At 63.3% G+C, this 111,870-nt stretch carries 105 protein-coding genes, 5 tRNA genes and 1 pseudogene (1 of these 111 running past the window's edge); 50 read left to right on the top strand and 61 right to left on the bottom strand.

The window, feature by feature from the left end; translation table 11 throughout:
* Positions 1-202: 202 nt before the first annotated feature.
* Together icd and F3J20_RS02170 are read left to right on the top strand one after the other, a co-directional pair.
* Complete coding sequence (icd, locus tag F3J20_RS02175; protein WP_167041106.1) at positions 203-1,459, top strand: NADP-dependent isocitrate dehydrogenase; 1,257 nt, start codon at positions 203-205, stop codon at positions 1,457-1,459.
* Positions 1,460-1,462: 3 nt separating this feature from the next.
* Positions 1,463-1,738, top strand: coding sequence for a hypothetical protein (locus tag F3J20_RS02170; RefSeq protein ID WP_167041109.1), 276 nt, complete (start codon positions 1,463-1,465; stop codon positions 1,736-1,738).
* On the opposite strand, the gene F3J20_RS02165 is transcribed toward F3J20_RS02170, so the two are convergent.
* The gene (locus tag F3J20_RS02165; protein WP_007180614.1) at positions 1,723-1,929 is read right to left on the bottom strand and encodes a cold-shock protein; all 207 of its coding nucleotides are present in this window, start codon (positions 1,927-1,929) and stop codon (positions 1,723-1,725) included. The two genes, F3J20_RS02170 and F3J20_RS02165, sit on opposite strands and share 16 nt — an antisense overlap.
* A gap of 559 nt (positions 1,930-2,488) precedes the next feature.
* Here F3J20_RS02165 and clpS point away from each other — a divergent pair.
* Together clpS and clpA are read left to right on the top strand one after the other, a co-directional pair.
* Positions 2,489-2,803, top strand: a complete 315-nt coding sequence (clpS, locus tag F3J20_RS02160; protein WP_008919570.1) for an ATP-dependent Clp protease adapter ClpS — start codon at positions 2,489-2,491, stop codon at positions 2,801-2,803.
* Positions 2,800-5,097, top strand: a complete 2,298-nt coding sequence (clpA, locus tag F3J20_RS02155) for an ATP-dependent Clp protease ATP-binding subunit ClpA (protein ID WP_167041112.1) — start codon at positions 2,800-2,802, stop codon at positions 5,095-5,097. Before clpS ends, clpA begins: the two co-directional genes overlap by 4 nt.
* Positions 5,098-5,278: 181 nt before the next feature.
* Here clpA and dut read toward each other — a convergent pair whose 3' ends face one another.
* The 6 genes from dut to F3J20_RS02125 all read right to left on the bottom strand — a co-directional run bounded on the left by dut (position 5,279) and on the right by F3J20_RS02125 (position 12,775).
* Positions 5,279-5,725, bottom strand: a complete 447-nt coding sequence (gene dut, locus F3J20_RS02150; RefSeq protein WP_167041115.1) for a dUTP diphosphatase — start codon at positions 5,723-5,725, stop codon at positions 5,279-5,281.
* 77 nt (positions 5,726-5,802) lie between these two features.
* Positions 5,803-6,819 (bottom strand): LLM class flavin-dependent oxidoreductase, encoded by a 1,017-nt coding sequence (locus F3J20_RS02145; protein ID WP_167281646.1) that lies wholly within the window; start codon positions 6,817-6,819, stop codon positions 5,803-5,805.
* A 102-nt stretch (positions 6,820-6,921) separates the two neighbouring features.
* Positions 6,922-8,136, bottom strand: a complete 1,215-nt coding sequence (gene coaBC, locus F3J20_RS02140; protein WP_167281645.1) for a bifunctional phosphopantothenoylcysteine decarboxylase/phosphopantothenate--cysteine ligase CoaBC — start codon at positions 8,134-8,136, stop codon at positions 6,922-6,924.
* Positions 8,137-8,265: 129 nt separating this feature from the next.
* Complete coding sequence (lspA, locus tag F3J20_RS02135; RefSeq protein ID WP_167041125.1) at positions 8,266-8,775, bottom strand: signal peptidase II; 510 nt, start codon at positions 8,773-8,775, stop codon at positions 8,266-8,268.
* Positions 8,775-11,612, bottom strand: a complete 2,838-nt coding sequence (gene ileS, locus F3J20_RS02130; RefSeq protein ID WP_167281643.1) for an isoleucine--tRNA ligase — start codon at positions 11,610-11,612, stop codon at positions 8,775-8,777. Before ileS ends, lspA begins: the two co-directional genes overlap by 1 nt.
* Before the next feature lie 167 nt (positions 11,613-11,779).
* The gene (locus F3J20_RS02125) at positions 11,780-12,775 is read right to left on the bottom strand and encodes a bifunctional riboflavin kinase/FAD synthetase (RefSeq protein ID WP_167041131.1); all 996 of its coding nucleotides are present in this window, start codon (positions 12,773-12,775) and stop codon (positions 11,780-11,782) included.
* Between the two features lie 138 nt (positions 12,776-12,913).
* On the opposite strand from F3J20_RS02125, the gene purN reads away from it, so the two are divergent.
* The 6 genes from purN to nadC all read left to right on the top strand — a co-directional run bounded on the left by purN (position 12,914) and on the right by nadC (position 19,903).
* Positions 12,914-13,567 carry a phosphoribosylglycinamide formyltransferase gene (gene purN / locus F3J20_RS02120; protein ID WP_167041134.1) on the top strand — a complete coding sequence of 218 codons (654 nt, stop codon included), beginning with the start codon at positions 12,914-12,916 and terminating at the stop codon, positions 13,565-13,567.
* Positions 13,564-14,823, top strand: coding sequence for an RsmB/NOP family class I SAM-dependent RNA methyltransferase (locus tag F3J20_RS02115; protein WP_167281641.1), 1,260 nt, complete (start codon positions 13,564-13,566; stop codon positions 14,821-14,823). Before purN ends, F3J20_RS02115 begins: the two co-directional genes overlap by 4 nt.
* A gap of 72 nt (positions 14,824-14,895) precedes the next feature.
* Positions 14,896-16,305: a mechanosensitive ion channel domain-containing protein gene (locus F3J20_RS02110; RefSeq protein WP_167281639.1), complete on the top strand. Its 1,410-nt coding sequence runs from the start codon at positions 14,896-14,898 to the stop codon at positions 16,303-16,305.
* A gap of 199 nt (positions 16,306-16,504) precedes the next feature.
* Positions 16,505-17,701 (top strand): acyl-CoA desaturase, encoded by a 1,197-nt coding sequence (locus F3J20_RS02105; RefSeq protein ID WP_167281637.1) that lies wholly within the window; start codon positions 16,505-16,507, stop codon positions 17,699-17,701.
* Positions 17,702-17,840: 139 nt separating this feature from the next.
* Positions 17,841-18,980, top strand: a complete 1,140-nt coding sequence (gene nadA / locus F3J20_RS02100; protein WP_167041146.1) for a quinolinate synthase NadA — start codon at positions 17,841-17,843, stop codon at positions 18,978-18,980.
* Entirely contained in the window at positions 18,980-19,903 is a 924-nt protein-coding gene (gene nadC / locus F3J20_RS02095) for a carboxylating nicotinate-nucleotide diphosphorylase (RefSeq protein ID WP_167281636.1), read from the top strand. The genes nadA and nadC overlap by 1 nt, the downstream gene beginning before the upstream one ends.
* A 123-nt stretch (positions 19,904-20,026) precedes the next feature.
* Here nadC and nadB read toward each other — a convergent pair whose 3' ends face one another.
* The 4 genes from nadB to radC form a co-directional block, all read right to left on the bottom strand.
* Positions 20,027-21,625, bottom strand: coding sequence for an L-aspartate oxidase (gene nadB, locus F3J20_RS02090; protein ID WP_167281634.1), 1,599 nt, complete (start codon positions 21,623-21,625; stop codon positions 20,027-20,029).
* A gap of 288 nt (positions 21,626-21,913) precedes the next feature.
* Entirely contained in the window at positions 21,914-22,081 is a 168-nt protein-coding gene (gene rpmG, locus F3J20_RS02085) for a 50S ribosomal protein L33 (RefSeq protein WP_008919555.1), read from the bottom strand.
* Positions 22,082-22,091: 10 nt separating this feature from the next.
* Positions 22,092-22,325 carry a 50S ribosomal protein L28 gene (gene rpmB, locus F3J20_RS02080; RefSeq protein ID WP_006050117.1) on the bottom strand — a complete coding sequence of 78 codons (234 nt, stop codon included), beginning with the start codon at positions 22,323-22,325 and terminating at the stop codon, positions 22,092-22,094.
* Positions 22,326-22,513: 188 nt separating this feature from the next.
* Positions 22,514-23,353, bottom strand: coding sequence for a DNA repair protein RadC (radC, locus tag F3J20_RS02075; protein WP_167281632.1), 840 nt, complete (start codon positions 23,351-23,353; stop codon positions 22,514-22,516).
* A 209-nt stretch (positions 23,354-23,562) separates the two neighbouring features.
* Between radC and F3J20_RS02070 the strand changes: the two genes are divergently transcribed.
* The 7 genes from F3J20_RS02070 (at position 23,563) to F3J20_RS02040 (ending at position 30,667) form a co-directional block, all read left to right on the top strand.
* Complete coding sequence (locus F3J20_RS02070; RefSeq protein ID WP_167041158.1) at positions 23,563-24,018, top strand: peptidylprolyl isomerase; 456 nt, start codon at positions 23,563-23,565, stop codon at positions 24,016-24,018.
* Between the two features lie 2 nt (positions 24,019-24,020).
* Positions 24,021-24,980: a 4-hydroxy-3-methylbut-2-enyl diphosphate reductase gene (gene ispH / locus F3J20_RS02065; protein ID WP_167041161.1), complete on the top strand. Its 960-nt coding sequence runs from the start codon at positions 24,021-24,023 to the stop codon at positions 24,978-24,980.
* A gap of 568 nt (positions 24,981-25,548) precedes the next feature.
* On the top strand, positions 25,549-26,757 hold the full coding sequence (locus F3J20_RS02060; RefSeq protein ID WP_167281631.1) for a branched-chain amino acid ABC transporter substrate-binding protein: 1,209 nt from the start codon (positions 25,549-25,551) through the stop codon (positions 26,755-26,757).
* A 228-nt stretch (positions 26,758-26,985) separates the two neighbouring features.
* Positions 26,986-27,936 (top strand): branched-chain amino acid ABC transporter permease, encoded by a 951-nt coding sequence (locus tag F3J20_RS02055; RefSeq protein ID WP_167041164.1) that lies wholly within the window; start codon positions 26,986-26,988, stop codon positions 27,934-27,936.
* 26 nt (positions 27,937-27,962) lie between these two features.
* Positions 27,963-29,132: an ABC transporter ATP-binding protein gene (locus F3J20_RS02050; protein ID WP_167041167.1), complete on the top strand. Its 1,170-nt coding sequence runs from the start codon at positions 27,963-27,965 to the stop codon at positions 29,130-29,132.
* A 21-nt stretch (positions 29,133-29,153) separates the two neighbouring features.
* On the top strand, positions 29,154-29,945 hold the full coding sequence (locus F3J20_RS02045) for an ABC transporter ATP-binding protein (protein ID WP_167041170.1): 792 nt from the start codon (positions 29,154-29,156) through the stop codon (positions 29,943-29,945).
* On the top strand, positions 29,945-30,667 hold the full coding sequence (locus F3J20_RS02040; protein ID WP_167041173.1) for an ABC transporter ATP-binding protein: 723 nt from the start codon (positions 29,945-29,947) through the stop codon (positions 30,665-30,667). Before F3J20_RS02045 ends, F3J20_RS02040 begins: the two co-directional genes overlap by 1 nt.
* Positions 30,668-30,804: 137 nt before the next feature.
* On the opposite strand, the gene F3J20_RS02035 is transcribed toward F3J20_RS02040, so the two are convergent.
* The 3 genes from F3J20_RS02035 to F3J20_RS02025 all read right to left on the bottom strand — a co-directional run bounded on the left by F3J20_RS02035 (position 30,805) and on the right by F3J20_RS02025 (position 33,938).
* Positions 30,805-31,275 carry a GNAT family acetyltransferase gene (locus F3J20_RS02035; protein ID WP_167281629.1) on the bottom strand — a complete coding sequence of 157 codons (471 nt, stop codon included), beginning with the start codon at positions 31,273-31,275 and terminating at the stop codon, positions 30,805-30,807.
* 18 nt (positions 31,276-31,293) lie between these two features.
* Positions 31,294-32,478 (bottom strand): acetylornithine transaminase, encoded by a 1,185-nt coding sequence (locus tag F3J20_RS02030; RefSeq protein WP_167281628.1) that lies wholly within the window; start codon positions 32,476-32,478, stop codon positions 31,294-31,296.
* Positions 32,479-32,906: 428 nt separating this feature from the next.
* Positions 32,907-33,938 (bottom strand): CDP-6-deoxy-delta-3,4-glucoseen reductase, encoded by a 1,032-nt coding sequence (locus tag F3J20_RS02025; RefSeq protein WP_167281626.1) that lies wholly within the window; start codon positions 33,936-33,938, stop codon positions 32,907-32,909.
* 95 nt (positions 33,939-34,033) lie between these two features.
* Between F3J20_RS02025 and F3J20_RS02020 the strand changes: the two genes are divergently transcribed.
* On the top strand, positions 34,034-35,083 hold the full coding sequence (locus tag F3J20_RS02020) for an NAD-dependent epimerase/dehydratase family protein (RefSeq protein WP_167281624.1): 1,050 nt from the start codon (positions 34,034-34,036) through the stop codon (positions 35,081-35,083).
* Between the two features lie 111 nt (positions 35,084-35,194).
* Here the strand turns inward: F3J20_RS02020 and F3J20_RS02015 are convergent, their stop codons facing one another.
* Positions 35,195-35,383, bottom strand: coding sequence for a hypothetical protein (locus F3J20_RS02015; RefSeq protein ID WP_167041188.1), 189 nt, complete (start codon positions 35,381-35,383; stop codon positions 35,195-35,197).
* A gap of 192 nt (positions 35,384-35,575) precedes the next feature.
* Positions 35,576-36,286: a 16S rRNA pseudouridine(516) synthase gene (locus F3J20_RS02010; RefSeq protein WP_167281623.1), complete on the bottom strand. Its 711-nt coding sequence runs from the start codon at positions 36,284-36,286 to the stop codon at positions 35,576-35,578.
* 93 nt (positions 36,287-36,379) lie between these two features.
* Between F3J20_RS02010 and F3J20_RS02005 the strand changes: the two genes are divergently transcribed.
* Positions 36,380-37,669 carry an MFS transporter gene (locus F3J20_RS02005; protein ID WP_167281621.1) on the top strand — a complete coding sequence of 430 codons (1,290 nt, stop codon included), beginning with the start codon at positions 36,380-36,382 and terminating at the stop codon, positions 37,667-37,669.
* A 167-nt stretch (positions 37,670-37,836) separates the two neighbouring features.
* Here the strand turns inward: F3J20_RS02005 and F3J20_RS02000 are convergent, their stop codons facing one another.
* Complete coding sequence (locus tag F3J20_RS02000; protein ID WP_167281619.1) at positions 37,837-38,799, bottom strand: alpha/beta hydrolase; 963 nt, start codon at positions 38,797-38,799, stop codon at positions 37,837-37,839.
* A 262-nt stretch (positions 38,800-39,061) separates the two neighbouring features.
* On the opposite strand from F3J20_RS02000, the gene F3J20_RS01995 reads away from it, so the two are divergent.
* Positions 39,062-40,447, top strand: coding sequence for an amino acid permease (locus F3J20_RS01995; RefSeq protein ID WP_167041200.1), 1,386 nt, complete (start codon positions 39,062-39,064; stop codon positions 40,445-40,447).
* A gap of 984 nt (positions 40,448-41,431) precedes the next feature.
* Here the strand turns inward: F3J20_RS01995 and F3J20_RS01990 are convergent.
* The 4 genes from F3J20_RS01990 to F3J20_RS01975 form a co-directional block, all read right to left on the bottom strand.
* A complete protein-coding gene (locus F3J20_RS01990; RefSeq protein ID WP_167281618.1) occupies positions 41,432-41,794 on the bottom strand; it encodes a hypothetical protein in 363 nt (120 codons plus the stop codon).
* Between the two features lie 252 nt (positions 41,795-42,046).
* A complete protein-coding gene (locus F3J20_RS01985; RefSeq protein WP_167281616.1) occupies positions 42,047-43,135 on the bottom strand; it encodes a type VI immunity family protein in 1,089 nt (362 codons plus the stop codon).
* A gap of 17 nt (positions 43,136-43,152) precedes the next feature.
* Positions 43,153-43,881, bottom strand: a complete 729-nt coding sequence (locus tag F3J20_RS01980) for a VRR-NUC domain-containing protein (RefSeq protein WP_167281615.1) — start codon at positions 43,879-43,881, stop codon at positions 43,153-43,155.
* A complete protein-coding gene (locus F3J20_RS01975; RefSeq protein ID WP_167281613.1) occupies positions 43,878-44,411 on the bottom strand; it encodes a PAAR domain-containing protein in 534 nt (177 codons plus the stop codon). The genes F3J20_RS01980 and F3J20_RS01975 overlap by 4 nt, the downstream gene beginning before the upstream one ends.
* 792 nt (positions 44,412-45,203) lie before the next feature.
* Here F3J20_RS01975 and F3J20_RS01970 point away from each other — a divergent pair.
* Positions 45,204-45,644 (top strand): hypothetical protein, encoded by a 441-nt coding sequence (locus F3J20_RS01970; protein WP_167281612.1) that lies wholly within the window; start codon positions 45,204-45,206, stop codon positions 45,642-45,644.
* Positions 45,645-45,696: 52 nt separating this feature from the next.
* Here F3J20_RS01970 and F3J20_RS01965 read toward each other — a convergent pair whose 3' ends face one another.
* Positions 45,697-46,926, bottom strand: coding sequence for an integrase arm-type DNA-binding domain-containing protein (locus F3J20_RS01965; RefSeq protein WP_167281610.1), 1,230 nt, complete (start codon positions 46,924-46,926; stop codon positions 45,697-45,699).
* Between the two features lie 173 nt (positions 46,927-47,099).
* Positions 47,100-47,184: transfer RNA gene (locus tag F3J20_RS01960), tRNA-Leu, on the bottom strand.
* 228 nt (positions 47,185-47,412) lie between these two features.
* On the opposite strand from F3J20_RS01960, the gene F3J20_RS01955 reads away from it, so the two are divergent.
* The 3 genes from F3J20_RS01955 to F3J20_RS01945 all read left to right on the top strand — a co-directional run bounded on the left by F3J20_RS01955 (position 47,413) and on the right by F3J20_RS01945 (position 49,427).
* Positions 47,413-47,769: a YkgJ family cysteine cluster protein gene (locus F3J20_RS01955; RefSeq protein ID WP_205299181.1), complete on the top strand. Its 357-nt coding sequence runs from the start codon at positions 47,413-47,415 to the stop codon at positions 47,767-47,769.
* Positions 47,770-47,906: 137 nt separating this feature from the next.
* Complete coding sequence (locus tag F3J20_RS01950) at positions 47,907-48,500, top strand: DUF1439 domain-containing protein (protein WP_167046417.1); 594 nt, start codon at positions 47,907-47,909, stop codon at positions 48,498-48,500.
* A 90-nt stretch (positions 48,501-48,590) separates the two neighbouring features.
* Positions 48,591-49,427 carry an undecaprenyl-diphosphate phosphatase gene (locus F3J20_RS01945; protein ID WP_167046421.1) on the top strand — a complete coding sequence of 279 codons (837 nt, stop codon included), beginning with the start codon at positions 48,591-48,593 and terminating at the stop codon, positions 49,425-49,427.
* Between the two features lie 117 nt (positions 49,428-49,544).
* Here F3J20_RS01945 and trmB read toward each other — a convergent pair whose 3' ends face one another.
* The 3 genes from trmB to F3J20_RS01930 all read right to left on the bottom strand — a co-directional run bounded on the left by trmB (position 49,545) and on the right by F3J20_RS01930 (position 51,757).
* Complete coding sequence (trmB, locus tag F3J20_RS01940; protein ID WP_167281609.1) at positions 49,545-50,360, bottom strand: tRNA (guanosine(46)-N7)-methyltransferase TrmB; 816 nt, start codon at positions 50,358-50,360, stop codon at positions 49,545-49,547.
* Between the two features lie 235 nt (positions 50,361-50,595).
* Positions 50,596-50,669: transfer RNA gene (locus tag F3J20_RS01935), tRNA-Gly, on the bottom strand.
* A 179-nt stretch (positions 50,670-50,848) separates the two neighbouring features.
* Complete coding sequence (locus F3J20_RS01930; RefSeq protein ID WP_240159168.1) at positions 50,849-51,757, bottom strand: restriction endonuclease; 909 nt, start codon at positions 51,755-51,757, stop codon at positions 50,849-50,851.
* An 843-nt stretch (positions 51,758-52,600) separates the two neighbouring features.
* Between F3J20_RS01930 and F3J20_RS01920 the strand changes: the two genes are divergently transcribed.
* Positions 52,601-53,224 carry a TetR/AcrR family transcriptional regulator gene (locus F3J20_RS01920; protein ID WP_167281605.1) on the top strand — a complete coding sequence of 208 codons (624 nt, stop codon included), beginning with the start codon at positions 52,601-52,603 and terminating at the stop codon, positions 53,222-53,224.
* 144 nt (positions 53,225-53,368) lie between these two features.
* Positions 53,369-54,277 carry a DMT family transporter gene (locus tag F3J20_RS01915; RefSeq protein WP_345889830.1) on the top strand — a complete coding sequence of 303 codons (909 nt, stop codon included), beginning with the start codon at positions 53,369-53,371 and terminating at the stop codon, positions 54,275-54,277.
* Here F3J20_RS01915 and F3J20_RS01910 read toward each other — a convergent pair.
* The 3 genes from F3J20_RS01910 to F3J20_RS01900 form a co-directional block, all read right to left on the bottom strand.
* Positions 54,262-54,825: a YggT family protein gene (locus F3J20_RS01910; RefSeq protein WP_167046439.1), complete on the bottom strand. Its 564-nt coding sequence runs from the start codon at positions 54,823-54,825 to the stop codon at positions 54,262-54,264. The two genes, F3J20_RS01915 and F3J20_RS01910, sit on opposite strands and share 16 nt — an antisense overlap.
* Positions 54,826-55,068: 243 nt before the next feature.
* Positions 55,069-55,389 carry an EthD family reductase gene (locus F3J20_RS01905; protein WP_167046442.1) on the bottom strand — a complete coding sequence of 107 codons (321 nt, stop codon included), beginning with the start codon at positions 55,387-55,389 and terminating at the stop codon, positions 55,069-55,071.
* An 87-nt stretch (positions 55,390-55,476) separates the two neighbouring features.
* Positions 55,477-56,418, bottom strand: coding sequence for a DUF2520 domain-containing protein (locus F3J20_RS01900; protein ID WP_167281602.1), 942 nt, complete (start codon positions 56,416-56,418; stop codon positions 55,477-55,479).
* A 293-nt stretch (positions 56,419-56,711) separates the two neighbouring features.
* Between F3J20_RS01900 and F3J20_RS01895 the strand changes: the two genes are divergently transcribed.
* The 3 genes from F3J20_RS01895 to F3J20_RS01885 all read left to right on the top strand — a co-directional run bounded on the left by F3J20_RS01895 (position 56,712) and on the right by F3J20_RS01885 (position 58,704).
* A complete protein-coding gene (locus F3J20_RS01895; RefSeq protein WP_167046448.1) occupies positions 56,712-56,873 on the top strand; it encodes a hypothetical protein in 162 nt (53 codons plus the stop codon).
* Positions 56,874-57,257: 384 nt separating this feature from the next.
* Positions 57,258-57,551, top strand: coding sequence for a hypothetical protein (locus tag F3J20_RS01890; RefSeq protein ID WP_167046451.1), 294 nt, complete (start codon positions 57,258-57,260; stop codon positions 57,549-57,551).
* Positions 57,552-57,738: 187 nt separating this feature from the next.
* Positions 57,739-58,704: a threo-3-hydroxy-L-aspartate ammonia-lyase gene (locus F3J20_RS01885; protein ID WP_167281601.1), complete on the top strand. Its 966-nt coding sequence runs from the start codon at positions 57,739-57,741 to the stop codon at positions 58,702-58,704.
* A gap of 102 nt (positions 58,705-58,806) precedes the next feature.
* Here F3J20_RS01885 and F3J20_RS01880 read toward each other — a convergent pair whose 3' ends face one another.
* Both F3J20_RS01880 and F3J20_RS01875 read right to left on the bottom strand, forming a co-directional pair.
* A complete protein-coding gene (locus tag F3J20_RS01880) occupies positions 58,807-59,487 on the bottom strand; it encodes a LysE family transporter (protein WP_167281599.1) in 681 nt (226 codons plus the stop codon).
* Between the two features lie 76 nt (positions 59,488-59,563).
* Positions 59,564-61,132, bottom strand: coding sequence for a UbiD family decarboxylase (locus F3J20_RS01875; protein ID WP_167046459.1), 1,569 nt, complete (start codon positions 61,130-61,132; stop codon positions 59,564-59,566).
* Between the two features lie 630 nt (positions 61,133-61,762).
* On the opposite strand from F3J20_RS01875, the gene F3J20_RS01870 reads away from it, so the two are divergent.
* A complete protein-coding gene (locus tag F3J20_RS01870) occupies positions 61,763-62,938 on the top strand; it encodes a lytic transglycosylase domain-containing protein (RefSeq protein WP_167281597.1) in 1,176 nt (391 codons plus the stop codon).
* A 151-nt stretch (positions 62,939-63,089) separates the two neighbouring features.
* Here F3J20_RS01870 and F3J20_RS01865 read toward each other — a convergent pair whose 3' ends face one another.
* The 5 genes from F3J20_RS01865 to F3J20_RS01845 all read right to left on the bottom strand — a co-directional run bounded on the left by F3J20_RS01865 (position 63,090) and on the right by F3J20_RS01845 (position 67,790).
* Positions 63,090-64,286, bottom strand: coding sequence for a pyridoxal phosphate-dependent aminotransferase (locus F3J20_RS01865; RefSeq protein ID WP_167046465.1), 1,197 nt, complete (start codon positions 64,284-64,286; stop codon positions 63,090-63,092).
* 173 nt (positions 64,287-64,459) lie between these two features.
* A complete protein-coding gene (gene nusB, locus F3J20_RS01860) occupies positions 64,460-64,894 on the bottom strand; it encodes a transcription antitermination factor NusB (protein WP_167046467.1) in 435 nt (144 codons plus the stop codon).
* Positions 64,891-65,400, bottom strand: coding sequence for a 6,7-dimethyl-8-ribityllumazine synthase (gene ribH, locus F3J20_RS01855; protein ID WP_167046470.1), 510 nt, complete (start codon positions 65,398-65,400; stop codon positions 64,891-64,893). Before ribH ends, nusB begins: the two co-directional genes overlap by 4 nt.
* A 41-nt stretch (positions 65,401-65,441) precedes the next feature.
* On the bottom strand, positions 65,442-66,575 hold the full coding sequence (gene ribBA / locus F3J20_RS01850; RefSeq protein WP_167046472.1) for a bifunctional 3,4-dihydroxy-2-butanone-4-phosphate synthase/GTP cyclohydrolase II: 1,134 nt from the start codon (positions 66,573-66,575) through the stop codon (positions 65,442-65,444).
* A 147-nt stretch (positions 66,576-66,722) separates the two neighbouring features.
* Positions 66,723-67,790, bottom strand: a complete 1,068-nt coding sequence (locus F3J20_RS01845; protein ID WP_167281596.1) for a LacI family DNA-binding transcriptional regulator — start codon at positions 67,788-67,790, stop codon at positions 66,723-66,725.
* Between the two features lie 201 nt (positions 67,791-67,991).
* Between F3J20_RS01845 and F3J20_RS01840 the strand changes: the two genes are divergently transcribed.
* Together F3J20_RS01840 and F3J20_RS01835 are read left to right on the top strand one after the other, a co-directional pair.
* Positions 67,992-69,329: an MFS transporter gene (locus tag F3J20_RS01840; protein ID WP_167046478.1), complete on the top strand. Its 1,338-nt coding sequence runs from the start codon at positions 67,992-67,994 to the stop codon at positions 69,327-69,329.
* A gap of 85 nt (positions 69,330-69,414) precedes the next feature.
* On the top strand, positions 69,415-70,578 hold the full coding sequence (locus F3J20_RS01835) for a mandelate racemase/muconate lactonizing enzyme family protein (protein WP_167046481.1): 1,164 nt from the start codon (positions 69,415-69,417) through the stop codon (positions 70,576-70,578).
* Positions 70,579-70,693: 115 nt separating this feature from the next.
* Here the strand turns inward: F3J20_RS01835 and F3J20_RS01830 are convergent, their stop codons facing one another.
* The 8 genes and pseudogenes from F3J20_RS01830 to F3J20_RS31975 all read right to left on the bottom strand — a co-directional run.
* Entirely contained in the window at positions 70,694-72,862 is a 2,169-nt protein-coding gene (locus tag F3J20_RS01830) for a phospholipase C, phosphocholine-specific (RefSeq protein ID WP_167281592.1), read from the bottom strand.
* Between the two features lie 90 nt (positions 72,863-72,952).
* Positions 72,953-73,222, bottom strand: coding sequence for a hypothetical protein (locus F3J20_RS01825; RefSeq protein WP_240159170.1), 270 nt, complete (start codon positions 73,220-73,222; stop codon positions 72,953-72,955).
* 12 nt (positions 73,223-73,234) lie between these two features.
* On the bottom strand, positions 73,235-75,559 hold the full coding sequence (locus tag F3J20_RS01820; RefSeq protein ID WP_167281591.1) for a hypothetical protein: 2,325 nt from the start codon (positions 75,557-75,559) through the stop codon (positions 73,235-73,237).
* A 136-nt stretch (positions 75,560-75,695) separates the two neighbouring features.
* Positions 75,696-77,927: an alkaline phosphatase family protein gene (locus F3J20_RS01815; protein WP_167281589.1), complete on the bottom strand. Its 2,232-nt coding sequence runs from the start codon at positions 77,925-77,927 to the stop codon at positions 75,696-75,698.
* Positions 77,928-78,533: 606 nt separating this feature from the next.
* The gene (locus tag F3J20_RS01810; protein WP_167281588.1) at positions 78,534-79,166 is read right to left on the bottom strand and encodes a riboflavin synthase; all 633 of its coding nucleotides are present in this window, start codon (positions 79,164-79,166) and stop codon (positions 78,534-78,536) included.
* 15 nt (positions 79,167-79,181) lie between these two features.
* A complete protein-coding gene (gene ribD / locus F3J20_RS01805; RefSeq protein ID WP_167046495.1) occupies positions 79,182-80,333 on the bottom strand; it encodes a bifunctional diaminohydroxyphosphoribosylaminopyrimidine deaminase/5-amino-6-(5-phosphoribosylamino)uracil reductase RibD in 1,152 nt (383 codons plus the stop codon).
* 71 nt (positions 80,334-80,404) lie between these two features.
* Positions 80,405-81,688 carry a glutamate-1-semialdehyde 2,1-aminomutase gene (hemL, locus tag F3J20_RS01800; RefSeq protein ID WP_167281586.1) on the bottom strand — a complete coding sequence of 428 codons (1,284 nt, stop codon included), beginning with the start codon at positions 81,686-81,688 and terminating at the stop codon, positions 80,405-80,407.
* A gap of 565 nt (positions 81,689-82,253) precedes the next feature.
* Positions 82,254-82,766, bottom strand: a pseudogene (locus F3J20_RS31975) (hypothetical protein); the annotation flags it as partial.
* A gap of 341 nt (positions 82,767-83,107) precedes the next feature.
* On the opposite strand from F3J20_RS31975, the gene F3J20_RS01790 reads away from it, so the two are divergent.
* The gene (locus F3J20_RS01790; RefSeq protein ID WP_167046501.1) at positions 83,108-84,328 is read left to right on the top strand and encodes a Bcr/CflA family multidrug efflux MFS transporter; all 1,221 of its coding nucleotides are present in this window, start codon (positions 83,108-83,110) and stop codon (positions 84,326-84,328) included.
* Between the two features lie 256 nt (positions 84,329-84,584).
* A complete protein-coding gene (locus tag F3J20_RS01785; protein ID WP_167046837.1) occupies positions 84,585-84,815 on the top strand; it encodes a hypothetical protein in 231 nt (76 codons plus the stop codon).
* A 60-nt stretch (positions 84,816-84,875) separates the two neighbouring features.
* Here the strand turns inward: F3J20_RS01785 and F3J20_RS01780 are convergent, their stop codons facing one another.
* Positions 84,876-85,286, bottom strand: coding sequence for a hypothetical protein (locus F3J20_RS01780; protein ID WP_167281585.1), 411 nt, complete (start codon positions 85,284-85,286; stop codon positions 84,876-84,878).
* 408 nt (positions 85,287-85,694) lie between these two features.
* Here F3J20_RS01780 and F3J20_RS01775 point away from each other — a divergent pair, with 408 nt between their 5' ends.
* The 5 genes from F3J20_RS01775 to F3J20_RS01755 all read left to right on the top strand — a co-directional run bounded on the left by F3J20_RS01775 (position 85,695) and on the right by F3J20_RS01755 (position 88,911).
* Positions 85,695-86,027, top strand: a complete 333-nt coding sequence (locus F3J20_RS01775; protein WP_167281583.1) for a hypothetical protein — start codon at positions 85,695-85,697, stop codon at positions 86,025-86,027.
* 158 nt (positions 86,028-86,185) lie between these two features.
* Positions 86,186-86,368: a hypothetical protein gene (locus F3J20_RS01770; protein WP_167281581.1), complete on the top strand. Its 183-nt coding sequence runs from the start codon at positions 86,186-86,188 to the stop codon at positions 86,366-86,368.
* Positions 86,365-86,574, top strand: coding sequence for a hypothetical protein (locus tag F3J20_RS01765; RefSeq protein WP_167281580.1), 210 nt, complete (start codon positions 86,365-86,367; stop codon positions 86,572-86,574). The genes F3J20_RS01770 and F3J20_RS01765 overlap by 4 nt, the downstream gene beginning before the upstream one ends.
* 195 nt (positions 86,575-86,769) lie before the next feature.
* Complete coding sequence (locus F3J20_RS01760; RefSeq protein ID WP_167281578.1) at positions 86,770-87,942, top strand: hypothetical protein; 1,173 nt, start codon at positions 86,770-86,772, stop codon at positions 87,940-87,942.
* 102 nt (positions 87,943-88,044) lie between these two features.
* Positions 88,045-88,911: a hypothetical protein gene (locus F3J20_RS01755; protein ID WP_167281576.1), complete on the top strand. Its 867-nt coding sequence runs from the start codon at positions 88,045-88,047 to the stop codon at positions 88,909-88,911.
* A 555-nt stretch (positions 88,912-89,466) separates the two neighbouring features.
* On the opposite strand, the gene F3J20_RS01750 is transcribed toward F3J20_RS01755, so the two are convergent.
* The 5 genes from F3J20_RS01750 to rph all read right to left on the bottom strand — a co-directional run bounded on the left by F3J20_RS01750 (position 89,467) and on the right by rph (position 93,699).
* The gene (locus F3J20_RS01750) at positions 89,467-90,693 is read right to left on the bottom strand and encodes an integrase arm-type DNA-binding domain-containing protein (RefSeq protein WP_167281575.1); all 1,227 of its coding nucleotides are present in this window, start codon (positions 90,691-90,693) and stop codon (positions 89,467-89,469) included.
* 213 nt (positions 90,694-90,906) lie between these two features.
* A tRNA-Ser gene (locus tag F3J20_RS01745) sits at positions 90,907-90,996 on the bottom strand.
* Positions 90,997-91,061: 65 nt separating this feature from the next.
* On the bottom strand, positions 91,062-92,291 hold the full coding sequence (hemW, locus tag F3J20_RS01740) for a radical SAM family heme chaperone HemW (protein WP_167281573.1): 1,230 nt from the start codon (positions 92,289-92,291) through the stop codon (positions 91,062-91,064).
* Positions 92,288-92,965, bottom strand: a complete 678-nt coding sequence (rdgB, locus tag F3J20_RS01735; protein ID WP_167281572.1) for an RdgB/HAM1 family non-canonical purine NTP pyrophosphatase — start codon at positions 92,963-92,965, stop codon at positions 92,288-92,290. The genes hemW and rdgB overlap by 4 nt, the downstream gene beginning before the upstream one ends.
* Positions 92,962-93,699 carry a ribonuclease PH gene (rph, locus tag F3J20_RS01730; protein WP_167046513.1) on the bottom strand — a complete coding sequence of 246 codons (738 nt, stop codon included), beginning with the start codon at positions 93,697-93,699 and terminating at the stop codon, positions 92,962-92,964. Before rph ends, rdgB begins: the two co-directional genes overlap by 4 nt.
* A gap of 485 nt (positions 93,700-94,184) precedes the next feature.
* Here rph and F3J20_RS01725 point away from each other — a divergent pair, with 485 nt between their 5' ends.
* From F3J20_RS01725 to F3J20_RS01705, 5 genes are all read left to right on the top strand, one after another.
* On the top strand, positions 94,185-95,108 hold the full coding sequence (locus tag F3J20_RS01725) for a YicC/YloC family endoribonuclease (RefSeq protein ID WP_167046516.1): 924 nt from the start codon (positions 94,185-94,187) through the stop codon (positions 95,106-95,108).
* Positions 95,109-95,127: 19 nt separating this feature from the next.
* Positions 95,128-95,811 (top strand): guanylate kinase, encoded by a 684-nt coding sequence (gmk, locus tag F3J20_RS01720; protein ID WP_167046519.1) that lies wholly within the window; start codon positions 95,128-95,130, stop codon positions 95,809-95,811.
* A gap of 60 nt (positions 95,812-95,871) precedes the next feature.
* On the top strand, positions 95,872-96,075 hold the full coding sequence (rpoZ, locus tag F3J20_RS01715) for a DNA-directed RNA polymerase subunit omega (RefSeq protein ID WP_008921215.1): 204 nt from the start codon (positions 95,872-95,874) through the stop codon (positions 96,073-96,075).
* Between the two features lie 82 nt (positions 96,076-96,157).
* Positions 96,158-98,518 (top strand): bifunctional (p)ppGpp synthetase/guanosine-3',5'-bis(diphosphate) 3'-pyrophosphohydrolase, encoded by a 2,361-nt coding sequence (locus tag F3J20_RS01710; RefSeq protein ID WP_167281570.1) that lies wholly within the window; start codon positions 96,158-96,160, stop codon positions 98,516-98,518.
* A gap of 145 nt (positions 98,519-98,663) precedes the next feature.
* Positions 98,664-99,149, top strand: a complete 486-nt coding sequence (locus F3J20_RS01705) for a phage protein NinX family protein (protein ID WP_167046840.1) — start codon at positions 98,664-98,666, stop codon at positions 99,147-99,149.
* 130 nt (positions 99,150-99,279) lie between these two features.
* Here F3J20_RS01705 and F3J20_RS01700 read toward each other — a convergent pair.
* Positions 99,280-99,356, bottom strand: a tRNA-Arg gene (locus F3J20_RS01700).
* 79 nt (positions 99,357-99,435) lie between these two features.
* Positions 99,436-99,512 (bottom strand) — tRNA-Arg (locus F3J20_RS01695).
* A gap of 127 nt (positions 99,513-99,639) precedes the next feature.
* Between F3J20_RS01695 and greB the strand changes: the two genes are divergently transcribed.
* Positions 99,640-100,209 (top strand): transcription elongation factor GreB, encoded by a 570-nt coding sequence (gene greB, locus F3J20_RS01690; RefSeq protein ID WP_167046524.1) that lies wholly within the window; start codon positions 99,640-99,642, stop codon positions 100,207-100,209.
* Between the two features lie 93 nt (positions 100,210-100,302).
* Here greB and F3J20_RS01685 read toward each other — a convergent pair whose 3' ends face one another.
* Both F3J20_RS01685 and F3J20_RS01680 read right to left on the bottom strand, forming a co-directional pair.
* Positions 100,303-101,451, bottom strand: a complete 1,149-nt coding sequence (locus F3J20_RS01685) for a porin (RefSeq protein WP_167281568.1) — start codon at positions 101,449-101,451, stop codon at positions 100,303-100,305.
* A 523-nt stretch (positions 101,452-101,974) separates the two neighbouring features.
* On the bottom strand, positions 101,975-102,229 hold the full coding sequence (locus F3J20_RS01680) for a hypothetical protein (RefSeq protein WP_167281567.1): 255 nt from the start codon (positions 102,227-102,229) through the stop codon (positions 101,975-101,977).
* 398 nt (positions 102,230-102,627) lie between these two features.
* Between F3J20_RS01680 and F3J20_RS01675 the strand changes: the two genes are divergently transcribed.
* Both F3J20_RS01675 and F3J20_RS01670 read left to right on the top strand, forming a co-directional pair.
* A complete protein-coding gene (locus F3J20_RS01675; protein ID WP_062128797.1) occupies positions 102,628-102,831 on the top strand; it encodes a cold-shock protein in 204 nt (67 codons plus the stop codon).
* Between the two features lie 404 nt (positions 102,832-103,235).
* Positions 103,236-104,405, top strand: a complete 1,170-nt coding sequence (locus F3J20_RS01670; protein WP_167281565.1) for an exonuclease domain-containing protein — start codon at positions 103,236-103,238, stop codon at positions 104,403-104,405.
* Between the two features lie 40 nt (positions 104,406-104,445).
* On the opposite strand, the gene F3J20_RS01665 is transcribed toward F3J20_RS01670, so the two are convergent.
* From F3J20_RS01665 to F3J20_RS01655, 3 genes are all read right to left on the bottom strand, one after another.
* On the bottom strand, positions 104,446-105,051 hold the full coding sequence (locus tag F3J20_RS01665) for a chorismate mutase (RefSeq protein ID WP_167046536.1): 606 nt from the start codon (positions 105,049-105,051) through the stop codon (positions 104,446-104,448).
* A gap of 351 nt (positions 105,052-105,402) precedes the next feature.
* A complete protein-coding gene (locus tag F3J20_RS01660) occupies positions 105,403-105,552 on the bottom strand; it encodes a hypothetical protein (protein ID WP_167046539.1) in 150 nt (49 codons plus the stop codon).
* Between the two features lie 648 nt (positions 105,553-106,200).
* Complete coding sequence (locus tag F3J20_RS01655) at positions 106,201-107,073, bottom strand: alpha/beta hydrolase (protein WP_205299180.1); 873 nt, start codon at positions 107,071-107,073, stop codon at positions 106,201-106,203.
* A 47-nt stretch (positions 107,074-107,120) separates the two neighbouring features.
* On the opposite strand from F3J20_RS01655, the gene F3J20_RS01650 reads away from it, so the two are divergent.
* The gene (locus F3J20_RS01650) at positions 107,121-107,426 is read left to right on the top strand and encodes a hypothetical protein (protein WP_167281563.1); all 306 of its coding nucleotides are present in this window, start codon (positions 107,121-107,123) and stop codon (positions 107,424-107,426) included.
* Positions 107,427-107,457: 31 nt separating this feature from the next.
* Here the strand turns inward: F3J20_RS01650 and F3J20_RS01645 are convergent, their stop codons facing one another.
* Together F3J20_RS01645 and F3J20_RS01640 are read right to left on the bottom strand one after the other, a co-directional pair.
* Positions 107,458-108,225 carry an SDR family oxidoreductase gene (locus F3J20_RS01645; protein WP_167281561.1) on the bottom strand — a complete coding sequence of 256 codons (768 nt, stop codon included), beginning with the start codon at positions 108,223-108,225 and terminating at the stop codon, positions 107,458-107,460.
* 31 nt (positions 108,226-108,256) lie between these two features.
* Positions 108,257-109,000 carry an SDR family oxidoreductase gene (locus tag F3J20_RS01640; RefSeq protein WP_167046548.1) on the bottom strand — a complete coding sequence of 248 codons (744 nt, stop codon included), beginning with the start codon at positions 108,998-109,000 and terminating at the stop codon, positions 108,257-108,259.
* A 195-nt stretch (positions 109,001-109,195) separates the two neighbouring features.
* On the opposite strand from F3J20_RS01640, the gene F3J20_RS01635 reads away from it, so the two are divergent.
* Both F3J20_RS01635 and F3J20_RS01630 read left to right on the top strand, forming a co-directional pair.
* Positions 109,196-110,143, top strand: a complete 948-nt coding sequence (locus F3J20_RS01635; RefSeq protein WP_240159173.1) for an AraC family transcriptional regulator — start codon at positions 109,196-109,198, stop codon at positions 110,141-110,143.
* A gap of 53 nt (positions 110,144-110,196) precedes the next feature.
* Positions 110,197-110,787, top strand: a complete 591-nt coding sequence (locus tag F3J20_RS01630; RefSeq protein WP_167281559.1) for an HD domain-containing protein — start codon at positions 110,197-110,199, stop codon at positions 110,785-110,787.
* A 44-nt stretch (positions 110,788-110,831) separates the two neighbouring features.
* On the opposite strand, the gene F3J20_RS01625 is transcribed toward F3J20_RS01630, so the two are convergent.
* Complete coding sequence (locus F3J20_RS01625) at positions 110,832-111,608, bottom strand: molybdopterin-binding protein (RefSeq protein WP_167281557.1); 777 nt, start codon at positions 111,606-111,608, stop codon at positions 110,832-110,834.
* Positions 111,605-111,870, bottom strand: the 3' end of a protein-coding gene (locus F3J20_RS01620) for a cytochrome b/b6 domain-containing protein (RefSeq protein WP_167046556.1). The gene runs 601 nt beyond the window's last position; the window shows 266 of its 867 coding nt (coding positions 602-867); its start codon lies off the right edge, out of view; its stop codon occupies positions 111,605-111,607. Before F3J20_RS01620 ends, F3J20_RS01625 begins: the two co-directional genes overlap by 4 nt.

Genomic DNA, 111,870 nt, shown 5'->3' with positions numbered 1-111,870 from the left:
TTCTTATGTCTTATAGAAGAGTGAGGCTCGCAGCTGCGTTCGTCCATGTTGGAAAACCCCGAGCCATGGCCGTTTCGACGCGCGCGAGGCGTGGGCTAGAATAGCGGCCAGGCCGCTCGCGAGCGTCCGGCATTGCGCGGCGAGGGGCGCCCCCTTTCGCAGTCTCCCATCAGCTTTTCACAGCTTTCACTGGAGTCCGATCATGCCGTATCAGCACATCAAGGTTCCGACCGGTGGCGACAAGATCACTGTCAACGCCGATTTCTCGCTCAATGTCTCCGACCAGCCGATCATCCCGTTTATCGAAGGCGACGGCACCGGTCTGGACATCACGCCGGTCATGATCAAGGTCGTGGACGCGGCGGTCGGGAAGGCGTACGCGGGCAAGAAGAAAATCCACTGGATGGAAATTTACGCGGGCGAGAAGGCGACCAAGGTGTACGGCCCGGACGTGTGGCTGCCCGAAGAAACGCTGCAGGCGGTGAAGGAATACATCGTCTCGATCAAGGGGCCGCTCACTACGCCGGTCGGCGGCGGCATCCGCTCGCTGAACGTCGCGCTGCGCCAGGAGCTGGACCTCTATGTGTGCCTGCGGCCGGTGCAGTACTTCAAGGGCGTGCCGTCGCCGGTGCGCGAGCCCGAGAAAACCAATATGGTGATCTTCCGCGAGAACTCGGAAGACATCTACGCCGGCATCGAATGGGCGGCCGAATCGGAGCAGGCGAAGAAGGTCATCAAGTTCCTGCGCGAAGAAATGGGCGTGAAGAAGATCCGCTTCCCGGATTCGTCGGGCATCGGCATCAAGCCGGTGTCGCGCGAAGGCACCGAGCGTCTCGTGCGCAAGGCGATCCAGTATGCGATCGACAATGAGCGCCGGTCGGTCACGCTGGTGCACAAGGGCAACATCATGAAGTTCACCGAAGGCGCGTTCCGCGACTACGGCTATGCGCTCGCGCAGAAGGAATTCAACGCGGAGCTGATCGACGGCGGCCCGTGGATGAAGGTCAGGAATCCGAAGACGGGCGGCGACATCGTCGTGAAGGACGTGATTGCCGACGCGTTCCTGCAGCAGATCCTGCTGCGCCCGGCCGAATACGACGTGATCGCGACGCTGAACCTGAACGGCGACTACGTTTCGGACGCGCTCGCCGCGCAGGTCGGCGGCATCGGCATCGCGCCGGGCGCGAACCTGTCGGATTCGGTGGCGATGTTCGAGGCGACGCATGGCACCGCGCCGAAATACGCCGGTAAGGATTACGTGAATCCGGGTTCGGAAATTCTCTCGGCGGAAATGATGCTGCGCCATCTCGGCTGGTTCGAGGCGGCGGACCTGATTATCGGCTCGATGGAAAAATCGATCCTGCAAAAACGTGTCACTTACGATTTTGCGCGCCTGATGGAAGGCGCGACCCAGGTATCGTGCTCAGGATTTGGGCAGGTGATGATCGAGAATATGTAATTCATGCGCTGGAATTATCCAGCGCGCATTAATGGCTTGACTGGAATACCCCGGCGCGATTACGCGGCCGGGGTATTTTTCTGGAAATCGTATCCGGTTTTTTACGGCCGGAATATCGGCGGCGGCCGGTATCGAATGACGCTGGATTTTCAGCGCCGCTTTTCAGCATCGTTTTTTTGCATCGCTTCTCAACACCGAATCGCACCGCATAAAAAGAAACCCGGCGTGCAGCCGGGTTTCAAAAAGGACGGGGACGAACCGCCTCAGGCAGGTGCCTGAATGTTCGAAGCCTGTTTTCCTTTCGGGCCTTGCACGACTTCGAAGGTGACCTTCTGGCCTTCCTTCAGCGTCTTGAAGCCATTCATCTGGATGGCCGAGAAGTGTGCAAACAGATCCTCGCCACCCTCGTCAGGCGTGATGAATCCGAAACCCTTTGCGTCGTTAAACCATTTGACCGTACCAGTTGCCATTCCAACTTCCCCTGTTACTCATGTGACCACCACGAGCCCCTCGAAAAGCCACGACCACACGAGGCAGCCGCTCCCTCCTCACAAGCTCACCATCGGCATTTTTTCGAAATTATGGCTTGGTGAAAAAAGTGCCAGCTTGATTGTTGAGGCTCTTTATTCGAGTGTCAAGAAAATTTTGAGACGCCGTTGTCGCATTGCAAACAGGCTGCTTTCTAGGGGTTTTTCCCGCTTCCGTTATGTGCGGTTGCGCAAGCGTCGCGTCTTGAAAAGTCGCATAATCGACTCACATGCTGGACTGGGGCCGGGCCGCCGGGAGTGCCCGCGGCGCGTGCCCCCACCGGCTCCGGCAGGTTATGCGATACTCGATCCGACCGCGGCGCAGCAACATCGCGCGGCATCACAGGATAGGGGCCGGCTCCGCAATCGGCCCGTCGACAACGCGCGGGCGCGGGCGGTCATGACGAAGTCATGACCGGCTGTCCGCAGCGAACGGGGGCATCGGCCGCTGGCCGGGTTTTGACAGGATTGCGGGCCTGTCCTAGTTGTTTAGAATGGGTGTATGGCGATTATCCCGGACAAGCAGGACGGCACCGTACTGGAGCGGCAGGAGCAGAAACTCAAGCCGCCGTCCATGTACAAGGTAGTGCTGCTGAATGACGACTTCACGCCGATGGAATTTGTCGTGATGATCGTGCAGGAATATTTCAATAAAGATCGTGAAACCGCAACGCAGGTCATGTTGAAGGTTCATCGCGAAGGCAGGGGAGTTTGTGGGGTCTATACGCGGGACATCGCGTCGACCAAAGTCGAGCAAGTCGTTACCCACGCACGGCAGGCCGGGCATCCGCTGCAGTGTGTGATGGAGGAAGCATGATTGCCCAGGAACTGGAAGTCAGCCTGCACATGGCGTTCATGGAAGCACGCCAGGCAAGGCACGAGTTCATAACGGTCGAACATCTTTTGCTCGCCCTGTTGGATAACCCGACGGCGGCGGAGGTGTTGCGTGCATGCGCGGCCAATATCGAGGATCTGCGCCAGAACCTGCGCAACTTCATTCATGACAACACGCCGACCGTGCCGGGCACGGACGACGTCGATACGCAGCCCACGCTGGGTTTCCAGCGTGTGATCCAGCGCGCGATCATGCATGTGCAGTCCACCTCGAACGGCAAGAAGGAAGTGACCGGCGCGAACGTGCTGGTCGCGATCTTCGGCGAGAAGGACTCGCATGCGGTGTACTACCTGCAGCAGCAGGGCGTCACGCGCCTGGACGTGGTCAATTTCATCTCGCACGGCATCGCCAAGACGAGCAGTTCGGACGCCGCGAAAGCGAGCGACGCGAACGCCGAGGCCGACGAGGCCGCCGCGCAGAAAGAAACGCCGCTCGCCCAGTTCACCCAGAACCTGAACCAGATGGCGAAGGACGGCCGCATCGATCCGCTGATCGGGCGCGAGTCGGAAGTCGAGCGCGTGGTACAGGTGCTGTGCCGCCGGCGCAAGAACAATCCGTTGCTGGTCGGCGAGGCGGGCGTCGGTAAAACCGCGATCGCCGAAGGGCTCGCCTGGCGCATCACGCGCGGCGAAGTGCCGGACATTCTGGCGGATGCGCAGGTGTATTCGCTCGACATGGGCGCGCTGCTTGCGGGCACCAAGTATCGCGGCGACTTCGAGCAGCGCCTGAAGACGGTGCTGAAGGAATTGAAGGAGCGTCCGCACGCGATTCTGTTCATCGACGAAATTCATACGCTGATCGGCGCAGGCGCCGCGTCGGGCGGTACGCTCGATGCCTCGAACCTGCTGAAGCCGGCGCTCTCGTCGGGCACGCTGAAGTGCATCGGCGCGACCACGTTCACCGAATATCGCGGCATCTTCGAGAAGGACGCGGCGCTGTCGCGTCGTTTCCAGAAGGTCGACGTGACCGAGCCGACCGTCGAGCAGACGGTGGCGATCCTGCGCGGGCTCAAGTCGCGCTTCGAAGAGCACCACGGTGTCAAGTATTCGTCGGGTGCGCTGTCGGCGGCGGCTGAGCTGTCGGCGCGCTTCATCACCGACCGCCACCTGCCGGACAAGGCGATCGACGTGATCGACGAAGCGGGCGCGGCGCAGCGCATTCTGCCGAAGTCGAAGCAGAAGAAGACGATCGGCAAGAACGAGATCGAGGAAATTATCTCGAAGATCGCGCGCGTGCCGGCGCAAAGCGTGTCGCAGGACGATCGCAGCAAGCTGCAGACGCTCGACCGCGACCTCAAGAGCGTGGTGTTCGGGCAGGACCCGGCCATCGACGCGCTGTCGGCCGCGATCAAGATGGCGCGCGCGGGCCTCGGCAAGCTCGACAAGCCGATCGGCGCGTTCCTGTTCTCGGGTCCGACCGGGGTCGGCAAGACGGAAGTGGCGAAGCAGCTCGCGTTCACGCTCGGCATCGAGCTGATCCGCTTCGACATGTCGGAATACATGGAGCGTCATGCGGTGAGCCGGCTGATCGGCGCGCCGCCGGGCTACGTCGGTTTCGACCAGGGCGGCCTGCTGACCGAAGCGATCACGAAGAAGCCGCATTGCGTGCTGCTGCTCGACGAAATCGAGAAGGCGCATCCGGACATCTTCAACGTGCTGCTGCAGGTGATGGACCACGGCACGCTGACCGACAACAACGGCCGCAAGGCGGACTTCCGCAACGTCATCATCATCATGACGACGAACGCGGGCGCCGAGGCGATGGGCAAGTCGGTGATCGGCTTCACGAACCGCCGCGAGGCGGGCGACGAGATGGTCGACATCAAGCGCATGTTCACGCCGGAGTTCCGTAACCGTCTGGATGCGACGATCAGCTTCCGCTCGCTCGATGAGGAAATCATCATGCGCGTGGTCGACAAGTTCCTGATGCAGCTCGAAGACCAGTTGCACGAGAAGAAGGTCGACGCGCTCTTCACCGACGCGCTGCGCAAGCACCTCGCGAAACACGGCTTCGATCCGCTGATGGGCGCGCGGCCGATGCAGCGTCTGATCCAGGACACGATCCGTCGCGCGCTCGCCGACGAATTGCTGTTCGGCAAGCTGATGAACGGCGGCCGGGTGACGGTCGACGTCGATGCCGAAGACAAGGTGCAGTTGACCTTCGACGAGCATCCGGCGCCGCGCAATCCGAATCCGGAAGCGGTGGAAGTGGAGTGATGTTGGTGAGGTCGGCGTGGCCGGTGTGGTGTCAAGCCGGCTAAACGACCAAAGGCCAGAAGCAGAACGGCGCGGGTTTTATCCCGCGCCGTTTTTTTATGCTCCGTTTACGCTCCGGTTTTCCGCTAGCCGGGTGCGCTGAAAAACGCGGCAGCCGTGTCGCACCGCGGCAATCAGGCAATCAATGCTTGCCGGTGCTGCCGAATCCGCCCGCGCCGCGCGCGCTTTCCTCGAAGTCATCGACGATATTGAACTCGGCCTGCACGACCGGCACGATCACCAGTTGCGCGAGGCGTTCCATCGGATTCAGCACGAACGTCGTTGCTCCGCGATTCCACGTCGAAATCATCAGTTGCCCCTGGTAATCGGAATCGATCAGGCCGACCAGATTGCCGAGCACGATGCCGTGCTTATGCCCGAGACCCGAGCGCGGCAGAATCAGCGCCGCATAACCGGGATCGCCGACGTGAATCGCGAGGCCGGTCGGCACCAGCGCGGTTTCGCCCGGTTTCAGCGTCAGCGGTTCGTCGAGGCAGGCGCGCAGATCGAGGCCGGCGCTGCCGGTCGTCGCGTAGGCGGGAAGCTGTTCGCGCATGCGCTCATCAAGAATCTTCAGGTCGAGTTTCATTCGGGTTCGATCGGGAGTGTTGGGGTTGTCGTGGTCGTTGGGATGGACGGCGGGCAGGGGCACGGAGGTGCCGCCCGTCAAGCCGCCGGATGCGAGCCGAGCTGGAACGCCTCGGCGAGAAGTTCATAGGAGCGCAGCCGCGCGCGATAACTGCCGGCGACCGTGAGCACCATCAGTTCGTCGGCCTGGAACTGCTCCTGCAAATCCGCGAGCCGCTCGGTGACGCGCTCCGGCGTGCCGATGATGCTGCGTGGTTTTTCGCGGTCGATCACGAGCCGTTCGCGCTCGCCGTACTCCTGCGCGACGCCTTGTTCGATCGTCGGAATCGGCTCGTTCAGGCCGTACGCCATTTGCACGCGGCGCAGATCGACGGCTTTTTCGAGGTCGGCGGCTTCCTGTTCGGTGTCGGCGCAGATCACGAAAACCGCCGCAGCGAGATACGGCTGCGACGCTTCCACGCTCGGCTGGAAACGCTCGCGATACGCGAGCGCGACCTGTCTGCCGAAATGCGCATTGATGAAATGCGCGAACGAGAAACGAATGCCGAGCTGCGCCGCGAGCAGGCCGCCGAATTCGCTCGAACCGAGCATCCACAGTTGTGGGCGCGTATCGATTTGCGGTTGCAGCAGCACGCCTTGCGCGAGGTGATCGGCGGGGAGCGTGCCGTGCATGAGCCCGAGCAGATCGGTAACCTGCTGCGGGAAAATTTCGCCGCGATTGTAGGCGCCGGCGGCCACCGCTTGCGCGGTGCGCATATCGCCGCCCGGCGCGCGTCCGACGCCGAGGTCGATACGGTTCGGGAACAGCGCTTCGAGCATCATGAACTGCTCGGCGACCTTGAACGGACTGTAGTACGGCAGCATCACGCCGCCGGAGCCGAGGCGAATACGTTTCGTCACGCTGCCGAGGCGCGCCAGCATCACTTCGGGGCAGGGGTTCGACACGCCGCGCAGGCCGTGGTGCTCGGCGCACCAGTAGCGCGTGTAGCCGAGGTCGTCGGCGAGCTGCGCGAGTTCGACCGTGGCGGCGATGGCGTCCGCCACCGAGTGCCCGGAGATCACCGGCGTTTGATCGAGCACGGAAAGTAGCGTCATGTCAGTAGTGCTCCAGATGATTCCGGCCACGAGTCAGCGTAGTCAGCGCCGACAGCGCTGGCGGCGCCGACGGCAGCCACGCGGGCTCGCCGCCGTTTGCCTTCAGCGCCCCGGGCCGGTGTCGGGCAGGCGCCCGGCGATCTCGGCGATCAGCGCGCGCGCGAGCGTCTGCTTGTCGGCGCGCGGCAGTCTGGTGGCGTTGCCTGCTTCGAACAGGATCACTTCGTTGTCGTCGAGCCCGAACGTCAGCGGGCCCAGGTTGCCGATCAGCAGCGGCACGTTCTTGCGCGCGCGTTTTTCCTCGCCGTGGACTTCGAGGTTGCCGCTTTCTGCGGCGAAACCGACCGTGAACGGCGGCTTCGGCAACTTGGCGACCGCGGCGAGGATGTCCGGATTCTCGACGAACGAGAAGCTCGGCAGCGTGCGCTCGGCGGTCTTCTTGATCTTCTGTTCGCTGACGTGATCGACGCGCCAGTCGGCCACGGCGGCGACGCCGATGAACACGTCCGCGTCGGCGACAGCCCGCATCACCGCGTCGTGCATCTGCTGCGCGGTTTGCACGTCTTCGCGGAACACGCCCCACGGCGTGTCGAGCGCGACCGGACCAGCCACCAGATGTACCTCGGCGCCGGCCTGCTGCGCGGCGCGCGCGAGCGCGAAGCCCATCTTGCCGCTCGAACGGTTCGTGATGCCGCGCACCGGATCGAGAGGCTCGAAGGTCGGCCCGGCGGTCAGCAGCACACGGCGGCCGGCGAGGATTTTCGGCGCGAAGAACGACGCGATCGCTTCATAGGTCGCGGCTGCTTCGAGCATGCGCCCGTCGCCCACTTCGCCGCAGGCCTGCGGACCCGAATCGGGGCCGAGCACCTCGATGCCGTCCGCGCGCAGTTGCGCGACGTTGCGTTGCGTGGCCGGGTTCTGCCACATCTGCCGGTTCATCGCCGGCACGACGAGCAGCGGGCAGTCGCGCGCGACACATAGCGTCGAGAGCAGATCGTCGGCCATGCCGTGCGCGAGTTTGGCGAGGAAGTCGGTCGAGGCGGGCGCGATCACGATCGCGTCGGCTTCGCGCGACAGGTCGATGTGCGCCATGTTGTTCGGCACGCGACCGTCCCACTGGCTCGTGTAGACGGGCCGGCCCGAGAGCGCCTGCATCGTGACGGGAGTGATGAACTGCGTGGCCGCTTCGGTCATGACGACCTGCACGGTCGCGCCCGCCTTGGTCAGCAGACGCGTGAGTTCGGCGATCTTGTAGCAGGCGATGCCGCCCGTCATGCCGAGGACGAGGTGTTTGCCTGCGAGTTCTGCGGTTGCCAACGAAAGCCTCCGACAAAGCATGATGGCGCCCGGCGGCGCAAGGGCGCGGTGGTGTTACCCGTCACCCGTTGCCGCTGCCGTGCGTTTCAAACCCGACGCGCCGCGCGGCCGTGCCTCGCGTCGGTGGCGTCAGCGTGATGAACCGCGCACGCGCCGTAGCTCGTCGATCACGAGCAGGATCGCGCCGATCGTGATCGCGCTGTCGGCGAGATTGAACGCCGGCCAGTGCCAGCCGCCCACGTGGAAATCGAGAAAGTCGATCACGTGGCCGTAGGCGAGCCGGTCGATCACGTTGCCGAGCGCGCCGCCGAGAATCAGCGCGAGCGCCGTGCAGAACATTTTCTGCCCGCTATGCCGCTTGAGCAGATAGCAGATCACGAGCGCGGCGACCACGCCGAGCGCAGTGAACGCCCAGCGCTGCCAGCCGCCCGCCATCGCGAGGAAGCTGAACGCGGCGCCGCGGTTGTACACGAGGATCAGGTTGAAAAACGGCGTGATCTCGTGCGGCACACCGTAGGCGAACACCTTGCGGACCGCGATTTTCGTCAACTGGTCGAACAGGATGACGATCAGCGCGATGCCGAGCCAAGGGGCCAGCGAGCCGCTTCGGGCCGATGTTTTCGAGATGCTTCCCGCCATTATGCCGCGCTCCTCGTTTCGCCATTGCCGAACAGATTGCTGAAGCAGCGGCCGCACAGCGACGGATGCTCGGCGATCGTGCCGACGTCCGGGCGATAGTGCCAGCAGCGCTCGCACTTCAGATACTTCGAGGCGATCACCTCGACGCTTTCGTCCGCTTCGCTGTCCACCTTCACGACCTCCGCCGCCGACGTGATCAGCACGAACTTGAGGTCCTCGCCGAGGCTCGCGAGCGCGTCGTAACGCGCGCCGCTCGCGCGGATTTCGACTTCGGCCTGCAGCGACGAGCCGATCAGGTTCGCCACGCGGGCCTCTTCGAGCGCCTTCGTCACGTCGCCGCGCGCGGCGCGCAGCAGCGTCCACTTGTCGAGCAGCGCACCCGCGTCCGGCATGGCCGGGAACGCGTGGTAGGTCTCGGTGAAGATGGTTTCGCTATCCGGCTGGAACACCTTCCACGCTTCTTCGGCGGTGAACGACAGGAACGGCGCCATCAGACGCAGCAGACCGTGCGCGATGTGGTAGAGCGCGGTTTGCGCCGAGCGGCGCGCGACCGAATCGGCCGCCGTGGTGTAGAGGCGGTCCTTCAGCACGTCGAGGTAGAAGCCGCCGAGGTCTTCCGAGCAGAACGTCTGCAGCTTCGCGACGACCGGGTGGAACTCGTACTTTTCGTAGTGCGCGAGGATGTCGTTCTGCAGATTCGCCGAGAGCGCCACCGCGTAACGATCGATTTCGAGCCAGTCTTCGACCGGACGCGCGTGCTGCGCGAAGTCGAAGTCCGACAGATTCGCGAGCAGGAAGCGCAGCGTGTTGCGGATGCGGCGATAGCTTTCCGTCACGCGCTTGAGGATTTCCTCGGAGATCGCGAGTTCGCCCGAGTAGTCGGTCGAGGCGATCCACAGGCGGATGATTTCCGCGCCGAGGCGGTTCGCCACTTCATGCGGATCGATACCGTTGCCGAGCGACTTGCTCATCTTGCGGCCTTCGCCGTCGACGGTGAAGCCGTGCGTGAGCAGCGCGTTGTAGGGCGGACGGCCGTCGAGCATCGAAGCGGTCAGGAGCGACGAGTGGAACCAGCCGCGATGCTGGTCCGAGCCTTCGAGGTACAGGTCGGCCGGGAACTGCAGCTCGTCCTTGTGCGAGCCGCGCAGTACGTGCCAGTGCGTCGTGCCCGAGTCGAACCAGACGTCGAGCGTGTCGCGGTTCTTTTCGTACAGATTCGCGTCGTCGCCGAGCAGCTCGCGCGGATCGAGCGTCTGCCACGCCTCGATGCCCGCCTGCTCGACGCGCTGCGCGACCTGTTCGAGCAGCTCGAGCGTGCGCGGATGCAGCTCGCCGGTTTCCTTGTGCACGAAGAACGCCATCGGCACGCCCCATTGGCGCTGACGCGACAGCGTCCAGTCCGGGCGGTTGGCGATCATGCTGAAGAGGCGCTGCTTGCCCCACGACGGATAGAACGCCGTGTTCTCGATGCCTTCGAGCGCGGTTTCGCGCAGCGTCTTGTCGCTGTCGTTCGGCTTCACGTCCATGCCGGCGAACCACTGCGAGGTGGCGCGATAGATGATCGGCGTCTTGTGGCGCCAGCAGTGCATGTAGCTGTGCGTGTACTTCTCGGTGCGCAGCAGCGAGCCGGCGCCTTGCAGCGCCTCGACGATCTGCGGATTGGCCGCCCAGATCGACAGGCCGCCGAACAGCGCGAGCGATTCGATGTAGCGGCCGTCGCCCATCACCGGGTTGATGATGTCCGAGTCCGACATGCCGTGCGCCTTGCACGACACGAAGTCTTCCACGCCGTAGGCGGGCGACGAGTGCACGACGCCGGTGCCGGTTTCGGTCGTCACGTAGTCGCCGAGATAGACCGGCGCGGTGCGCTTGTAAGCCGGATGCGCGGACGCGAGCGGATGGTTGAAGCGCAGGTTCACGAGCTTCGCGCCCGGCGTGGTCGCGATGACGGTGCCTTCGAGGCCGTAGAGCTTGAGGCACGCCTCGACGCGTTCCTCGGCGAGGATCAGGAGGCCGCGAGGCGTGTCGACGAGCGCGTAAACGATTTCCGGGTGCAGGTTCAGCGCCTGGTTGGCAGGAATGGTCCACGGCGTGGTGGTCCAGATCACGATGCCGCCTTCGCTGCGCGGTAGCGCGGCGAGGCCGAAGGCCTGCGCGGTCTTGTCCGGCTCGGCGAAGCTGAACAGCACGTCGATGGTCGGATCGGTCTTGTCCTTGTACTCGACTTCCGCTTCGGCGAGCGCCGAGCCGCAGTCGAAACACCAGTTGACCGGCTTCAGGCCACGGAACACATAGCCCTTTTCCATGATCTTCGCGAGCGCGCGGATTTCGCCGGCCTCGTTGGCGAAGTTCATCGTCCGGTACGGATTGTCCCAGTCGCCGAGCACGCCCAGACGGCGGAAGCCGACCTTCTGCTTCTCGATCTGCTCGGTCGCGTAGGCGCGCGCCTTCTGCATCACCTCGGCCGCCGGCAGCGACTTGCCGAACTGCTTTTCGATCTGGATTTCGATCGGCATGCCGTGGCAGTCCCAGCCCGGCACGTAGACCGCGTCGAAGCCCGCCAGATTGCGCGCCTTGACGATCATGTCCTTGAGGATCTTGTTCACCGCGTGGCCGAGGTGGATGTCGCCGTTCGCATACGGCGGGCCGTCGTGCAGGATGAACTTCTTGCGGCCTTTGGACGCGGCGCGGATCGTCTCGTAGACCTTGCGTTCCTGCCAGTCCTTGACCCATTGCGGCTCGCGTTTGGGCAGGTCGCCGCGCATCGGGAACGGCGTGTCGAGCAGGTTGACCGGGTAGCGTGACTGCGGTTTCGAATCGGCTTTCTTGTTACTCATGATGTGGATGGCGTTGAATTCGTTCTATGCGCAGCGAAGGCGCGGATTGCGCACGATGCGCGAGGAGCGTGGGACGCGCCCGGCAGGCGGCTCGCATGATGCCGATGCCCTTCGATGCGCGCGGCGACGGTTCGGGCGGGGCGGTGCGCCGGCCCGAACCGCGGCGGTTATCTAATTCGGTCGGTGGCCGACGTGGCGAACCCGGTGGAACGGCTGCCCGGCGTGCCGGCGCCGGCCGCGGCGAGCCACGCGCGCGCATTGGCGACGTCGCGCGCGATCGCGGCGGTCAGCGTTTCGAGATCGACGAATTTCTCCTCGTCGCGCAGCTTCTTCAGAAATTCGACGCGCACGAGTTTGCCATACGCGTCGCCGTGCCAGTCGAGCAGATGCACTTCGAGCAGGACGCGGCCGGAATCGTCGACGGTGGGACGCACGCCGAGGCTCGCGACGCCGGGCAGCGGTTGCTCGGCGATGCCGTGCACCTGCACGACGAAGATGCCGGCCAGCGCCGGGCGCTTGTGCGCGATCGGCAGATTGAGCGTGGGAAAGCCGAGATCGCGGCCGAGCTTCATGCCGTGCGTGACGTGGCCGCTGATCAGGTAGTCGCGGCCAAGCGCGGCGCGCGCTGCGTCGAGGTCGCCCGCGACCAGCGCCGCGCGCACGCCCGAACTCGAAATGCGCGCGCCCGACGGATCGGCGACGGTCGCCATCTGCTCGACTTCGAAGCCGTACTGCTTGCCGGCCGCCTGCAGCGAGGCGAAATCGCCGGCGCGCTTCGCGCCGTAGCGGAAGTCGTCGCCGATCATGATCCAGCGCGCGTGCAGCCCGTTGACGATGATCCGCTCGACGAACGAGTCCGGCGACTGGCTCGCGAACGTGTGATTGAAGTGCTCGACGACGACCCGGTCGACCCCGTTGGTGCGCAGCGCTTCGAGCTTGTCGCGCAGCATCGCGATGCGCGGCGGCGCGCCGGCCGGGTTGAAGAATTCGCGCGGGTGCGGCTCGAAGGTCATCACGCAGACGGGCAGGCCGCGGGCGTCGGCGGCCGCGCGCACGTGCGCGAGCAGAGCCTGGTGGCCGCGGTGGACACCGTCGAAGTTGCCGATGGTCAGCGCGCACGGCGCGCGGCTCTCGGCATTGGGAAGACCGCGGAAGACTCTCACGATAACGGGTTGCAGCGCTTGCTGCGGTGGCAATAGGGGCGCGGCCAGGGTGCCGCAAAACAAACGATTATAAACGCTTGGCGCAGCGCACGGCTGCGAGGCCGCTGTCAGGCGATTGCCGAATGATAAAATCCGCGCATGAAAAAACTCGTCATCCTGATTTCCGGACGGGGCAGCAACATGGAAGCCATCGTGCGCGCCTGCGCGAGCGAGGGCTGGCCGGCCAGGGTCGCCGCCGTGATTGCCAACCGTCCCGATGCCGCGGGGCTCGCGTTCGCGGCGTCGCATGGCATCGCCACGGCGGTGGTCGATCACCGCCAGTTTCCCGACCGCGACAGCTTCGACGCGGCGCTCGCCGAACAGATCGACGCATTCGCACCGGACCTCGTGCTGCTCGCGGGCTTCATGCGCGTGCTGACCGCGCGCTTCGTCGACCATTACGCCGGGCGCATGCTCAACGTGCATCCGTCGCTGCTGCCAAGCTTTGCGGGCCTCAAGACCCATCAGCAGGCGCTCGACGCCGGCGTGCGGTTCCACGGCGCGTCGGTGCACTTCGTCACGTCGCAGCTCGACCACGGGCCGATCGTCGCGCAGTCGGCGGTGCCGGTCGTGGCGGGCGACACCGCCGAGACGCTCGCCGCACGCGTGCTGACCACCGAACACATCATTTATCCGCGCGCGGCGCGCTGGTTCGTCGAAGGGCGTCTTGCTCTCGACGGCCTGCGCGTCACGCTTACGCCGCCGGAGCCTCAATGGCTCTTTGCCGGTCACCCCGCCGGAGAGGGCGCATGAGATTGCATGGTTTCCTGATTGGTCAAACTGAAACGCTGCTGGCCGAAGTGCTGCGGCTCAACGGTCCCGCCGACGCCACCACGAGCCGGTTTTTCCGCGCGCATCCGAAGCTCGGGCACGCCGAGCGCGGCGTGATCGCCGAGGCGGTGTTCGCGGTGCTGCGCCGCCGGATGGAGTTCGCGCATCTGGCCGAAAGCGGCACCGGCAACCCCGCGCGCCGCATGGCGCTGCTCGGCCTGATGCAGACGGTCGGGCGCAACGCGCTCAAGCCGTTCGTCAGCGAAGCCGAGGCGACGTGGCTCGAACACGTGTCGAGGATCGACCCGGAGAGCCTGCCGCTGCGGATTCGCCTGAATCTGCCCGACTGGATCTGCCAGGCGCTCGGCACGCGCTTCGAAGGCGCCGAGCTGGCGCAACTGGCCGCCGCGCTGAACTACCCGGCGCCGCTCGACTTGCGTGCGAACCCGGTCAAGGCGAGCCGCGACGACGTGCTGGGCGCGCTGTCGAAGGCCGGCATCGAGGCGGGCGCCACGCCGTTCGCGCCGCTCGGCGTGCGCGTGGTCGGCAAGCCGGCGCTGACGAAGCTCGACGCGTTCCAGCAGGGCTGGCTCGAAGTGCAGGACGAGGGTAGCCAGTTGCTGTGCTCGCTGGTCGCGCCGCGGCGCGGCGAGATGATCGTCGATTTCTGCGCGGGCGCCGGCGGCAAGACGCTCGCGCTCGGCGCGGCGATGCGCTCGACCGGCCGGCTCTACGCGTTCGACATCTCCGAGCGGCGTCTCGCCAAGCTGAAGCCGCGCCTTGCGCGCAGCGGCCTGTCGAACGTGAACCCGGTGCTGATCGACAGCGAACACGACGCGAAGATCAAGCGCCTCGCCGGCAAGATCGACCGCGTGCTCGTCGACGCGCCGTGCAGCGGCCTCGGCACGCTGCGCCGCAACCCGGACCTGAAGTGGCGCCAGTCGCCGGAGTCGATTGCCGAGCTGGCGCCGAAGCAGGCGTCGATTCTCGCGAGCGCGGCGCGTCTCGTGAAGAAGGGCGGCCGGCTCGTCTATGCGACCTGCTCGATTCTCGAAGCGGAAAACGAGGCGATCGTGCAGCAGTTCCTCGCCGATCATCCCGATTTCGCGCTGGTGCCCGTGCGCGACGTGCTCGCCGAGCAGCGCATCGAGCTCGACATGGACGATTACCTGAAGCTGTGGCCGCACCGTCACGCCACCGACGGCTTCTTCGCCGCCGTGCTGGAGCGCCAGAGCTAGGCGCGTCCGGCTTTTTGCCGGCGTGCGCGGGCTGCCTTGCAGTCGCGGCGCGCCGGCGCTTTCGGCGAGATCATGCAGACGAGTCTTTTTTTCCATCGCTTCAGCGACATCGCGCACGACTTCGGTCAGCCCGTGATGTTGTGGCAGGTCGGCATCCTGCTCGCGACGCTGCTCGTCGCGTGGCTGCTTGCGCGCACGCTGCGCCGCCGCCTCGGCGGCCCGCGGCATCCGCGCTACCAGACCCTGCGCTTCGGCATGGAAAGCCTGAACCGCGCGGCCTTTCCGCTGCTCGGCGCGGCGCTCGTGTGGCTCGCGCGGGTGATCGCCGGCCAGTTCATGCACACCGCGCTGCTCGATCTGGCGCTGGTGCCGCTTGCCGGCATCGGCCTCATCTACATCGTGTTCTTCTTCGCGCGCCGCGTCTTCAGCCGCGACGGCGGCGTGCATCCGTGGCTTTTCCTCGTCGAGAAGACCGTCTCGGTGGTGGTCTGGATCGGCATGGTGCTCACGCTGATGGGCATCCAGGACGAGGTGATCGCGTGGATGGGCAGCGTGCGGTTCCGTGTCGCCAACGCGCACATGACGCTGCTCTCGCTCGTAACCGGCCTGCTGTGGGTCGGCATCACGATGATCGTCGCGATGTGGCTCGGCTCGACGTTCGAAGACCGCCTGATGCGCTCGAAAACGCTCGACGCGAACCTGAAGGTCGTGGTCGCGCGCGTCGGGCGCGCGGCCTTCGTGCTGGCGGCGATCCTGATCAGCCTGTCGATCGTCGGCATCGACATCACCGTGCTCGGCGTGTTCGGTGGCGCGCTCGGGGTCGGGCTCGGCTTCGGCATGCAGAAGATCGCGAGCAACTACGTGTCGGGTTTCATCATCCTGCTCGACCGGTCGTTGCGGATCGGCGACACGATCAGCACGGGCGGCCTGCAAGGCATGGTCACGCAGATCCGCACGCGCTACACCGTCGTGCGCGGGCTCGACGGCATCGAAACGCTGATTCCGAACGAAAAGCTCATTACCGACGTGGTGCAGAACCAGTCGTCGTACCTGACGCGCGGCTATGCCAAGGCGGCCGTGCAGATCGCCTATACGTCCGACGTCGAGCAGGCCATGGCGCTGCTCGTCCAGGCCGCCGACGACGTGCCGCGCGTCTTGCGCGAGCCGGCGCCGACGCCGTATCTGGTGGGCTTCGGCCCCGACGGCATCAATCTCGAACTGGGTTTCTGGATCGCCGACGCGGCGACCGGCACGGGGGGCGTGCGCTCGACGATCAACCGCAACATCTGGCGCCTGTTCTCCGAACACGGCATCTCGATTCCGCTCGCGCAACGCGAAGTGCGGATCGTCGGACCGGCGGGCGGCGCTATGCCGCATCCGGTAACTATGACCGGCCCCGGCGCGGCGCCTGCTGCCGCGTCCGCTTCCTTGCCCGAGGCTGCGCTCGGGCCGATGGACGGCGCCCCGAGCGACGTTCGCTGACGGGATCGACGCCCCGCCGCGCCGCCCGAAACGGTCCGCAGCGGCCGTTATGATATTGATATCACACAAAAAATCCCTATTTGTTACAAACACTTGGGATGCTTCAAGTAGAATATCGTGCTATCCCGCTGTATGCTTTCACTTTCTTGACACACGCAATGCGTGTGCTCCGTATCTCTCGTTCTGCAGGTAACTTACCTTGTTGAATTCTTTGCTCGATTTTCTTGCTCACGGCCTGTTGCATTTCTCGTGGTGGCAACTCGTCGTGTACACGCTCATCGTGACGCACATCACGATTATCGGCGTGACCGTCTATCTGCATCGCTGCCAGGCGCATCGCGCGCTGGAGCTGCATCCCATCGCGAGTCATTTTTTCCGCTTCTGGCTGTGGATGACCACCGGCATGCTGACCGGCCAGTGGGCCGCGATTCACCGCAAACACCACGCGAAGTGCGAGACCGAGGAAGATCCGCACAGCCCGCAAACGCGCGGTATCTGGAAGGTGCTGCTCGAAGGCGCCGAGCTGTATCGCACCGAAGCGAAAAACGAAGAAACGATGCGCAAGTTCAGCCACGGCACGCCGAACGACTGGATGGAGCGCAACGTCTACACGAAGTACCCGATTCTCGGCGTGAGCCTGATGATGGTGATCAACATCGCGCTGTTCGGCGTCGTCGGCCTGACGATCTGGGCCGTGCAGATGATCTGGATTCCGTTCTGGGCTGCCGGCGTGGTCAACGGCCTCGCGCACTTCTGGGGCTATCGCAACTTCAATTCGTCGGATGCGAGCACCAACATCTTCCCGTGGGGCATCATCATCGGCGGCGAAGAGCTGCACAACAATCATCATACGTATGCGACGTCGGCCAAGCTGTCGAACAAATGGTACGAGTTCGACATCGGCTGGATGTACATCCGCATCATGTCGGCGTTCCGTCTTGCCAAGGTGAAGAAGGTCGCGCCCACGCCGCGTCTGACCACCGGCAAGCTCGTGCTCGACCAGGACACGCTGCAGGCCGTGCTCGCAAACCGCTACGAAGTGATGGCGCGTTACGGCAAGGCGCTCAAGCGCGCGTACCGCCAGGAGCTTGCGCATCTGAAGGATGTCGGCTCGCGCGAGAAGTATCAGCTGATGCGCGGCGCGCGTAGCTGGTTCCACAAGGAAGAGGCCGGCCTGAACGAGCCGCAGAAGCGCCAGCTGCCGCAAATCTTCGCCAACAGCCAGAAGCTCAAGACCTACATCGATATGCGCAACGAACTCGCGTCGATGTGGGAACGCTCCAACGCATCGCGCGAACAACTGCTCGCGCAATTGCAGGACTGGTGCCATCGCGCCGAGCAGAGCGGCATCAAGGCGCTGCACGATTTCGCGACGCGACTGCGTCGCTATGCTTGAGCGCGAAAAAATCCATTAAAATTTCAGAACGTCACAAAACCCCGCGTTGGCGGGGTTTTTCTTTTTGGCGTCGTGGAAAGCCGTCGCGACTGTAGTAACTCGATGGGCAAGCGGCGGCGCGGCGAGGACAGAGGAGATCATGGAGCAGCAGGCGATCAGGACCGTCGAATATGACCGGCCGCAGGCGCAAGGCACGACTTGCGGGATCGGTCAGGCATGGGCGAAGGTGCCCGAGATGCCGTCGGCGGCAGAAAAGGCGGCGCTGAAGGCACGGATTCGTGCATTACTCGAGCGCGAGAAAGCCGTACTCGTCGCGCACTATTATGTCGACGCGGAATTGCAGGAGCTCGCCGACGAAACCGGCGGCATCGTGGCCGACTCGCTGGAAATGGCCCGCTTCGGGCGCGATCACGACGCGCAAACGCTCGTGGTGGCGGGGGTGCGCTTCATGGGCGAGACCGCGAAAATCCTCAGCCCCGACAAGCGCATTCTGATGCCGGATCTGGATGCGACCTGTTCGCTCGATCTCGGCTGTCCGGTCGACGAATTCTCGGCGTTCTGCGATGCGCATCCGGACCGCACGGTAGTCGTGTACGCGAACACGAGCGCGGCAGTGAAGGCGCGCGCGGACTGGATGGTGACGTCGTCGATCGGGCTCGAGATCGTCGCCGATCTGCATGCGCGCGGCGAGAAGATCATCTGGGCGCCGGACCGCCATCTCGGCAGCTACATCCAGGGCAAGACCGGCGCGGACATGCTGATGTGGCAGGGCTCGTGCCTCGTGCACGACGAATTCAAGGGCATCGAACTCGATCTGCTGCGCGCCGAGTATCCGCTAGCAAAGGTGCTCGTGCATCCGGAGTCGCCGCCCAACGTGGTCGCGCAGGCGGACGTGGTCGGCTCGACGACCCAGTTGATCGACGCCGCGCAGAAGCTCGATGCGACGCATTTCATCGTCGCGACCGATCTCGGCATTCTTCACAAGATGCAGCTCGCCGCGCCCGGCAAGACGCTGATTGCCGCGCCCACGGCCGGCAACAGCGCGACCTGCAAGAGTTGCGCGCATTGTCCGTGGATGGCGATGAACGGCCTCGCGAATCTGGCCGATGTGCTCGAACGCGGCCATAACGAAATTTTCGTCGAGCGCGCGATCGGCGAACGGGCGCGTCTGCCGATCGACCGCATGCTGGACTTCGCGGCGCGTCACAAGAAGCGCGTGCAGGCGAGCGGCGATCTCGCGCGCGACGCGCAACTGTATTCGAATGTGGGGGCAGCGTAATGGCGGTACTTGAGAAGGCGCCCGGGCAGGCCGTCGGGGGCGAGCGGTTCGAGGCGGTGTCGCCGCTCTTCGCGGAAATTCACGCGCAATATGGCGCCGCGTTCGATGCAGCGCTCGCACGCAATGTTGCCGATGCGCTCGCCGAAGACGTCGGAGCCGGCGACCAGACCGGCCGACTCGTGCCGGCGGACGAGATTCGCAACGCGCGCATCGTCGTGCGCGAGGATGCGGTGCTGTGCGGTGTGCTGTGGTTCAACGCCGTGATGCGGTCGGTCGATCCGCGCATCGAGGTTCAATGGCGTTACCGCGAGGGTGAGCGCATGAACGCGAACACTCCCGTCTGCGAACTGTGTGGGCCGGTACGCGCGCTGCTGACCGCCGAGCGCAACGCGATGAACTTTCTGCAACTGCTGTCGGGCGTGGCGAGCGCGACGCGCCGCTATGTCGACGCGATTGCTCATACGCATACACGCGTCCTCGACACGCGCAAGACGCTGCCGGGCTTGCGGCTCGCGCAGAAGTACGCGGTGCGGGTGGGCGGCGGCGCGAATCAGCGGCTCGCGTTGTACGACGGCATTCTGATCAAGGAAAACCACATTGCCGCCGCCGGCGGCGTGGGTGCGGCGATGGACGCGGCGCTTGCGTTGAATGCGGGCGTGCCGATCCAGATCGAAGTCGAAACGATCGAGCAACTGGAAACCGGGCTCGCGCACGGTGCGCAGTCGATTCTGCTCGACAACTTCTCGTTCGACATGATGCGCGACGCGGTGCGTATCACGGCGGGGCGGGCGGTGCTCGAGGTATCCGGTGGCGTGAACTTCGACACTGTGAGTACGATCGCGGAGACGGGGGTCGATCGTGTTTCGATTGGTTCGCTGACCAAGGACGTGCGCGCAACGGATTACTCGATGCGGATCGTCTGACGCCGACACTCCGACGCGTCGACGTGTGAGCGCTCGCTGAACAAGGCCATGGCCGGGAGTCTCCGGGCATGGCCTTGTTTGGTTTGCCGCGTTCGTTTCAGTGCCGGCTTTTGCCGCCGTTTCTCACGCGTCGCGCTTGCGCGCATACTCCGGCGACAACACCGTCGGCAATGCCTTCGGCAGCGTAGTCGGCCAGTCGCGGCTGAAATGCAGCCCGCGGCTTTCGCGCCGCAAGCGCGCGCCTTCGACGATCAGCGACGCGACGTCGACCAGATTGCGCAGTTCCAGCAGATCGCGGCTCACCTTGAAATTCGCGTAGTACTCGTGGATCTCGTCGCGCAGCAGCGTAAGCCGGTGCCTGGCGCGCTCGAGCCGCTTGTCGGTGCGCACGATGCCGACGTAATTCCACATCAGCCGACGCAGTTCGTCCCAGTTGTGCGCGACCACGACTTCTTCATCGGGATCGGAGACGCGGCTTTCGTCCCACGCCGGCAGCGGCGCATGGACGGTGGCGCCGAAGCCTTCCGCTTCGATCGCCTGCGCGGCCGAGCGGCCGATCACGAGGCATTCGAGCAGCGAGTTGCTGGCGAGCCGATTCGCGCCGTGCAAGCCGGTGCAGGACGTCTCGCCGACCGCGTAAAGGCCCGCGAGATCTGTGCGCCCGGCAAGGTCGGTGACGACGCCGCCGCACGTGTAGTGCGCGGCCGGCACGACGGGAATCGGCTCTTTGGTGATGTCGATGCCGAATTCGAGGCAGCGGGCGAGGATGGTCGGGAAATGCTCGTGCAGGAACTCGGGCGGTTGGTGGCTGATGTCGAGGTACACGCAATCGATGCCGCGCTTCTTGATCTCGAAGTCGATTGCACGCGCGACGATATCGCGCGGCGCCAGCTCCGCGCGCTCGTCGTGATTCGGCATGAAGCGCGTGCCGTCGGGCAGCTTCAGGATGCCGCCTTCGCCGCGCACCGCTTCGGAAATCAGAAACGACTTCGCGTACGGGTGGAACAGACAGGTCGGGTGAAACTGGATGAATTCCATGTTCGACACGCGGCAACCGGCTCGCCATGCCATTGCGATGCCGTCGCCGGTCGCGGTGTCGGGGTTCGTCGTGTACAGATAGACCTTGCCGGCGCCGCCGGTGGCGAGCACTGTATGCGGCGCCTCGATCGTCACGGTGCGGCCGCTTTGCAGGTCGAGCGCGTAGAGGCCGTGGCAACGGCGGCCGGGCAGGCCGAGGCGATCCGAGGTGATCAGGTCGATCGCGTGGTGATCTTCGAACAGCGTGATGTTCGGGTGGCGGCGCACCTGTTCGCTGAGCGTGGCGACTACCGCGTGGCCGGTCGCATCCGCTGCATGAATGATTCGGCGATGGCTGTGGCCGCCTTCGCGCGTCAGGTGAAAACCGAGTTCGGCGGCGTCGTCTTTCGTGAACGGCACGCCCTGTTCGATCAGCCATTCGATCGCGGTGCGCCCATGTTCGACGATGAAGCGCGTAGCGGCTTCGTCGCACAGGCCGCCGCCGGCGACCAGCGTGTCGCGCACGTGATTGTCGATGCTGTCCGCGGAATCGAGTACCGCGGCAATGCCGCCTTGTGCCCAGTCGCTCGCACCTTCGGTCAGCGATCGCTTGGCGATCACCGCGACCCGCCGCGTTTGCGCGAGATTGAGCGCGACGCTCAAGCCCGCCAGACCACTACCGACAATCGCCACATCGAATTCCATTACCGACCATCTCCCTCTTTCGTTTTGCGATGATGGCGCACAAATCGTGCGCCGCGGAAACGACAAAGGATACGCGTCGTAACGACCGAACGAAAGTCGGCCGAACGGAATAGGACGGTTTGCGAGGACGCAGTGAAAGCGGCTGGCCGTGGCGAGCGATGCTGCCTCAGCTACGGACGGGGAGCGTTACGCGGTCAATGCGGATTTTGCCCGCACAAAAGCAAAAGCCCCGCACGAATGCGGGGCTTTCTTGCACATTTGCCTTCGTCAGGCAGAGGAGCCTCGATCTTATTTGATCTTGGTTTCCTTGTAGTCAACATGCTTGCGGATGACCGGATCAAATTTCTTGATCAGCATCTTTTCCGGCATGTTGCGTTTGTTCTTCGTGGTCGTGTAGAAGTGACCCGTGCCTGCGGTCGATTCCAGCTTGATCTTGTCGCGTGCGCCCTTTGCCATGATTTACTCCTTAGGCTTCACCGCGTGCGCGCAGGTCTGCGAGCACAGCGTCGATACCGTTCTTGTCGATCAGGCGCAGGCCGGCATTCGAAATGCGCAGACGCACCCAACGGTTTTCGCTTTCCACCCAGATACGGCGGCTTTGCAGGTTCGGCAGGAACCGGCGCTTGGTCTTGTTGTTCGCGTGGGAAACGTTGTTGCCGCTCATCGGCGCTTTCCCAGTTACTTGGCATACGCGTGCCATGAGAGCACTCCTAATACGCTAATTCTGAGTTCGAACGCCGTGAAAGTTTCCCGAAAAGAGCCGCGCTGAAGTTGAGCCGAAGGACTCGCTACTGCAGCCGCCTGACCTTTGCGGAACGCCTTGATGGCTTCGGAACAGGGGGTTGGAAATAGGCAAACCGGAATTCTAGCAGAAAAAAAGCCGCAAAATCAAACCTTATTTGCGATGCCCGACACGGCGCCATGCGTCGGCGCACCGGGCCAGCCGGCGCGGGCGAACGAGTAGACGCTGTCCGCGCCGATGACCAGATGATCGACCAGTTGCACGTCGATCAGCGCGAGCGCATCGCGCAGCGTGTGCGTCAGGCGGCAGTCGCTCGCACTCGGCTGCACGGCGCCGGACGGGTGATTATGCGCGACGATGAGGCTCGCCGCATTGGCGTTCAGCGCCCGCCGCACGATCTCGCGCGGATACACGGCCATGCGCGTGAGCGAACCGTGCGCGCTTTCCTCGCAGTCGATCAGCCGATGCCGGGCGTCGAGAAAAAGCGACACGAATACTTCCTGCGGCCTCCCGCCGATCAGCAGGCGCAGGTAGTTCTCGACCGTTTCGGGCGAATTCATCAGCTCGCGCTTGCGCATCTTGTCGACCAGCGAGCGGCGCGCCATTTCCATGATCGCGAGCAATTGCGCCTTTTTTGCCGGTCCGATGCCGCGGATGCCGTCGAAATCCGTGTAGGTCGCGTCTAGCATCGCGCGCAGCGAGCCGAAGCGCCCGAGCAGCTGGCTCGCGACGCTGAACACGTCGTGGCCAGGCAGTCCCGAGCCGAGCACGAGCGCGATCATCTCGGTATCGGACAGTACGGTGGCGCCCTGCTTGATGAGCCGCTCGCGCGGCATGTCGTGCTTATGCCATTTGCCGCGCAAAAGCCGCGACCGGGCGCGCTTGCGCGGCGTTGCGCCCCCGGGGGCCGCGGCTGCGCGGGTTCGCGGCGCGGGCAGGGCCGTTGCCTCAGGTGTTTCGTCGATTGTGCTCGCGAAATCGGTCATATATACAGTGTCCTCCGCTTCGGATTGACGGCGCCCACGGTGCGACGGCGCCGCTGGGGCCGAGCCGCTTCGCGCGCGACGGACTCAAGCCGGCGCTCGCTAGGTGGCTTACAATAGGCGCTTTGCGCACGGCACCCGACGGTTTGCCACACGCGTCGACTGCGCCCGCGGCGCACGCGTGCAGCGCGCTTCGACTGAGCGAGCATTGCATGAGCATCATCGACATTTCCGAAGTGAAACCCGGTTCACACGTCACGCTGCATTACCGGCTTTCCCTTGCCGATGGCGCCGAAGTCATCAACACGTTTAACGACAAGCCGGCCACGCTGCTGCTCGGCGCCGGTCAACTGGCGCCGCCGCTGGAAGATATTTTGCTAGGTTTGAAGGTGGGCCACCATTCGACCTTTCAGCTAACGCCGGGCCAGGCGTTCGGTCCGCGCAATCCGGAACTGATCCAGCGCGTGTCTCTCGCTACACTGCGGGAGAACAGCATGATCGGCGAGGATTTTTCGCCGGGTGATCTGATCGAATTCAATGCGCCGGGCGGCGGGCGCTATGCTGGCGTGCTCAAGGAAGTCGGCGAGACGTCGGCCCTGTTCGATTTCAATCACCCGCTTGCCGGCCAGGCGCTGGCGTTCGAAGTGAAAATCATCGGGATTCTGTAAACATGAGCATCACGGATACGACTCTTGCCGAAGCCGAGATCCTGCTGGCCCAGCCACGCGGATTCTGTGCCGGCGTCGACCGGGCGATCGAGATCGTCGAGCGGGCCATCAAGCTGTATGGCTCGCCGATCTACGTGCGTCACGAAATCGTCCATAACGCCTATGTGGTCGAAGATCTGCGCAAGAAGGGAGCGATCTTCATCGAGAGCCTGGACGAAGTGCCGGCCGGCAACACGGTGATCTTCAGCGCGCACGGCGTGTCGAAGGCCGTGCGCTCGGAGGCGGAGTCGCGCGGACTGCGGGTGTACGACGCCACCTGTCCGCTCGTGACCAAGGTGCATATCGAAGTCGCGAAGATGCGCCAGGACGGCTTCGACATCGTGATGATCGGCCACAAGGGCCACCCGGAAGTCGAGGGCACGATGGGCCAGGCGGCCGAGGGCATGCATCTCGTCGAAGATATCGAAGACGTGCAGGCGTTGCAGCTCGCCGATCCCGAGCGGATCGCGTTCGTCACGCAAACCACGCTGTCGGTCGACGACGCGGCGGAGATCATCGGTGCGCTGAAGGCCAAGTATCCGTCCATCCGTGAGCCGAAGAAGCAGGACATCTGCTACGCCACGCAGAATCGCCAGGACGCCGTGAAGTTCATGGCGCCGCAGTGCGACGTCGTGATCGTGGTCGGCAGCCCGAACAGTTCGAACTCGAACCGCCTGCGCGAGCTGGCCGAAAAGCTTGGCGTGCCGGCTTATATGGTCGATTCGCCCGATCAGATCGATCCGGTCTGGGTCGAGGGCAAGCGCCGCATCGGCGTGACGGCCGGCGCATCGGCCCCCGAGGTGCTGGCGCAAGCCGTCATTGCGCGCTTGCGCGAACTGGGCGTGCGCAACGTGCGCGCGCTCGAGGGCATCGAAGAGAACATCGCGTTCCCGCTGCCGCGCGGGCTCGGTCTGCCGACCTGACAGCCGGCTCGATACCCGGCTCGACACCGGTTGGTTATCCGCGTCGAAAAAAAGCGCACCCAAGGGTGCGCTTTTTTTATGGCCGCATCGCCGGCGAGTCTTTCAGAAAAGGTGCCAAATCGGAAGAATGGGTCCATTTCCGTGGGTTTGCGCACAAATTATTTTGATTCGTGATCCGGTGTTTTATTGATTTCCGGAGCATGCGCCCCCGTTTAGACTGGCGCAAATCATGCCCCCCGTTTCACCGCGCACCCGATTAGTGCGTTCTACCTAATGAGCGCCAAAAGCTTATCCGTGCCGCGAATCCCGCCGCATCTGGCATTCAGGCCGAACCGGCTACAACACTTGATGCCAAAGGGCTCGACGGCGGTGCAACTGATGCACGAAAAAAGATCGCAACCAGGTTGCTCCCTTAAGTGCATTTTGTTCTCAAAATACGGTTGCAATGCAGGAAAACCCCACCGGTTCAACAATATTGCCAGCCATAAAATTGGAGTTACAATGCGCGCGTTCTCAAGGCCTTGAGGTCCTGAACAGTGGATTTTGCAAGGCGCAGGAGACCTACTTGATGCGAGTCAAATTTGCTTACGCCGTGTCTATCGCGGCCGCGGTTGCGATGCTGACCGCGTGCGGCAAGAAACAGGATGGCGAAGCGGGGGCGGGCGCATCGGCGGCTTCGGCTGCGGCGGTGGCGGTGGCTGCCGCGAGCGAAGCGACTATCGTGAAGATCGGTCATGCCGCGCCCTTGACGGGCGGCATCGCGCATCTGGGCAAGGACAATGAAAATGGGGCGCGCCTCGCGGTCGAGGAAATCAATGCGCAGGGTCTGACGATCGACGGTCAGAAGATCCAGCTGCAACTCGACGCGCAGGACGACGCGGCGGACCCGAAAACGGGCACCGCCGTCGCGCAGAAGCTGGTGGACGATCACGTGGTCGCGGTGGTCGGGCATCTGAACTCGGGGGTATCGATTCCAGCGTCGAAGATCTATAGCGACGCGAGCATCGTGCAGATCTCGCCGTCGTCGACCAATCCGGCGTACACGCAACAGGGGTTCAAGACCACCTATCGCGTGGTCGCCACCGACGCGCAGCAGGGGCCGGCGCTCGCCAATTACGCCACGAAGGCGCTGGGCGCCAGACGCATCGCGGTAGTGGACGATGCGACCGCCTACGGCAAGGGTCTCGCGGACGAATTCGCGAAGGCGGCCGAAGCGGCCGGAGCGAAGATCGTCGCGCGGGAGGCGACGAACGACAAGGCCACGGATTTCCGGGCCATCCTCACGAAGATCAAGAGTGTTCGGCCGGACGCCATCATGTTCGGCGGCATGGACGCGACGGGCGGGCCGTTTGTGAAGCAGGCGGCCGCGCTCGGTATCAGGGCAAAAATCCTTGGCGGCGACGGTGTGTGTACCGACAAGGTAGGTGAGCTGGCGGGAACCGCCGTGCAAAACCTGGTCTGCTCGGAGGCGGGACTCGCGCTTTCGAAGATGGACAAGGGAGCGGACTTCGAAAAGAAGTACGAGGAGCGCTTCCACACACCGGTGCAGATTTACGCGCCGTTCACGTATGACGCTGTGTACGTGATCGTCGATGCAATGAAGCGTGCTAATTCGATCGAGGCGCCCAAGGTGCTGGCCGCGATGCCTTCGACCGATTACAACGGGGTAATCGGCCACATCGCGTTCGACGACAAGGGTGATTTGAAAGAAGGCGCCATTACGCTTTACGACTTCAAGGACGGCAAGAAAGCGGTTCTCGACGTCGTCAAGATGTGATGACGGGAAGTATGGCCTGACGGCACCGAACCCATCCAACGGTGCCGTTTTTGCATCCGCCCAAGGCGAGCCCGCGACCGCATCCCGGCCGCACGGCAAACCGGCAGCGGATAACCCTTACCGGTCTTTTATATCAGTACCCGCAGTGCGGTTGAGATTCCGTGACGCATCATCGCCCACCGGCAGATGAAAAACGCGAATCCAGCCGCACGGGCTAAGGAGCATTAAATGGATATCTTCATCCAGCAGATCCTCAATGGACTGGTGCTTGGCAGTGTCTATGCCATCATCGCACTGGGCTATACGATGGTTTACGGCATTCTGGGCATCATCAACTTCGCTCACGGCGACGTCTTGATGGTAGGCGCGATGGTCGCGCTCTCCGCCATAGGCGTGCTGCAGAATCACTTCCCCGGCCTCGGCAACGTGCCGACGCTCATCATCGCGTTGATCATCGCGGCGGCGGTCTGCGCCGTGGTCGGCTACACGATCGAGCGCGTGGCCTACCGGCCGTTGCGGCGCGCGCCGCGTCTCGCGCCGCTGATCACCGCGATCGGCGTGTCGATCCTCCTGCAGACGCTCGCGATGATGATCTGGTCGCGCAACCCGCTGCCGTTCCCGCAGCTGCTGCCCACCGATCCGATCAACGTGATCAAGGCCACCGACACGACGCCCGGCGCCGTGATCTCGATGACCGAAATCGTCATCATCGTGGTGGCGTTCCTCGTGATGGGCGGCCTGCTGCTGCTCGTGCACAAGACCAAGCTCGGCCGCGCGATGCGCGCGATCGCCGAGAACCCGGGCGTCGCGAGCCTGATGGGCGTGAACCCGAACTTCGTGATTTCGGCCACCTTCATGATCGGCTCGGCGTTGGCGGCTCTCGCCGGCGTGATGATCGCGTCCGAATACGGCAATGCACACTTCTACATGGGCTTCATCCCCGGCCTGAAGGCCTTTACCGCGGCGGTGCTCGGCGGGATCGGCAATCTCGGCGGCGCGATGGTCGGCGGCGTGCTGCTCGGTCTGATCGAGCAACTGGGCGCCGGCTATATCGGCAATCTCACGGGCGGCGTGTTCGGCAGCAACTACCAGGACGTGTTCGCGTTCATCGTGCTGATCGTCGTGCTGGTGTTCCGTCCGTCGGGCCTGCTCGGCGAACGCGTTGCGGATCGCGCCTGATCCCGGGCCATAAGGAGTAAACGAACATGACCTCAATTCAACCGATCGAGCCGTCGACGACGCTGATCCCCGAAAAGAACCTGACGAAGACGCTGGCGATCGGCGTCGTCACGGCCATCCTCGTGATCGCGGCACCGATGATTATCGGCGCGGCGGGCGGCAACTACTGGGTCCGCGTGCTCGACTTCGCGATGCTGTACGTGATGCTCGCGCTCGGCCTCAACGTGGTGGTCGGCTTCGCCGGCCTGCTGGACCTCGGCTACATCGCGTTCTACGCGATCGGCGCCTACACGGCCGCGCTGCTGAGCTCGCCGCACCTCTCCACGCAATTCGACTGGATCGCACATCTGGCGCCGAACGGCATTCACATGCCGATCTGGATCATCGTGCCGATCGCGATGGCGCTCGCTGCCGTGTTCGGGATTCTGCTCGGCGCACCGACGCTGCGTCTGCGTGGCGACTACCTCGCGATCGTGACCCTCGGCTTCGGGGAAATCGTGCGGATCTTCATGAACAACCTCGACCGTCCGGTGAACATCACCAACGGCCCGAAGGGGATCACCGGCATCGATCCGGTGCAGGTCGGCGGCTTCAGTCTCTCGCAGTCGCATTCGCTGTTCGGCGTGCAGTTCCCGTCCGTGTATCTGTACTACTACCTGTTCGTGCTGTGCGCGCTGTTCGTGATCTGGGTCTGTACGCGTTTGCAGCATTCGCGTATCGGCCGTGCATGGGCCGCGATCCGCGAAGACGAAATCGCCGCCAAGGCAATGGGCATCAACACCCGCAACGTGAAGCTGCTCGCGTTCGCGATGGGCGCATCGTTCGGCGGCCTGTCGGGCGCGATGTTCGGTGCGTTCCAGGGCTTCGTGTCGCCGGAATCGTTCACGTTCTGGGAATCGGTCGTGGTGCTCGCCTGCGTGGTGCTCGGCGGCATGGGCCATATTCCCGGCGTGATTCTCGGCGCGGTGCTGCTCGCGGTGTTCCCCGAGTTCCTGCGCTCGACGATGGGCCCGCTGCAGAACATGATCTTCGGCCATGAAATCGTCGATACCGAAGTGATCCGTCAGTTGCTGTACGGTCTCGCGATGGTCGTCATCATGCTGTATCGCTCGGAAGGCCTGTGGCCCGCGCCGAAACACGAAGACAGGATTGCGAAGCTGGCGAAGCGCAACGGCAAGAAGCCGGTGCGCGTATAAGGCCGCGGTGGAGAAAAAGACATGAGCGATAACGTAAGCAACAACGCGCCGATCCGTCTGTCGGTGAAGGGCGTCAACAAGCGCTTCGGCGGCCTGCAGGCGCTTTCCGAGGTCGGCCTGCAGATTCGCGCGGGCGAGATCTACGGGCTGATCGGCCCGAACGGCGCCGGCAAGACGACTTTCTTCAACGTGATCACGGGCCTCTACACGCCGGATTCGGGCGAGTTCAAGCTCGACGGCGAAGCGTACACGCCGACCGCGGTTTATCAGGTCGCGAAGGCGGGCATCGCGCGCACGTTCCAGAACATCCGTCTGTTCGGCGGCATGACCGCGCTCGAGAACGTGATGGTCGGCCGTCATGTGCGCACCAAACACGGCCTGCTCGGCGCAGTGTTCCAGACGCCGGGCGAGCGCAAGGAAGAGCGCGAGATCAAGGAGCGCGCGATCGAACTGCTCGACTATGTCGGCATTGCGCAGTACGCGGACTACACCTCGCGCAATCTGTCGTACGGCCACCAGCGCCGCCTCGAAATCGCGCGCGCGCTGGCGACCGATCCGAAGCTGCTCGCGCTCGACGAACCGGCGGCCGGCATGAACGCGACCGAAAAGGTCGAACTCACGAAGCTGCTCGACAAGATTCGCGCGGACGGCCGGACGATCCTGCTGATCGAGCACGACGTGAAGCTCGTGATGGGTCTGTGCAACCAGATGACGGTGCTCGACTACGGCAAGGTAATCGCACAAGGTCTGCCGCAGGACGTGCAGAAGGATGCGAAGGTGATCGAAGCTTATCTGGGTGCGGGAGTCCACTGATGTCCACGACGCAAGCAATGTTGAAAATCAAGGGCCTGCAGGTCAACTACGGCGGCATCCAGGCGGTCAAGGGCATCGACCTCGAAGTCGGGCAGGGCGAACTCGTCACGCTGATCGGTGCGAACGGCGCGGGCAAGACCACGACGATGAAGGCGATCACGGGTCTGAAGGCGTACGCGGCCGGCGACATCGAGTACATGGGCCAGTCGATCAAGGGCCTGCCCGCGCACGAACTGCTCAAGCGCGGCCTCGCGATGGTGCCGGAAGGGCGCGGCATCTTCGCGCGCATGTCGATCGTCGAGAACATGCAGATGGGCGCTTACCTGCGCAACGACGCCGACGGCATCAAGTCCGACGTCGAGCGCATGTTCGGCTTCTTCCCGCGTCTGAAGGAGCGCGCCTCGCAATACGCGGGCACGCTGTCGGGCGGCGAGCAGCAGATGCTGGCGATGGCGCGCGCGATCATCTCGCGGCCGAAGCTGTTGCTGCTCGACGAACCGTCGATGGGACTGTCGCCGATCATGGTCGAGAAGATCTTCGAAGTGGTGCGCTCGATTTCGGCCGAAGGCATGACCGTGCTGCTGGTCGAACAGAACGCGCGTCTCGCGTTGCAGGCCGCGAATCGCGGCTATGTGATGGACTCGGGGCTGGTCACGATGTCGGGCGACGCGAAGCAGATGCTCGACGATCCGAAGGTTCGCGCGGCTTACCTCGGCGAATAAGCGGGTAAAGACGCCGGGTTCCACAACCCGGCGGCGTCGCCGATTACGGCGATAAAGAAAAGGCCGCATGCGTTGTCGATCGCATGCGGCCTTTTTCGTTCAGGCGCGAAGAGGACGCCGCGCCCGGCGCGACACGTTCAACCGGCCGGCGCCGCGTCCGCGAATTTGCCGAGCCGCTTGCCCAGGCTGATTACCGCATCGGCGCGATAACCGAGCGCGTCGTAAAAGGCGCGCACCTCGGCTTTCGCCGACAGCACCTGCAGATTCAGCTTCGGACAACCGAGCTTCGTCAACGCGCTTTCGACGTGTGCGACGAGCCGCGTGCCGATGCCGTGACGTCGCAGCGATGCGTCGACCGCGAGCGAATACAGCCAGCCGCGGTGTCCGTCATAACCGCCCATCACGGTGCCGACGATGCGCGCATCGAGCACCGCGACGAAGAACAGTTCCGGCTGCGTCGCGAGCTTGTTCTCGATCGACAGATACGGATTGCGCTGCGGCCTCGTCACGTCCCGGTACTCGGGAAACGCGTCCTGCCACAGCGCGACGACCGCCTCGGTATCGCTCGCGTCGAAGCAGCGGATCGACAGTGTCGTGTGCGTCGTCATCGGTGCGGTTCGCGTGGATTACAGCGAGTCGAGAACCGAGCGCAGCATCGCCAGCATCTGGTCGATCTCCTCGGTCGTCACGTTCAGTGCCGGCATGAAGCGCAGCAGGTTCGGACGCGCCGCGTTGAGCAGCACGCCGTCGGGCTGCATCTCGCGCGCCTTCTCGACGATCTGGTTGCCGATGTCCTTGCCGAGCAGCAGCGCGCGCAGCAGACCCTCGCCGCGCTCGCCGAGGAAGCCGCGCTCTTCGGACAGTTCGAGCAGCTTCGTGCGCAGATATTCGCCGCGCGCGCGCACGCCTTCGAGGAAGCCCGGCGCCGTCAGTTGCGAGATCACCGAGTAGCCGACCGCGGTCATCAGCGGATTGCCGTTGTAGGTGCCGCCCTGGTCGCCTGCTTCGAACACGGCGACGTCCGCCTTCGAGAGCAGCGCCGCGAGCGGCACGCCGCCGCCGATGCCCTTGCCGAGCGTCATGATGTCCGGCTCGACGCCCGACAGTTGATGCGCGAACAGCGTGCCCGCGCGGCCGCAGCCGCTTTGCACTTCATCGACGATCAGCAGCAGGTTGTGCTTTTTCGTCAGCTCGCGCAGTTGCTGCATGAATTCGCGCGTGGCCGGAATCACGCCGCCTTCGCCTTGAATCGGCTCGAGCATCACGGCGACGGTCTTCGCGTTGATGAGCTTTTCCACCGAGGCGATGTCGTTGAGGTCCGCCTTCGGGAAGCCCGGCACCTGCGGGGCGTAGATCGTGTCCCAGCCCGGCTTGCCGCTTGCCGACATCGTCGCGATGGTGCGGCCGTGGAAGCCGTGATCGAACGTGATGATCTCGAACGCGCCGTCCTTGTGCTTCTTGCCCCACTTGCGCGCGAGCTTGATCGCGCCTTCGTTCGCCTCGGCGCCGCTGTTCGCGAAGAACACCTTGTCGAAGCAGCTGTGTTGCGTGAGCAGAGCCGCGAGCTTCGCCATCGGCTCGTTGTAGAACGCCGGCGACGGGTTGATCAGCAGTTTGGCCTGGTGGTTCAGCGCTTCGATCATGCCGTCGTTGCAGTGGCCGAGACAGTTGACCGCCCAGCCCTGAATGAAATCCAGATAGCGCTTGCCGTTGTTGTCGTAAATCCACGAGCCCTTGCCGTGCGTGAACACGACGTCGGGCCGGTTCGTGATGTACATCAGCGAATCGATCGGGTACTCATTGAAATTCATAACGGCAGGCTCCAGGCAAAGGGTAAAAAAGCACGGTGAATCGATATGACGGGTTGGCCAGGGCAAAAACGCGACCGGAAAAACAGAAAAGCCACGGCATGCCGTGGCTTTCATGATTCGAACTGCTTGCGCCCAGTGTCGTGTGCGGCGCGAATCCGTGACGAAGCCAGCGGCGTCCCTAAGGAAGCGGCGAGCGGCGACGTCGGAGTTCGGACTGGATGCGGTTCATGCGCGAAAGAATACGATAAGAAAAGCGCCGGTGTAAACCATGAATTTGCATGACATCGCAACGAGGCGGATTTTTGAGCCTCTGCCTTGATGCTGACATGTTCGGCGCGCCGGGTTCATGTTGAACCCGCGTTGAACCCGCGTTGAACCCGCGCTGCGCCGCGCGGACTCAACGCGCCATGAACACGCCGTGCGCCGGATCAGACCGCGTTTGCGAGATCGGCCGCGCTCGTGAACGAGTCCGCGTAGAACTCGTCTTCCGGCAACTGGTGATGCTGCGTGAAATCGCGCTGCGCCGATTCGACCATCACCGGCGCGCCGCACGCATACACCTGGTAGGCCGACAGATCGGGCAGGTCTTCAATGACCGCGCGATGCACGAAGCCGGTACGGCCCGTCCACGCGTCGCTTGCATCGGGCTCGGAGAGCACCGGCACGAACCTGAAGTTCGGAATTTCGCGCGCCCATTGCTCGGCAAGTTCGAGCAGATACAGGTCTTTCTTGCGGCGCGCGCCCCAGTAGAGCGTCATCGGGCGCGCGATGTTCTTGAACACCGCGTGTTCGACGATCGCCTTCAGCGGCGCAAAGCCGGTGCCCGACGCGAGCAGCACGATCGGCTTGTCCGAATCCTCGCGCAGGAAGAACGTGCCGAGCGGCGCTTCGAAGCGCAGGATGTCGCGCTCCTTCATCGTGCCGAACACGTGATCGGTGAACGCACCGCCCGGCATGTGGCGGATGTGCAGTTCGATCGGGCCTTCGGCGTGCGGCGCATTCGCCATCGAATAGCTGCGGCGCTTGCCGTCCTTCAGGATGAATTCGAGGTACTGGCCGGCCAGATATTGCAGACGTTCGTTGGCGGGCAGTTGCAGCTTCACGACGACCACGTCGTCGGCGCGGCGCTCGATCGCGTTCACGCGGCACGGCAGCTTCTTGACCTGCACGTCGCCGACGCCGGCGACTTCGCGGATGTCGACTTCGAGATCGGAGCAGGCGGTCGCGCAGCACAGCAGCGCCATGCCGCGCGTCTTTTCGTCGTTCGACAACGCCGACGACGAATGCGCGCGCTGCTCGACCTCGCCGCTCACCACGGTGCCCTTGCACGAACCGCACGCGCCGTTCTTGCAGCCGTACGGCAGGCCGATACCTTGACGCAGGGCGGCGGAGAGCACCGGCTCGTCCTGTTCTACCTGAAACTGCCGGCCGCTTTGCCGGAGCGTGACGTTAAATGCCATAGCGTTGTTCGAATCGAAAAATCGGAATCGTTAGCGGACCCGCGCGCATTGACCGCGCGGTACCTGTTGTGTGTGACGGCTACAATGCGTCCACCATGAAAGCGACACGAAATTTCCGCCGCCCGCGCGTGCTGATCGTAGGATGCGGCGACGTCGGCCTGCGCTGCGTGCCCTTGCTGCAACCGCGCGCGCGGGTCTTCGCCTTGACGAGCCATGCCGCGCGTTGCGCCGAACTGCGCGCCGCGGGCGCGACGCCGCTCGTCGGCGATCTCGACGAGCGCCGCAGCCTCAAACGGCTCGCGGGTCTCGCGCCGACCGTGCTGCATCTCGCGCCGCCACAGAAGTCCGGTGACGACGACCGCCGCACTCGCGCACTGCTGGCGACGCTCGGCAGCGCGGGTCAGGTGCGCCGCGCGGGCGCTGGCATGCGCGCTTGTACGTGGATTCCCGCCGTCGCGCCGATCGCGCGCATGCGCCGCGCGCGCGCTTCATTTCTGGACGCTGAAGCAGCCGGTATTGTACCCGACAGGGTGCGCCGGGCCGCTGCTTCGCGCGGTGCGCCGCGCATCGTCTACGCGAGCACGACGGGCGTCTACGGCGACTGCGGCGGCGCGTGGATCGACGAAACGCGTGCCGTCAGGCCGGCCAATGCGCGCGCGAAACGTCGCGTGTCGGCCGAGCGGCAGTTGCGGCGCGCGACCGCGCGCGGCGCCGTGACGGCAAGCATTGCGCGGATTCCCGGCATCTATGCGCGCAACCGGCTGCCGCTCGCGCGGCTCGAGAAGGGCACGCCGGCGCTCAACGCGGCCGACGACGTCTACACGAATCACATTCACGCCGACGATCTCGCCGCGATCCTCGTGCGCCTCGCGACGCACGGCAAACCCGCGCGCGTGATCCATGCATCCGACGATTCGTCGCTGAAGATGGGCGAGTACTTCGATTTCGTCGCCGACACGTTCGGGCTCGCGCGCGCGCCGCGCATCACGCGCGCGCAGGCCGAGCGGCAGATCGATCCGAGCCTGCTGTCCTTCATGCGCGAATCGAGGCGGCTCGTGAACCGGCGTCTCAAGGACGAGCTGCGCGTGCGCTTGCGTTATCCGAGCGTCGAGGATTTTTTGCGGGACGCGGCGAAGGGCGCGTAGGGGCAGGGTGCGAGATATCGCTGCCCTCGCGAAAACACTGACCCGTCGCGTTGCATCGGGCGCTTGCCCGCGTGCAACGACCCTCCGCGTCACCCGCGCGGTCCGCTCGCTTCAGGTCAGCGTCGGCAGTACTTCCAGCAGCAGGAAGCACAGCATTCCGCCGATCAGGGCGCCGATCAGGCCCGGATGATACGTATGCCGCCGTCGCATGATGACCATCAAGCCGCCGATCAGCAGCAGCGCAAAGCAGATAAAGGCAATCATCGCCTGCGAGATCGCGTTCGTGCTGTCGATATGCATGGCGCCCCTCCTTGAAAATCTTTGTAGTCGTTTGTTTAAACGAGTATAGGGCGGCATGAAAGGAACGGCATGCTGCGGCGCAGCGCCGTCTGTGCGGTGCACCACGATGTACCACGATGTGCGCGGGCTTTTTTCCCGGCGCATCAAAGGCTTATGGGGACAGTGTCGGCGCGATCGTGGCGCAGCCGTGGTTTACCCGCTCCGTAAAGAACCGAGGTCGGCTTCGTCGAGCCATTGCCACGCGCCGGGCGCGAGCGTCGCGGGCAGCACGAGTCCGCCGATCCGCTCGCGATGCAGCGCTTCGCAGCGGTTGCCCGATGCCGCGATCATCCGCTTGACCTGGTGGTACTTGCCTTCGAGCACCGTGAGTGCGAGCGTGTGCGGATCGCGTGCTTGCGCGTCGAGCGCGGCGCTCGGTTTCGTTTCGCCGTGCAGCAGCACGCCGTCGCGCAACGCGCCCAGTTGCGCGTCGTCGAGCGGATGGCGCGTGGTCGCGACATAGAGCTTCGGCACCTTGCGTTTCGGCGACGTGAACTGATGCACGAACTTGCCGTCGTCGGAGAGCAGCAGCAGGCCCGTGGTGTCCTGATCGAGGCGGCCCACGCACTGCACGCCGCGCTCGGCGAATGGCGGCGGCAGCAGGCTGAACACGCTCGGATGATGCTGCGGATCGCGCGAGCATTCGTAGCCGGCCGGCTTGTTCAGCAGCAGATACGCGTGCTCGCGATACGGCCATTCGACACCGTCGACGTTAAAGCGCAACGTGCCGTCGGCGACCGGGAAGTCGGCGTCGGCATCGGTGCATACGGTGCCGTCGATGCTCACGCGCGCGTCGCCGATCAGGGCGCGGCATTGTCGGCGCGAACCGAAACCTTGAGTGAAGAGGATGCTTTCGAGATTCATGGCGAGCGAAGAATAACACCGCAAGAAGCGGAGCGCGGCGCGACGGCCGGGCGGCGACGATGAACGTCTCGTCATGAACTCCGGAGTTGGCCGATGCCCGCCACGTCTTCATCGTCTTCGTTTGCCGCGGCGAGCCGCTTGCCCGCCGCATTCCAGCGTCTCGCCTGGTCGAATCTGTGCGCGCAGTCGGCCGAGCAGATCAGTCTCGCCGCCGCGCCGCTCGTCGCGGTGTTCGCGCTGGGCGCCAGCGCGCGCGATACCGGTCTGTTGCAAACCGCGCAGACGCTGCCGTTCCTGCTGCTGTCGATTCCGCTCGGCGTCTGGGCCGACCGCCGTTCGCGCCGCGTGCTGATGACGCTTGCCGAAAGCGTGCGCGTGCTCGCGATGCTCTGCGTGCTGCTGCTCGTTCTCACGCATGCGTTGAACCTGCCGCTGCTGGCCGCGCTCGGCTTCGTCGCCGCGACCGGCACCGTGGCCTACAACGTCGCGGCGCCGTCGCTGGTACCGTCGATCGTGCCGCGCGCCGCCTACGCGAATGCCAACGGCCGGCTCGAACTCGCGCGCAGTGTCGCGTATTCGGCGGGGCCGGCGCTCGGCGGCTTGCTGGTCGGCTGGATCGGCGCGGGCTGGGCCTACGGCGGCGCGGCCGCATTGTCGGCGCTGGCCGTCGCGTTGCTCGCGGGACTGCGCGAACCGCCGCACGACACCGTGCCGCCGCGTCGCTTCATGCTGGAACTGCGCGACGGCACGCGCTTCGTGCTGCGCGATGCCTTGCTGTTGCCGATGCTGCTGACGGCCGTGTTCTTCAACCTCGGCTTCTTTATCCTGCAAGCGGTGTATGTGCCGTATGCGGTGCATCGGCTCGGGCTCGGCGCCTCGATGGTCGGCGTGACGCTCGGCGCGTATGGCGTCGGCATGGTGTGCGGTGCGCTCGCCGCGCCCTCGATCGCGCGGCGTCTCGCGTTCGGCCGCCTGCTCGTCATCGGTCCGTCGTGCGGTTTGCTCGCTTCGCTCGTGATGGTCGCGACGCTCGTCGCGCCATCGTTCTGGCTCGCGCTCGCGAGCTTCTTTCTGCTTGGCGCGGGACCGATCCTGTGGGTCGTCGCTTCGACGACGCTGCGTCAGGCCATCACGCCCGAGCGCATGATGGGCCGCGTCTCGGCGCTCATCAGCACCGCAACCTATGGCGCGCGGCCGGTGGGCGCGCTGTTCGGCGCGGCGCTCAGCGCCCGTTGGAGCATCGACGCATGCCTCGTCGCGGCCGCGCTCGCGTTTCTCGTGCAGGCGCTGATTATTGTCGTGTCGCCCGCGGCGCGCCTTGCTGAAATTCCCGAGCAGGCGGACCCAGCGGCTGTGTTACCGTCGACGCGCATGGCAAGGTGACGTTGCCGTTCGATCCCGTGAGCGTGTAGCACGCTTGCCTGTCCCGGCGAGGCTCATCGTCGGGCGCAGGCAAGCACAGAGGGCCGGTGCTGTCACGCCGGGCTTCCGCATGACAAGGGAGGGTTCCGTGCCGACGCTGCGCCGATGCGGACCGTTGCCGGCAGCGTCTACTGCTGACGGCTCAACTCGCGCGCCGCGTGGTCGATCGCTTCCGCCACCGCACCCGCGTGCGACACCGGCGCCAGATGGCTCGACGCGACCGGCACGACCTTCGCGCCGATGCGCTCGGCGAGCGCTTTCTGCAACGCGGGCGAGACCGCCCGGTCCTTCGTCGTCAGCACGTACCACGACGGTTTATCTTTCCAGCCGACCTGATCGACCGCTTCGTCGAACGCCTGCGCGGCGATCGGCACCTGCGCGGCCGCGAGCACGCGTGTGACGTTCTCGGGCACGTCGGCGGCGAGGTCGGCGCGATAGCGCGCGCGATCGACCCACAGGAAGCCGTTCGCATCCTTGCTGATGCTCTGGCTGGCGGGCATCGGCGTGCCTTGCTTCATCACGTCCATCGCCGATTCGTGCAGTTCCGGCGCGATCGCCGCGATGTACACGAGCCCCGCGACGTTCGGCGCATTCGCCGCGACCTCGGTGATGACGACGCCGCCCCACGAATGCCCGACGAGCAGCACCGGACCGTGCTCGCGCGCGAGCACGCGGCGGGTCGCGGCGACGTCGTCGGCGAGCGAGGTGAGCGGGTTCTGCACCGACGTCACGTGATAGCCCTTCTGCTGCAGCTTCGCGACGACGCCGTTCCAGCTCGAACCGTCGACGAACGCGCCATGCACGAGCACGATGTTGCGCACCGGGCCGGCGAGCGGCGCGGCGGCGGGCTGGTCTTTTGCAGGGGCAGGGGCAGGGGCAGCGGGAGCGGGAGCGGCGGCGGGCGCCGGCGGGGCCGTCGCCACCGGAGCCGCTGGCGCGGCCTGGTCTGCGGGCTCGTTCCCGGACGGCGATCCGGCCGAGGGCTGTGGCTGTTCCGCCGATGCGGCGTCGGGCGCCGTTTGCGCGAGCGCGCTTACGTTCGCGAAGCAGAGAGACAGAACGGCGGCGCAAAGCAGGCGTTTGGGCAACATGCTGAATCTCCGCGGGCTGAGAGTTCGACTCCGGCAACATACCGAAGCCCTATCGCGGCGACAATCACAATCCTCGCGCTTAGGTGCGGTGCTGAACCAACGCGGGTTGCCACGAATGTCTGAGGAATATCGGCCAAGGTAACATTACCGGTTTTGCCGGGCCAAGCCGTCACCGCAACCACAGCTGGCCGGGCAATGGGCCCCGATACAGGGGACCGGAGACAGCGGTCCGGACACAACGGTTTCCACACGGCAAGGCGCAATGAATAGTACACAACAGCAGGAAGGCCTGAAGCGCGGGCTCAAGAATCGCCACATCCAGTTGATCGCGCTGGGCGGCGCGATCGGCACGGGTCTCTTTCTCGGCTCGGCGAGCGTATTGCAGGCGGCCGGTCCGTCGATGATTCTCGGCTACGCGATCGGCGGCGTGATCGCCTTCATGATGATGCGCCAGCTCGGCGAGATGGTCGCGCAGGAGCCGGTGGCCGGCTCGTTCAGCCACTTTGCCTACAAATACTGGGGCGACTTTCCGGGCTTCCTGTCGGGCTGGAACTACTGGGTGCTCTACGTGCTCGTGAGCATGGCCGAGCTGACCGCGGTGGGCACCTACGTGCATTACTGGTGGCCGGGCGTGCCGTCGTGGGTGTCGGCGCTGGTGTGCTTCGCGATCGTCAACGCGATCAATCTCGCCAACGTGAAGGCATACGGCGAAACCGAGTTCTGGTTCGCGATCATCAAGGTCGCGGCGGTGATCGGCATGATCGTGTTCGGCGGCTATCTGCTCGCGAGCGGTCACGGCGGCCCGCAGGCGACGGTCGCGAACCTGTGGAGCCACGGCGGCTTTTTCCCGCATGGCTTTCATGGGCTCTTCATGATGCTCGCGGTGATCATGTTCTCGTTCGGCGGGCTCGAGCTGATCGGCATTACGGCGGCCGAGGCCGCCGAGCCGCAGAAGAGCATTCCGAAGGCCGTCAACCAGGTGATCGTGCGGATTCTGATTTTCTACATCTGCTCGCTCGCGGTGCTGCTGTCGCTGTATCCGTGGAACGAGGTGGCGGCGGGCGGCAGCCCGTTCGTGATGATCTTCTCGCAGATCGGCTCGACGCTGACCGCCAACGTGCTCAACGTCGTGGTGCTGACCGCGGCGCTGTCGGTGTACAACAGCGGCGTGTATGCGAACAGCCGCATGCTCTACGGTCTCGCGGAGCAGGGCAACGCGCCGCGCGCGCTGCTGAAGGTCGACCGCCGCGGCGTGCCGTATCTGGCGATCGGTCTGTCGGCGCTGGCGACGTTCGCGTGCGTAATCATCAACTACCTGATTCCGGCCGAAGCGCTCGGCCTGTTGATGTCGCTCGTGGTCGCGGCGCTGGTGCTGAACTGGGCGCTGATCAGCCTCACGCATCTGAAGTCGCGCAGAGCGATGCTGGCCGCCGGCGAAACGCTCGTGTTCCGCTCGTTCTGGTTCCCGGTCAGCAACTGGATCTGCCTCGCGTTCATGGCGCTGATCCTCGTGATTCTCGCGATGACGCCGGGGTTGTCGGTGTCGGTATGGCTCGTGCCCGTGTGGCTCGTGCTGATGTGGGGCGGTTATGTGGTCAAGCGTCGGCGCGAGGTTGCGCGGGGTGGGGTGGGCGCCGCGAGCCGGTAAGCGCCGATAGGTATGTCGCGGGAGAGGCTCGGCTCGCGGCATGCGCGATTTTTTCGGTGTGGGTTGTTTTTTGTATCGTCAGCATCGCTGATTGTTTATGCATTTTGCGGCGTGCGATATTTTTCGCTGTCGACGGTGGTGCGGGAGTGCAGGTTAGGCGTCTGCGAGGGGATTGCCGGTTTTCTCGGGGTTGTAGCGAGCGGTCCTAACCTGTACATCGGTGAGCGGCATGGTGGTATCTCCCGCTGGGAAGGCCCGGAAACGAGCCAGATACCACTGACTGCGTCGGTCAGTGCCATAGGTTGCGATTCATGGGGACATTTACGCCGGTCAAAACGTCAGTGTAGCGACATGCCCCCGAATGGCGCCTATTGTCAGCATTCATTGCTTTACAACGGCAGACAACAAAAAACCCGCTAAGCCTTTGCTGTAGCGGGTTTTGTGGGCATTACCTATCTTCGCTTTACATGCTAATGGTGCCAGGGCCGGAATGAAAAAATTCCTGCTATCGCTTTGCTGGCGCGGGTTTACAGAATTTCGCTGGTATGGATACCACCAAAAATACCACCGGGAGTGGGTGCTGGGTCATTCACGCACTCTTGGCGCGTCATTCGGTCGTTGGCATGTGTCTCATGTTGAGAGTTCACTTAGCATTGGGCCGTAATCGACCCTGAGCGGACCGACGCCGCCCCCGGGAAGCGGCCACTCAAAAGTGCGCAGGATCGAAGAAACCGTCGTTTCCCGGAAGAACAGCGAGGCGGTCTCGAAAACATCGGCCGTGACAAAACCAAACTTGCCAGGTGTTTCCGCCCGCCGAGGTGGTGACTTTGACCTCGCAGGGATCGGTCTCATTCTTTTCGATCTGCTGACCGCAAAAACAGCAAGGTCCCCAAACGATCTGCACGATGCGCTCCTTTTAGAAAAATGCTGTCGTTTCCTCCAAACTTCCATATCCGTCCCCAGACGGCGTCTTCGGGGGGGCGGCTATTCAGAATTTTCCTCTGGTAGTAGAGCGATCTGACTTCGAGTCAGGCATCGTGGCCAAGTCGCCGCTACTCCGTTCGGTGCGATGATGACGACGTTGGTGAAGTTGCGATCGGCGACTCGAGCGTAGCTCTTGCCGATATTCTCGCTGATAAAAGCTTGGGCTTCTTCCATGGGCAAAAAATCACCTAGCTTTCGATGGACGTGAATGAGGAGAACCTCGGCGTCAATCGTGGAGAGCATTTTCCGAAGCAGGTCGCGATCGAGAACACCATCTCTAAAGAGATGTATCCATTCGCACTTGACGTAGTCGACTTCGGGATAGCGCTTGAGGAATAGCGAGTGAACGCGCCTCGGATTCATTTTGTTATACCCTCGCGACTCATTCTCGGATTTGCCGCTTCATCGGAAAAACCGCAAGCGTTCCCAAAGCATGCCCTGGTGAATCTGGCTCCCCGGATGAGTTGATTGTCAACAATTTGCGCCGCGATGTCCAATGGCCGGTTATGGCCGCGAGCCGCCCCACGACCGAGAGCGACAATCGTCGCGCTCGTGCCGCTGCTTGGCGATAGGGTGCGACGCGTGCTCGAATCGCACGCGTCGCAACGGCTCTTGTTAGGTGTCCGACAGCTTCTGGGTGTTCAGCACGGCGGCCTTCGCGCGTATGAGATCATCGGACTTGACATCGAAACGTCGTAGCCACGCGTCGCTGCTCGGTGCTGTGTTGTAGACCGGCGCGTCGCCATTGACGGTTCCGCGTTGCAAGCTGCTCACGCTGTCGGCCAGCACGTCGCGCAGCGCGGCATTGAGCACCACGTACGCTGGAGGTGGGGCGATGGGCAGATCTTCGCCTTGAGGTATTCCGGGTTGCGGAGCAACGCCCGTACGAATCAGCAGCCCTGGGCCGCACGCATCGAGCCGGAACCAATCGAGAGGCAGTTCAGAGCGCAGCGTCTGAAGACCGCCGACCTGTTCAAGCATCGCGCTGTCAATGAGCGTGAGCCAGTCGACTGTCTTCAGTTTGCTCGATAGCTTGCGTACCTTCATCGCCATCGGATCACCGACATCCACTCCCGGGCCTAGTTGCTTCGCCATGAAGTATTCGCTGCTCTCGTTCTCGGGGCGCCCGGTGGGTGAGAGATTGACGGCTAGTCCCGCGTGCCCGCGCGCGGCGTTAAGCAGCACCGCCACTTCCTGGAATAGCTCAACAAACGGTTCGGGGGTAGCGCGTACAAACGGCACGGGCAGTGTGAACACGAGGACATCGAACCCGCGGGTGCCAAGATCGGCCTGAAACTTTTCCAGGCAGAAGGTCATGAATTCGCAGAACGAAGCCTCACGCGCGGTTTCGCCGCCGAGGTAGATCGCGTCGAATCCTTCGTCAGTGCCGACCTGCCTGGCTAGCGTTGCCAGGCTTGGAGCCTTCTCCAATGTCAGTGCTGGCTTTCCGTTGAACCACAGCCAGCGGATCGGCTGGCTGTCCTTTTCGACGGCCTGGCGCGTGACCTTGAGATACGCGTCGAAAGCCAGGGCAATCGCCTGGCGCTTGTCGGTTGTGTAGCCGCCCTTGAAATACAGGCACGCACGCACGGTTAGTGCTGCGCCCACGCCATTGTGCGGGTGCTTCGGTTCGAACACTGCATAAGGAAGGGTGCCTGCCCGCTTCGGGTCCCGCGCCCATTCTTCAAAATCGTTGCTGCTCATTGTCTTTCGCTCGTTGATCAGGGTACAGGGAGCGGCACAGGGGGAGGGGGCATTCCGCCTGGTGTGCCATGCACATAGCCGTTCAGGCCTTGGCTGAAGAGCTTGCCGATCTGCGACGCAAAGGACGGAGCCGATGATGTCTCGGAGTCTTCCTGCGATTTGTCGTCTGAGCATCCGCAGTCGCCTGGCCCCATGGTCGCTACCTTGCTTGGGTCACCCGCAATTTCCTCGTACGCGGCCTGCTGTTTGAGGTCAATTGCGTCTGGCGGAAACTTCAACTCCACCACGTTCTTCAGATTGTCCTGTGTCGGCGGCAACGATGGGTCATTGACGATTACCACATCCGGTCGGCGGATGTTCCCGACTCTTGGAGTGTAGCCTGACAGGCCACCTGGCCAATACTTCTGGATCCACCCGGGGAGCCAATCATGTGCCTTGGTGATGACCGCGCTGTCCATAATCGGTGTCGGCGGATCCTGCGTCATATCGTAGTTGACCTCGGGCTTGTACGGGCTCTGATGGTCGACCACCGAATCCATTGCTCTCAGTCGCCCGCTCACGCATTGCTGCTTTAGCCGTTGGCCGCTGATGCCGATAGAGGGCGTGGCGTTGCACTTGCAGATCGCGGAGCAGAGGAATTGGCGGTCCTTCGGATCCAGGGCGTTCGGGCGCAACCGGACAGTGTTCGTAGTTCCTGCGCCTGGTCCTGTGGACCCAGTGCCGGACTCTTGTGCGTAATCGGTCATGCGCCGCTCGATCCGCCAGGATGCTCGAAGGTCAGCGACGATGACGTGTGGTCCTCAAGCCAGTCGGTGTAGCCGTTCGCATCTGTTCGCCCCGTGACCGTTTGCCCCGTCGATGATGTAACGGTGTACGGATGGTTGGGGATCGCTTGGCCGGTGCTATCGTCAAGGACCTGGAAGCGTCCCCGGTGCGTACCGTCCTGGTTAGTAGCGGTTTCAGGCATGATGTTGCGACCGGCACCCACGGCGCCTCCCTGTCCGCTGGTTGGTGCCGCAGTAGCGACAGCCTGCGTTGCAATAAGAGAGGCACCGCAGGCCGTCTTGTCACCTTCGGATGCGACGGGTCGGCCCCCGAAGGTCATCCCCAACGGTTTGACGGTCACGATCGGAAAGACTCCCCCGCACTTCGGGCAAGACACCATATCGCCGAGGAGGGCGAGCGGCTTTCCATGAACGATATTGGTCGACGTGCAAGCTAGAACCTTGCCGCCGTGCGAGGTCGTATCCCCCTCGCGGATGAACGCAAAACCCATTTTGCATACTTTCCCGACGATTTGTCTGTGGAATGTAGCACGGCGGTTTTTCCCACAGCCACCGTATCGACGTTGCCAGTTGTCCGGGTGGGGCGATCGAACTCCCTGCTGGCGGTACGTAGTTTGAGAAGGCCAATTTCCTTTGCCATACAGTGGCGTGCTCGTCGCCGAGATCGATATGCATTCGCATCAGGCGACGAAATCGACGGTCTCCCACCGGCACCTTCGACGTTAGTTGATGGATGTCGCCTCTGCATGGCGCCCAAAACCGGCGCAAGCCTATCCTGCAGTTCCTAATTTCCTTGTTGTTTTTTAACGTGCAATTCCAAAGGAAATTTGACCGTAGCAAGATGTTTTCAAACCGATGTCGAACGTGATGTTTGCTTGATCGGAACAGTACCTGCACCGATGCACCTTCAATTCTCGATGTAACGCGAATACGGATGAACCCTATGCCTTTGCTTCGTATCGGAGTTGGATGCGTATCGGCAAGTTTCCTGGCCGCCTCGATAAGGCGATCTGATGTCGTCACCCCGGGCGCGCACCAGGCAGCGAACGTGTCGTTATGCCGATCAAATCGGGCGCGTACGTGAATATCGACTGTGCTCCGATGCCTGGCGTTGCTCGTTCGCTACGAATCAAAAAAAGTACGTTGTTCCGATATGTACTGCGCGTGTTCGGTGACCTCCGCGAACTTCCGGTCGTCGCTCGAAGGCAGCATTGACGAACCATTTGATGCGGTACAGGATGGCTTCATGTCCTCCTGATAACCGAGTCGAACGGAAGGTCACCATGCCTGCACCGAAGACCTATACGAAAGCGCAATGGGATGAGTTTGCCCGGCTACTTGATGCACTACCGGAGAAACCGCCATCGGAACGGCGCCTGACGATTCGCGATGCAATGCCAAAGGTGCGCGGCCATATAAATGCAGCCCGGGCCAAGGGCTATTCCGTCGAACAACTGGTCGATCAGGCGAGGCAGGCGGGTATCGATGTGAGGGCAAACACGCTTCGCTATGCGCTCCAGGAGAAAGCGAAGCGGCGAACGGACACTCGAAAAGCCCGGAGCAAGGCGAATCCACTTGCGACTCATCAAGCTCCGCGAGCATCAGATCAGCGGGGTAGTCTGTCATCACGAACCGAGACGGGATCTGTTCGCGGCAAAACGGGAGCGATGGTCATTAGCGATGCATACAGTTTTCCGATCAGGCCGGATACAGAAGATCTTTAATCGCGATCCGGTCGTGCACATTCGGATACGCCGAAATTTCTCAAGTCGGTCGCTAGGAGACGTTTTTCGCAGCGTCAATACGAGTGACCTCTGCGCCCGATCGGAGCCGATCCAGGTAATCAGCCCACTTTTGCATCATCATTCGGCGTTCCTTGATGAATTTCGTGCGGTTGTAGGCTGTTCCAAGGTTGTCCGGCACAGTGTGCGCCAGTTGATGTTCGATCACTTCCGGCTTCTGTTCCAGTTCCTCATGTAGGATCGTGCGCGCCATCGCACGAAAGCCGTGTCCCGTGATCTCCGTGCGGGTGTCGTAGCCGAGTCTGCGCAGTGCTGCATTGATCGTGGCCTCGCTCATTGGCCGCTTGCGATCGCGCGCGCCAGGGAAGACATAGCTGCCGGCACTGGTGAGTGCGTGCAGTTCGCGCAGAATGGCGATCGACTGCCTGGAAAGCGGCACCAGATGCTCAGTTTCAGTCTTGGTGACGAGGTAGCGCCATTCGCCCTTGTCCAGATCGATTTGAGACCATTCGGCCTTGCGAAGCTCGCCAGGCCGGACAAACAGTAGCGGCGCAAGTTTGAGTGCGCAGAGGACAGGGAAGGTGCCGGAGAATCCGTCGAAGGCGCGCAGCATCTCGCCGACCTTGGTTGGCTCAGTGATCGAAGCGAAGTGGGTTGTTTGTGCCGGTGGAATGGCGCCGACCAGATCCCGAGCGGGGTCGGCCTTGCAATGTCCTTCCTTGATGCCGTACCGGAATACCCGGCTGATTTCACTGCGCACACGATGGGCGGTGAAGCGAGCGCCACGGCTGTCTACGCGCTTCAGTACGGCCAGAATATCCGGTGCATCGATGTCAGTGATCGGACGCTTGCCAAGCCACGGGAACACGTCGTTTTCCATACGGGCGAGAGTCTTGACGTGCTGGGCCGGCTCGACGCTGCTCTTGCGCTCGTCCATCCAGCCCCGCGCGACCGCCTCGAAGGAGTTGGCTGCTGCCAGTCTGGCGGCGCGTTTCTCAAGGCGTTTGACATTGCTCGGGTCCAATCCCGCCGTCAGCTTTTCGCGGGCCTCGTCTCGCTTTTTTCGCGCTGCCGCGAGCGACACGTCCGGATAGACGCCGAGAGCGAGCGTCTTGTCCTTGCCGGCAAACCGGAAGTTCATTCGCCAGTATTTCGCGCCGGACTTGTCGAGCTGGAGATACATGCGACCGCTGTCCGCGAGGCGATTGCCGGTTCCCTCGGGGTTGTAGCGAGCGTTCCTAACCTGCACATCGGTGAGCGACATGGTGGTATCTCCCGCTGGGAAAACCCAGAAACAAGCCAGATACCACCAAAAATACCACCAGATACCACCGGCTGTCACTGAATCAAGTCGGATCGCCGAAGAATAAAAAACCCCGCAAGACCTTGATCTAGCGGGGTTTCCCGGAATTCTTCAGCTCTCGCCGGAACAGCTTCTGGTGCCCAGGGCCGGAATCGAACCGGCACGCCTTGCGGCGGGGGATTTTGAGTCCCCTGCGTCTACCAATTTCACCACCTGGGCGGATTCTGCAGCGCGCGTAGCGGAATGACCGCGCGTGAGGAAGACGCAGATTATGGCCGAAAATCGTCCGACGAGCAAGCCAGTTGCTTTCGCTCGCCGCGTAGCGTCGGCATCGGCTCAAGCCCACTCAGACCCCGCGCGAAAATGCAAAAAAGGCCGCACGGGATTGCGATGGCACAATGCGGGTCTGGTAATGCGTTGCCGGTTTTCGAGTTCAGGAATGACGTGATGGAAGGTTTGAATAGCGCCGGGTCGGCGAGTGTCGGAGCGAGCGATACCGCGACGCGCGAATCTCCGTTTCGGGTGGCCGGGCACGCGTGCCGTCCCGATTGCGGCGCGTGCTGTATCGCGCCGTCGATTTCGAGTCCGATTCCGGGGATGCCGAACGGCAAGCCCGCGGGCGTGCGCTGCGTGCAGCTCGGCGACGATCTGCGTTGCGCGATTTTCGGCCAGCCCGAGCGGCCCGCGTGCTGCTCGGGTCTGCAGCCGCAGCTCGAAATGTGCGGCGCGAATCGCGACGCAGCGCTCGCATGGCTGACCCGGCTCGAAGTGCTGACCGGGCCGCAGGCGCTGTCCGCTTCGTAGCGCGTGGCGCGCTTCGTTCGACCCGCTGCTCGCTTCCGCTATTCACTTCGATACTCAATCAAGAAACCAGGAAACCGCGTTCATCGCATCCGCCCACCCAAGCCGACGGCCCGCCAGCCTTCCCCAGGAGATTTCGCATGACCCGACTCGCAGCGCCCACCCGGCGCCGCTTTCTGCGCGCGGCGCTGACCGGCTGCGGCGCGCTTGGCATCACCGTGTCGCTCGCGGCCTGCGCGAGCCCGACGTTTCCGTTCATCCCGTCGCACTACACGTTCTCGCAGCAGCAGGTGCAGGAAGCGGTGCAGCGCAAGTTCCCGTATCAGCGCACGGTGTCGCAGGTGTTCGACGTCGCGCTGAGCAACCCGGTGGTGGGCATGCTGCCCGATGCGAACCGCGTCTCGGTGAAGCTCGATGCGCGCTTCGCGAGCCCGTTCCTGCAACAGCCGGTGGACGGCGTGTTCACGCTGTCGAGCGAACTCGCGTACGACCCGGCGAGCCGCTCGGTGATCCTCAAATCGCCGAGTGTCGATAACGTCAGCGTGAACGGCCAGGCACAGGCCTATACGCAGCAGATCAACGCCGCGGCCGCACTGCTCGCGACGCAGCTGCTGACCAACTATCCGATCTACACCTTCAAGCCCGAGCAGCTGCAATTTGCCGGCGTCCACTACGAACCCGGTACAATCACAATCCTTACAAACGGCATACGCGTGCAGATCGTCGAAAAATGACATGCACGCGCGGCCGGTGGGGCCGCGCATGCCGAGGATGACCTGCGGGCCCCGATCGTTGCGACAACCTACCGCGATAAAGGGGCACGGATGGACTGGCTACTGGCTTGCAAGGCGCTGATTCTCGGCGTCGTCGAGGGTTTGACGGAGTTTCTGCCGGTGTCGAGCACCGGGCATCTGATTGTCGTCGGCAGCCTGCTCGACTTCTCCGACGACCACGCCAAAACCTTCGACGTCGTGATCCAGCTCGGCGCGATTCTCGCCGTGTGCTGGGAGTTTCGGCGGCGCATCGGCAGCGTGATCGTGGGCTTGCCGGGCAAGCCCGAGGCGCGTCGCTTCACGCTGAACGTGATCATTGCGACGATTCCGGCGATCGTGCTCGGCCTGCTGTTCGAGAAGTCGATCAAGGCGGCGCTGTTTTCGCCGGTGCCGGTCGCGTTCGCACTCGTCGCGGGCGGCGTCGTGATCCTGTGGGCGGAGGCGCGCCAGCGTGCGCGCGGCGAAGCGGCGGTGCGGGTGCGCAGCATCGACGATCTGAGCGCGCTCGATGCGCTCAAGGTCGGTCTCGCACAGTGCTTCGCCTTGATCCCGGGCACCTCGCGCTCGGGCTCGACGATCATCGGCGGCATGCTGTTCGGTCTCGAGCGCCGCGTCGCCACCGAGTTCTCGTTCTTTCTCGCGATTCCGATCATCTTCGGCGCGACCGCCTACGAGCTGTACAAGGACTGGCACCTGCTCACCACCGACGCGCTCGGCAGCTTCGCGCTCGGCTTCGTGGCCGCCTTCGTGAGCGCGTTTATCTGCGTGCGCTGGCTGTTGCGTTACGTCGCGTCGCACGACTTCACGGTGTTCGCGTGGTATAGGATCGGCTTCGGTTTGCTGATTCTGCTGATCGGTTATAGCGGCGGGTTGGGCTGGGGGGATTGAGGGTTATCGCCCGCGGTTTGCGATTTCGTTTTATCCGGCGCTTGCGCCATGTAAAAAAGGTCCGCGTATGCGGACCTTTTTGCGTTGCCGGCGGCGAATGACCGTCGCGCGTTTGCTTTACGCCGCGCCGCGCTTGCGGAACACGAGATCCCACACGCCGTGGCCGAGCCGCAAACCGCGCCGCTCGAACTTCGTCACCGGACGATAGTCCGGCCGCGGCGCATAACCGTCGGCGGTGTTATCGAGCAGCGGCTCGGCGCCGAGTACTTCGAGCATCTGCTCGGCGTAGTTCTGCCAGTCGGTCGCGCAATGCAGATACGCGCCCGGCTTCAGGCGCGACACGAGCAGCGCGACGAACTTCGGCTGGATCAGCCGGCGCTTGTGATGGCGCGCCTTGTGCCACGGGTCCGGGAAGAAGATATGCACACCGTCGAGGCTGTCCGGCGCGATCATCTGTTCGAGCACTTCGACCGCGTCGTGCTGGATGATGCGGATGTTCGCGAGCGACTGCTCGCCCATCAGCTTCAGCAAGGCACCGACGCCGGGCTCGTGGACTTCGACGCCGAGGAAATCGTCGCCGGGGCGTTGCGCCGCGATTTCCGCGGTGGTCGCGCCCATGCCGAAGCCGATCTCGAGCACACGCGGCGCCGCGCGGCCGAACACGCTGTTCCAGTCGGGCTGCTGCGGCGAGAAGGGCACGACGAAACGCGGGCCGAGCTCGTCGAGCGCGCGGCGCTGACCGGTCGAGACACGCCCTGCGCGCGTGACGAAGCTGCGGATGCGGCGGCGATGCAGTGCTTCTTCCGGGCTCGCGCCTTCCGTGTCGTGTGCGTCGTCGAGCGTGTTGTCGGCGCTATCCGCATGGGACGTGTGGTTGCCGCTGGGCGCCGGGAGTTCGTCCGGCAGGCCGGAGTCGTTGGGATCGTGGATCATCGTCGATGTGCTGCAAGGGTGAGGGCCTGACGGCCTGCGTGGCGAGCCGTGCGCTGTTTGCCGCCGATGCGCGCCGCGCGGTGCGGCCAAGCGCGGATCCGGCATATGCAGCGCGCTGCGGCTTGCGGGATGGCCAGCGATGCTGGCGGCGCGCTCCGTCCGCCATGTCACTACAAAAAAGCCGCCTTCAGGGAGGCGGCTCTTGCTGGATTCCGCTGAATGTTCAGCCGGAAAGTGGAGCGGGCGATGGGAATCGAACCCACGGCTCTAGCTTGGGAAGCTAGGGTATTACCATTATACGACGCCCGCAGAATGCGCGATTTTACAGGGATTTTGGTGGTTTGGGCAGGGGTGTCGCTTGGGCGCTGGCGTGGAGACGGTCACTGCTCGGCGTGCTCATGCTGTCATTGCTTGTGATTTTGCTGGCTTTGGTTTTCGATCGCCGAGCATTGTGGCTTCATGGGGGGATTGAACGGGGCCTTCTGCGTTCAGATCGAATCGCCCTCGAAATAGTCCGTATCGATTTTCTTGATCTCGTAGGTGCTGGCGGTCGACACTCCCACGCCATGATCGGCCATGAGCTTCACCAGCAGAGCGCCATCCACGAGGATGATTTTCGATGTGATAACGCTTGCGTAATCACGGGCTTCACGGCTGAAGTTCGACGTGGTGAGAAATACCCCTTTATTGGCTCGCTGGCCTTGCAGGGCGCCTGCGAATTTCTGGATTTCGGGGCGTCCAACCGTGCTGTCCCAGCGCTTGGCCTGCACGTAAATCACATCGAGGCCGAGCTTGTCTTCCTTGATGGTTCCGTCGATGCCCCCGTCACCGCTCTGACCAAGAACGCTTCCCGCGTCCTGGCGCGAACCGCCGTACCCCATTGCTACCAGAAGATCGATGACCAGACGCTCAAAGAACGCGGGCGTCGCGTTCCTGATCTGGTCGAGCAGTTCCGCCTCAAGATTGGATCGCAACTGCTGATACGCCTGAGCAAACAATTCCTCCGGCGTGGTCTCAGCCGGGGTAGGCGCGTCCTGAACCAGCGGGTCGGTACTCGGCTCATTCTGGGTTGAGTCAACTCGCTTCTGTCGAAAGGCGACAAACTCCGGGAATTGATTCAGCAACGGGATGTCGATCCTCGCAGGCTGCTGTGCGAGCATTTCGAGTCCGCGAGGTGTGATCCTGAAATAACCACGCCTCGGCAATTCAAGCAGTCCGGCTTGTTTCAGGTAGGTGCGTGCCCAACCCGCGCGGTTGTCGAACACAGGGAATGTGCCGCTAGGAAGCATTTTGTTCCGCTCGTCGTCAGTCAATCCAAACGCAATTGCCAGCATTTCGGTGGCGTCACGTAGTCGGTGCTCTTTCTGATCGGCAGCTAGCTTTAGCAGCGGCAGCATGAGTTCCTGAAACCCGGGAATAGGCATGGCGGTAACGATTCATTGATTGGTAATCGATGAATCATAACAAGGGGCAGGTTCAGGTGTGTCGAGTAATCTTTGCCGGCCTCTTCGCACGAAGCGTGTCCGTTGAGTACCGGTCGAGCTGTTGTGCGAAACGGGTATCGCTGCCACCTTTTCACACGGCGTTGGCCGTCATATTTGTTGACTCGCTTCGTCGGGTTCGATGCCTGTTCTGGCTCGTGACTCTTCTCGATCTGATACTCACTGCGTCCACGCCGACGCAAGGCGGGCATGATCTCGCCGACGTCCTCGCCGGAGTCGTTTTTTCCGTTTTGACCATCATGTCCATTACCGTCGCGACTCGCTGGGGCCGGTCATGCAATGTGCTCACGCGAATCGCGCGGCATGTCACTTATGTAAACCGCGCTGGCTTCGATGGCCTCACCGAGTGACGTAAAAAAGCCTGGCCATCCTGAGGGTTCCGTGACTGCCTCGTATAGCAGGTGAACGATTTCTTCGTACCGCTCGGTCGATAGATCCATCTGAAACCCCGTTGCTTCTGGTTGTTCGATGCGGCGTATTGCTCAGGCACTGCTTTGGCCTCGATGACGTCGCGCGTCATTGCTTACGATCGGATGGCACCGTGATGAATTCTTAATTTCGTGCAGACCGTTGCGACTGAATGAATAGCGTTGCCGCGATCGTCCGCGCCTGGACGGGATTCAACACTACAACGATCTCACGTCACTGACCATCGACCCGATTCGCGAATTGACCGCAGCAATCCGCAAAATTTTTTAGACGTTGATTTTGAGACTGAATAGTCCTATTATCGTTTGCATGAATCGATCTGATACTCATCGTCCTCACCGTGCCGCCGAACGCGGACGGCCACGAGAATTCGACGTCGACCACGCGGTCGACGCGGCGGCGCGCGTATTCTGGGAGCAGGGCTATCACGCGACTCCTGTCGACGTGCTGTGCGAGGCGACCGGCGTTTTTCGAGGCAGCCTGTATAGAACGTTCGGCGACAAGCATGGCTTGCTGGTCGCGGCATTCGATCGTTATGCGGACGGCGCGGTTGCGCGACTGAAGGAAAAGTTGGCTGCGGACATGCCGCCACGCGAGGCACTTCGCGAAGCGCTCCTGCATTACACCCGGGTGAGCGCGAATCTCTCGGAGCGGCACGGCTGCTTCATTACCAACGCCGTAATCGAACTTCTGCCGGGCGACCACGTTCTGCGTCCGCATATCGAAGCGACGTTGCAGCGCATCGCCACACAGTTCAGTCTCGCGATAGCGCGAGGCCAGCAGGCAGGTCAATTTGACCGGCATCTCGACGCCGAGGAAGTCGGCCGCTTTCTACTTTGCATCGTGCAAGGAATACGCGTGCTCGGCAAAGTCGACATGAACGAGGTCGCGCTCGCCTCGATCGTGGATATGGCATTGCGCGCATTGACGTAAAGCATTCCCAGGTACGTTAGCTAGCCGGTGGCCTACCGCGCAAACGGTTGCCGCCGAAGTCTCTGTCTATTTTGAGAACGATCGTTCATGAATACGTCGACTGCTTCGGCTTCCGCTGCGCCTTCTGCCCGATACTGGAAAGGCGTGGCCGCGTGCCTCGTCGCGACCATTCTGATTGGCGTGATGTTTCCCGTCATGACCGATGCACTGCGTCGCATCGACCCTTTTACGTTTACTTCGCTCCGCTACCTGATCGCAGGCGTGGCCCTCGCGTTACTGCTGTTGTACCGCGAGGGCCCGGTTGCGTTTCGTGCGGACGGCGAGTCGTTGCCGATTGCCTGGCTGCTCGGGTCGGTCGGCTTTTGCGGCTTTGGTTCGTTTGTCTTCCTCGGGCAGCAACTCAGCGGTGAGCAGGGCGCCCTCAACGCGTCGATCATGATGGCGACGCAGCCCATGATGGGTTTGCTCGTCAATGCGCTGGTGCGCAGGTCCGCGCCCCCGCTGCCGTCACTGGTCTGTGTCGTTATCTCGTTCACCGGTGTCGCACTGGTCATCACACGCGGCGACCTGAGGGCGGCGTTGCTCGAGCCGCAGCACTACGCGGCAAGCGGTCTGATCGTGCTGGGTGCGCTTTGCTGGGTGATCTACACCTTCGGTTCCGCGTACTTCACCCGCTGGTCGGCGCTCAAGTACACGACGATCACGACGTGGCTCGGCCTGAGCACGATCGTCGGCGTCAACGTGCTGCTCGTCGTGACGCGCGTCGTCAGCGCGCCCACGTTCGCGGCACTACGGGCGGTCACGCCGCATCTGATTTACATGGGGCCGATTGCGGGCTTTGTGGCAATCCTGTGCTGGATCTCCGGCAACCGAACCCTCGGGCCGATGAACGGCGTGCTGTTCATGGACGTGGTGCCGGTGACCACCTTCGTGGTGTCGGCACTCGCGGGCGTCATTCCAAACAAAGCACAGGTGTTGGGCGCGGCACTGACGGCGTCGGCGCTGGTTCTCAACAACCTTTATCTGCGGCAGCGAGCTCAGATCACGAAATAGGTCAGTTGCACCGCCGCCCGCGTGACCACCATCTGCAGTACCTGCACGATCACGAACAGCAGGATCGGCGACAGATCGATGCCGCCGAGTTGCGGCAGCACGCGGCGCAGCGGATTCAGAAACGGCGCGGTCAGCTGATACAGGATCGGCATCGCGGGCGAACGCGGATTGAGCCACGACAGCAGCGCCATCAGGATCGTCATCCAGATGATCAGATTCAGCGCCCATTTGATCGCGGTCAGCACGGCGACGATCAGCAGCGTCGGCACGAGCGCGCGCGGGTCCGCGCCGGTCAGAACGACCATCAGCACGACGTAGAGGATCGCCGCGATCAGCGTCGCCACGACGCTTGCCCAGTCGATGTTGCGCGTGCTCGGCAGAATGTGCCGCAGCGGCAGCACGATCCAGTTGGTGGCTTGCATCACGGCGTTCGACACCGGGTTGTAGGGCGGCAGGCGCACGACCTGCAACCACGCGCGCAACAGCAGCGCCGCGCCGAATAGCGTGAAGACGGTATTGAGCAGAAAACGGGCGATATCGCCAAACATCTTGTGTCCTTATGCTTCTGATGACGGCCGCCGACCGGCCGCGGGCTACCGGCGTCGCCCGATCGGAGCGCGCCGGCGGTTGATCTGGAATTGCACGCGTCTTTCTTGCGAAACGGCGCGTCGTACAGCGTTTGTTGCGAATGGCCGCGCGAGCCGGGCATGTGGTGCGTCGCGCGATGTTGCCCTGCGTCACGCGGAGGCGGCCTCATTGCGCGCCGCCGCTTCCCCGCTGTCTGCGCGACATCACACGGAAACCCGCACCTCGCTGATCAGGATCGTGCCGTTGCCGCCGTCGGTGTAGTTGGGGATGTCCGCCAGCAACGGCTCGGACGCGGGCTTGAATACGTTATAGAAGTCCTCCGCGCTGTCGAACAGGAAGTGACCGGCCGCCACGTACGGCGGCGGCGTTCCGGGCGGCCCGGCGTTGAGGCCCGCGTCGACCGACCAGCCTTTGAGCGCCGCCCCGAACAGCTTCGCCGCGAGCGGCATGTGCGTGGCGCAGTAATAGTCCATGTCGAAGCGGCCGTTTTCCCGATACGGGTAGAGGATGCTGACCTTGATCATTGTGCGTTCTCGTCTGTTGATCCCGAAGCGCGGCACCCGTGCGCCGCTGCTTCGCGCCGTGCCTGCCGGCCGTCACATTATCACGGCTTACTTGACGCTTGCACCTGCCGCGGCCCGATTTAGCGAGCGGCTCAGCGATTCTTCCACAGCTTCGGAGATCGCTTCAATCGTGGCGGGCGGGCTCGTGCGGCGTTGCGCGAGGGCGACCGCGCGACGCGTCAGCAGGCCGTAAAGCGCGGCGTGGTCGCCGCCGAGCCCTTCGAACAGCGCGAGCTGTTTCTGCACGACGCCGGTGTCGCCGCGCGATACCGGGCCCGCGAGCGCGTTGGGCAAACCCTTGTCGCGCGCGGTCTCGATCGTGCCGGCGAGCATCGGCAGCAGCGCGCGCAGCGCGTCGTCTTCGGCGAAACCGAGCGTGCGCCACAGGGCGACGCATTCGGCTAGGCTGCATAGCGCGAAGCTTGCCGCATAGTGCGCCGCGCCGTGATAGAGCATGCGGCTGCCTGGTGGAATCGACAGCGGATGGCAGCGCAACGCGACGGCGAGGGCGGTCAGCGTGTCCTTGAGCGTGCCGTCGGCCTCGATCGTCACCGAGCAGCCCGCGATCCGGTCGAGGTCGGCGGGCTCGCCGCCGAACAGGTAGAGTGGGTGAAAGCCGCCGATCGCCGCGCCCTGGTCGCGTGCCGGCGCGAGCAGTTCCACCGGCGACGCGCCGCTGCAATGCACGAGCGCCTTGCCGTGGCGGCTCGCGGCGTCGGGGGCGGCGGCGAAGCGGAGTGTGTGCGCTGTCGTACCGATGCTGTCATCGGGAACGGCTAAAAAAACGATATCGGCGGCGTCGACGACCTGCTGCGGATCGTCGGATGCCGCGCAATGCTCGATCTGCGCGGCGAGCCGGCGCGCGGAATCGGCCGAGCGGCTCGCCACTGCGCTAACCGGGTAGCCGGTGCGTGAAAAGCTCAGCGCGAGGCAGCGCGCGAGCCGCCCCGCGCCGATGAAGCCGATGCGCGGCAAGGAAGACTGGGACATGGTCGCGTGCTCCTGACGGATCGTTTGAACGGGAAAACAGCAGTATCGCCGATCCGCCAGCCGGGGCGCGATCCGGCCCCTTCGCGTTTCGGCGGCTCAGTTGGCGCGCCATATGGCGGGCGCGGCCCTTCATCGGGCGGCGCCGCGCTCGCAGGTCCGAAAACTGCTCAGAATGGGGCTCGAGTGGGCTCCTCGCGTCGAGGAGCCGGATGAGCGGTTCACGAGCCGGTTTGGCCGTTGCTGTTTCGTACTTCTTTCGTACTTTGTTTGCAGTCAGATTCGGGAGAGTCGGAATGAATATTTTTGCTTACCGAAAACACTTGCGGTTCCTGACGCGCGCGCAACGCCGTCGCTGGTGGGATCAGAAAAAGCGCCTGACGCCGCGCGTGCGGATCAGCGGCGCCTACGTTCCGCCGAACGTGTCCCGCGAATTCGTGTACGTGAAGGTCGGCTAGGCGCGCGGCCCGCGCAGGTGAGAAAATGCCCGGCCTGATGGATCGGCCGGGCATTTTTTATGGGCAATTTTTTCCGCTGTCAGGATTGAAGCGAATTTGTAATCAAAGATTACTGAAACGTGAATTCAGGATTGCCGCCGCGGCCGCCTATCCGGGGCGCAGCCGCCTGGCCCCGTCCAACTTCTTGATTTTTAGCCTGTTTTGTCCGTCTCGCGAGGGCCTTCGCGCGTGCGTTTGCGGGTGTCGTCAGCACCGTTCGCGCCGCCAATTGCAATTTGCAACAAATGCGAACAGATAGACCGGGGCTTTTTCGATACATTGGTTTTAAAGCATGCGAGGCATGCGCAGTCGGCGACCTTGGCAGGCCGCGCTAGGAGAAGAAAAGTGAAAAAGATCGTTCCGTTTGTCGTTGCAGCCGCACTCGGCCTGGGACTTGCCGGGGCCGCCGAAGCGCACGTTTCCGTCGGTATCGGCATTGGGGTGCCGATCGCGCCGGCGTATCCCGTGTATGCGGCTCCCCCGCCGGTCTATTACGCGCCGCCGCCCCCGCCGGTGTATGCGCCGGTCGTCGTCGCCCCGCCGCCGGTGGTCGTGGGCGGCTACTACGGGTACGGCCGCCCGTACTATCGTCACGGCTACTACCGTGGTTACTACGGTCACGGCTACTATCGCCGCTAATCGCAGCGAGGCAGTCAGGATATCGACGGCGTAACGCCGGCCTCGGGCCGGGTTACGCCGTTTTTATTGCCGCGTTGGCTTGCGCTTTCGCGCTTACCTCGGTGCTCGCGCCGGCGAAGTGCCGTTCCAAAGCATCGACGAAGCTGGGAAAATGGCTGTTTCGCCACCGCTCTGGAGAATCTCGCCGATGCAAGCGCTTCCCGCTCCCACTTTCGATGATGTCCTCGACGCCGCCGCGCGTCTCGAAGGCGTCGCGCACCGTACCCCTGTTCTGACGTCGAGCACGTTCGACGAGCTCACGGGCGCGTCCGTGTTCTTCAAGTGCGAAAACTTCCAGCGTATGGGCGCGTTCAAGTTTCGCGGCGCCTATAACGCGATCTCTCATTTCGACGCGGAGCAGCGCAAGGCGGGCGTATTGACCTTTTCGTCGGGCAATCACGCGCAGGCCATCGCGCTGTCGGCGCGCCTCGCGGGCATCCGCGCGACGATCGTGATGCCGCACGATGCGCCCGAGGCCAAGGTCGCCGCGACGAAGGGCTACGGCGGCGAAGTGATCACCTATGACCGCTACAAGGAAAACCGCGAGGAGATCAGCCGGCGGCTCGCCGAAGAGCGCGGCATGACGCTGATTCCGCCGTACGATCATCCGCACGTGATCGCCGGGCAGGGCACGGCGGTGAAAGAGCTGATCGACGAGACCGGGCCGCTCGACATGCTGTTCGTGTGTCTTGGCGGCGGCGGGCTGATCGGCGGCAGCGCCTTGTCGGCGGCGGCGCTGAGCCCGGCCTGCACGGTGATCGGCGTGGAGCCGGAAGCCGGTAATGACGGCCAGCAATCGCTCGCGCGCGGCGAGATCGTGCATATCGACACGCCGCGCACGATTGCCGACGGCGCCGCCTCCACGCATCTCGGCGATTACACGTTCGCGATCATCCGCAAGCTCGTCGCGCGGATCGAAACGGTCAGCGACGCGCAGCTGATCGAGACGATGCGCTTTTTCGCGCAGCGCATGAAGATCGTCGTCGAGCCGACCGGTTGCCTCGCGGCGGCGGCGGTCATGAACGGCATCGTGCCGGTGAAGGGCAAGCGCGTCGGCGTGGTGGTGAGCGGTGGCAATGTCGATCTGCCGAAGCTCGCGCAGTATCTCGCGTAGGCTATCTCGCATAAGCGCCGCGCCAGGGCGCGGTGAAACCTGAAACGGCTCGCAAGCCGAACCGGCCTCGCGAGCCGTTTTTTTATCTGCCTGAGGGACGCTTCAGCTTGCCACGTGCGCGGCGCCTTGCACGATCAGATCGTGATATCCGTTGACGATCACGCTGTACGAGAAATACGCGAACAGCAGCGCCGACAACACATGGCACGCGCGCAGCAAGCCCGCGCCGGCGCGCTTGCGCCCGTGGCTGCCGAGCCCGCAGATAAAGAGCGTCCAGCACAGCCCGCCGAGAAAGAAGCCGGCAAGAAAGACGAATGCGGTCTGCGGGCTCGTTGCGCCGGCCTTTGCGATCAGCGCGCCGCCGACCGCGGCGAACCACAGGATCGCCGACGGCGACGATACCGCGAGCAGCACGCCGCGCAGAAAACCGCGCCACGCCGACAGATGCGGCGCACGGGCGTCGCCTTCGCCGGCGACGGCGGGGGCGGTGGCCGGAAACATGGCTTCACGCGCCATCTTCCACGTGAGAAACAGCAGGATCGCCGCGCCGCCGATCCACACGACCCAGCGCACCGACTCGAATTGCAGCAGCGCGGCCATGCCGGCGAGCGCGAGCGCCGCGTAAATGAGGTCGCCGACGCAGGAGCCGAGGCCGAGCCAGAAGCCCGGCCGGAAACCGTGCGACAGCGTCAGCGAAATGATCGCGACGTTGACGAGACCGATGTCGAGACACAGCGACAGCGACAGAAAAAATCCGTCCGACATCATTGAGAAGGCGTGCATCCAGGCGACCGCTCCATCCATTCCGTTGTTTGTTGTGCGAGGCGCGGCCCGGAGGCCCAACCCGGAGTGGCTCGGCTCAGAGGCCCAACTCGCTCCACAGGTTGTCGATGCGCTGTTTGACCGCGTCGTTCATGACGATCGGGCGGCCCCATTCGCGGTCGGTTTCGCCAGGCCATTTGTTGGTCGCGTCGAGCCCCATCTTCGAGCCGAGCCCCGCCACCGGCGACGCGAAATCGAGGTAGTCGATCGGCGTGCGATCGACGAGCACCGTATCGCGCGTCGGGTCGACACGCGTCGTGATTGCCCAGATCACTTCCTTCCAGTCGCGGATATTGACGTCTTCGTCGACGACCACGATGAACTTCGTATACATGAACTGTCGCAGGAAGCTCCACACACCGAACATCACGCGCTTCGCGTGGCCCGGATAGCTCTTCTTCATCTGCACGATCGCCATGCGGTAGCTGCAGCCCTCGGGCGGCAGATAGAAGTCGGTGATTTCGGTGAACTGCTTTTGCAGCAGCGGCACGAACACCTCGTTCAGCGCGACGCCGAGCACCGCCGGTTCATCCGGTGGTTTGCCGGTGTAGGTCGAGTGATAGATCGCGTCGCGGCGCATCGTGATGCGCTCGACCGTGAAGACCGGAAACCACTCCTGCTCGTTGTAATAGCCGGTGTGGTCGCCATACGGGCCTTCGAGCGCATGTTCGTACATGGCCGAGGCACCCTTCGACGGACGCGGCGGCGCGCCTGCCGGAGCGGGCGAGGGCGTGCCCTCCTGCGGATAGATGAAGCCTTCGAGCACGATCTCGGCGCGCGCGGGGACCTGCAAACCATCGACGCCGGGCGTGAGGCACTGCGCGAGTTCGGTGCGTCCGCCGCGCAATAGCCCGGCGAACTGGTATTCGGACAGCGTGTCCGGCACCGGCGTGACCGCGCCGAGCACCGTCGCGGGGTCCGCGCCGAGCACCACGGCCACCGGATATGGCTGGCCCGGATTGCGCAGCGCAAACTCGCGAAAATCGAGTGCGCCGCCGCGATGCGCGAGCCAGCGCATGATGACTTTGTTACGGCCGATCAGCTGCTGGCGATAGATGCCTAAGTTTTGTCGGCTCTTGTTCGGGCCTTTCGTGACGGTCAGACCCCACGTAATTAGCGGGCCGGCGTCGCCGGGCCAGCAGGTCTGGATCGGCAGGCGGGCGAGATCGACGTCGTGGCCTTCCCAGACGATCTCCTGGCAGGGCGGCGCGCTGACCGTTTTCGGCGCCATGTCCCACACGGCCTTCGCGAGCGAGAGCAGCTTGCCCGCATCCTTGAGCCCCTTGGGCGGCTCCGGCTCCTTCAGCGCGGACAGCAGACGGCCGACATCGCGCAGCGACTCGAGCGCCGCAGTGTCGCCGTCGCCGGACTGCGCATCGATTCCCATGCCGAGCGCGACGCGGCGCGGCGTGCCGAACAGATTGCCGAGCACCGGAAACGCATGCCGTTCGGTGTTCTCGAACAGCAGGGCGGGGCCGCCGGCGCGCAGCACGCGGTCGCACAGTTCGGTCATTTCGAGGTTCGGCGACACCTTTTGCGAGATTCGGCGCAGTTCACCGATCGTTTCGAGGCGGCCGATGAAATCGCGCAGGTCTTTGTATTTCATCTGTGACGGTTCAGGGGCCGCGCGAGCGGCAAGTATGCAAGGTAAATAACGGCACAGGGGGCGGCAGCCGGCGGTAAAAACCGGCGGCGTGCCGGGTTGCCCCGGCCAAAGCGATTGTCGATTTTACCTGCGTTGGCCGGCGCACGTAGATCAGCCAGATGGCCTGGCCGAAACGGCCAGGGTGAGATATCCCAAAACGCGTATTCCACGCGGTTCCCAGCCCTCTCAGGGTGGTTCATAATTACAAATAGTTATAATTTTTGAATTCTATAGTGTTGACGATCTATAAAACCGTGCATAGAATCCGTCCACATTGGTTGAGGGGCATTAACCTTTTTACCGCTGCCCCCGGTTCCTTGAGACGCAACGCGTCACCGTTTCCGCTCCCCGCAGGGTACGAACGGCCTTATGAAGTCCTCGCCAGCGTCGATGAACGCTGGTTTTTCGCGTGGGAGCCTGGCCTGCATGCAGGCTTTTTTTGAGATGGCTCCCCACCAACGGTATTTGCCGTTTTCCCGACGTCGCTGCTGCCCAACCAGACAGTGCACGCGATGTCCTGACTCTGCGAACACGTAGCACCGTCTGTTCCCTCCGGCGGCGTTCGCGGATCATGCAAGATGGGAGATCTGAATGAACGCCTGGTTATCGTGGCGTCCCGATGAGCGCATTGCACAGGTTGTACGTGGTGCGCTGCGTCGCGGGACGCGACTGAGTCATCACCTGTTCAGCATTGTCGGCGGCCTTGCCGTGGTGCTGGCTCTCGCACTGTGGCTGATGCCGACCTGGCGCGGCGTGCTCGCCGCGCGGCTGATGCCGGTTATTTCCGCTGCCGTCCAGGCAGGCCCCGCGCGCCTGCTGCAGGGCAATCCGCTGCCGTCGATCGGCTCGCCGGCAACTGCCGGCGCGTCCGCCGACGAGACGCTGTCGGCCAACTCGCCGGGCAATGGCGACGCCGCGAACGACGGCAGCACGACGCTGACCGCCAGCAATACAAGCTTCGACAGTGCTTTCGACGGTCCCAGCTCCAACAGCATGGGCGTCGCGACGCTGAACGGGCTCGACCCGCGCACGATGCAAAGCGTCAGCGCACTGGCCCGCCTGATTCCCTCGCAACGCGTGTCCGCCGACGCGCGCGACGACCGCGTGCTCGTTTCGGGCCGCGAGCAGGATCTGGTCGCGTCGTATCTGGCGCGGCGTTATCGCGTCGCTCAGGAGCCCGTCAGCGAGCTCGTGAAAGCCGCGTTCGACACCGGCCGCGAAGTGGGCCTCGATCCGCTGCTGCTGCTCTCGGTGATGGCGATCGAATCGGGCTTCAACCCGTACGCCGAAAGCGGCGTCGGCGCCCAAGGCCTGATGCAGGTGATGTCCAAGGTGCATTCGGACAAATTCCAGTACTTCGGCGGCGAGGGCGCGGCGCTCGAACCGCTCGCGAACATCAAGGTCGGCGCGCTGGTGCTGAAGGATTGCATCGCGCGCGGCGGTTCGCTGGCGGGCGGCCTGCGCCTTTACGTCGGCTCGACCAGCCAGGACGATGGCGGCTACGGCGCCAAGGTGATGGCCGAGCGCGGCCGTCTGCGCGACGTCGCCCGCGGCCGCAAGGTGCCGATCAATGCGCCGCAGGCGCCGGTCCTGACCGCGTCGGCCAATCCGGCGGCCGCTGCCGCTGGTGGCAACGGCAAGCGCGTGCAGGTGACGCTGCAAACCGGTCACGCGCTGACGCCGACGACGCCGGCGGTGCACACGCAACCGGCCGAACAGGACGATGCGACGCGCCATGTGGCATCGGCGTCTGAAATGGGGGCTTGAGTTCGGCGCTGTCGAGACTCGTGCTTCGGTTGGCCGGCAAGCTCCCCCGGCTGACACACAAAAAAAGGACACCCGTGAGGTGTCCTTTTTTGCGTCTGGGCATCCAGTCGAACCGGGGCGTGGTCGTGTGACGCTAACCCGGAGCCCGAACTCAGGACCGCCCGAACAGCTTCGCGAGCCGCTCGACCGCTTCTTCGAGCTTCGGATAAGCGGTCGCATACGACAGCCGGATGGACTCCCTCGGCGCATGCGTGCCGAAATCCATACCTGGCACCAGCACGACGCCGGCATCGTGCAGCATTGCCTTCGTGAGCGCCGCGCTGTCGCCGGCGGCCGGATGCGCGACGCCGCGGCAATCGGCGTAGACGTAGAACGCGCCGTCGGGCATCACTGGCACCGAGAAGCCGAGCGATTCGAGCGCCGGCGCGATGAAGTCGCGGCGCCGCTTGAATTCGAGGCGCCGCGCCTCGTAGATCGCGAGCGTCTGCGGCTCGAAACAGGCGAGCGCCGCATGCTGCGCGAGCGCCGACGCGCAGATGAACAGGTTCTGCGCGAGTTTTTCGAACGCGCCGACCATCCCGGGCGGCACGACGAGCCAGCCGAGGCGCCAGCCGGTCATGTTGAAGTACTTCGAGAAACTGTTGACGGTGATGACGTCTTCGCCGAACGACAGCGCCGACACCGGCTGCGCGTCATAGCTCAGGCCCTGGTAGATCTCGTCGACGATCGTAAAGCCGCCGCGCGTGCGTACGGCCTTGACGATGCGCTCCAGCTCGGCCGGTTCGATCGACGTGCCGGTCGGGTTCGACGGTGAAGCGAGCAGCACGCCGCGCGTGCGTTCGCCCCACAGGCGCTCGACGTCGGCGGCGGTGAGCTGGAAGCGCGCGGTGGGGCCGCTCGGCACCATCACCGGCTTGCCTTCGGCGGCGATCACGAAATGGCGGTTGCACGGATAGCACGGGTCGGGCATCAGCACTTCGTCGTCGCGATCGACGAGCGCCGCGCACGCGAGCAGCAGCGCGGCGGACGCGCCGGCCGTGACGACGATGCGCGCCGGATCGACGTCGATGCCGTAGAACCCGGCGTAATGCGCCGAGATCGCCTCGCGCAGCGCGTGCAGGCCGAGCGCGCTCGTGTACTGCGTGACGCCGCGGCGCAGCGCATTCGCGGCCGCCTCGATGACCGGCTCGGGCGCGGTGAAATCGGGCTCGCCGATGCCCATGTGGATGATGTCGCGCCCCGCGCGTTCGAGCAGCGCGGCCTCCTTGGCCAGCTCCATCACGTAGAAAGGCTGGATGGCGTCGACGCGCGCGGCAAGCCGCACGAGGGGTTCGGTCACGGAGTTCATACGGTCAGATCCGGTTCAGGAACAGAAACAGAAGCAGAACGCCGCTTCGCCCAGCCGATGATGCGCTCATCGAGGGGCGAAGCGGCGTCCGGGCGGGCGATCGAGATTCTTCGCCCTGGGCAGTGAGGCGCGGCAGGGGCCCGCTGCATGGCATGGCCCCGCGTGCGCCGCGCTCAGCTCTTGCGAGCCGCCTGCGTTTCGGTGGCGCGCAGTTGCGCCGACAGCTTGTCGAGCACGCCGTTCACGTACTTGTAGCCGTCCGAGCCGCCGAACGTCTTGGTCAGCTCGACCGCTTCGTTGATGACCACGCGGTACGGAATGTCGACGTGATTCTTCAGTTCGAACGCGGCGACCAGCAGCACCGCGCGCTCGACCGGCGAGAGCTGTTCGATCGGGCGATCGAGGCACGGCGCGATCGCGGCGGAGAGCGTCTCGGAGTCGCGCATCACGCCATGCAGGATCGCGTCGAGATGTTCGTGGTCGGCCTTGTCGTAACCTTGCGCGCCGCGCAGCTGCGCGTCGATCTCACCGCCGGGCGAGCCCGACAGCAGCCACTGGTAAAGCCCCTGCGTGGCCAGTTCGCGGGAGCGTCGGCGTGCGCTCCTCATGCCTCTTCCTCGTCGTCTTCGTCTTCTTCCTCGTCGTCGCCGCCGAGCTGTTCCAGCGCGACCGCGAGATTGGCCATTTCCACGGCCACGCGAGCGGCGTCGCGACCCTTCTCGGTCATGCGCGCGACAGCCTGCTCGTCGTTCTCGGTGGTCAGCACCGCGTTCGCGACGGGGATGCCGAAGTCGAGGCCGATGCGCGTGATGCCCGCGCCGCTCTCGTTCGAGACGAGTTCGAAGTGGTACGTCTCGCCGCGAATCACCGCGCCGAGCGCGATCAGCGCGTCGAATTGCGCGCTTTCGGCGAGCTTTTGCAGCGCCAGCGGGATTTCCAGCGCACCCGGCACCGTGACGAGCAGCACGTCTTCGCCGGTCACGCCGAGGCGTTCGAGTTCTTCGATGCAGGAGTCCGCGAGGCCGTTGCAGACGGGTTCGTTAAAGCGCGCCTGGACGATGCCGATGCGCAGTCCGTCGCCGTCGAGATTCGGTTGGTATTGTCCGATTTCCATGTGAATTCCGTAGTTGATGAGTGGGCGCGTGGAGGGCGCGATCAGCCTTGCGGGGCCTGCGTTTTGCTGCCGGGCATCGGCACGAAGCCCGTGACTTCGAGACCGTAACCCGACATGCTGCCGAGCTTGCGGGGATTCGACAGCACCTGCATCCTGCCGACGCCGAGTTCGCGCAGAATCTGCGCGCCGACGCCGTAGGTCTTGAAATCGACCGGCCGGCGCTTGAGCGCGTCGGCTTTTTCCTTCGAGTCGAACGCCTTGAAGACGTCGATCAGATGGTCTTTCGAGTCGCCGCAATTGAGCAGCACGATCACGCCGAGGTCGCGCTCGGCGATCTCTTTCATGGCCGCGTCGAGCGTCCACGAATGGGTCGATTCGCCGACTTCGAGCAGATCGAGCACCGACAGCGGCTCGTGCACGCGCACCGGCGTGTCGTGCTCGGGGCTCGGCGTGCCGCGCACGAGCGCGAGATGCGGCTGGCCGCTCGGCTGGTCCAGATACATGACCGCGCGGAACGCGCCGTGCGCCGTTTGCATGGTGCGCTCGCAGATGCGCTCGACGATCGATTCGGTGCGGCTGCGGTAGTGGATCAGATCCGCAATCGTGCCGACCTTCAGGTTGTGTTCTTTAGCGAATTCCAGCAGGTCCGGCAGGCGTGCCATCGTGCCGTCGTCCTTGATGATTTCGCAGATCACCGCCGCCGGCGCGAGGCCCGCGAGCGCCGTGAGGTCGCAGCCGGCTTCGGTATGGCCGGCGCGCACCAGCACGCCGCCGGGCTGGGCCATGATCGGGAACACGTGGCCCGGCTGCACGATGTGCTCGGCTTTCGCTTCCGGCGCGACCGCGGTGGCGATCGTGCGGGCGCGGTCGGCCGCCGAAATGCCGGTGGTCACGCCTTCGGCCGCCTCGATGCTGACCGTGAACGCGGTGCCGTACTGCGTGCCGTTGCGATACGTCATGAGCGGCAGGTTCAGTTGCTTGCAGCGCTCCTGGGTCAGCGTCAGGCAGATCAGGCCACGGCCGTAGCGGGCCATGAAATTGATCGCTTCCGGGGTGACAAACTCGGCGGCGAGCACGAGATCGCCCTCGTTTTCGCGGTCTTCTTCGTCGACGAGAATCACCATCCGGCCGGCTTTCAGTTCGGCGATGATCTCTTGGGTGGAGGCGAGCGTCATGTTGGGGGAGACTTTTTCGGGAAAGCGCGTATTTTACGCCACGCGCGTGGCCAAGTCGCCTCCGCCGGACGACATAGGCCGATTAGCCGACTGGCAGCGGGTCGGCCCGCGCTGGGCCTTTCCTGATGACTGGATTACACGGGCTGTCTACTTTCTGGCCGACTTCGTTCGCACCGGGGCGGGGGCGTCATGGGGGCCGCAACTCGGACGCGCTTCGAACCAGGTCGGGAGATTCACGGTCTCGGGCTCGCCCGGCGTTTCGAGGTGCGCAAGCAGGATCTGCGCGGCTTTGGCGCCAAGCAGCGAAGCGTCGCGCATCACGGTTGCGATGGCGGGCTGATGGAACCGGCTCAGCGGAACGTCGTCGCAGCTGACGAGCGACAGATCGGTGCCGAGCTGCAAGCCGAGCCGATGAACCGACTCCAGCGCCCCTTCGAGCAACTGGTTGCCGCCGAGCACGATGGCGCTCGGCGGACGTTTGGCCGAGAGCATGTCATCGAGCGCCACTTTGCCGTGTTCTGGCGACAGCGTTCCGTGATGCACGATCAGGTCGCGCTTCACGCCGAAGCTGTCGAAGGCCGCTTCCATGGCGCGAATTCTCTCCCGCGTCGGCCGTACGTCGCGCCCCACCACGAGGCCGATGCGCCGATGTCCGCTTTCGAGCAGATAGCGCCCGGCATCGCCCATGCCCCGCTGATGGTCCGACAGCACGTAATGCGCCGGAATGTCCGCGGGCAAGGTCCGGTCGATCAGCGCGATCGGCGCCTTGGTGGCTCGCAGCGCCGCGAGCGTGGCCGGATCGTCTTCGAGAGCCGGCAGCACGATGAAGCCGTCCACCTGCCGTTGCATCAGCAGTTCGATCCGTTCGGCATCCACGCTCGCCACGCCGCCCGAATTGGTTAGCAGAACGGAAAACCCCGCCACGCTGAGCACGCTCTCGGCCCCGCCCACGATCGAGGCGATCAGGGGGTTGGTGATGTCCGAGCCGACGAAGCCGATCGAGCGGGTCGTCTTCCGGCGCAGGCCCTGCGCCAATGCGTTCGGCGTGTAGCCGAGCGTGCGGGCCGCTTCCAGCACGCGCTGCGTCAGTTGCGGGCTCGATCCCGGCTGACCCGACAGCACGCGGGACACCGACGCAATGCCGACGCCCGCCAACGCCGCCACGGCCTTGATCCCGGGTCGCGCTTTCGGATCGCCCGGCATGTTGTCACTCATCGTTTTTTCTCCTCTTGACACGGCATTTTATAACGCCTAGCATTCGGAAACGTTTCCGGAAACGTTTCCGAATGCTAGGCCATCGCCGGCGGAGGGACGAATCCGGGAAATGGGGGCGCTGGCCCCGATGGAGAGAGACAGTGCGTCGCGTCGGTGCGGCGTACATCAAGAAAGAGGTGATACGTGGAAAGTGCGGCACGTATGACGCCGGAAATCCGGCGAGCGGTCCGGAATGCGACCCTGAGCGCGATCGTGGGAACGGCGGTGGAGTGGTACGACTACTATCTGTACGCCACGGCGGCAGCGACGCTCTTCAATCATTTGTTTTTCCCTTCATTCGACCACCTCACCGGCACGCTGCTGGCCTACGCGAGCTTCGCGATCGGCTTCATCGTGCGGCCGGCGGGGAGTGTCATCTTCGGGCGTCTCGGCGATCGCATCGGGCGCAAGGCGGTGCTCATCATCACGCTGCTGCTGATGGGCGGCTCGACCACGCTAATGGGTCTGCTGCCGACCTACGCCGCGGTCGGCGTATGGGCTCCGCTGCTGCTGTGCGTGCTGCGCGCGGCGCAAGGGCTCGGCTCGGGGGCGGAATACGCGGGCGCGGTGCTGATGGTGATCGAATACGCGCCCGCGAAGCGGCGCGGCTTATACGGCTCGCTGCCTTATACGGGCGTGGCGCTTGGTTTGTTGATGTCGCTGGTGGCGTTCCATGCGTCTTCGTCGATGTCGAAAGGCAGTTTCGAGGCATGGGGCTGGCGCATCCCGTTCCTGCTGAGCTCGGTCGTCGTGGCGCTCGGTCTGCTACTGCGCAGCCGGCTCAAGGAAACGCCGGTGTTCGAGCAATTGCGCCGCAACAACGCGGTGGTGCGCTCACCCGTCACCGAAGTGCTGAAAACCTCGCTGCGGCCGATGCTGTGCGCGTGGGGCGCCCGTCTCGGCGACAACTCGCTGGCGTACATCTACGAGTCCTTCGTGATCGTCTATGTCACGCAGCAGTTGCATATGTCGCGCGACACGATCGTGACCGCGCTGATGTGGAGTACCGCGCTGCAATTCATCACGGTGCCGCTGTTTGGCTGGCTGTCGGACCGCATCGGCAGAAAGCCGGTTTACATGGGCGGCGCGCTGATCTCCGGCCTCGCGATTTTCCCGTTCTTCGCGATGCTCCAGAGCGGCCAACTGGTCTGGATCTATACGGGACTGTTCCTCGTGTCCTCGCTCGCCAAGACGATGATGACCGCGGCGCAGAGCCCCTGGCTCGCGGAGATGTTCCCGTCCCGCGTGCGCTACACCGGTTTTTCGCTGGCTCGCGAAGTGACCTCGCCGATCTCGGGCGGCATCGCGCCGATGATCGCCGTCGCGCTGCTGGCCGTCGGAGAGGGTTCGCCGCATCTGGTGGCGTGGTATGTCGTGGCGCTCGGCGTCATCACGGCGGTGTCCGTCGCGCTCGGCCCGGAGACGAAGGGGCGTCCGCTGGAAGAACCGCAAGACGGCAGCGGCATGGAGGCGGGTTCCGCCGCGGCCGCTTCGCTATAGGCGAAGGTCGATTCGCCGATCCATCAAACCCATCAAGCACATCGAGCTTTTCGGAGACCCGAGGGTCGTGAACATAGGAGTGGAAATGAAGATCACCAAGGTTGAGCCGCTGCACGTCGGCCAGTTCATGTTCGTGCGCATCGACACGGACGAAGGCATCACGGGTTATGGCGAAGCCGGCATCTGGGGGCATATCGAAGCCGCCGGCACCGCGGTCCAGCGTTTCGCCGAATATCTGGTCGGCAAGCGCGCATTCGACATCGAGCATCACTGGAATGTCATGCATCGCTTCAGCTACTTCCAGGGGCTCGCGATCAACGCGGCGATCTCCGCCATCGACATCGCGCTGTGGGACATCAAGGGCAAGGCGCTCAACGTGCCGATCTACGAACTGCTGGGCGGCCCGGCGCGCAAGAAGGCGCGCATTTACGGGCACATCTACGAAAGCAGCATCGAGAAAGTGCTCGAAGAGTGTCAGCGCAAGATGGAAGCGGGCTATAACGCGTTCGGCCACATCAATCCGTTCCTCGACGAAGGCAACGATCAGGTCTACTTCAAGACCCATATCCGCAAGATGCACGATGCGATCGACAATGTGCACCGCATGCGCGAAGTCGTCGGCGATCGCGTCGATCTGCTCGTCGAGCTGCATCGCCGCCTGACACCGGCCGAGGCGGTGACATTCACCAATGGCATCGAAGTCGATACGCCGATGTTCGTCGAAGATCCGATTCGCCCGGAAAACGCCGACGCGATGGCGCGTGTCGCCGATCGCATCCGCGTGCCGATCGCCACCGGCGAGCGCTTCTGCACGATCTACGAGTTCCAGGCGCTGCTCGCGCGCAATGCGGTCGAGTATGCGCGAGTCGACGTCGCGGTGTGCGGCGGCATTACGGGCGCGAAGAAGGTCGCCGCGATGGCGGAAGCGCATCACGTGCAGGTCGTGCCGCACAATCCGCTGTCGCCGATCGGGCTCGCCGCCTGCCTGCAGATCGCCGCGGCGATTCCCAATTTCGCGATTCAGGAATATGCAACGGGCTTCGAGGCCGGTGTATTCGAGTCGACCGGCAAGCACCTCGGAAGCGACATCGTCGATCAGGTGCCGCTGCCCAAGCAGGGCTTCGTCGATATTCCGAGCGGGCCGGGGCTCGGCATGAACCTGCTGCCCGACGCGCAAAAAATCCGTCCGCCGCTCGTCAAGCCGATTTCGATGCGCCCGCATTTCGACGGGTTCGTGGTCGATCAGTAAAACGTCCGGTGCCGATGCGCGGCGGGACGCGGGTATCGGCTGTGCAAATGCAAGAGCCCGGGGGCGCGATGCCGCGCTCCCGGGCTCTCTTCGTGCATGAACTGCCGACTACCGCTTACACGGCCACCCCCATGGCTGGATCGCTGACGCCGTCCTGGCCGTTTTCCAGGCGGCCCGCAAAGCGGCGCATGAAGTTAGTGTTGCCCGATCCGTTCGCGGCGGTGGGCGCCGTGACCGTGAAGTCGTACCAGTCGTATTGATCCGACAGCGTCCAGTACGGCTCGACCTGCATGCCCGGGTCGATCGTATAGGTCCACGGGCCATCCGTCCGGTAGGCGTTGGCCGCGACAGTCACGGTGATGGCCGCCGAGCCGCTGTTCATGATCGTCAGATAGACGGCGTCGTTCTGATGGTCGTAGCACACGCGTACTTCGGGATTGGCGCCGCTCGCGATGTCGTTGACGTTGCCGGTGAATTCGCGGTTGTAGCCGTTCGGGCCGCACACCCACAGATCGTAGTTGCCGGCGTTGTTCTTCACGGCCGCCCACGCGTCCGAGATTTCCTTGCCGGCTTCCACCGTGTAGCGCTGCGGCGGGTTGTTGAGGTTCAGCTTGTCGTAGACGTGGAAGACCGCCGCCTGCGTGCCGGTATTGCTGAAGATCAGCCACACCGAGCCGCTCGCCGCATCGACGTTCGCGCTCGTATGGAGGTGGTACGGCAGGGCCTTCGACGGGCGCAGCATCTGCGGCTGGGTCGGCAAGGCCGCGCTGCCGTAGGTGATGGCCGGCACCGCGCCGGCTGCGTCCTGGCTCGCATAGAGCGCGTTGGCCGCGGCCTGGGTGGGGGCCGCGGGCAGGGTCGGCACCACCGTGACCGGATTCTGGAAGTTGAAGCAGGAGGTCATGTCGCCCATGACCGCGCGACGCCACGGCGTGATATTGGTTTCCTCGATGCCGAAGCGCTGCTCGATGAAGCGCAGCGTCGAGGTATGGTCGAACACCTGCGAATTCACGTAGCCGCCCACGCTCCACGGCGAGACCACCAGCATCGGCACGCGCACGCCCGGGCCGATCACGGCGCCGCTCGGCGAGTTCGGATCGGCCGCGGCCGACGACATCGTGAAGTACTCGTATTCCGTCGATACCGTGGACTTGCCGTAATAGCCGCCCGACCCATTCGGAGACGGCACGCACGGCGGCGGCATGTGATCGAAGAAGCAGTCGTTCTCGTCGTAATTGATAAGGAGAACGGTCTTGCTCCAGACCTCGGGGTTGGACGTCAGGATCTCGAGCAGCTGCTGCGAATACCATTCGCCCTGACCCGGCGACGACGAGCCCGGGTGCTCGTAATAGGCTTCGGGCGCATGGACCCAGCTGACCTGCGGCAGCGTGCCGTTCGCGACGTCGTTGGCGAGCGACGCGAGAAAGCCGCCGTCTGGCATCGTATTGGCGATGCCGGGGGCGAGCGGATTGACCGCGTCCATGGCCGGCGTATACGTCGCGTTGGTGCCGTAGGCCGTGTTGAGCTGCTGGTTGCAGACGCGGAAGTTGTGGAATGCCGCATTCATGTTGGTCACCGCCGGATCGGGCGGATACCAGTACACCTTCCAGCTCACGCCGGCGGCGGCGAGGCGTTCGGCCGTGGTCGTCCACGTCAGGTCGGTGGTGGTCGGCGCGGCGAGCACGAGGGTCGACGTCTGCGTGTCGCACACCAGCTGGTTGGCGACCGCGCCGTTGGTGCCGGTCTGCAGGAACAGGCGGTTCGGGAAGGTCGGGCCGTGTACCGAGCAGTGATAGTGGTCGCAAATGGTGAACGCGTTTGCGAGCCCCCAGTAGAACGGCAGTTCGTTCTGGCTCAGGTAGCCCATCGACTGGTTCGCGCCCTTGCCTTGCGGCCATGCGTACATGGCGCCGTTGTTCCAGCACGAATGCTGGGTGGCCCAGCCGTGATCGCCGCCCGTGACCACGCCGTCGCCGAGGCTCGGGTTCAGGTAGTACGGCTGGATTCGCGTGCCCGAGACGCCGGTCTGGTTCCAGACGGAGCCGTTGACCGTTGGAATCGTCAGGCGGTCGCTGAAGCCGCGCACGCCGGGCAGCAGCCCGAAGAAGTGGTCGAACGAGCGGTTTTCCTGCATGAAGATGACGATGTGCTCGACGTCGTTGATCGTGCCGGTGGCGTTGTTCGGCGCAATCGCGAGGGCACGCTGGATGACCGGCGGCAAGGCACTCAGCGAGATGCCCGCGGCCATCGAGCGCAGAAAACTGCGGCGGTCCATTCTGGTCATGATGACTCTCTGGTTGATACGGTTGATTCGTTGGGCTGCGTGCCGGAAACGGACATTGTCAGTCCGGCCCCGGCGGATCGGCGACCCGGTTCAGGGCGCGCAGTCGAGCTGGGTGTTGAGCCCCGGCGTCGGGATGACCGTCGTGCCGCTCGCCGCGCAAGGGCCCGACGCGGGCGCCGCGACGATTGCGGTTTGCGTCGCGGCGGTGCCGCTGGTCGACGTGTTGGCCGCGGCGGCGGGCGCGTTGCTGTCGCTTCCGCCGCTGCAGCCGGCCATCGCCAGCGCGGCGGCGCAGGCGACGGTCAGGCCGCACAGGCGCAGGCCGGCCCGGGAAAAAACGGTGAGAGAGAGGGTAGTCATGCCTGTAGCTCCTTATTGCGGCAAAACCGAGGACAGCGGTGCCTGGGACTCGAACAGATTGAGGACTTCGGACGGGCTCAGCGCGCGGTTCCACATCGAGACATCGGAGAAGGCGACGGGCGCGAGGTTGGCCGCGTTGATCGCATAACCCTTGTTCTTGAAGAACAGGCCGGTGCCGTCCTCGCCGAAGCCGAAGCCGACTTCGCTGGTGTTGCTGTTGACCCCGTTGATTGCGGAAATCGTCATGCTGGAAGAGATCGTCGCGGGGACGCCCGTGCAGGTGCTGCCGCTGACGTTCGGGTCGCAGAGGTAGAGGATGATCTGGTTGGCCGTGTCGCCGGCGTTATCGGGTTGGTAGCGATTCAGGTTGCCGACCATCGCGACGTAGATCCACGTGTTGACGCTGTACGGATGGCCGGGCGAACCCGTGGTGTCCGTGCGGTTCGTGCCGTCCGCGACGTTGAGGTCGAAGCCGCAGCCGAACGAACCGAGCACGAGGCCCGCCTTCGCGCCGGAGCTCGCATAGCCGTTCTTGTTGCCGAAGACCGGCACGCCGCCCGCATCGGGGCAGGCCGGCGCCTTGTACCAGAAGCCGATCGTGAACGCGCCGCCGCTTGCCGCGGTCGTCGAATTGGTGGTCGACGCGGACTGGATCGCTTCGTTCACCACGTCGAGCGAGGGGCTGTTCGGCGCGAGCAGGTAGCCGTCGTAGCCGTTCGCGTCGAGATTGACCGGCGTGACCTCGAGCGCGTTGCCGCCGAACGGGCCGGGGTAGGCCGTGCCGGCACTGTTCACGCCGGCGGCGATCAGATCGGCCTGGAACGGCGCCAGCGTGCTGTTATTGAAGTGGTCCGTTTCGGGCGTCGTATTCAGATTCGTCGAGCCCATCGGATAGTATTCCTGAAGGCCCGTCGTCGAGACCGACAGCTTCGGCGTCTGCACGAAGGACACCGGCTGCGAGAGCACGGCGCGCGGCGCGCTGCCGGCGCTCACCGCATAGTTGAGCTGGTAGGCGCCCGTGGCGATCAGGTACTGCGACAGGCCCGTGTCCGTGTAGGTGGTCGCGCCGGCGGGCAGCGAGGCGATCTGCTGTCCGTTGCGATAGACCGCGAGCGCGCTGCCCGACGGCGCCGTCCAGTTGAGCGTCACGTTGGCCGATGTCGTGTCGTTCTGGTTGATCGTCGTCGCGAGTTGCGTCACGGGCTGCGCACCCGTCAGTTGCGCGCCGTCCATCGTGTAGTTCGCCGCCGACGGCAATGCGCCGAGGAAGGACAGCAGCGTCGGCGTGACGTCGGCGATGCTGGCGTACGCATACAGCCCCGCCTCGGACGCGGGCACGGCGGCGTTGAGGTTGGCGGTCCCCGTATTGGCGCTCTGGTTCATGCCGATGAAGGTGGTCGATTCCGGTTCGAGCGCGAGACCGTCCGCGCTGCCGCTCGCATTGAGACCATGCCCGGACGTCACGACGATCAGCCAGTGGCTGCCCGAGGCGGCGGCCGTGGCGTTGACCAGTTGGCCGACGTCGGCGTCGAGTTGCGCGAGCGTGTTCTGATACTGCGCCGAACTCGCGGTGAAATCGTTCGCCGCGGTTTCGGCGTCGCCGTACTGCGCCACGACCGTCGAGTAGGCCGGCTTGCCGATCAGCGAGAGGGCGCCGCTCGTCACGCAATCGGCGGCGGTCGTGCTGGGCGAGCAGTCCGTGAGCGTGTCGAGATGGCCGCTGGTCTGGATCGGCGCGAGCATCTGCGCGAGGCTGCTGCCGGCGACCACCGCGCCGTTCAGTCCGCTGCCGGCCGCCTTGGTCATGTCGAACAGCGTGCCGGCCTGAACGGCCTGATTGGGCGCATTCGAATAGACCTGGTGACGGTTGGCCCAGGCGCCGGTCAGGAGCGTGGCCCAGGACGGTCCGTCGAGATTCGGCTGCTGGCTGGCCGCGCCCGCGACACCGCCGCTATAGGCGAGCTGGATGCCGAAGTGTGCGAGGTTCGGCAGCGTGTTGTTGGCGATGCCGGCCTGCACGGCGGCGTAGGTCGCGCCGTCGAGGTCGATCAGCAGCACGCGGTTGGTCGGCGTGGTGTTGCCGGGCGTGCCCGAGGTTCCGGACGTTCCTGAAGTGCCCGACGTTCCGGAGGTGCCCGAGGTACCGCTGCTGCCCTGGGAATTGCCGCCACCGCCGCTGTTGCCGCCGCATGCGGCGAGCGCACCCGCCATCATGAGCGCGCACGCGCCTCGCAGCAGGCGCCGCTGTGTGCGCGTGGCGGGCGCGAAGGGCAGGGAAGCCGACGGGCTTCCCCCGGCCAGGAGCTTGCTGAGTGACGCGATTGCGCTGGATTTCATGATGACTGTCGGATTCGATGAAGGGGTTCGGCGCGTGGTGATCGGGGACGTCCGGCCGCGCGGCGAGAGCGGCAAGCAGGTGTTTCCATGCTTGCCCTTCGTGTGCCGCACGGACCGGTCGTCCGCGCGTTGTTGTTTACTTCGACAGCAGGGTGGAGAGCGGAACCTTCGATTGATAGAGGTTTTGCACTTCGCTCTGGCTCAGCGCGCGTGTCCACATCGAGACGTCGGAGAAGGCGATCGGCACGTAGTCGGCCGCGTTGATCGCATAGCCCTTGTTTTTCGCGAACAGGCCGGTGCCGTCCTCGCCCATGCCGAAGCCGATCTCGCTGGTGTTGCTGTTCACGCCGTTCAGACCGCTCAGCAAGCCGGCCGTGAACACCGCGGCCGGCACGGTGGTCGAGATCTTCGTGCAGTTCGTCGAGCTGACGGCCGGGTCGCAGAGATAGAGGATCTGGGCCGAACCCGCATCGCCGGCGTTGTCGAGTTCGTACTGGTTCAGGTTCATGACCATCGCGACATAGAGCCAGTTGCCGGCCGAGTACGAGGTGCCGGGCGAGGTCTTGGTATCCGACCGGTAGGTGGAGCTGTTTTGCGCACTCGACACGAAATCGAAGCCGCAGCCGAACGAACCGAGAAGAATGCCGGGTTCGGCGCCCGAGGTCGCATAGCCGTTCTTGTTGCCGAAGATCGGCACGCCACCCGAATCCGGGCAGACCGGCGCCTTGTACCAGAAGCCGATCGTGAACGCGCCGCCGGTGGCCGTGCTCGTCGGCGCATTGGTGAGCGCGGCGGACTGGATGGCCTGGTTCACCACGTCGAGCGAGGGACTGTTCGGCGCGAGCAGATAGCCGTCGTAACTGGCGGCGTCGACATTGGCCGGCGTCACTTCCAGTGCATTGCCGCCGAACGGGTCGGGATAGGCGGTGCCGGCACTGTTCACGCCATTGGCGATCAGGTCTGGCTTGAACGGCGCCAGCGTGCTGTTGTTGAAGTAGTCCGTTTCGGGCGTCGTGTTCAGATTCGCCGAGCCCATCGGATAGTACTCCTGCAGGCCCGTGGTCGAGACCGTCAGCGGTACGGGAACGACATACGAGATCGATGTCGTGAGGAGCGATGTCGGTGCGGTGGCGGCCACCACGGTGTAGTTAAGCTGATAGGCGCCCGTTGCGACCAGATACGATCCCAGACCGTGGTCCGTATACGTGGCCGTGCCTGCGGGCAGCGAGGCGATCTGCGTGCCGTTGCGGTAGATCGTGATGGCTTCGCCCGACGGCGCGATCCAATTGAGCGTCACGTTGACTGCCGACGTGTTGTTCGAATTGATCGTCGCGGTGAGGTCGGTGACGGGACTCGCGCCGAGCAGTTGCGCGCCATCGAGCAGATAGTTCGCGGCGCTCGGTGCGTGCCCGAGAAAGGACAGGATCGTGGGCGTGACATCGGCGATGCTCGCATACGAGTACAAGCCACTGAGCGTGGGCGGCACGGTGGCGCCGACACTGGCACCGGCTGCATTCGCGGGCTGGTTCATGCCGATGAACGCGGTCGATTCGGGTTCGAGCGGCAGGCCGTCGTCGCTGCCGTTCGCGCTCAGGCCGTGCCCGGAAGTCACGATAACGAGCCATTGGCTACCGGCATTCTGCTGCGTGGCGGCCACCAGTTGACCGACGTTCGCATCGAGCGATTGCAGGGCGCTCAGATATTGCGTGGAATTCGGCCCGTAGTTTTCCGAAGCGTCTTCTGCGTCGTGATATTGCGCGACGACGGTTGCATAGCTCGCGTTGCCGATCAGCGCCAGCGCGCCGTCCGTCACGCAATGCGCGACGGATGAGTTTTGCGAGCAGTCCGTCAAGGTATCGAGATTGCCGTCGCTGTGGATCGGCGAGAGCATTTGAGCCAGTCCGCTCGATGCCACGGCTGCGCCGTTCAGGCCGTTGCCGTTGGCCTTGATCGTGTCGAAGATCGTGCTGCCGGCAATCAGCGAATTCGGCGCATCGCTATAGACCTGATGCTTTTCGGCCCAGTTGCCGGTGAGCAGCGTGGCCCATGACGGCGTATCCAGATTCGGCGTCTGGTTGTTGGTGGCGGCCATGCCGCCGCTATAGGCCAGTCCGATATTGAGTTTCGACAGATTGGGCAGCGTGCCGTTGGCGATCCCGGCTTGCACCGCGTTATACGTCGCGCCATCGAGGCCGATCACGAGGACACGGTTGGCCTGGGTCGACGCGCTGGGAGTGGAAGCGGTTGCGCTTTGTCCATTGCCGGGCGTCGTGCTGTTCGACGCGCTTGGCGTGTTGTTGCCCGATCCGCTGCAGGCGGCAAGCACGCTTGCGAGCACGAATGCGCAAACTGTGGCGCCGGTTCGCATGAGGTGTCGTTGCTTCCGGAGAGGGTGGTCGATTCTCATGCTTGTGCCTGTTGGGGTCGTTAAGGAGCGCAAGCATACGAATCGCGATTGACGCGAATGTGACGGTGTAGACGAGATATTTGACGGGATATTTCGTAGATTGTGTTGAGCGTTTGATTCGCTCCGCGATACGCGCGGTGCAGGCTTATGTCGGTATTCCTGATGTTTACGCTTTCCTCCATGCCGTTGTTTCACCAGTGGTTTTCTGAATGGGCGAAGCGGCTTCGGATCGCAAGTCCGACTATCGGACAAAGAGACAAAAAACAGGCTCCTGTTTATCTGGTTTCCTAATCAATTTACTGCGTTGCAAGTTTTTGTTCGAGATCGAGCGGGGAAGATATGGGGTGCTGATGGAGAAGTTCTTTGGCGGCCTTTTCTGGCCGTAGCCCGCTTGCGCCAGGGGGAGCAAGATGAGATATCTTGAAGAGGCCATCTTCTGGCGGCGTGCCGATATACGAACCACGGGGAATGGTCGTATACCGTCAGAAATGCGGGCGTTGCTGGACCGTGGTCAGTTTGGGGGATTTCGATGAGCCGGGAGCAGCGCGCCGGCTCACCGGAAACGAATCACTTCAACGATTCGTTATCCTGAGACGTCGAGAGCATCCGCTCCACATACCGCGCAATCAGATCCACCTCCAGATTCACCCGCACCCCTTCACCCAGATGCTTGAGCGAAGTCACCTGCACGGTATGCGGAATCAGGTTGATCGAAAACTCGCAGCCCTCGTCGCGATCTTCAACCGAGTTGACGGTGAGGCTCACCCCATTGACTGTAATCGAGCCTTTATACGCGAGGTAACGTCCAATCTCGCGCGGCGCGAGAATGCGCAGTTCATGCGATTCGCCGACCGGCGCAAAACGCGTGACCGTGCCGAGCCCATCGACGTGGCCGGAAACGATATGCCCACCGAGCCGGTCGTGCGCGCGCAGCGCTTTCTCGAGATTGACCTCGCCGGTTGCGCCGAGCCCTACCGTGCGATTCAGGCTTTCGCGTGATACGTCCACTGCGAACGAGTGGCCGGTCATTGCGACTACCGTCATGCAGGCGCCCTGAATCGTGATGCTGTCGCCGAGCTGCACGTCCGTGAGGTCGAGGCCGCCAGCTTCGACGTTCAGACGCACGCCCGCGTCGCCGCTCGTGCCGAGCGGTTTGACTGATTCGATGCGGCCCACTGCCGCGACGATTCCTGTAAACATCGTGCTAGTCCTTGATCATTTCGAAACGGAAGGGGACGTGTGATCGGTCCCGGGTACGGTATGCGCCGCGAAGCGCGCGAGAATCCGCAGATCGTCGCCGATCCGCTCGATCGTGTGGAAGTTCAGCTTGACGCGCTTTTCGAGCAGGTCGGGCGCGGCGAGGTTGAACATGCTCATCGAGTCCACGCCGAGCAGGCTCGGCGCGAGATACACGAGCAGTTCGTCGACGCAGCCTTCGCGCAGCAGCGAGCCGTTCAGCTTGTAGCCCGCTTCGACATGCAGCTCGTTCACGCTGCGCTCGCCGAGCACGCTGAGCAGCCGAGGCAGATCGACCTTGCCGGCCTCGTTCGGCAGCGACACGATTTCGGCACCGCGATCGCGCAGCACGCTCGCGCGTTCGGCGAGGCGCTGATCGAGATGGCCGCAGAAGATCAGCGTCGGCGCGCCGGCGAGAATCTGCGCGTCGGGCGGCACGTCGAGCTGGCTGTCGATCAGCACGCGGTGCGGCTGGCGCGGCGTATCGACCGCGCGCACCGTCATGCGCGGATTGTCCTCGCGCACGGTGCCGATGCCGGTCAGGATGGCCGAGGCGCGCGCGCGCCATGCATGGCCGTCGGCACGCGCGGCCGCGCTCGTGATCCACTGGCTCTCGCCCGACGGCAAGCCGGTGCGGCCATCGAGCGACGCCGCCACTTTCATGCGCACCCACGGACGGCCGCGCGTCATGCGCGACACGAAGCCGATGTTCAGCTCCTGCGCTTCGTTGGCGAGCAGTCCGCAGCGCACCTCGATGCCGGCGTCGCGCAGCATGGCGAGGCCGCGGCCGGAGACCTGCGGGTTCGGGTCTTCCATCGCCGCGATGACGCGGCCGATCTGCGCTTCGATCAGTGCGTTCGCGCACGGCGGCGTGCGGCCGAAGTGGCTGCACGGTTCGAGCGTCACGTAGGCGGTCGCGCCGCGCAGATCATGACCGCGCGAGCGTGCGTCCTTCAGCGCGCGCACCTCCGCATGATCCTGGCCGGCCGGCTGCGTGAAGCCTTCGCCGATCACCTCGCCATTCCTGACGAGCACGCAGCCGACGCGCGGGTTCGGGTCGGTCGTGTACATGCCGCGCTTCGCGAGTGCGAGCGCGCGTTCCATATGGACGAAATCGGTTTGCGAAAACATCGGTGTCCGTTGGCTACGGTGGCTGGGTGTTGCTGTTGTGGCGGCTGTTGCTGCTTCAGGCATTGGGCTTTTCAACCCTTCAGCGCCGCGAACGCGCCGCGCGCGGCGTCGAGCGTCGCGTCGATCACCGCGTCGTCGTGCGCGCTCGACACGAAGCCCGCTTCATACGCGGACGGCGCGAAGTACACGCCCGCGTCGAGCATCTTGTGGAAGAACGCGTTGAAGCGCGGCACGTCGCTTTGCGTGACTTCGGCGAAGCTCGCCGGGATCGACTCGCGGAAGTAGAGGCCGAACATGCCGCCGATGGCATCGGCTGCGAACGGCACGCCTGCTTCGCGCGCCGCCTGTGCGAGACCTTGCGTCAGACGCGTGGTGCGCGCGGCGAGCGTGTCGTAGAAACCGGGTGCCTGGATCAGTTGCAGCGTCTTCAGGCCGGCCGCGACCGCGATCGGATTGCCCGACAGCGTGCCCGCCTGGTAGACGCCGCCGAGCGGCGCGAGATGCGCCATGATGTCGCGCCGGCCGCCGAACGCTGCCGCCGGCATGCCGCCGCCGATCACCTTGCCGAGGCAGGTGAGGTCCGGCGTAATGCCGTAGACCTGCTGCGCGCCGCCGAGTGCGACACGGAAGCCGCACATCACTTCGTCGAAAATCAGTACCGCGCCGTGCTCGGTGCACAGGCGCCGCAGCGTCTGCAGGAATTCGGGTGTGGCGCGCACGAGGTTCATGTTGCCGGCGACCGGCTCGACGATCACCGAGGCGATCTCGTTGCCGAAGGCCTTGAACGCTTCTTCGAGCGCGGCGACGTTGTTGTATTCGAGCACGGTGGTGTGCTTCGCGATGTCGACCGGCACGCCCGCCGAGGTCGGGTTGCCGAAGGTCAGCAGACCCGAGCCGGCCTTCACGAGCAGGCTGTCCGCGTGGCCGTGATAGCAGCCCTCGAACTTGACGATGCGGCTGCGGTTCGTGAAGCCGCGCGCGAGACGCAGCGCGCTCATGGTCGCCTCGGTGCCGCTCGACACCATGCGCACCTGCTCGATCGACGGCACCAGCTTGCAGATTGCCTCGGCGATCTCGATTTCCGATTCGGTCGGCGCGCCGAACGAGAAGCCGTTCGCGAGCACGCGCTGCACCGCTTCGAGCACTTCCGGATGCACGTGGCCGAGGATCATCGGCCCCCATGAGCCGATGTAGTCGGTATAGCGCTGGCCGTCGGCGTCCCAGAAGTAGGGGCCTTGCGCGCGCTCGACGAAGCGCGGCGTGCCGCCGACCGAGCGGAAGGCGCGCACAGGCGAGTTCACGCCGCCGGGAATGGTGCGTTGCGCGCGTTCGAAGAGGGTTTCGTTTCTGGACATGACGATGGCTGGAATAGCTGGAATTGGGGTTGCGCAGCGGCGCAGAGGGCCTGCGGGTGATTCCCGCGGGCGATTCGCGCGATGCCGGGATAGGTGGGGAAATTGTACCGGAGTCGGCGTGGACGGGCTGTGCAGACGGGCTTGCCGGTTGCGCGCCGGCGGGCTTTTATCGGCCTCGGCGGGTGCGCTTCGTTCGATGCCGGGTTCGATGCCGGGTTCGATGCCGGGTTCGATGCCTCGTTCGAGTACCGGTTAGGCGTTTCGTTCCGTTGTGGTTCGGTGAGGCGTGGTGCTGGCCGCTGGCGCGTGAGCGAGCGAGACTGGGTTGGACTGTGCGAGGTGAGGCGGATGGTTTTCGTTCTGGCTGGGTTCAATCTTCCGCTGCGCGTTTTGTCGCGGTCTTGCGTGGCACGGCCTTGGCGCGAGGCGTTTTGACGGCCGGGGCGTGGCGGGTTCCGGCGCGGGCCGGCTGTGCCGTGCTTTCGCTCCCGCTTTCGCGCTTGTTCGCGCTCCCGCTCGTCCGCGTCGCGGCGGATTTCCCGCCAGCGGCATTCGCCGTCGCCTTTTGCGCTGCGGCTGCATGCGCCGTGACCTTCGTCGAGCGTGTCCGCCCAACCGGCGTGTCGAGCTTTGGCGGCTTGCGCTTGCCAGTCAGCTCGGCCCAGCGCTTTTCAAGCGCGCCCTCGGCGATCGGCTTGATGATCGTGCCCGAACTCTGGGCGTCCCATGTTTGCACCGAGAACGGATGCACGCGCAGCTGCTCGCGCGGAATCACCGGCGCCTCGTGCGCATCGACGAGCCAGTCGTAGACGAAGTCGATGCACAGGCGATAGCCGCGTTTGGTCGACGCGTCCGGCACTTCGTAGGGGGCGCGCGTCACGTAGCCCGAGCCGAAAATGCCCTTCGGCTCCTGAGCGACGCGATGCAGGAACACGCGATCCCCGGGCAGGATGCCGCGTGCAAAGCCGCAGCCCCATACATCGGTCACGGCGACCCCGGCGGCGACGCGTTTCGCGATGTCGGGCAGCTCGGGCCACGGCCATTTCTTGGGGCTCCAGATCAGCAGGAAAGCGGTCATCGCAAGCTCGAAACAGGATGGATGGGCGTCGGGCCGCAGCGCTTCGCGCGTGCGAGGCTCGGCGCTCGCGGCTGCGTCTCGTGATGCGGCAGGACGGTGATGCGGCAGGACGTGCACGCGGCAGCTTAACCGATCGGCGCGGCGCTTGCGGCGCAGCGTTACCACGGCCGCCGCCGCCGTCCGGGCCGGTGCGGCGGCCATGGTGGCCGATTGCTCACGCGGCGAGGCGCGGGCGGCGGTGATCGTTCGACCGTCGCGTACAATCGGGGCCATCAGGCTGTTACGGCCCCGCTTTGCCCGTCGCGCGGCCGATGTCCGCGCGGCTCCATCCGGATTTCCCCATGTCTTACGTCGTCAAGCGCCGGCCCGATGGCCGGCTGATCCTGCTGCTCGGTGCGCTGGCCGCATGCGGGCCGCTTTCCGTCGACATGTATCTGCCGAGCCTGCCGACCATCGCGCAGGCCTTCGCGGTCAGCACCGCCGCCGCGCAGTCGACGCTCACGAGCTTCATGGCCGGCTTCTCGATCGGCATGCTGCTCTATGGTCCGCTGTCGGACACGTATGGCCGCCGGCCGGTGCTGCTCGGCGGCATCGCCATGTTCGCGCTGGCGAGCATCGCGTGCGCGCTGTCGTTCTCGATCGGCTCGCTGGTCTCGTTCCGCTTCGTGCAGGCGTTGGGCGCGGGCGCGGCCTCCGTGCTCGCGCGGGCGATCGCGCGCGACGCGCACGAGCCGGCCGACGCCGCGCGCGTGCTGTCGATGATCGCGATCGTCACGTCGATCGGCCCGCTGCTCGCGCCGCTGATCGGCGGACAGTTGTTGCTGCTCGGCGGCTGGCGCATGATCTTCGTCCTGCTGACGCTGTTCGGCAGCGCGTGCGCGGTGACCGCCTACCTCAAGGTGCCGGAGACGTGGCCGCGCGAGAAGCGCGCGCAGTCGGCGCTGCTCAAGTCGTTCGGCGCGTATGGCGCGTTGCTGCGCGATCCGGTCGCGTGGGGGCATATGCTGTGCGGCGGCATGGCGTTCGCGTCGATGTTCGCGTACATCACGGCGACGCCGTTTGTGTACATCGAGTATTTCCACGTATCGGCGCAGCATTACGGCTTTCTGTTCGCGCTGAACATCGCCGGCATCATGTTCGGCAATTACATGAACACGCGGCTGGTCGGCCGGCTCGGCCCGGTGCGGATCATTTCGTTCGCGGCGACCGTGAGCTTCGTCGCGTCGCTGTTCGTCAGCATCGTCTCGCTGACCGGTTTGGGCGGCTTGTGGTCGATCGTATTCGGCCTGTTCTTCGTGGTCGGCGTGGTGGGCCTGTTGACCGCCAATTGCACGACCGATCTGATGCATCGCTATCCCGTCAACGCGGGCGCGGCGGCGGCCGTGTTCGGCGCGGTGCAGCTCGCGCTCGGCGCGTTGTCGAGTATCGCGGTCGGCTTGTGGCAGGACGGCTCGCCGCAGGGGATGGGGGTCGTGGTCGGCGTCGCCGGAACCTTGTGTTACGTCGGACGGATGCTCGTGATTCGCCGGCACCGGCCGAAGGCGCCCGTCGCGGCGGCGTGAGGGTGGCTGAGGGCACGCTGACTATTGCGTGGGCGCTTCGCGAAGCTGGTACGGGCGCCATTGCGCGGATGCACCGTGGGCGGAGCGCGGTGTCGGCGTGGTGTGCCGTATGCGTTGCCGCTCCTGTCTTGTGTCGAGGTGTCGCGTGTGACGCGATGATGTGCATCTACGGAAAACACCTGGTGTTGCGCGCGCGCCACCGTGAGTTTCGGATTGCGTTGCTATGATGAAGCCACTGTTCCTCGGAGCGGCAATCATGGCGATCAAAGACCTGATGAACGGCGAGCGGCAACACGCTGCATTCGCCGAAGCGCAAAGGCTGGCAGATAGCGGCGCTTATTATGATTACACCGACATCGAATACGTCTTGCGCTTTGATTACGGGTTGACGGATGTATCGGCTCTGCTCGAAGGGCAGTTGATGCATCGCGATCTGAATCGCCGTTGCGCCGATGCGCGCGAGAAGCTGGAGATGGCTGGCGCGTGAGGGGGCGGTGGTTAAGTGGAGTGGGGCTTCGAGCGATGTATTTGCCACTCCCTTGCCGAGTCAATCCTCGTCTTCAAGCCAGATGCAGAAATATTGTCCATCTTCACTACTTACGACAATGCCTGAGTCAAATGTTGAATCTGTCAGGCCGTTCCATGAATTCGACAGCGCCGATGTCCTGTTCGAAAAATATCTGCTATCAGTAGATTCGTTTTCGGAAATTATTCTTTCAGCTAGTTCGGCTGCCTTCCTGCTGTCCATGCATTCGTAGTCGTAGGCCTGTCCTTTCCAGAGAAGATGCGTGAGGATAGCAATTGCGTTGGCTCTATCCTGCGCTACCAGCGCAGCTCTATCTGGGGTCAAGCCGAATTTTTTCAACACCTGGGACAGGTCATTCGAATAATCCAGAATGCTGGAAATTCTGATCATCGTTGGACCTCTCGCAGCAAGGATTTCCTTGATTGGATTCATTTGAATATTCCCCTCAATTAGATATCCAGATAGGCGGTAAGAATGAAATATGGCATTCCGTTGTATGCCTTATGCCGAAGAACAACGGTGACCTTGCATTTCCGTCGGGCTGATCGACTGGCGTGTTAGTCCTGAGGCCAGTTGCGGAGCACTCAGTACAACACGAACACCATCGTCATCGTTATTGATCTGGATCACTGAGAAATTCCCATCATTTCCATTTTTATCGGGATCTCAGCCTACCAGGCGGTTCCAGTGTTTTGCTATGGGATTGGGATGAAAGTGGAGCGCCTGTAACACGCCATGATTCGAATGGCGAACGCCCGAATATGGGCAGGCCGACGTATGGAGGCATCCAGAAGGCGCGCGAATCCCGGTATCGGTCAGGGATGGGCTGGAAACGAGTTCGTGCTAGATGCTGGACAGCAAAAACAAAACCCCGCACATCTCGCGATCTACGGGGTTTCATCGATCAAAACTGGCGGAGGCGGTGAGATTCACAGTAAAGCCGCAAACGCCCGCCCAGTATGGGTTACCACGGACAGCCCACGCGCAGTTACCACGAAAGTAACCACGATTGCGGTAACACCGGATTTTTTGCGCCCGTTGCGCGTGCACGACACACCGCCCAGCCGCCTGACGTGCGCTGTTCGCGCAGTCAATTGCGCAGCAACGTTGCAGCGCCTGCCGCTGCTATTGGGCGGGTATTTAAAAGCATCGATTAACAAATATCATCAATGACTGGTAGTAGCCTAGTACCGGGGCAAAATTGGGCTATTTAGCCCGTTTTTAACGCTGGTGCAAAATCTGGCTTTATCCAGCGCTTGGAGCGGCTATTGAGTGCCGTAATACGCAACGTTATTATTGGTTTCACTTACCCCAGCAAAGGAGTGAAAACCATGGCCCGACCCAAATCAGCGCTTACGGTCACAGCGACCTGTATCAAGATTCCACTTGAACTGAAAGCGCAGGCCAAAATTGTGGAACAGAAAACCGGGGCTACCCTCAGCGGAATTGTGCGCGTGGCGCTAACCAGGTATCTGAATGAAATGCTGGCCAAAGAGCAGCAGGGGGCAGCATGAAAAACGTGCAGGTAATCGAGCGGACGGCCAAGCGTTTTAAGGCCCTTGGCCTGCTGTCGAAAGTGCTGGTATTTGGCAGCATTGTTCTAATGCTGTTCAATCTCCAGCCCGTTCGGCTTTTCGTACCGCTGGTGATATTGGCTTTCATTGCAGGGCTGGTGCTGGCGCTATATACACGCGTTGCCGTTTGGTGGAACCACGGCTAAAACAGGAAGTACCGCGCGAAGTACAGGCAGTAGCAGCAGTAGGCAGAAACAGCAGCACCAAAGAAAAAACCGCGCGATCCCTAGCGGGGATACAAGCGCGGTTAAAAGAGTTTCACGTGTGGCGTTGATTATACGCATGCCACCACAGCACAGACAAGGATTTTCTGATAACCCTGTCAATTAGGTGGTGTAGTCATGCAACTTTCAAAAACTGAAATCCTGGCCGTAGCCAGCGCCGCGCAATCAATTGCGCAGACTGACAAACCGGATAACTGCGCTAAAAAGGCCCGCCGTGTGGTGGGTTTACCTAATAGCCCCCGCCGTGGCTGTAATGCCAATGATCTACCAGCCTGTAACTGGAATGGCCTGGCTGTCATGATCGTTGACGATGCCCGGTTTAACACGAAAACGCACAATCGCCCTAAAGCGGCGAGTATCGCCTATTGGCAGGCGTATTTCAAAGGCTGTTCAGAAAGAACCGCGCGCACGGCTATCAGGGACGCGCTGGCCAGTGGCCTGCTGGAAGTCACGTACAGCATGTTCAATGGCAGCAACACCCCGCATTATCTCTACATTGGTCCGGATGTTAAATCCAGTACCCATGTCGGAAATGACACCCCTGGCGAAAATGACACCCCCCATGTCAAAAACGTCACGTCTATTACAGACAGTATCAGCAGCAGTAACTTAAAGACAGAAATATACAAACAGGCATTGCCTGCGGCAGATGCCATCAGCCCTGAGATAAGCGGACAGGAGAACAGCGAGAATCAAACCCCAACCCCTGATGCTGAGAAAGTAGTCCCGAAAATTTCAAAAAAGAAACCCGGACCAAAATCCAAAGTAACCCCTAGTGGTGACTGGCAGCATTACCGCAGGCTGGAAAAGACTCACGACATGGATGCGCTACTAGCGCTGTGTGTGCAAGCCTGTCTGGTGAAGGAAGACCGGCAGATGCTGGCTGATGCTGAATGCTCAATGCTTGAGCGGCTAGAGCACGCAATCACTGGTAGTGCGCTTGATAAGACGCTAGAGGACTTCCTGGAGTTCTTTGGCAAGGGCAGCGGCCCTGAATGGCAGGCCTTCTGCAACGCTGCCGAAGATCACGCGGGCAAGGAACTGCACGCACCGACGAAACCCAGCCTGGCGTTTATGGTGAAGCACGTGCAGACGTTCGTTGATGTCATCAACACCAGCTTGGGGCTGTATGGGCCGCCAGCACCTAAGCAGCCCGCGCCCGCGCAATCAATTGCGCAACCCGTAGCAGTCACGGAGGACAGCACCATGATCACGATTAAGCCAGCCAAGGCCATCAGCGAGCCCGCAGCGCCGCTGGCCAGCGCTAGCCCATGCAAGGATACGGGTTGATCGGTTTCTAGCCTACGCAGGTATTCCAGTCGCCGTAGTTTGGTTTTGTTATGGTGCACTACTCTGGATTCGAGCAGGGTTCAAGCAAACCCCGCGCGAGCCATGAAGTTTAATGACGCGGGGTCCGGTATGATGGCTTGCCTTCCGACTGTCATCACGCCAACGATGAAAAAGCTACGGTCCCGCAAATGGCCCACGCTGTCCCGCGCGGGTTTCACGATTAATACGCCCGGGCCGTCAGAGCCTAAACCTCACTGGTTCCGTGAGTCGATCAAGCACCCGGCTGTGCTGGTGATCTTGGGTTTCATTCTGACTGGACTCATTGGTCGCTGGCTTGCCGACGTGCAGGATGAAAAGCAGCGCCAGCGTGAAGCGGTTGTTCGGAGCATGGATGATTTGCGCCGTTCGATAGACGATCTATCCGCCGCATTTTCTGGTTATTTTGATCACGCCGTTGCGTTGGTAGACCTGATGGAAAAAGGCGCACCTGCCGACAAGATCGAGCAGGCGCGAACCAGCATGGATGCTGCCCGCGAGAAATGGGATGAACGGTTGGCGGTTGACGGGCCGAACATCCTGCAACGCTATCCTGTGAATCCCGATAACACAGGCAGTCCCAATATAGAACTATTGCTCAATGACATTGAACTAGGGACCAGCTTCATAGAATCATGTATTGGGCGGGGCACGTTGGAAAAGCGGGAAAAGCCAATTCTGGATCACCGCTACCAGCTTTTTTGCCATGATACGACTCAGAAAAATAGTGTAGATGCCGGTTATCGCCTTACTACAACAGATGTTTGTTTGAGGATGTTTGCCAGACTTATGCGGCCCGATCCAAAAAACGATTTTTCCGATGAACCGGTTGACCGTAGGTATCAGCAGTTGACCTATAAAACGGTGCAGACAAATTGTGACTTGCAGTATTTGACTGGTTTGACTGACCAGCAAGGACATCCCCGCCAGTAGTCAGTGCAATCAATTGCAATTAGCTGGCCGCCGCATTTTCACTTGCTGATCGCGGGCTTTTCATGACTGGCCCCCTTCAAGGAATTTCAGAAGGGTGGAGTTTTTCCAGAATGACATGTTTCCCTCATGAAAATCTGGAGGGGGGAATTCCTTGTTTTTGATCCGGTTATACAGGTTTGTGCGGCCAATCCGTAGAATTGCCTGAACATCAGTTGTTCGCAGACGACCGGGTAAGCGGAGATCAATGGCCGGTACTTCGCGCACTGTTCTTACGCGTGTTTTCTTTGCCGGTTCTTCTGCGGGTGAGTCCGCGCAATCAATTGCGCAAGAGCCAGTGGCAGGCTTTACAAATTTAACGGACATGGAGCGTCCCTCACTAAGGCCGGACTCCATTCCGCTGGGTTAGAGATAATCTGCTGCTGGTGAGTCCGTAATCGTTCGTGCGGGTTCACCAGAGTTCATATAATCTCACGGCTAGTTACCCAGTCATTGATGATATTTGTTAATCGACCGTTTTAAGCACCCCGCCCAATAGCAGGGCGCTGGTGGTGGTAGTCAGCTTTTCAATAGCTGGGCATCAAGAAAATCTGCCCACCAGTTCATCATGCTTTTGCGGTGCGGGAGATACAGCGCCCGGTTATATGCCGCTGCTACCTGATTTGCTGGCACGTGCGCTAGCTGTCGCTCTATCCAGTCCGGTTCAAACAGATTCGATTCATGTAGGGCCGTGCTGGCTACAGCCCTGAAACCGTGGCCGGTCATTTTCCCGCGATACCCAAGCCGGTATAACGCGAATAACAGCGTGTTATTGCTGATCGGCTTTGCCGGATTGCGCCCAGGCAATACCCATTCAGAATCCCCGGCCAGTGTCTTTAGCTGCTTGAACAGCCGCACGGCTTGCGGGGCGAGCGGCACCAGCAGATCTTTTTTTGCTTTCATGCGCTGGCCGGGAATAACCCACATTCCACCGTCATCAGGATTTTCAGGTAGCTGTAGTTCACCCCATGTCGCGCCGATCAATTCGCTGGTTCGCACGAACGTTAATGCCAGCAATTGCAGCGCAATACGGGTCTGCCGGTCCCCGCTGATTGGTGGCTGGTCATATTGGCTAATGTCGCGCAATAACTGCGGTAGTGCCTTTTCCTTCACCGCTGCCTGATTGGACTTCACGTGAGGGGCCAGCGCCCCGCGCAAGTCCGCTGTGTGGTCACGTTCACCCCTGCCGGTGGCGATGCCATAGCGCAGCACCTGACCCACCACGCCCATGACCCGGTGCGCCAGATCGGTAGCGCCGCGCTGTTCGATCTTTCGCAGGGCCGTGAGTATCTCAGGCGGGCTGAGTTCAGCAATGGGCCGTGCGCCGATGGCCGGGTAGATGTTGCGCTCCAGCCGCCGCTGTACGTCCAGCGCATGCGAGGCCGCCCACGTGCCTACCTGCTTGCCGTACCACTCCTTTGCAACTGCTTCAAAGGTGTTGGCCGCAGACAGGGCAGCAGCGGCTTTATCAACCTTGCGCTGTACGCCCGGGTCTAGGCCATCGCTTAGCTGCTTCTGTAGCTTGTCGCGCTGTTTCCGTGCATCGGCCAGGCTGACCGCTGGGAACACGCCCAGCGACAGGCTCTTTTCCTTGCCCGCGATCCAGTACCGCATGCGCCAGTACTTGGAACCATCGGCAGATACCCACAGGTAGAGCCCGCCACCGTCTGACAGCTTGCGTATGGACTTGCCCTGAGGAGCGGTGGCGTTTTTGACTTCCAGTGCGGAAAGCAGATCGGTAGCCATGGTGGTAACTCCCGTGCGTGGTAACTCCTGGAGGAGATTTGATGCTACCACGGTAGTTACCACGGTTTTGGGCTGGATTTACACGAACACAGACGACCAGTTACGAACACGAACGGACAGGACAGGAAAGCCCGGAGGCCTTGTCTGGCGGGGCTTGCGGGGGATTTTTGAGCCGGAAACGCAGGCGGGGCGGGGGAGTGCAGCAGGGTGTGGTGGCGGAGGCGGTGAGATTCGAACTCACGGAAGGATTGCTCCTTCGCCGGTTTTCAAGACCGGTGCCTTAAACCACTCGGCCACACCTCCAAACCGCAAATTGTAACCTGAAAATTGCCGGTCGCGGAGCCCGGTTGGGCCTCGGCTACCGCGAATTAACGCGCATCCTTCAGAAACAGCGCCTGCAAATCGTTCAGGAACGCCTGGCCGAGCGGTGTCGGCGCGATCTTTTCGTGATCGCGCGTGATGAGCTTGCGCCGCTCGGCTTCCTGCAACGCCGGCTCGATCGTGGTCATCGAAAGGCCGGTGCGCTCGGCGAAGCGATGCACCGGAAACCCCTCCACGAGCCGCAGCGCATTCAGCATGAATTCGAACGGCAGATCGCGCGGCCCGACCTCGTGCTCTTCCTGCACGGCCGCGCCGGCCTTCGCCTGCTCGATGAACGTCGCGGGATGCTTGTAGCGCGCCTGGCGCAGCACGCGATTCGGAAACGACAGCTTCGTATGCGCGCCCGCGCCGATGCCGAGATAGTCGCCGAAACGCCAATAGTTCAGGTTGTGCTTGCTTCGCCGATGCGGCTTCGCATACGCCGACACCTCGTAGCGCTCGTAGCTGGCCTCGGCCGTGCGTTGATGAATCCAGTCCTGCATGTCGGCCGACGCATCGTCGTCGGGCAACGCGGGCGGGAACTTCGCGAACAGCGTGTTCGGTTCGAGCGTGAGGTGGTACAGCGACAGATGCGGCGGCGCGAACGACAGCGCTGTTTCGACGTCGGCCTGGCATTCGGCGAGCGTCTGCTGCGGCAACGCGAACATCAGGTCGAGGTTGAAATTCTCGAATGTGGTCGCGGCGACTTCGACCGCATGGCGCGCCTGGGCCGCGTCGTGAATACGGCCGAGCGCTTTCAGATGCGCCTCGTTGAAACTCTGGATGCCCACCGAGAGCCGGTTCACGCCGCTCGCGCGAAACTGCGCGAACTTGTCGGCTTCGAACGTACCGGGGTTCGCTTCGAGCGTGATTTCTGCATCGGCGTCGAGCGGCAGCAGCGCGCGAATGTCCGACAGCATGCGCTCGAGTCCCGCCGCCGACAGCAGGCTCGGCGTGCCCCCGCCGATAAACACCGTATGCACCTGACGGCCCCACACGAGCGGCAGCGCCATTTCGAGATCGGCGCGCAGCGCGTCGAGGTAGTCGTGCTCCGGAAACGTCTCGCTTTTCCACTCGTGCGAATTGAAATCGCAATACGGGCACTTGCGCACGCACCACGGAAAATGCACGTAGAGCGCAAGCGGCGGCAGCGAAGTCAGCCGGATACTGCCCGGCGACGTGAACGCCTGGATGACGCCGTTGCCGACGTCGGCCGGCGTTGGCCTGATCGGAATCACGCTTCCTCCGACAGACGCGCGAGCAGTTGCCGCAACGCGATCGCGCGATGGCTGCTGGCGTTCTTCACCGCGGGTTCGAGTTCGGCGGCGCTCGCGTTCAGCGACGGCAGATAGAAGTACGGGTCGTAGCCGAAGCCGTGTTCGCCACGCGGCGCGTCGAGGATTTCGCCGTGCCAGCGGCCTTCGGCGATCAGCGGCTCGGGGTCGTCCGCGTGACGCACGAGCGCGAGCACGCAGTAGTAGTAACCGTGGCGATCGCTCGCGCCTCGCAATTCGTCGACCAGCCGTGCATTGTTCGCCGCGTCGCTTTTCTCGCCGCCGGCAAGCTGTGCGTAGCGTGCCGAATAGACGCCCGGCGCGCCGCGCAGCGCGCGCACGCAGAGGCCCGAGTCGTCGGCGAGCGCGGGCAGGCCGGTGAGCCTGGCCGCGTGGCGCGCCTTGGTCAGCGCGTTTTCGACGAAGGTCGGATGCGGCTCTTCCGCTTCCGGCACGTTCAGCTCGCCTTGAGCGATCAGTTCGATGCCGGCCGCGCCGAGCAGCGCCGCGAATTCGCGCAGCTTGCCCGCGTTGTTCGAGGCGAGCACGACTTTTTTCAGCGGCATGTTCAATGGCGCGCCCGCCGGGTTGGTGCCGTTGGCGCTGGGCGTGCCGCCGTCCTTGCGCGCGTCGTTCACTGCTGCACTCCCAGCGCCTGCTTCTGCTTTGCGATCAGCGTGTCGATGCCGTCGCTCGCGAGATCGAGCAGCGCATTCATTTCATCGCGCGAGAACGGCACGCCTTCCGCGGTGCCCTGAACTTCGACGAAACCGCCCGAGCCCGTCATCACGACGTTCATGTCGGTGTCGCATTGCGAGTCCTCGTCGTAGTCGAGGTCGAGCACCGGCATGCCGTCGTACACGCCGACCGAGATCGCCGCGACGTAATCGCTGATCGGCGAGCTTTCGATGCGGCCCGTCGCGAGCAGTTTCGCGACCGCGTCATGCGCGGCGACGAACGCGCCCGTGATGCTCGCCGTGCGTGTGCCGCCGTCGGCCTGGATCACGTCGCAATCGATGTGGATGGTGCGCGCGCCGAGCTTCTCGAGATCGAACACCGAGCGCAGCGCGCGGCCGATCAGGCGCTGGATTTCCTGGGTGCGGCCGGTCTGCTTGCCGCGCGCGGCTTCGCGGTCGCTGCGCGTATGCGTGGCGCGCGGCAGCATGCCGTATTCGGCGGTGAGCCAGCCCTGGCCGCGGTCGCGCAGAAACGGCGGCACGCTTTCGTTGACGCTCGCCGTGCAGATGACCTTGGTGTCGCCGAACTCGACCAGCACCGAGCCCTCGGCGTGCTTCGTGTAATGACGCGTGATGCGCACGTCGCGCAACTGGTTGGCCTGGCGGCCGCTGGGGCGGCGGGTGTCGTTGATCATGTCGGATAGGGTCGAAAGAGGTCGGAAGGAAGGCGGGGGAAAGGTGCAATTTTACCGCCGATCGGGTGGCGCGGCGACGCGGGCGAACGATGCGCGAGGCCACGTGCGGGGAGGCTCCTATTGCAACCGGAGCAAAAACCGATGCCGGGCAAACGCAGCTTCGCATGAGGAATGCGATTGCGGCGAGCGCAAGCGCGCCATGTTGCCGGCGGCATATCGTCCTGCTTTTCGACGAGCGTTCGCACCGAACGTTCGCATGCCGTTCGCACGCAACGACGTGCTGCCGCGCGTAACGGTTCGCAACCATGCCGTCGCTCCGATTGTCCTCCTGCGAGCGCATGCCGGCCCGCTTGCGCGCCCGCTTCGGGCGGGCTGCGCGAGCAAAAATGGGATAATGCCGGTTCCCCGCCTCGCGTCTCGTACACGCCGGGCGATCCGCTTCTCAGGCCGGCGTCGAACGCATGGCCGCAATCGCGAGAAATACGATGATCTACAGCATGACTGGCTATGCGAGCGCCACGCGCGAACTCGTGGCGGCCTCGGGTACTGGCGGCGTGAGCGTGTCGGTCGAACTGCGCACGGTGAACTCGCGCTTTCTCGATCTGAATTTCCGCATGCCGGAAGACGTGCGCGTCGTCGAACCGACGCTGCGCGAAATGCTGATGAACAAGCTGTCGCGCGGCAAGGTCGACATCCGCGTGAATCTGCAGCGCAGCGAGCAGTCGGCGAACGCGGGTGCGCTCAACCGCGACGCGCTCGAACAACTCGCGTTGCTCGAACGCACGGTGCTTTCGACGTTCCCTGAAGCCGGCCGTCTGCGCACCGGTGAAATTCTGCGCTGGCCGGGCGTGCTCGCCGAAAGCGGCATCGCGCCCGAGACACTGCGCGACGCGGTGCTCGCCTGCGGCAAGCAGGCCATCGCCGACCTGATCGACGTGCGCGCGCGCGAAGGCGCGCAACTCGCGAACATGCTGCTCGCCAACGTCACTGAAATGGAGGCGATCGTCGCGAAGATCACCCCGCTCGTGCCGGAGCTGATCACGCGGCATCAGCAGAAGATCGTCGAGCGTCTGCAGGAAGCACTCGGCATCGCCGCGCCCGACGCGGCCGCGACGATCGTCTCGCGCGAGGAGATCAACGAACGGATTCGCCAGGAAGTGACGATGTACGGCATCCGCATCGACATCGCCGAAGAACTGTCGCGCCTCACCGCGCACCTGAACGAAACGCGTCACGTGATCGAGAAGGGCGGCAAGGTCGGCAAGCGGCTCGACTTCATGATGCAGGAGCTGAACCGCGAAGCGAACACGCTCGGCTCGAAGGCGGCGGCCAAGGAACTCGCGGATTCGTCGATGACGCTGAAGCTCCTGATCGAGCAGATGCGTGAGCAGGTACAGAATCTCGAATAAGGCTGGAGCACCCCACATCATGACCGACCACCACCCACGCGAAAGCAGCGCGCCGCGCCATCCGTACGCCGGCGCTTATCCCGGCAATCTGTTCATGGTCGTCGCGCCGTCGGGCGCCGGCAAGTCGACGCTCGTGAATGCCTTGCTCGCGGGCGACGACGCGATCCGTCTGTCGATTTCGTACACGACGCGCCCGCCGCGTCCGAAGGAACAGGACGGCGAGCACTACCACTTCACGACCGTCGAAGATTTCATGCAGCGCCACGACGCGGGCGAGTTCCTCGAAAGCGCGGAAGTGCACGGCAACTACTACGGCACCTCGCGCGTGTGGATCGAGGAGCAGATGAAAAACGGCCATGACGTGCTGCTCGAAATCGACTGGCAGGGCGCGCAGCAGGTCAAGAAGCAGTTTCACAACGCGGTGGAAATTTTCATTCTGCCGCCGTCGCTCGAAGCGCTCGAAGAGCGTCTGAAAAAGCGCGGCCAGGACGAGCCGAACGTGATTACGCGACGCCTGCTCGCGGCCGGCGGCGAGATCGCGCACGCGGCCGAGGCGGAGTACGTCGTGATCAACGAGAACTTCGATCGCGCACTCGCCGAATTGCGCTGCCTCGTCGGCGCGACGCGCTCGCGCTTCGCCTCGCAGTACGCGCGTCACACGCAGCTTTTCATGCAGCTCGGCATCCATCTGCCGCACGCGTGAGCGCGGCGTCGTGTCGAGCACATAAGGTAGAATAAGCAACATACTGAGAAGGAACCCAACATGGCCCGCATTACCGTCGAAGACTGTCTCAAACAGATCCCGAATCGTTTCGAACTCGCGCTTGCCGCAACCTATCGCGCGCGTCAGCTCGCGCAAGGCCACACGCCGAAGATCGAAAGCCGCGACAAGCCCACCGTGCTCGCGCTGCGTGAAATCGCGTCGGGCCAGGTCGGCGTCGAAATGCTGAAGAAGGTGCCGGTTTAAGGCGCGCTGTTTTTCGTTGTTGATTGCCGTGTAATTTGAACGTGCAGACCTGCGTCCAACCCTGACCGCTACGGAGGCGACCATGAGTACCACCCCGCCCACCGCCACGGAAGTGGATCACGACGCCGACTCGCCCTCGTCTGCACGCAAGTACATCGACGCGGTCCTCGAACAGTCGTTCCGCCATCTGTTCGGGCCGACCGCCACGCCGGAGCAGCCGCGCCGGCATGACGTCGTTTCCATCGCCAGGCTGACGTCCGCCCTGTCCGGCTATCTGCAGCCGGAAGAGATCAAGGGCATCAAGGCGGCCTTCCATTTCAGCGACGAAGCCCACCTCGGCCAGTATCGCCAGAGCGGCGAGCCCTACATCACGCATCCGGTCGCCGTCGCGGAAATCTGCGCGGGCTGGAATCTCGACGCCCAGGCGATCATGGCGGCGCTGCTGCACGACGTGATGGAAGACCAGGGCGTGACCAAGGCGGAGCTCGCCGAGCGTTTCGGCGCGAAGGTCGCGGAACTGGTCGACGGGTTGTCCAAGCTGGACAAGATGGAGTTTCGCAATCGCGAGGAAGCGCAGGCGGAGAACTTCCGCAAGATGCTGCTCGCGATGGCGCGCGACGTGCGCGTGATTCTCGTCAAGCTGGCCGACCGCCTGCACAACATGCGCACGCTCGGTGCCGTGCCGCCGGAGAAGCGCCGCCGCGTGGCGCGCGAAACGCTCGACATTTACGCGCCGATCGCGCACCGGCTCGGCCTGAACAATACCTATCGCGAGCTGCAGGACCTGAGCTTCGCGAACTTCAACCCGCACCGTTACGCCACGCTCGAAAAAGCCGTCAAGGCGGCGCGCGGCAATCGGCGCGAGGTGGTCGGCAAGATTCTCGAATCGGTGCAGCGCGCGATCTCGGATGCGAAGATCGACGCCGAGGTCACCGGCCGCGAGAAAACCATCTTCAGCATCTACAAGAAGATGCGCGACAAGCAGTTGTCGTTCTCGCAGGTGCTCGACGTGTACGGTTTTCGCGTGGTCGTCGAGAGTGCGCTCGAATGCTATACCTGCATCGGCGCGCTGCATGCGCTCTTCAAGCCGGTGCCGGGCAAGTTCAAGGACTACATCGCGATCCCGAAGGTGAACGGCTATCAGTCGTTGCACACCACGCTCGTCGGCCCGTTCGGCGCGCCGATCGAGTTTCAGGTGCGCACGCGCAAGATGCACGAGATCGCCGAGGCGGGTGTCGCCGCGCACTGGCTCTACAAGAACGGCAGCGCCGATCTGAACGACGTGCAGAAGCGCGCGCACCAGTGGCTGAAGTCGCTGCTCGACATCCAGAGCGAGGCGGGCGACTCGAGCGAATTCCTCGAACACGTCAAGATCGATCTGTTCCCGGACGCGGTCTACGTGTTTACGCCGAAGTCGAAGATCATGGCGCTGCCGCGTGGCGCCACCGCGCTCGACTTCGCGTATTCGATTCACAGCGATCTCGGCAACCAGTGCGTCGCCGTGAAGATCAACAACGAGTTGCTGCCGCTGCGTACGGAGTTGAAGAGCGGCGACATCGTCGAGGTCATCACAGCGCCGTATTCGAAGCCGAATCCGGCGTGGCTCGGTTTTGTGCGCAGCGGCAAAGCGCGCTCGGCGATCCGTCATTATCTGAAGACGATGCGCCTGAACGAGTCCGTGCAGCTCGGCGAACGTCTCGTCGATCAGGCGCTGAAGGGCTACGGGCTCGCGCTGTCGGACGTGACGCCGGAAGCGTGGGAAAAGCTCGTGCAATGGACGGGCAACAAGAACCGCCAGGAAATTTTCGCGGACATCGGTCTCGGCCGGCGTGTCGCGGCGGTCATGGCCAAGCGCATCGAAGTGCTGATGAGCGGGCGCGACGCCGATGACGACGGTTCGCGTTCCGAGTCCGGCTCGGCGCCGCATGCGCCGCCGGTCGTGATTACGGGCACCGAGGGGATGTCGGTGCAATTGTCCGCGTGCTGCCGTCCGATTCCGGGCGACGACATCATGGGCTATATCGGCATCGGCCTCGGCATGGCGATCCACACGACCGACTGCCGCGTCGCGCAGCGTATCCACCGGCGCGATCCGGGCCGCTGGATCGACGTCGCATGGGCGCCGCAGCCGGGGCGTCTGTTCGACGTCGCCGTGAAGGTGCTCGTCAAGAACACGAAGGGCGTGTTTGCCCGCGTGGCGGCCGATATCACGTCGGCGGACGCGAACATCGTGCATATCGCGATGGACGAGGATTTGTCGCAGGAATCTACGATTCTGCGCTTCGTGATCCAGGTTAGCGATCGTGTCCATCTCGCCAACGTGATGCGCCGCGTGCGCACGAATCCGGACGTGATGCGCATCACGCGGGAGCGGCCGAGCGAGGAAGGGCACCACCGCCACGATGGCGGCATGCGGGTCGATCGTGAGCGCGCGGACTATTGAGTCGAGCGTATCGGCTTGGGTTCTGATTGCGCGGCAAGCTCGTTTTGACCGTGCTCTCGCCGTAGCTGGCCTGCGGTTCTTGCATTCCTCGTGCGGCATCCGGAGCGTGGCCTGAAGGCAAGTCTCACCGACTGGGGGAATGCTGATGAACGTAGCCGACCTCAATGGCGTGGCGCTCGATTATTGGGTGGCCCGCAGCCTGCATGACTTCGTGCGCGAAATTTACTTTACCGATAGCGGCGAGATCGTTGCGATTCGCGGCAATGACCGTGGTCGTCCGTGGGATGGCCGCTTTACGCCGTCCACGTCGTGGGAGACTGCCGTGGTCGTGCTCGAGCGTGCGCGGCGGCTGGACGTGCGCGAGCAGGGCGAGGCCGGTGCCGTATGCGTTGCGGAATTCCAGGGCGGGCATGGTGCTGCGCAAGGGCGGGGAGAGTCGTTGCGTACGGCGTTGTTGCGGGCGTTCGTCGCGAGCCATTTCGGCGTTACCGTGAGCGACGTGCTGCGCGAGACGCAGGCATTGACTGGTGCGCGGGCCGTGGCGATCAGCGAGCAGACGGTGGGTGGTTTTGTCGAGGATCTGCCGCGTCCGGATGGGCAGATTGGGGATATCCAGTCGTCGCCGCGATAAAACCGCCGACGACTATCGCCGCAACGGTATGCGTATCTTCCGGTAAGAACGCTTCGCGGCCGTCCGATAACGCACCCGATGGGCGCCAGGAAAAAACAAAGGGCCTTCCGACTAGAAGGCCCTTCATAGGTGGTGCGGCTGGCAGGATTCGAACCCACGACCCCTTGGTTCGTAGCCAAGTACTCTATCCAACTGAGCTACAGCCGCACGCAAAAACAGGTGATGCATTACAGCAATGAAATCGGTAAAACTTGAGGGCTTCCCAGAGGAAAGCCCTTGAATAAGGTGGCGCGGCTGGCAGGATTCGAACCCACGACCCCTTGGTTCGTAGCCAAGTACTCTATCCAACTGAGCTACAGCCGCACACAGAAACGAGATTATAGCCAATGGATTCCAAAAATGGAAGTCCATCACGGAGATTTGTGTCACAGGCCTGATCGTGTAACCATCTTGGGACGTTGTTGTAGCTTGCTGCTGTTACTGGATCACTATGAACAAGGCCTTTGTCAAAGAGTCGAGCGAAGACAGTGACGACGATCTCGACGTCGCTCAGCCCGATGTACCCGCGGGCACCAAAAACTACATGACGCCTGCCGGCTACCGGCGTATGCGTGATGAACTGCTGAATCTGATCGATGTCGAGCGACCGGACGTGGTCAAGCTCGTGTCGTGGGCGGCGTCGAATGGCGACCGCTCGGAGAATGGCGATTACATCTACGGCAAACGCCGTCTACGGGAAATCGACCGGCGCATCCGCTTTCTGACCAAGCGGCTCGATCTCGCTGAAGTGGTCGATAGCAGCAGGCAGGAGAATGTCGATCAGGTTTTCTTCGGCGCGACCGTCGAATATGCAACGGAAGATGGCGAGGACCATACCGTGACGATCGTCGGCATCGACGAGGTCGATCTGGACGTCGGCCACGTCAGCTGGATTTCGCCGATTGCGCGTGCGCTGCTCAAGGCGAAAGTCGGCGATACGGTCACGTTGTTCACACCGGCAGGCCCGCAGCCGATCGATATTCTCGACGTCAAATATCCGCCGCCCGATAACGGCGGCTAGGCAACGGCGGTTGAGCGCCCGGGCAGGGCGCAGCGCGAGCATAAAAAAAGCGCCGCGAACGGCGCCTTTCTACTGCGAATACCTCAGCAGTTTTTAGAAGCGGTGACGCAGACCCGCCGTCACAGCGACTTGCTTGTTGTTGCCCGAAGCTGCGCCGAGGCCATTGATGTTGGCGTCGACGATCGAGCCTTCGTTCGCTGCCTGATAAACGCCCTGCAGGTACACGTCGGTACGCTTGGACAGCGCATAGGCGGTTTGCAGGTCGACCTGGTTCCAGTGCACGTGCGTGCTGGACAGGTTTGCACGCGTGTACGTGTACGCAGCCGCGAGGCTCAGTGCCGGCGTCAGAGCGTAACGGGCATTGGCTTCGATGTTCTGGAACTGGGCGCTGTTGGTCGGGAGGCCAACGCCGCCCGAGATACCCGATGCGCTCTGGCTGATGCCGGCGAGACCTTGCAGGTTCGTCTGCGAGTACACGAGGCCGACCGTTGCCGGGCCGAACGCGTAGTTGGCACCTGCGCCCCACGTTTGCTGACGAGCCGCGAAGAACGTGTTGTCGCCCGATACCGCGCCACCCGAGTTGAACGCCGCCGCCGCGCTGTTCGCGCCGTTGCTGTTCAGTTGCAGGTAAGCGGCCGCGACGTTCAGGCCGCCCCAGTTGTACGACGCGCCCGCGCTGTAGGCGCGGTTGTTCGAGAAGCCGTCAGCCTGGTTCGAGAAGCCGTACAACGCGCCGAACTTGAAACCGCCGTAGTTCGCGCTCTGGAACTTGATCGAGTTGTTGATCCGGAACGAGTTGTTCAGGTTGTCGTTGTCGAACGGGTGCGCGAACTGCGTGCCACCGTATTGCGTGCCGGTCAGCGCCAGCGGGGCGACGTAGTCGACCATGCTGTCATATTGACGGCCGAGGGTGACGGCGCCGAACTGGTCGCTCGACAGACCCACGAAAGCCTGACGGCCGAAAATGCGGCTGTTCTGCTTGAGCGTGCCGTCATTGATGCCGAAGCCGTTTTCCAACGTGAAGATAGCCTTCAGGCCGCCGCCGAGGTCTTCGGCGCCACGCAGGCCGAAGCGGCTGCCGTTGACCGAGCCGCTCGTCATTTGCCAGTTGCTGTGGCCGTGCTGGTTGTTCGTGAAGGTGATGCCGGCGTCGATCAGGCCGTACAGGGTGACGCTGCTCTGGGCATGCGCTGCGGTTGCGAAAACGCCCGTGAGGGCGGCGACCATGAGTGTCTTCTTCATTGATATAACTCCAAGAGCGAGAGAGGTTTGAACCCTGGCTTGGGAGACCTTCACGCGGCGCTGCGAGAAGCGGAATTCGCGTGAGAAGCGCGTCGATCAGATTCTTCGCGCCGGTTTCCGATTAGGCAGAGTGTAGAGAGACACTTCCGGAAGTGGGCATTCCGATTTGCGCAATAAAGTATTACGCAGCCGGAAACGATGTATGAATGCCGCTTGGGCCTTATAGGTAAAGGCTTTGCGCCATATTGAGATAGCCCGGAAGGAGAATGGCGAGAATTGCGTTGTTGATCCGCGACACAAATCGATGCAAAAAAGCAACGAAAAGAAACACGAAAAACGATTGTTGTTATTGCGGCAATAGATGGTTGTTAATAGTGCGAATAAACGAAATCGCGTATGGCCGCTATACTGAAAGTTCTGCTTTCCGAAGCAGACTTTTTCGTTGACGAAAAAGATCTCCAAACCTTTGTCGGCGCGACTTCCCAGTCGCGCTTTTTTTATCTGCGGACTCTATATTCGCGGGTCAGCCTAGTGCGCCGGCGGCCGTGCCGTCGGCCTCGTTCCAGTCGGCCGCGGTCGCCACGCTCCAGTCTTCGATCACGTAACGGCGTGCGTCCATCGGCGAGGACAGCAGGTTTTGCCAGTGATCCCCGTGCCACATCGGATCGAAATCGAAAGCGCTGGGGGTGTCCGCAACCCGGGCGGGCTGGTCGGAAACCACCTTTGTGCGCGAGTGAGCAAGCCAGGTGAAAAGACGGCGAATTTCATTGAAGAGCATGGCAACCTCCCGATGCGCATCGCTACCCTTGCTTGGCATCATGCGATTACGAATGCACTGCAGCAAGTCGGACAAACACTTACCGAAACCAGGGTTTCGTTACATTTAATTGACGTGACGCCGCAATTTTTGCCGTTGCTTGATGTGGATTAAATCTTGCCCGGTAAGATTGACGGAATATTTTTATTTTGATGCGGATTGTGTATTTATCTCGTAATGAGCTAAACGCATACGAAAAGTTTACTTGACGACGATTCCTGGTTCCCCGTATAACGGCAAGGCTGCATTTCATTGGGCGATACTGTATTTCAATAGTCAGCTATTAGCGCCGATGAATTCGGGATTGGAACAATTCGGGGCAATGCCCGATTTTGATAAATCATAGAGGAAAGCGGAAAATGGAAACTGGTGTCGTCAAATGGTTCAACGATGCTAAGGGTTTTGGTTTTATCACTTCGGATACGGGCGGCGAGGACCTCTTTGCGCACTTTTCGGAGATTCGTAGCGAAGGCTTCAAGTCGCTGAAGGAAAACCAGCGCGTGTCCTTCGAGGTCAAGACGAGCCCGAAGGGCAAGCAGGCGGCCAATATCCAGCCGCTGTAGGATTTGCGTCGCGCCGGGACCTGGGTTCCGGCCGTATCAGGAGAGAACCCTCGCCGAAGTGCGGGGGTTTTTATTTTTCGGACAGATTTAAAGGGTGGCCACTTATTTGTGTAACCGCATGGTTCAAAAATACGGCTCCCGGGCTATAACGGAGAAAATGCAATTCGACTACTCTTGAATAGTCCCGCTTTGACTGCCGCCTAATGGCTGCCTGACGGACTGCCACGGCGGATTATTCCGCCGCCGCTCAATGTCAGCAGCAAACTGCGCCTTCTTGCATAACGGCTTTTGCTCCCCGGTTTCGCGGGCGTCGCGCGATGCCACCTGAATGCATAACGCCTGGCTGGTGCATAACTGGTGCATACTTGCCGCAAAGTCACGCGTCTAAAGCCTTCTTTTCCTCCATGTCTGAACAGTTTTCGCCGCAACCGGCCCTGGATGTACCAATTGTCTTCGTCGATCTTGAAACGACGGGCGGCTCGACGAGCGAGCACCGTATCACCGAAGTCGGCGTCGTCGAGGTGGGGCCCGCCGGCGTATCGCGCTGGAGCAGTCTGATCGACCCGCAGCAGCCGATTCCCTCGTTTATCCAGCAACTCACCGGTATCACGAATGAAATGGTGCGCGGCGCGCCGACCTTCGAGTCGATCGCCCCGGCGCTTTTCGAGCGCCTGAACGGCAAGCTGTTCGTCGCGCACAACGCGAGTTTCGATCGCGGATTTCTGCGCGGCGAGTTTCGTCGTGCGGGGCTCGCGTTCGATCCCGACGTCCTGTGCACGGTGCGGCTATCGCGTGCGCTGTTTCCCGCCGAAAAGCGCCATGGGCTCGATGCGCTCGTCGAGCGTCACGCGCTCGTGCCCGCCGATCGCCACCGCGCGCTCGCCGATGCCGATCTGATCTGGCAGTTCTGGCAGCGTCTGCCTGCACTCGTGCCGCCCGAGGTGCTGCGCGCGCAGATCGAGCGCACCACGCGGCGCTACCGGCTGGCCGGCGACATCACCGAAGACCTGCTCGATACCGCGCCGCCGGGCTGCGGCGTGTACGCGCTCTACGGCGAAGGCGATGCGCCGCTTTACGTCGGACGAAGCGTGCGCGTGCGTCAGCGGCTGCGCTCGCATCTGACGGGCGAGCGGCGCTCGTCGAAAGATATCCGGCTCGCGCAGCAGGTACGGCGGGTCGAATGGCGCGCGACCGGCGGCGAGCTGGGTGCGATGCTTGCCGAAGCCCAGTGGATCGCGACGCTGCGGCCGAGCCAGAATCGCCTGCCGCGCGTGACGAAGAGCGATCCCGCAGACGCGCCGTGGCCGTTTCCGGGCGCGATCGTTTTTGAGGAGCGCGAGGACGCGGCGCGCGCTTTTCATGTGGTCGACCGTTGGCGCTACCTCGGTCATGCGCCGTCGCTCGCGCTCGCCGCGCAATTGCATGCGTCGGCGAGCGCGGGGCCGTTCGAGCTGTCGACCTATCGCATCCTGCAGAGTCATCTTGCGCGCGGTCTGCGCGTGATGCCGCTCGGCGCATCGGGCGAGGCGCCCAAGTCGAACAGCGCGTCGAGCGCTGAGTCGAGCCTCGTCTGAACGAGGCTCGCGGGCATCCTGCCGAGTCGCGCTGCCGGGTTCAACCGGTTGCGCCGACGCCGCCAGTTTCGCACACGTGACCGAGCGCGCGCGTCAAGGCGCTCGAATGCGCAGAGTCGTAGCGGGTCAGTGATTTCCAGCTCGCCAGCGACCGCGCGACACGCGACGGACAATCTTCTGCCGTGCGCAACGGCTGCACGCGCGCTAGTCCGGCCATGAGCGATTGCGTCAGTTTGTCGAGCTGCGGCCGGGTGCTGGCGGCGAGATCGGGCGCGGGCCCCTGCGGCGGTTGTGTACTGCGCCACGTGGCAAAGAGCGCGTTCTGCACGTCCTTGCTCGCGTCGATCTGATCCTGGAAGAACGCGCGCGCAAACGCGGGGTCGACGTTCGCCGCGGCGGCGCGCTTCTCCACGTCGGCGAGCAAGGCGTTTTCGCGCGGCGTATCGGTGATCGCCTGATGATGGGCCCATTTCCAGCGCGCGACCGGTTCCGCGAGCGCGAGGCGTTGCGAAACCAGCGCAATCAGATTGGTGAGCGCGGTGTCGTCGCCATCGGCGAAGGCCGGAGCGGGCGCGAGGGCGAAGCTGGCGGTGAGTGCGAGGGCGGAGAGCGCGTATGACGCGCCGAAGCGATGCGGACGATTCATGTAGTGAACGAGGCCGGGTGGCCGCTGAGGAAAAATGAGAAGAATAAATGATGTCCGGCAGACGGCGCGTATTACGCGGCTGAAACTACGGCGCGACTGAAACTGCGAGTGGAGACTCAATGAAGTCGCACGCGGGGCATGCGCCCGAAGGTACGACAAACGCGGCATACAGAAAGAACGCGCATGCGTCCACGCACTCTGGCTGAGTGGCGCGGCATCGTTGTAATCAGGCGAACCGATTTACCGTCGCGACGCGAATGTCGGACGCAAAGTTATAACGATAATGAGGGCGCGTGCATTTAGCGCGTACCTGTTGCACGCGCGTCGATGTTGCACCGCATGATTGCACGATTACTTCGGATCGTACGACTTGCGTTGTTCGTCGAAAAAAGCGCGAACATGCTCAGGCAGTTCGGCACCCAGAAACTCGACGCCCACGGGTTCCGGATCCGGGTAAAAGACTTTATCCGGGGTCGGAATCTTCGGTGGCTTGGCATCCATGATCTTTCTCCTTTACAAACCGATTATCTGCCTCGGTCCCCGCATCGCACCAGCGTCCGATGCACGTCACCTGTTCTCTGTTGCTTTAACGGCACAAGCCAACACTTGAACAGAGGGTTTGAATAAAATTTATCGTCTAACTATCGCATCCATTGCCAGTCTGCATTTTCCGGTGCGAAATCCGAATTAGCCGGCTCCTCCCCGTCATGCCCATCTGTACCGGGCCCTGCCTTCCCGTCCGCAGTCCGCGCAATTCGTGCGCTGCCTTAACGTTTTTATGTGAATCAATCATGACAATGTTTGTGCGGCGCCACATCGGCAAGATTTTCTGCCTGTAAGGCCGAGCGTTCGCTATTTACCCGTTGAACGATTTCCGGCCTGATTTTTTGTAAACGACAGATTCACTCGCCTCGTTGACGTTGCGCACGCCTTTTAATGATTTTCATGCGGGAATTAACCGTTGAAGGTTGGGTAACAAACCCATGGCCGCACTTTTGTGCCAAAACATCCGCATTCGACGACAGAGCATTCCGGATGGTCCTAGCCGCACTTGCCTGAATTCAAAAAAACGATGGAACGCGTCGGAGAGCATGCGGAAGGTGACGCCCACTTGCTGGCGAACGGCGTGTCGATCGCCAGCAAGTGGGTTTATTGCTTATCGTCGTCCAGGAAGTTCAGGATGGCCTCGTTGAATGCCTCCGGAGCCTGAATAAACGCGAAGTGGCTGGCGTCAGGCAGGATCGTCAGGCGTGCATGCGGAATCGTTCTCGCCATATATTCCGTGTGGCTGCGCTTGATGGCTTCGTCATGATCGCCGTCCATCACGAGCACCTCGGACCTGATCGACCGGAGCTGGTCGTCCGTCCAGTTGGGCTGGGCCGCCCACATATTGCCGATCTGGGCGAGAAAATCCTGGTATTGGTTCGGTGTGGGGGACAGCTTCGCGTACTCCTTGCCGGTGCGATCGATGAACGCCGCGAAAGTCGGGTTCTTGTCGGCGTCCGGACGCGTGCCGTCGGTGTTGGTGTTGGCGCCGAACGCGACGATCTTGCCCACCCGATCCGGATGGCGCATGGCCATGTCGAGAGCCTGAATGGCGCCGTCGCTCCAGCCGACGATGTCGGCCTGCCTGATCCGGAGCTTGTCCATCAGCGCGATGACGTCGTCGGCCATCAGGTCATAGCTGTACGGCGTCGTATCGCGCGTGCTGCGGCCATGGCCGCGCGAATCGACCACGATGACGCGATGATTCACGCGTAGCGCTTTGACCTGAAGGGCCCACCAATCGGAATTTGCCAGGCCGCCATGAAGCAGAATGACCGGGCGGCCGTGTCCCACCTCCGCGTTGTAAAGCCTGATGCCACGAAGCTCGATACGGGACGAGCGATCATAGTGCGGCGGCGTCGGCGTATGCGGCAGCGTCTGCCAGCGCTCGACGGCCAAAGCGGCATGGGTGGCGGCAAGCAGCGCAACGGCAGCCAGCGTGGACATCAACCCTTGCTTCCGGGAATGCGTTTTCATTTTCGGGTTCTTGTTTCTGAGTGTGGGTAGGGGCATGGGGAAAGTGCGTGACGGTTCGACAAATTGAAACGGCCATCGCCCAGGTGGAGGATCAACCGTTTTTTCCAGCATTCGCGTACCGGCGAAATCAGTCGATGAAAGCGGCGGCGTTGAGAGCGACTCGCCATGCGTCCAGATCGGCATTCCAATGCCAGCAGGCGCGCATGGTTTTCGTTGAAGGCCTCGCGCAGGCCGCCGGGCGTGCGCGGGGGCGCAGCCACGGCGTCGCCGTCGGCGAGCGTTTGGTGGGCGAGGGAGCGGCCGATGCCGCGTGCGGCTTCCGTGCTGAACCAGACCCTCGAATGGGTTGGTGAGTGCCTGTCCTGATACTCCCTGTGCATGGCGTTACGGGATGGCGACGCTCATGCCGCCGTCGGCCATGACGACCGAACCGACCATGTAGCTGGCGCGCTCCGATGCGAGGAAGGCCACGACTTCCGCGATCTCTTCGGGGCGGGCCGCGCGCCCGATCGGCGCTTTGCGGCCGTGCTCGGCCAGATAGGCCGGCCCGTCCGGCTGAATGGCATTGGTGATGTTGGTGATGGCATCGCCGGAGCCGACCGCATTGACGCGGATGCCGTGGCCGATGGCTTCCAGTGCGAGCGTGCGCGTGAGCTGCGCCAGCGCGCCCTTGGACGCCGCATAGGCGGCAATGTTGGGGAACGACTGGTAGCAGGCATAGGAGCCGATATTGACGATGGCTCCGGACCCGGCTGCCATCATCGGCCGCATGGCTTCGCGGGAGAACAGGAACGCGCCGGTGGCGTTGACCGCCAGTATCTGGTTCCAGTCCTCGAGGCGCATCTCGACCACCGGCTTGCTGGTGATGATCCCGGCGTTGTTGACGAGAATGTCCAGCCGGCCGAACTGCTCCAGGGCCGCTTGCACGGCCAGCGTCGCGCTGGCTTCCTGCGCGATGTCCGCGACCAGCGGTGCGATGCCGTCGCGCGCGAGGGCATTGACGTTCTCGCTCAGGTCCACGGCGACCACGCGCGCGCCCTGGCGATGCAGCAGCTCGACCGTGGCGAGACCGATACCGCTGGCTGCGCCGGTGACGATGGCGACGCGTCCGGCAAACGGCGCGTCGTGAGAGGATGAAGTGACGTAAGACATAGGGATTCCTTAAGAGAATGATTGCGTGGGATCAATACGGGCTTGCAGTGGGCCGCACGATGATTTCGCTGACGTCCACGCCGTCCGGCTGCGCGATCGCATAACCGATGGCTTGCGCCACGGCCTGCGGCGGCAGGGCAATGCGGCGAAACTCGCGCATGGCCGAGCGTGCCGTTTCGTCGGTGATGTGATCGGCCAGCTCCGACTCGACAACGCCGGGGCTGACGACGGTCACGCGAAGCGAATCCGTCTCCTGGCGCAGCCCGTCGGAGAGGGCGCGTACCGCGTATTTGCTGGCGCAGTAGACGGCGGCGGTCGGCGTGACCGCATGCGCGCCGATCGAGGCAACGTTGACGATGTGGCCGTACCCCTGCGCCTGCATCACGGGCAGGACGGCGGCGATGCCGTTCAATACGCCGCGCACGTTGACGTCGAGCGTACGGTTCCATTCGTCGACCTTCAGCGCGGCCAGCGGCGACAGCGGCATGACGCCCGCGTTGTTGATCAGCACGTCGATGCGGCCGTAGCGCTTGTGGGCGAACGCGGCGATCTGCTGAAGGTCTTCGAGCCGGGTGACGTCGAGCGCGATCGCATCCACACTGGCGCCCTGAGCGCGCAGTTCTTCCTGCAGGGCCGTGAGGCGGTCGATACGGCGCGCCCCGATGACCAGGTGGTGGCCCATCTGCGCCAGATGCCGGACCGTGGCCTCGCCAATGCCGCTGCTGGCGCCCGTCAACACAATGACCTTGCTTGTATTCGACGTAGTCGATTCCATCTTTTCTCCTTGTTGCCCAGTGCGAGCGAATAAAGCCGTGGCGGGGAATGAACAAGGTGAAATCGTAGAGAGGACGTGTCCCCCGGACTAGACGCAAGCCTATCGCGTCGTTGCCTATTCCTATTTCTCATCTATGAAAACCACTTCGTTGATGAAAAAATGTAGCTTATTCGTATTTGAGGAATAACTCGCTTCATGAGCAAGCCGCGTCCTGACACATCCCGGCAGGCCGAGATGGCCGCACTGATCCGGCAGCTCGCCCCGCAGGAAGGGCATACCCGTTCGCTGCTGGACGGCGTACGCCTGATGCGGGCGGATCGGCCGCTGGGGCGCACGCCGGTGCTGTATGAGCCGAGCATCGTGATCGTTTGCCAGGGCAGCAAGCGCGGCTATCTGGCCGATCAGCTCTATCGCTACGATGCCCAGCACTACCTCGTGCTCTCGGTGCCGCTGCCGTTTTCGACCGAAACCGATGCCAGCCCCAGGGAGCCCTTGCTCGCCGTCTCCGTACGGCTGGACATGACCGCCGTGGCCGATCTGGTCATCGAGGTGGAGCATCACGCCTGCGCGCCGGCCACCACGCCCGTCGGCATTATTTCCACCCCGTTGGACACCGCGCTGGCCGATACGACCGTGCGCCTGCTCAAGGCATTGACCTCGCCGATCGAAGCCCGCGTGTTGGGTCCGGCCATCGTGCGGGAACTGTGCTTTCGCGTTCTGATGGGTCCGCGCGGCGGAGCGATCAGGGCGGCGCTGGCCAGCCAGGGCAACTTCGGCCGGATCTCGCGCGCCCTGCGCCGTATCCATAGCGATTACGCCCAGGCGCTGGACGTCGGATCGCTGGCGCGCGAGGCGGACCTGAGCATCCCGGCCTTCCATGCCCACTTCAAGACCGTGACCGCCACCTCGCCGATCCAGTACATCAAGTCGGTGCGGCTGCATCAGGCACGGCTGCTGATGATCCGCGATGACCTCACCGCGGCGGCAGCGGCCGTGCGCGTCGGCTACGAAAGCGCATCGCAGTTCAACCGCGAGTTCAAGCGGCTTTTTGGCCGCAGTCCCGGCGAGGAAGCGCGCGAAATGCGCTCGGCTTTCGCGCTGATGGCGCCCGCGCAACTCGACGCAATAGCGGCGACCCATTAGCCGTGCCCCATTAGCGCAACGGCACCGGGCCCACCGCTTCCCAAGGAGAAACGATGCAGACGAGCACGCTGGATAAACAACTGGCATTTCTGAAGGAAATCGATCGACTGAAGTCCGTCATACGGCAATCCCCATTGCTGGACCGCAGCAGGAAAGAGAATTCCGCCGAGCACTCCTGGCACCTCGCGATGTACGCGCTGATACTGAGCGAGCATGCTGGCGAGACCGTGGACGCGACTCGGGTCATCCAGATGCTTCTGCTGCATGACATCGTAGAGATCGACGTCGGCGATTTTCCGATCCATGGCGGCACGTCGCGCGAGTTGCAGGCCGAACAGGAGTCGAAGGCGGCGGTGCGATTGTTCGGGCTGCTGCCGCAGCCGCAAGGTAGCGAGCTTCTCGGCCTGTGGCAGGAATTCGAGCTTGCGCAGACCGCGGACGCGAAGTTCGCCAAAGCGCTTGATCGCTTCCAGCCCTTGCTCGTCAACCTCGCGACCGGCGGCGGCACCTGGACGGAGAACGACGTCTCGCTCGATCAGGTGCTCTCCCGCTATGGCCCGGTGATCGAAGCCGGGGCGCCCGATCTGTGGGCGGCATGCGAGCGATGGGTCATCGAGCATTTCCGGAACGGGCAAGCGGTGTAGTTCGCGATTCGCCATAGACTCGTCGTACGTTTGCGCGTACGGCGTCAAATGCCCGCGTACCAGTCGTAGCCCCGATCTTCCCAATAGCCCCCCCGGCCGCCCCACAAGGTATCGAATGCCGGGACGACTTCGATCCGCATCAGGTACTTCGCCTGCTTGTAGCCGAGTTGTCTTTCGACTCTCAGCCGCAGCGGCGCGCCATGCGCCACCGGCAGAGCCTTGCCGTTCATCGCATAGGCGAGAAGGGTTTGAGGGTGATAAGCATCGAGCAGATCGATGCTTTCGTAATAGCGGCCGCTGCCGTCGAACGTGACCTCCAGTTCGTCCGCGCAGTGGAATACGACATAGCGCGCACCGGGCTTCAGGCGCGCGAGATCCAGTATTCGCCCGAGCGGCACGCCTTGCCATTGGCCAATTGCGCTCCACCCCTCGACACAATCGTGCCGGGTAATCTGCGTGCGCGATGGCAGACGCTTCAGTTCGTCAAGCGACAGGCTGAGCGGTTGCTGTACGAGCCCATCCACCTGCAATCGCCAGTCGGCGAAGCCGTTCTCGAGCAGCTGGTTGTACTCCTCGGAGTCGGGGGCTTGAGTGCCATTGGCGCGGAACACGGGCGACAAGTCGGCCACGCTGTATTCCGGAGCCAGCGATTGACGGCCGAGCAGCAAGCGCTGGCTCTCCATCGTCAGCCTCTCGCTATTGCGCAGCAAGGCGCCGAACCCGGTACTTTGCGTTGCTCGATCGCATCCGGCAAGCAGAACCGCGCCGGCACCGGATATCAAGCCTGCCAGCATGCGCCGCCGCGAAAACCCTGATTTCATCGTGCCTCTCCCGAGTGGTCGATCGCATAACGCCCGTCGATCATCGAACGCAAGTTGTTCCAGAAACCGGACAGGACGACCATCAACACATGGACGACGACAAACAGCACGAGCAAGGACGCCGTGATGAAGTGCAACGTACGCGCTGAAGGGCGGCCGCCGAACAGGTCGGGCAGGAATGGAAAGACGGCGTCCATACCCGGCGACATCGTCAATCCGGTCAACACCATCAACGGCAGCAGCACGAGTGCCACGAGCAGAT

The organism is Paraburkholderia sp. Cy-641, assembly GCF_011752945.1.
In the GTDB taxonomy this organism is placed as follows: Bacteria; Pseudomonadota; Gammaproteobacteria; order Burkholderiales; family Burkholderiaceae; genus Paraburkholderia.
This window is presented reverse-complemented; position numbering and strand designations above follow the sequence as displayed.

Bases quoted from the DNA above. Each gene is read 5' to 3' on its own strand.
- icd (WP_167041106.1), top strand. From the start codon at position 203: ATGCCGTATCAGCACATCAAGGTTCCGACCGGTGGCGACAAGATCACT.
- F3J20_RS02170 (WP_167041109.1), top strand. From the start codon at position 1,463: ATGCGCTGGAATTATCCAGCGCGCATTAATGGCTTGACTGGAATACCC.
- F3J20_RS02165 (WP_007180614.1), bottom strand. From the start codon at position 1,929: ATGGCAACTGGTACGGTCAAATGGTTTAACGACGCAAAGGGTTTCGGA.
- clpS (WP_008919570.1), top strand. From the start codon at position 2,489: ATGGCGATTATCCCGGACAAGCAGGACGGCACCGTACTGGAGCGGCAG.
- clpA (WP_167041112.1), top strand. From the start codon at position 2,800: ATGATTGCCCAGGAACTGGAAGTCAGCCTGCACATGGCGTTCATGGAA.
- dut (WP_167041115.1), bottom strand. From the start codon at position 5,725: ATGAAACTCGACCTGAAGATTCTTGATGAGCGCATGCGCGAACAGCTT.
- F3J20_RS02145 (WP_167281646.1), bottom strand. From the start codon at position 6,819: ATGACGCTACTTTCCGTGCTCGATCAAACGCCGGTGATCTCCGGGCAC.
- lspA (WP_167041125.1), bottom strand. From the start codon at position 8,775: ATGGCGGGAAGCATCTCGAAAACATCGGCCCGAAGCGGCTCGCTGGCC.
- ileS (WP_167281643.1), bottom strand. From the start codon at position 11,612: ATGAGTAACAAGAAAGCCGATTCGAAACCGCAGTCACGCTACCCGGTC.
- purN (WP_167041134.1), top strand. From the start codon at position 12,914: ATGAAAAAACTCGTCATCCTGATTTCCGGACGGGGCAGCAACATGGAA.
- F3J20_RS02115 (WP_167281641.1), top strand. From the start codon at position 13,564: ATGAGATTGCATGGTTTCCTGATTGGTCAAACTGAAACGCTGCTGGCC.
- F3J20_RS02110 (WP_167281639.1), top strand. From the start codon at position 14,896: ATGCAGACGAGTCTTTTTTTCCATCGCTTCAGCGACATCGCGCACGAC.
- nadA (WP_167041146.1), top strand. From the start codon at position 17,841: ATGGAGCAGCAGGCGATCAGGACCGTCGAATATGACCGGCCGCAGGCG.
- nadC (WP_167281636.1), top strand. From the start codon at position 18,980: ATGGCGGTACTTGAGAAGGCGCCCGGGCAGGCCGTCGGGGGCGAGCGG.
- nadB (WP_167281634.1), bottom strand. From the start codon at position 21,625: ATGGAATTCGATGTGGCGATTGTCGGTAGTGGTCTGGCGGGCTTGAGC.
- rpmG (WP_008919555.1), bottom strand. From the start codon at position 22,081: ATGGCAAAGGGCGCACGCGACAAGATCAAGCTGGAATCGACCGCAGGC.
- rpmB (WP_006050117.1), bottom strand. From the start codon at position 22,325: ATGGCACGCGTATGCCAAGTAACTGGGAAAGCGCCGATGAGCGGCAAC.
- radC (WP_167281632.1), bottom strand. From the start codon at position 23,353: ATGACCGATTTCGCGAGCACAATCGACGAAACACCTGAGGCAACGGCC.
- F3J20_RS02070 (WP_167041158.1), top strand. From the start codon at position 23,563: ATGAGCATCATCGACATTTCCGAAGTGAAACCCGGTTCACACGTCACG.
- ispH (WP_167041161.1), top strand. From the start codon at position 24,021: ATGAGCATCACGGATACGACTCTTGCCGAAGCCGAGATCCTGCTGGCC.
- F3J20_RS02060 (WP_167281631.1), top strand. From the start codon at position 25,549: ATGCGAGTCAAATTTGCTTACGCCGTGTCTATCGCGGCCGCGGTTGCG.
- F3J20_RS02055 (WP_167041164.1), top strand. From the start codon at position 26,986: ATGGATATCTTCATCCAGCAGATCCTCAATGGACTGGTGCTTGGCAGT.
- F3J20_RS02050 (WP_167041167.1), top strand. From the start codon at position 27,963: ATGACCTCAATTCAACCGATCGAGCCGTCGACGACGCTGATCCCCGAA.
- F3J20_RS02045 (WP_167041170.1), top strand. From the start codon at position 29,154: ATGAGCGATAACGTAAGCAACAACGCGCCGATCCGTCTGTCGGTGAAG.
- F3J20_RS02040 (WP_167041173.1), top strand. From the start codon at position 29,945: ATGTCCACGACGCAAGCAATGTTGAAAATCAAGGGCCTGCAGGTCAAC.
- F3J20_RS02035 (WP_167281629.1), bottom strand. From the start codon at position 31,275: ATGACGACGCACACGACACTGTCGATCCGCTGCTTCGACGCGAGCGAT.
- F3J20_RS02030 (WP_167281628.1), bottom strand. From the start codon at position 32,478: ATGAATTTCAATGAGTACCCGATCGATTCGCTGATGTACATCACGAAC.
- F3J20_RS02025 (WP_167281626.1), bottom strand. From the start codon at position 33,938: ATGGCATTTAACGTCACGCTCCGGCAAAGCGGCCGGCAGTTTCAGGTA.
- F3J20_RS02020 (WP_167281624.1), top strand. From the start codon at position 34,034: ATGAAAGCGACACGAAATTTCCGCCGCCCGCGCGTGCTGATCGTAGGA.
- F3J20_RS02015 (WP_167041188.1), bottom strand. From the start codon at position 35,383: ATGCATATCGACAGCACGAACGCGATCTCGCAGGCGATGATTGCCTTT.
- F3J20_RS02010 (WP_167281623.1), bottom strand. From the start codon at position 36,286: ATGAATCTCGAAAGCATCCTCTTCACTCAAGGTTTCGGTTCGCGCCGA.
- F3J20_RS02005 (WP_167281621.1), top strand. From the start codon at position 36,380: ATGCCCGCCACGTCTTCATCGTCTTCGTTTGCCGCGGCGAGCCGCTTG.
- F3J20_RS02000 (WP_167281619.1), bottom strand. From the start codon at position 38,799: ATGTTGCCCAAACGCCTGCTTTGCGCCGCCGTTCTGTCTCTCTGCTTC.
- F3J20_RS01995 (WP_167041200.1), top strand. From the start codon at position 39,062: ATGAATAGTACACAACAGCAGGAAGGCCTGAAGCGCGGGCTCAAGAAT.
- F3J20_RS01990 (WP_167281618.1), bottom strand. From the start codon at position 41,794: ATGAATCCGAGGCGCGTTCACTCGCTATTCCTCAAGCGCTATCCCGAA.
- F3J20_RS01985 (WP_167281616.1), bottom strand. From the start codon at position 43,135: ATGAGCAGCAACGATTTTGAAGAATGGGCGCGGGACCCGAAGCGGGCA.
- F3J20_RS01980 (WP_167281615.1), bottom strand. From the start codon at position 43,881: ATGACCGATTACGCACAAGAGTCCGGCACTGGGTCCACAGGACCAGGC.
- F3J20_RS01975 (WP_167281613.1), bottom strand. From the start codon at position 44,411: ATGGGTTTTGCGTTCATCCGCGAGGGGGATACGACCTCGCACGGCGGC.
- F3J20_RS01970 (WP_167281612.1), top strand. From the start codon at position 45,204: ATGCCTGCACCGAAGACCTATACGAAAGCGCAATGGGATGAGTTTGCC.
- F3J20_RS01965 (WP_167281610.1), bottom strand. From the start codon at position 46,926: ATGTCGCTCACCGATGTGCAGGTTAGGAACGCTCGCTACAACCCCGAG.
- F3J20_RS01955 (WP_205299181.1), top strand. From the start codon at position 47,413: ATGGAAGGTTTGAATAGCGCCGGGTCGGCGAGTGTCGGAGCGAGCGAT.
- F3J20_RS01950 (WP_167046417.1), top strand. From the start codon at position 47,907: ATGACCCGACTCGCAGCGCCCACCCGGCGCCGCTTTCTGCGCGCGGCG.
- F3J20_RS01945 (WP_167046421.1), top strand. From the start codon at position 48,591: ATGGACTGGCTACTGGCTTGCAAGGCGCTGATTCTCGGCGTCGTCGAG.
- trmB (WP_167281609.1), bottom strand. From the start codon at position 50,360: ATGATCCACGATCCCAACGACTCCGGCCTGCCGGACGAACTCCCGGCG.
- F3J20_RS01930 (WP_240159168.1), bottom strand. From the start codon at position 51,757: ATGCTGCCGCTGCTAAAGCTAGCTGCCGATCAGAAAGAGCACCGACTA.
- F3J20_RS01920 (WP_167281605.1), top strand. From the start codon at position 52,601: ATGAATCGATCTGATACTCATCGTCCTCACCGTGCCGCCGAACGCGGA.
- F3J20_RS01910 (WP_167046439.1), bottom strand. From the start codon at position 54,825: ATGTTTGGCGATATCGCCCGTTTTCTGCTCAATACCGTCTTCACGCTA.
- F3J20_RS01905 (WP_167046442.1), bottom strand. From the start codon at position 55,389: ATGATCAAGGTCAGCATCCTCTACCCGTATCGGGAAAACGGCCGCTTC.
- F3J20_RS01900 (WP_167281602.1), bottom strand. From the start codon at position 56,418: ATGTCCCAGTCTTCCTTGCCGCGCATCGGCTTCATCGGCGCGGGGCGG.
- F3J20_RS01895 (WP_167046448.1), top strand. From the start codon at position 56,712: ATGAATATTTTTGCTTACCGAAAACACTTGCGGTTCCTGACGCGCGCG.
- F3J20_RS01885 (WP_167281601.1), top strand. From the start codon at position 57,739: ATGCAAGCGCTTCCCGCTCCCACTTTCGATGATGTCCTCGACGCCGCC.
- F3J20_RS01880 (WP_167281599.1), bottom strand. From the start codon at position 59,487: ATGCACGCCTTCTCAATGATGTCGGACGGATTTTTTCTGTCGCTGTCG.
- F3J20_RS01875 (WP_167046459.1), bottom strand. From the start codon at position 61,132: ATGAAATACAAAGACCTGCGCGATTTCATCGGCCGCCTCGAAACGATC.
- F3J20_RS01870 (WP_167281597.1), top strand. From the start codon at position 61,763: ATGAACGCCTGGTTATCGTGGCGTCCCGATGAGCGCATTGCACAGGTT.
- F3J20_RS01865 (WP_167046465.1), bottom strand. From the start codon at position 64,286: ATGAACTCCGTGACCGAACCCCTCGTGCGGCTTGCCGCGCGCGTCGAC.
- nusB (WP_167046467.1), bottom strand. From the start codon at position 64,894: ATGAGGAGCGCACGCCGACGCTCCCGCGAACTGGCCACGCAGGGGCTT.
- ribH (WP_167046470.1), bottom strand. From the start codon at position 65,400: ATGGAAATCGGACAATACCAACCGAATCTCGACGGCGACGGACTGCGC.
- ribBA (WP_167046472.1), bottom strand. From the start codon at position 66,575: ATGACGCTCGCCTCCACCCAAGAGATCATCGCCGAACTGAAAGCCGGC.
- F3J20_RS01845 (WP_167281596.1), bottom strand. From the start codon at position 67,790: ATGAGTGACAACATGCCGGGCGATCCGAAAGCGCGACCCGGGATCAAG.
- F3J20_RS01840 (WP_167046478.1), top strand. From the start codon at position 67,992: ATGACGCCGGAAATCCGGCGAGCGGTCCGGAATGCGACCCTGAGCGCG.
- F3J20_RS01835 (WP_167046481.1), top strand. From the start codon at position 69,415: ATGAAGATCACCAAGGTTGAGCCGCTGCACGTCGGCCAGTTCATGTTC.
- F3J20_RS01830 (WP_167281592.1), bottom strand. From the start codon at position 72,862: ATGACCAGAATGGACCGCCGCAGTTTTCTGCGCTCGATGGCCGCGGGC.
- F3J20_RS01825 (WP_240159170.1), bottom strand. From the start codon at position 73,222: ATGACTACCCTCTCTCTCACCGTTTTTTCCCGGGCCGGCCTGCGCCTG.
- F3J20_RS01820 (WP_167281591.1), bottom strand. From the start codon at position 75,559: ATGAAATCCAGCGCAATCGCGTCACTCAGCAAGCTCCTGGCCGGGGGA.
- F3J20_RS01815 (WP_167281589.1), bottom strand. From the start codon at position 77,927: ATGCGAACCGGCGCCACAGTTTGCGCATTCGTGCTCGCAAGCGTGCTT.
- F3J20_RS01810 (WP_167281588.1), bottom strand. From the start codon at position 79,166: ATGTTTACAGGAATCGTCGCGGCAGTGGGCCGCATCGAATCAGTCAAA.
- ribD (WP_167046495.1), bottom strand. From the start codon at position 80,333: ATGTTTTCGCAAACCGATTTCGTCCATATGGAACGCGCGCTCGCACTC.
- hemL (WP_167281586.1), bottom strand. From the start codon at position 81,688: ATGTCCAGAAACGAAACCCTCTTCGAACGCGCGCAACGCACCATTCCC.
- F3J20_RS01790 (WP_167046501.1), top strand. From the start codon at position 83,108: ATGTCTTACGTCGTCAAGCGCCGGCCCGATGGCCGGCTGATCCTGCTG.
- F3J20_RS01785 (WP_167046837.1), top strand. From the start codon at position 84,585: ATGGCGATCAAAGACCTGATGAACGGCGAGCGGCAACACGCTGCATTC.
- F3J20_RS01780 (WP_167281585.1), bottom strand. From the start codon at position 85,286: ATGAATCCAATCAAGGAAATCCTTGCTGCGAGAGGTCCAACGATGATC.
- F3J20_RS01770 (WP_167281581.1), top strand. From the start codon at position 86,186: ATGGCCCGACCCAAATCAGCGCTTACGGTCACAGCGACCTGTATCAAG.
- F3J20_RS01765 (WP_167281580.1), top strand. From the start codon at position 86,365: ATGAAAAACGTGCAGGTAATCGAGCGGACGGCCAAGCGTTTTAAGGCC.
- F3J20_RS01760 (WP_167281578.1), top strand. From the start codon at position 86,770: ATGCAACTTTCAAAAACTGAAATCCTGGCCGTAGCCAGCGCCGCGCAA.
- F3J20_RS01755 (WP_167281576.1), top strand. From the start codon at position 88,045: ATGAAGTTTAATGACGCGGGGTCCGGTATGATGGCTTGCCTTCCGACT.
- F3J20_RS01750 (WP_167281575.1), bottom strand. From the start codon at position 90,693: ATGGCTACCGATCTGCTTTCCGCACTGGAAGTCAAAAACGCCACCGCT.
- rph (WP_167046513.1), bottom strand. From the start codon at position 93,699: ATGATCAACGACACCCGCCGCCCCAGCGGCCGCCAGGCCAACCAGTTG.
- F3J20_RS01725 (WP_167046516.1), top strand. From the start codon at position 94,185: ATGATCTACAGCATGACTGGCTATGCGAGCGCCACGCGCGAACTCGTG.
- gmk (WP_167046519.1), top strand. From the start codon at position 95,128: ATGACCGACCACCACCCACGCGAAAGCAGCGCGCCGCGCCATCCGTAC.
- rpoZ (WP_008921215.1), top strand. From the start codon at position 95,872: ATGGCCCGCATTACCGTCGAAGACTGTCTCAAACAGATCCCGAATCGT.
- F3J20_RS01710 (WP_167281570.1), top strand. From the start codon at position 96,158: ATGAGTACCACCCCGCCCACCGCCACGGAAGTGGATCACGACGCCGAC.
- F3J20_RS01705 (WP_167046840.1), top strand. From the start codon at position 98,664: ATGAACGTAGCCGACCTCAATGGCGTGGCGCTCGATTATTGGGTGGCC.
- greB (WP_167046524.1), top strand. From the start codon at position 99,640: ATGAACAAGGCCTTTGTCAAAGAGTCGAGCGAAGACAGTGACGACGAT.
- F3J20_RS01685 (WP_167281568.1), bottom strand. From the start codon at position 101,451: ATGAAGAAGACACTCATGGTCGCCGCCCTCACGGGCGTTTTCGCAACC.
- F3J20_RS01680 (WP_167281567.1), bottom strand. From the start codon at position 102,229: ATGCTCTTCAATGAAATTCGCCGTCTTTTCACCTGGCTTGCTCACTCG.
- F3J20_RS01675 (WP_062128797.1), top strand. From the start codon at position 102,628: ATGGAAACTGGTGTCGTCAAATGGTTCAACGATGCTAAGGGTTTTGGT.
- F3J20_RS01670 (WP_167281565.1), top strand. From the start codon at position 103,236: ATGTCTGAACAGTTTTCGCCGCAACCGGCCCTGGATGTACCAATTGTC.
- F3J20_RS01665 (WP_167046536.1), bottom strand. From the start codon at position 105,051: ATGAATCGTCCGCATCGCTTCGGCGCGTCATACGCGCTCTCCGCCCTC.
- F3J20_RS01660 (WP_167046539.1), bottom strand. From the start codon at position 105,552: ATGGATGCCAAGCCACCGAAGATTCCGACCCCGGATAAAGTCTTTTAC.
- F3J20_RS01655 (WP_205299180.1), bottom strand. From the start codon at position 107,073: ATGAAAACGCATTCCCGGAAGCAAGGGTTGATGTCCACGCTGGCTGCC.
- F3J20_RS01645 (WP_167281561.1), bottom strand. From the start codon at position 108,225: ATGTCTTACGTCACTTCATCCTCTCACGACGCGCCGTTTGCCGGACGC.
- F3J20_RS01640 (WP_167046548.1), bottom strand. From the start codon at position 109,000: ATGGAATCGACTACGTCGAATACAAGCAAGGTCATTGTGTTGACGGGC.
- F3J20_RS01635 (WP_240159173.1), top strand. From the start codon at position 109,196: ATGAGCAAGCCGCGTCCTGACACATCCCGGCAGGCCGAGATGGCCGCA.
- F3J20_RS01630 (WP_167281559.1), top strand. From the start codon at position 110,197: ATGCAGACGAGCACGCTGGATAAACAACTGGCATTTCTGAAGGAAATC.
- F3J20_RS01625 (WP_167281557.1), bottom strand. From the start codon at position 111,608: ATGAAATCAGGGTTTTCGCGGCGGCGCATGCTGGCAGGCTTGATATCC.